Raw genomic sequence first — 115343 nt, 5'->3', positions numbered from 1 at the left:
CGAGCCGACCCATTTAAACAGTATTTACTGGAAAGCTACGGATAGCACTACTGAATTCTGGACTTTCGAAACCATCAAGGGCAAAAGAATGCTCGATACTCCAGTATTTATTTTGACCAGTAAAGATACCTTCTCCGCCGCAGAATCTTTTGCCTATTACCTAAAGCACCTCAAGCGAGCCACCATTATTGGCGAAACAACCAAAGGAGGCGCGAATCCCTGGCAATTTTTCCAACTAGACGACGGATTCGGAGTGGTAATTCCAATTGCCAAGGCAGTAAACCCAATAACCAAAAGTAACTGGGAAGGCAAAGGAGTCGAACCCGATATAAAAAGTCTCAAGGAGGACGCGTTTAATATTGGTTATCGTCTATCACTTCAACACATACAATCGTCTGCAATCCATCCCGAACTGCTCAAGGAAGTTAAAGAGCAATTAAAACTGGTAGAGACTCACTAAGTTTCATAACGATAAAAGTTAATTCAACAAAAAATAGAGTATTCTTTTTTTACATGAATAATGGAGTGAATAAGTGAAGGACCGCAAAGATATAAAACATATCGGTATCGTTGGCTGCTCCGCTGAGGGAGCAGCCCTTTGCTACAAAACAATTTGTATAGAAAGTGGCAAGTATCTCGGTGAGCATGCCCATCCCGAGATATCTATGCACACTCATTCACTCGCACGCTATGTGGAATATTTGGATTCCAATGATCTTCAAGGCATTAGCGACTTAATGCTCTCATCCGCGGATAAGCTCAAATCCCAGGGAGCCGACTTTCTTATTTGCCCAGATAACACCATCCACCAAGCCTTTAACTATGTAGAGGAAGGTTCTCCTCTACCCTGGCTGCATATTTCCGACAGTGTTATTGCCGCGGCACAAGTCGAGGGCTATAGGAAGCTGGGCATACTCGGTACCCAGTGGTTGGTTGAGAGTGATGTTTATCCGTCCAGGCTAGAGGGCACAGGCATAGATTGGTTGCGGCCACCCCAGGAGGTCATCGAACGAATTGGATATCTGATAATGAGCGAGCTGGTCAATGGAATAGTTCGAGATGAAACGGTCAAGTACTTTCAAGACGGTATCAGTTACCTCAAACAGGCTGGATGTGACGCAGTGATTCTGGGCTGTACTGAAATACCGCTAATTATCAACGATGGCAATTCAGTACTCCCAACGCTAAACTCCAACCGATTGCTGGCTCAAGCGGCTATCCATAAAGCCATAGCCGCCTATTAATTCTGCCAGCAGCCATAAGAACTATAGTACCAAGATTAATTAGATATAAGTTTCAAGTAGTGACCTCTTACCTTCCAGCCTTATTAACCACTCTTTTGTCTCTAGCTCCCATAAGCGTAACAGCTAAAATCTATAAATGGACAGACGAAAATGGCCAAGTTCACTTTAGTGATAAGAAAATAGAGAGTGTTGAACAAGAGGTTATCAAGCCTAGAAACCACACCTCAAGTTGGTCCCGGTATGATATTTCTGTTGAAACCATTGATACCAATCTGAGCAAACAGGAATTAAATAAGATTGTTGCAGACGTAAATCTTGTCTATGAGTTTTACGATAGAGTCCTATTTTTCGACTTTTACAAGACAGTACCAGTAAAAGTTTTAGTTCTAAAAAATAAAAAAGCCTACTATGAGCACCTACGAAAAAGGCTGGGAGAAGCCCCACCAGCTTCATATGGGATTTACTTCCCAAACGATAATCAAATAGTCGTTTATATTCAGAAAGATAGGGCCAGAACTTTTCGTACCATTAAACACGAAGTCAGCCACGCAATAACAGATACCGTCACACCCTACGCCCAATCCTGGCTGAATGAAGGTTTGGCCGAGCAAATGGAAACCCTGTCAAAAGTCGAGGGACAGCTACGAATTACCAGCCACTGGGAAAACTATAAATGGGTAAACCCACCTTTGCGCCATGAGAAACTAATGGATATAGGTACATTTATTAGGCTACCCAATACAAAGTGGCGTCATGAGCAAAGAAATGGATCAGCCCCATTACAGGCACAGGCGGGGCAATTTATTTACTTTCTACTATCAAAACCAACGGGTAAGAGCTTTGTAATCAGACTCATGCATAAGCTTGAGCGCGGAAATCGTACACACTCCTATTACCTGGTCGATAAAGACTACATTGGTGGGATAAAAGGACTAGAAATCAATTGGAGAAACTGGTTAAGAGGGAAAACTGATAAACATATCACCTTTTAGGATCGACATTTCATGAGGCCTGCATACTAGAATCTAGTTTTGCAGAGAAAACAATAAACTAATTAAAATCGTCGGCAGGTGTTCGCAATTTTGTCAGTAATCACCATTTTTATTGGTATATTTTTAGGTGTGATTTCGCCATAGCCAAGTGTAAGGGTTCTCGTAGGGAAACAGACTAAAACTCTCCTTATTTAAGAAATATTCAAAACCATATAGCTTACAACGATGTAGCGTAATAATTTCCCGGCTGTCACCAAGATCAAAAACCACAACAAGGAGATCCTCAATACACCCGCCATAACGGTTAATGGATCTCCAATAATTGGCACCCATGCAAAGCATAAGGAGATCATTCCATATTTAGTAAACCGCTGTTCAGCCCTTACAAACTCGCTTTCAGACATCCTCAGCCATTTCTTTATCACACCCAAGCTTGCCCAATAACCTAGAGCGTAATTAACCAATGATCCCGCGACATTACCAACAGTTGCCACAAGTACTAACGTAACGGGTGATAGGCCATTGAGCAGCAACGTCGTTAATATAATCTCTGAGCTTACCGGAAGTATTGTTGCGGCCAGAAATGCAGAAATAAAAAGACCGACAACTCCTAGCTCAATTAACTTTCCCATTTAAGAGAATGCCCCCATTTAACACCAAATCCACCTCAAACAAGGCCTATGTATTTTCTCTTTAGCAAATGATGCAAATTTTTACTTTTAGATTATGGAGGTCCCTGGCTCTTCGCTTTCCCCCGAACCACTAGTTCTGACCTGCTAGTCTCAGGCAGTTAATGCGGAAGTGCCACCACAAAGTTGGCATCCACTCCCATAAAGTGAACACTTTATAGACGATTGAGCCAAGCACCTTACATTCCAGTAAGAAGATTCAATATCAAATCCTATCAGAAGAAAAAGCTTGCATAACTGCAGAATTCACCAGATTGAATGAAATTTTTACTCAGCTTTAGAAAAAATTACATACTACCTTAAAACGTTATGTCAGTTTTGTCACAAATATGAAGCTTTTGGAAAACTGTGCGCCTAATAACCCCTATTGTTATTGGCATATTTATTGCGAACAATCTTTAGGATATCGAAAATTGGGTACTTAAAATGATGGGCAAAGGCAAATCTCAATACTATCACTGGAGCATAAATGATCTCCTCAGGCTTACCTCAGCTACCCTTTTTTCTATCCTGATTGGCTTGTCATCAGCACTATCCAATGCCCAAGCGCTTCAGGAAGCTATCAATTTAAAGACAACAGGGTCACATAAAGCGAAAAATACGACTATTCAACCATCTAATGAGTCTCAAACCGCACCTACTCGGAGCAATAGCGCACCAAATGGAGAGGATGCCCAGGTTCAGGAGTTAGATCAGCTCATCCAACTTTTGCAGAATCCCGAACGCAGAGCAGCGCTTATCGACAACCTGGAAGAATTGCGGGATACGACAACGGACAAAGAAAATCCTGATCTCCTGAAGATAAGTGATGTTCTGGTAGTAGATGAGATAGCTACCGAGGTAGTCAAAGACTACACAAAATTTCTGAGTGTGTTTGGACTAACAGCAAACCAAGCGGGCACTTTTTTACTTCTGGGGATATCAATTGTACTACTGCTAGCCGTTGTTGTATCTAACAATCTACTCGCTAACTTCATGCACAAGAAACTATCTCCTATCAGGAGAAAACTGAGTTTGAACAGTAATCGTTTTGCCCCACTATTTAGACTACAGCGATGGCTTGGATATTTTCTTGCTGCCCTCCTGGTGATTTATACGGCTTCAGAATTATTCCCTGCTACTGTGGGCATATTCGTTTCAAAAGATACACTCATCGAATTTGCCGAAATTGCTTTAGCTTTATTTTCAGTATTGGCCATTTTTGTATGCATCTGGGAAATGATCAACGCTGCGACGGAACACTACTTTAATACTCATCGCACTTCCGGCAATGCCCGTATGCGCACACTGATACCCCTTGCAAAAAATATCTTACTGTTTCTACTTTCAATCATGGGGGTACTCGTACTGCTCTCTGAGTTAGATATCAATGTAGTCCCTCTCTTAGCCGGGGCTGGCGTTTTTGGTATTGCCGTAGGGTTTGGCGCCCAAGCCCTGGTGAAAGATTTCCTAACTGGCTTCACCGTGTTGTTGGAAGACCTGCTACAAATTGGCGATATTGTAAAAGTTGGCGGGCGAACCGGTGAGGTAACCAATATCACCTTACGCAAGGTAGAACTCCGCGCATTAAATGGCACCGTATATACAGTTCCATTCAGTGATATATCAGTAGTAGATAACCTAACCAAGCACTTCAGCTATTACATGCTGGAAATTGGGGTTGCCTACCGGGAGAATACCGACGATGTCATTCAATACCTTCATGAGGTAGACAAAGAAATGCGCGAAAGCGATGAATATGGGCCTCTAATTCTGGAACCCCTGGAGGTTTTAGGAGTGGATGCTTTTGCGGACAGTTCCGTTGTAATTAAGGCGAGGACTAAAACCAAGGCCCATGAAAAATGGTATGTAGGTAGGGAGTTCAACCGACGTATCAAATTATTATTTGATAAAAAAGGCGTAGAAATACCTTTCCCACATCAGACACTGTACTTTGGTGAAGATAAAAAGGGTAAAGCGCCAGCAGCACGCATTGAGGTACATGAAGATAACCATAACGAAAAAGTAGAAGACAAGCAGTCTAAAAAGGAGGTGTCACGTGAGTGAAAATACTCTTCCCCTGAAATAGATAAACAGTGACTTATAGACCGATCTCCGCTAAGAGTGCTTATCCATACTGTTCGGGCAATGGAATTTACTTAGAACTTAGTACCTAGGATAAAGACAAATTATCCTTCTACAATGGAACAAAAGTACTTTCCAATTTATCTACAGCCCGCAAATGTGTGGTTGAGGGAAATTAACACCGGATAAGAATGAACGCTCTTTTCAGCCACTTGGCTTTGCTCCTTAAGTCACTCAGTACGCAGCAACAAGAGACACAGGAATCATTTATTGATAGGGTTATCCCAGAGTCTTTCTCTGTGGCCACAGAGACTGTGATTTCCTCTATTGATCGTATCGGCGGAAATTTTATAGGGCATACTCCCTACATTATCGCCAGCATAATCATGCTGCTGCTCACTTGGGGCGTAGCACGTATTGTTCGACACTTCGGCGGGCGGCTATTTCGCCATACTACCTCTAGGATATCCTTAAAAAACCTATTTGTCCGCCTGCTTACCAGCGCTACCTGGCTGGTGGGTCTGCTTCTTGCCGCTATGGTGCTTTTTCCTGGTCTTACCCCTACAAAAGCACTGGGGGCGGTGGGCCTACTCTCTGTCGCCATTGGATTGGCATTTAAAGATATTTTCGAAAACTTCTTCGCAGGGATATTAATACTCTGGCGCTTCCCCATTGAAGAAGGGGATTTTATTGAATGTCAAGATATATGCGGGCGAGTAGAGGTGGTTGAGGTACGCAATACCAATATTCGCAAAGTTACCGGTGAGTTGGTAGTAGTGCCCAACCTCTTTTTGTTTAAGAACCCCTGTGAAGTCATCACTAACCGGGTGAAGCGCAGAGCAACGATTATGGTGGGCGTGGCCTACCAGGAAAAAATACCAAATGCTGTTGCCGTTATTGAGTCAGCGGTGGCCTCCTGCCAAACCGTGCGCAGTGAAGACCCAATTGAGATATTTCCAAAAGCTTTTGGGGAAAGCAGTATTGATATTGAAGTCTGCTGGTGGACAGGTTCAACTCCTCTACAAATTCGTCAGTCCCGTGCAGAGGTGGTTACGGCGGTGAAAATTGCTCTCGATAAAGCCGGGATTGAAATTCCCTTTCCCTATCGAACGCTTACATTTAAGGAACCTCTAAAGCTCGAATAACCTTTAAAGCGAAATTTTTCCCAGAGCTTACAATATTAAATAAATAGAGCAGTTAAGGTCAGCGTGAACCCAATCATTGAAGAAACCATACAGTGTCCCTATTGCGGTGAATATTTCAGTACACTGGTCGATACCACTATGCTTCCCCAGGAGTACACCGAAGATTGTCAGGTTTGTTGTAGGCCTATCATTTTCCAGGTTACTTCAGGCCTAGATGCCAGTGTCTCTGTCAATGTTTATAGGGAGGATGAAACTTTTTGAAGTCATTGGACTTCACCCGCATTCTTCTTTTAAGGGTCGATAAGTGAGTATCTCTACTACTAAGTACTCTTTAAATAGGACTCACTTTATTCCGAAAGCAGACACCCCTAATTTTATAGACTCGGATAAACGCGGATCTACTTGAGATTGGCGAAAACCTCTATCGCCCGCTTACGCCCGGCCCCCACATCACAAATCACCTGGGAATATCCCTCAACCTTGGGCGGCTCATGAATTTCCTTATCACTCAATGAGGCAAGCTCCGGCACATATCGACGAATGAAATCTCCATTAGGATCGAATTTTTGCGATTGACTATAGGGGTTGAATACACGGAAATAGGGCGCCGCATCAGTGCCGGTGGAGGCAGTCCACTGCCAACCGCCATTGTTAGAGGCAAAGTCACCATCAATTAAATTTTGCATAAAATAGCGCTCCCCCCAACGCCAATCAATCAGCATATTTTTGCTCAAAAACGAGGCGACAATCATACGTAACCGGTTATGCATCCATGCGGTTTCATTTAGCTGGCGCATAGCGGCATCGACGATAGGTACCCCGGTTTCACCACGAGTCCAGCGGGAAAACAAATCCTTGTCGTAGCACCATGGAACCTGTTCTGTTTCCTCTTTGAATGGTTTGCCCATACTTAGGCGAGGAAAATCCGCAAGCAAATGCGTATAAAACTCCCGCCAGACGAGTTCACTAATCCAGCAGGCAATTCCTTCATTCCCTCCCTGCCAAAGCCCTTTATTTAGGTTGAGGGCCATATGAACACATTGACGAATGGAAATAGCCCCGCAGTTTAAATAGGGAGAAAGACGAGAAGTACTATCCTTCGCAGGGAAGTCTCTCTCTGCCTGGTATTTATCGATAATTTCAGCAAAAGCTTTCAAATGTTTCTGCGCTGCCTTCTCCCCACTCTCCCAACCCTTCACTCTACCCGATCCATCAATATCCAACGAATACTGCGGCAATTGGGAGGGGATTTTCTGCGTAAGCTTGCCGCTTCCCTCCACTTCCAACCCCAACCATTTAGGCCAGTGTTCTCCCTTATCCGTAGAAGGCATTTTCTTGGGCATGGGTAGGGGGTTAACTTCGCTCTCGGCACACAGCTGGATCAGCGCACGCTTAAAGGGCGTAAACACTTTGTAGGGATCACCACTCGCTGTTCTAACCGCCCCCGGTGGCAACAGCGTTCGATCACTGTAGTATTCCACTTGAACGCCGCTTTCCTGCAGTTTTCCCCGTACTGCTTTGTCCCGGCGTTGTTCATTCAATGGATACTCAGCATTGGCAAACAGAGCCTCCGCTTTCAGGCGCTCGGTAATTTGCTGTAGCGCATGAGGCACCTGGGAAAATTTAGAGACTTCGAGGTAGTACAAAGGAATATTGCGAAGTCGTAACTGTTCTTGTAATTCTTGTAGGCAAGCCATCCGAAATGAGACCAGTGCATCCCCTTCATCATGGCTTTTCCAGGTATCCGGACAGGCAATAAAAACCGCGGCCAATTGGTCACATCGGGTACTAGCGTGGTACAACGCCGAATTATCATGAACGCGCAAATCGTTGCGCAACCAAACCAGGCCTCGCTGCAGAGACTTTTTTCCACTCATCGTTTCAGCTGCTCCCGCAATTGCCGCATCACACCGTCTGTATCACCAGATAACATCGAGATAATCGGAAGCTTCTTCAGTCTACCCAACTCAGCAGACTGCATTTCGACAAAATCCCCTAGCAACCAAAGAGGTGTTTGAAGAATTTGTATCGAACTAGGTAATTCTTTGTGAAGAAAAGCTTTCGAAAGTGCCCGATGGCTATAGCAGAGCACTGCATCCACACCGAGCTTTTTCACAGTACTCTCCGACTCAAGCAGGGCAGCGCGATAATCCAGAACTACCACATCACAACCAGCAACCAAAAGTGTCGCGCAAAATAATTGTATGAAGGCCCGCTGATCATTGCCGGGAAAATCCAGCAACAATACTCGCTTCTCACAAGTTACCCGGTCTTTGCCAAGATTTTTACGCGCTATACCATTAGCTAATAACAGCTGCTCATAGAAAAGCTGCCAGAAAAAATGTTGAGCAGGCTCAGATTGTCGCTGCCTGGCCAGTTTGGCATGCAGGGGCTTTAGCCAGTGATCGAGTAGCAGCCCTGGTGGGAAGGCGGCAATCCACTGATCCAGGCGCTGGCGCAGCTTTAAGTCGGCAAAGTCCTGCGACAAATCATAGGCCTCATCAATTATTTCGCGCCAGCTGCCAGCCCTATTTTCTGCTTGCTCTGTGGCCACAAGAGAAGCCGGTCCACGCTCCAACAGCTCCCGTACCCGTCCGATAGCCACACCACGGGCTAGGCAGGCGAGCACCCCTTCTATACGCCTTACTTCCTCTTCACTGTAGAGTCGGTGTCCCTTACTGGTTCTGGCTGGCGTTAACAGGCCGTATCTGCGCTCCCAAGCCCGCAGGGTGACGGGATGAACGCCGGTGCGACGCGCCACCTCACGAATCGGCAGGTGGGCTTTAGTGGGGGATTCAATTTCAACCATGGCTAGGCTCAGCGAAAATCACACAACCCCAACTCCGCAGGCTCGGCAGCGAGCAGTACCTGACTGTGGATAAACTGGTGGGGACTGCGTGGCAAATAATGGCGCAACATCGTGAGTACCGCCGACAACGGCTTGTTGCCCCGGCGGTAATCGTCGATCAGAAGAGCCAACTCATTACGCTCTTCCTTGTTCAAGTAACCTTTCAAGTGACCCTGGCTGTGCATCAGGGCATTGGTGCGGTCTTTACGGCTGGCCAGATGGCCGAGAATTTCCATAATCTTGCCCCGCACTTCATAAGCAAATGCTTCCACCGGCATCGCCCGTGAATTAGAGACAAACTGACCCAAGGCTCGAGTCAGTGGCTGGCTGTGGGCCAGCAGCAAATACTTATAGGCGGTGTAAAACTCAATCACCCTGGCTGGCCGCAGGTCGGTGGCTACATAGCGATACCAGGCATCGTAGGCAAAAACGCGGGTGAGAAAATTCTCGCGTAAATCACTGGCATTCAGTCGCCCCACCTCTTCCATAGGCAAATGTGGAAAATGCCGACGCAGGCGCGCAGCGAATAAGCCGGACTCATGGGCCAACACCCCAGTGCCATCCTCCTTGTAATGCGGTGTCGTGCGAACACCGCAGCTGGGGGATTTCTGCATCAGAATAAAGCCACGCAGATTTTCCACTTCGGGCACAAGCTGATCCGCATAGTCTTCCAGGGCCTCAGTAACATCCAGGCTGGGGTCTTCCCGGCCAACCGCACGCAGGCGATCACTCACAATCAGGTGAATAGGCGGTCTCGGCACTCCCATACCAATGGCAACCTCCGGGCAGTAAGCCTGCAACTCGAAACAATTGCCCAGCAGTTGTGTGCAGACTTTACTGTGCTTGTGGCTGCCGTTGTAACGCACGGGATCGCCCACAGCACAGCGGCTGATACCAACTGGGATTTTCTGAGGTAAGAGCTGGATATGCATAGTTACGCTGCACAGAGTCAGTTTGTATTCCTTTTTTATAGCCTCTCCCGATTAGTTATACAAGAGAGTTGCTTGTACAACTTTTGGATTGCAACCAAGTCCCATTGGCTGCTTGCGCACATACACACCACGGATACAATGCAGGGCCGCATTTTTACCGCGCGGCAGGGCTGCGATTCTTTATCTCACCAGCTACCCCGGCAATTTGCGGCCTTTTCCTCCCCGAAAGTACGGATTAGCTCATGATTCCAGCATTGCGCGAAGTCGACGAGGTTCAGGCGCTCTATTTGCAGTTTTTGCAAGAGCTGACTGACGCGGGTTTCCGCGGCGACACCACACCCAGTTACGCCAGCCGCACCGTTTTGGCGACAGACAACTCTATTTACCAGGTTTTGCCCCAGGCAGTGGTGTATCCGCGCAATAACCGCGATCTACAACTATTGGCGGAATTGGCTGAACGGGAGGAGTTTCACTCTGTGGTGCTCTCACCGAGAGGTGGCGGTACCGGCACCAACGGACAATCACTTACCGATGGCCTGGTGGTAGACATCTCCCGCCATATGAACCAGATCCTCGAGATCAATGTGGAAGAGCGCTGGGTGCGTGTGCAGGCCGGCGTTGTCAAAGACCAGCTTAATGCCGCACTGAAACCCCACGGCCTGTTTTTTGCGCCGGAACTCTCTACCAGCAACCGCGCCACCATCGGTGGCATGATCAATACGGATGCCTCCGGTCAGGGCTCCTGCGTTTACGGCAAGACCCGCGATCATGTCTTGGAACTGCACACGGTGCTGATGGGTGGGGAGCTGTGGCACTCCTCAGCCATAGGGGAAACCCAGCTGCAGGAAATATGTGGAAAAGACAGCCGCGCCGCAAAAGTGCATAAAACCTGTGACAAGATTGCCAGGGAAAAAGCCGAACTCATCGAGCAGAAATTTCCCAAACTCAATCGCTGTCTCACTGGCTACGACCTGGCCCATATCCGTGAAGGTGATCGCTTTAATCTCAACAGTGTACTGTGCGGTTCCGAAGGCACTCTCGGATTTATTGCTGAAGCCAAGCTCAACCTGCTTCCCATCCCCAAGTGCGTGGCATTGGTCAATTTAAAATACGACCACTTCCAGGAAGCGCTGCGCGATGCCAAGGACCTGATGGGCGCAGGCCCCATGTCGATCGAAACGGTGGACAGCAAAGTACTGCAGCTGGCTATAGAAGATATCGTCTGGCACAGCGTCAGCGAGTTTTTCCCCGCTGAGGATCGCCCGGTCAAGGGTATCAACCTGGTGGAGTACGCTGCAGATACCGAAGAGGAACTGGAAAAAGCTCTGAAGCAATTTATCGCACATGTCGAGGCTGCCATCGGCCAGCCAGGCAAGAGCTTCGGCTATTCCATCGCTCGCGGCCATGCCGAGGTGAATCGCATCTGGGCCATGCGTAAACGCGCGGTGGGTTTATTGGGTAACGCCCAGGGGGAAAAGCGCCCGATACCCTTTGTCGAAGATACCGCTGTGCCGCCAGAAAACCTGGCGGACTTTATTGCCGAATTCCGCGCAGTGCTGGATGAAGCCGGCCTCGACTATGGTATGTTCGGACATGTAGATGCCGGTGTATTACATGTGCGCCCGGCAATCGATATGAAAGATCCCCAGCAGGCCGCACAAATTCGCCCCATCACCGATCGCGTAGTAGCACTCACGCAAAAATATAAAGGACTGCTGTGGGGAGAACACGGCAAAGGCGTTCGCTCAGAATATGCCCCGGAATTTTTTGGCGAGCTGTATCCCGAACTGCAAAACATTAAATCCGCTTTCGATCCGCGCAACCAACTAAACCCCGGCAAAATTGCCACACCCAATGACAGTGCCAGCCTGCTGAAAATTGATGCCGTGCGCACCCGCGGTGAGCACGACCGGCAGATTCCCGCTCAGGTATGGGAGGGGTATGATGAAGGGGTCCACTGCAATGGCAACGGTGCCTGCTTCAACTGGAACCCAGACGATGCCATGTGCCCTTCCTATAAGGCCACGCGCAACCGGATTCACTCCCCCAAGGGACGCGCTTCGCTGATGCGGGAGTGGCTGCGCCTTTTGAGCAAACACGATATAGACGCGGTGGCCAGCGCGCGTAAATACCGCGAGCGCTCCTTTTTTGTCGGCCTGCCCAAGCGCTTTATAAACACCCTGGCAAAAACCCGCGGGGAGTACGATTTCAATCACGAAGTTAACGAAGCCATGCAGGGCTGCCTCGCCTGTAAATCCTGTGTGGGGCAGTGCCCCATTCGCGTGGATGTGCCGGAATTTCGCAGCAAGTTTCTGGAGCTTTATTACAGCCGCTATTTGCGTCCGCTTAAGGATTACGCCGTGGGCGGGCTGGAATTCATGATGCCGCACCTGGCAAAACTGCCGCAGCTGTACAACTGGCCGCTAAGGCTAAAACCTGTGTCTTTTTTGATGGAGCGTGTTTTCGGCATGGTGGACAGCCCACAGCTCTCGCAGAGAAGCCTGCAGGCCAGCATGAAAGAACTAGGAGTCCCCACCGCCACGAAAGCCTGCCTGGAGACTCTGGGGCCTTCCCAGCGCAGCCGTGCGGTCATCATCGTGCAGGATGCCTTCACCAGCTATTTTGATGCCGAGGTGGTGGCGGACATCCTGCGTCTGCTCAAGCAATTGGACTTTGTGCCGATTCTCGCCCCCTATCGAGCCAACGGCAAACCCCTGCATGTCCATGGATTCCTGCGTCAGTTCGAGCGGGTTGCCGAAGGCAATAGCGAGATGCTCAACAACCTGGCGGAGAGTGGTATCCCCCTCGTGGGAATCGATCCCTCTATGACCCTCACTTACCGTTCCGAGTACAAAAAACTCCTAGGGGAGCGCGCCCCAAAAGTGCAGTTGTTACAGGAATGGCTGGCCCAGCAGAAGGAGCACCTACAACAGCAACGTGCGCGGATAAAGCCCGGAAGCTTCCAGCTGTTGCCGCACTGCACCGAGCAAACCAATGCCACCGCTTCGCTGAAAGACTGGCAAACCGTGTTCTCGGCTCTGGGCCTGGAACTAGAGGGTGAGAACCTTGGCTGCTGTGGTATGGCCGGGACCTATGGCCACGAGGCTGCGCACAAGGAGACCTCACGGGTGATTTTCCAGCAATCCTGGGCACCCAAGCTCAATGGCGGAAAACACAACCAGCTCGCCACCGGTTACTCCTGTCGTTGCCAGGCCAGCCGCTTTGCAGGTGTTACTTTGCGACATCCTCTTCAAGGGTTGCTGGCACAACTCGACATCTAGGGATTTACTGACGTATGGGGACCACAACTGTGGCCCCCAACCGTCACCGGGCCAAGCGCGAAAATCCCTATGCATAAACCACTGCCCCATTTATACATCCTGTTTTACGCACTCTTCTGCCTGACCGCACTTCTCGCGGCTATATCTATCATTTCAGACGTACTCCCCAACAACGCCCAACCCCACAGCACCAAATCTCACGGTGGAGACACTCTGGGCGCGATTGGCTGGGTCAATGAGGCCGAATCGCTAGCTCGCCAAGGTAATTTTGGCGACGCACTGCCTCTCTATGAAAAAGCGATTTCCGCCCTTGGTGACTACCCTTCCCAACAGCACACTCTGCGCTATCGCTACGGCATAGTGCTAAATGCACTGGGGGCTAAATCGAGGCCAGACCTCTATCCACTGGCGCGAGCACAGTTTCAGTCAGTTTTGCGTTACCTGGATTCCGGAGCGCAATTGCCCCACTCCAGTGCCAGGGTGCGCTCGGCACTGGCACACACCTATCACCGCCAGGCTGCCAGCGAAGATTTGACCACACAGCGCGAATACCTGCTTAGCACCGCCTACCTTCTGTATAAAAGTGCCCTGGATGGCCTCCTCAATCAGGAAGAGTGGCACAACCTCTCTATTACTTATTTCAACCTCGGGCAGGTTTGCGAGTGGCAGGGCAACCTTGAAGAGGCCATTCACTGGCTGGAGAAAGCGGTGCAACTGGATTTGCAGTACGAGTTACCCGATTTGGAGGAGGATAGTGACTATTTGGCCGCACTCCGTCAGCAGGTAGAACCGGTGCAGCAAAACCGGGAAACCACCCTTTAAGGGCTCAGTTTTTCTCTATTTTTTTCACCTAAAGATAAATGACGATGCAGTTTTATCGCCTGAGCACCCACATTTTCAGCGAATCAGACCATTTTGGCGGAATGGTCACAAAAAGTTTCAGGGAAATTTTTTACTTTTTGAGTACTGATTAGAAAACCGGTCCGAGTGTATATCTGGTAGCCGTAGGATGACATCGCTGTCAGTACAATTTCCCCTCTAAAAATGACTTTCCAGCTATAGAAATTAAAATAAATTTTTAACCTTTAAATAAGAATTAATAAAAAATAAAAACCTTACTTTTGAATCATTTTGGGTTTATCAGTTTTCCCCTCAAGCAATAACCTGCTGTTTTTCAGGGCCATTTGTCGCGAAATAAGAAAAAGTTGCCTCCGCCTAAATCGCCAGTAATATAGCCAGCGTTGATTAAATATTGATCAGCTATTTCCAAAAACACTTGGAAATTTCGCAAGCACCTTTTGGCTTGTGACCATTTGATTCCTGGAGGTAATGGGACATCATGAAACAGACTCTGCGTAACACTGCTTTTTTCATCGCCGCCCTGCTTGCTATTGGTGTGAGTGTCAATGCATCGGCAGCTCTTAAGAAAACCATGGTCGTAGACGCGACCGCTTATAACTCGGTACCCGGCCAGACAGATAGCGACCCCTGGGTAGCAGCCTGGAACAACCGTCTGCGTCCCGGAGACAAAATCATCGCCGTTTCACGTGACTTGGAAAAGCACGGTTTGACTAACGGTGCCAAAGTAAAGATTGAAGGTCTGCCCGGTACTTACACTGTGCGTGACCGCATGAACAAACGTTTCACTAACCGTATTGATGTGTGGATGGAAAAAGATATCCGTAAGGCCCGCGCCTGGGGTAAGAAAAAGCTGAAAATCGTCTTCGAGCCGGTAAAGTAAAGCAGAACTGTTTTTAACAACCCTTTGATTTCAACGACCCTTTTGGCCCCGCCCTCCAGCGGGGTTTTTTTATTTTATTCTTTGAGTCATTTTAAAAATCTCAAGACAGTTGACCACCCTTTGCTTTGAGTCAACAGCTACTCTCGGAGAGAGATCAAGAAATACAATGAAACCCACATCACTTTGCGCATACAGCCTTTTATAGACTCGCAATCGGTATTTCTACCTTCTCTTATTTCTATCTTCTCGTATTTCTTTTAGGGCTCTGAATCCAAATATTCTGTCTTAAGCTGGTTAGTATCTCCAACCATTACTGGAAATTATTTACCGCTAAGGCTCCATTTCCATTAAAGCCCCTGGCAATTCCTTGCAGTCCGCGCTCTCCAGTTGGAAAACGCTTGGCTGTTGCCCCTCTACGTAACGATGCTCCAACCCCTCATCGCCGAGCAGAATCAGATACTCGGATTGGACCCAAGTATCTCCCGAGCGATACTCGGTGAGCCATAAAAGGGAGGGCTGCCCTTCATAGCAGTGGCCATAGAACATGCGGGTTTTTTCCACCAATTTTTTCGTCATATAGTCCAGGTACTTACCCGGATAGGTATAACGATCAGCCTCAGCACCTGTCTGGTCAGTACCCTCTACATCACCGTGCCTGGCTATACGCCGTATATAAATTGCGAGATTTTCATCGCAATCAATACAGTGACGCCCCGCCATAATGGCGTAACCGTGTAGTTTTGCGATTAGGCGGACTTCCTTGAGATCCGTTTGAATTTGCTGCTGGCTGGTAATCACCAGGGGATCGGCGCAGAGGGAAAAAGGCAGGATCTGCAAGCAGATCACGGTTAAAAAGCCGCGTACTATCATGGGTGAGGCAACCGCTGCTTGGGTAGCACCGCCGGAGACAAAAGCTCCACAGTTGCCTCGCGACGGCGCTGTGATTGGGGTGTGCTGTCACACAGTCGCGATTCCCTTCACCATAACCATAGCAGTTACTGGCAGATTGGAAGCAACAATCAATAACCAGCAATAGCCACTAGCGTCTTAGAGCGTGGAAAGATTGGGCGCAGGAGGGCAGAGCCCCAATCGTCCGCCCATAGTAAGCGTTCCTTTGGGGCCAGCTATCTTACCAGCTGCCATCCACTTCCTGCACAGGGCCTACAAAGGTGGAAATCCCCTCTTCCCGCAGGGCGTCCAGGGCTTCCTCTAAGGCTTCCTGCTCCGTCTCGAAGGCATCCTCCCACACGGTGGAATTATTGTTCTCGTCGACAATTTCGAGTAGCCAGCCACCCTCGCCATCTTCGTATATATCGATCTGCACAGATACATCGCCCTCGCGGTAGATCTGGCTCAACTCCGACTCTTTCGGTGCAAATTCTTCGCCCATGGGGTTCACCTCGCTATGACCCTGAAATTTCGGCCAGAACTTTGACAAGTTGCGGCTTCCCGGTCAACAAATATTGTTGCGCCGGGGCAACAGCTGGAGTGCTTGCTAAATGTACGACAAGCTGTTTTTTTTGCGATAAAATGCGCGGCGATTTTTTCTGCCCCGGATTTACGCTCCGGACTGCATTTAAGGAAGTTCCATGAATCAATATGTTGTCTGCGCACTCTACAAGTTCGTCACTTTGGAGGACTTCGAGTCTCTGCGCGCCCCCCTGCTTGAAGTCATGCTGAAAAACCAGGTACGCGGCACCCTGCTCCTGGCCAAAGAAGGCATTAACGGTACCGTTGCGGGCTCCCGGGAAGGCATCAATACCCTGCTCGCTTACCTGAAATCAGATGAACGACTCGCCGAACTGGATTACAAAGAATCCTACACCGGTGAGATGCCTTTCTTGCGCAGCAAGGTCAAGCTGAAGCGGGAAATTGTCACCATGGGTGTGGAGGGCATTGACCCCCGCCGTGTGGTTGGTACCTACGTCAAACCCAAGGACTGGAACGCCCTGATCAGCGACCCTGAAGTCACTGTTGTGGACACCCGCAACGACTACGAATTCCAGGTCGGCACCTTCAAAGACTCCATCAACCCAAATACCGAAACCTTCCGCGAGTTCCCCCAGTACGTTAAAGAGAACCTAAATCCGGCCAAACATAAAAAAGTTGCCATGTTCTGCACTGGCGGTATCCGCTGCGAGAAGTCCACCGCTTATATGAAGGAGCAGGGCTTTGAAGAGGTTTACCACCTGCACGGCGGTATTCTCAAGTACCTGGAAGAAGTCCCCAAAGAGGAATCTCTGTGGGAGGGCGAGTGCTTCGTTTTCGACGAGCGTGTCACCGTCAACCACGACCTGGAGCGCGGCCAGTACGACCAATGCAACGCCTGTCGCATGCCAATCACCGTGGAAGACCAGCAATCCGAGCAGTTCGAACAGGGGGTCAGCTGTCCTCACTGTTACGACAAAGTGAGCGACGCGGACCGCCACCGTTTCCGCGAACGGGAAAAGCAGATCCAGCTAGCCAAAAAGCGCGGAGAGAAACATATGGGCCAGGATGCCCGCGAGACGACTGTCGCCAAGCGTCTTCAGAAGAAAGAAGAGCGCCGCCGCCAGGCAGAGGCCGAACAGGCCAAAGCCCAGTAGGTTTAATACTCAGCGCAGCAGAGGTCTGGGGGAACCCTTGGTTTGGGTGAGCCAAGCCTCTGCTTCGGCCTCGGCAACAAATTCCCGCGAACTGTGCCGACACAAGCAGGTTCCATCAGACGCCAGCGGTGAAGTACAGCGATTGCGAGGGTGTAAAACCGCAATATATGCACGCCGCAATACCGGATGCTCTGCAATAAAGCTGGTGAACTGCCGCTGCTCCTCCAGCGTGACACTGGCGCGGGCATAGCGCATATCCAACAGCACCCGCAGTGGTACGCGGTGGCGGTATTTTTCTACCAGCCGGGCAGCGGCCTCCATTTTTTCTGCAAATCCTACGGGGCCATAAAATAATACCCGCGCTATGCCCCCTATCGGTCGATAGCTAATATTAAAATTCATGGATGAAAGCACTCGCGCTTTTGTCTTTGTTATTTTTATCGACTACAGCTACTGCAATGCCCGATAGATGCCCTGCCTGCGGCCAGATACAAGGCGGCCATCACAGGTTGCACACTCCCGAAAAGATTTATTCTCGACACTGGCGGTTTGTACCAAGTTGCCGAGCATTGACCACGGGTGGCCCGCCACACTAAACCTTATAAATTACCATTGGCATTCAAGCCGATGAGGTTCCTCTGCCAAAAAATGAAAACCACATAATTACCTTGACGATCACCTAGGAAAATACAGCATAAATACTTTCTTTTTTTTGTGGCAATGGCTGAGTTTAAGCAGTTACAAGAAAAACCGTCACTGATATCTTCAGCATATACAGGGTCTGTTAAATAAATACTAATACCCTAACGATTAACTCATCAAAATTCCTGTACGGTCTAGCAGACCAGAACAAAGCCCCTGCAAGCACAAAATTGCAATAAATAAAGTAAGTCCAGACTCTTTACTGCAAGACAGTATTACTAGCCTTTATTAAAAAACATTATTAATAAGTCTTGTTATGAGTCTTGATAAAGAAGAGATAAGCCGGTGTTTGGCTCCGGCTTATCAATATTGAGCGCCAAATAAAATAAGAAATTTCACAGGGGCGCTCGAAGGGGTTCAATATAAGGATTTCTAACCCAACAAAAAACCACAAAGAAATAAAAATTTAGTGCTTTGTGATGGATATCGCGGTTGGGCTCAACTAATTTCGATTTCCGGCAATTCCTCGTCACTGCTGGCATTCAACCAAACCTGAGCCGCGGCTTTACGGGCAATTTCACGGTAGAAACCGGCAATTTCGCCATCCGGGTCTGCGGTCACACTGGGGTGGCCACTATCGATATCCGCGCGGATTTTTTGTGCCAGGGGTAACTCTCCCAGCAGGTGGGTATCATATTCCTCTGCGATACGCTCGCCGCCGCCAGAACCAAAAATTGGTTCGCTGTGGCCGCACTTGGAGCAGGTGTGCAGCGCCATGTTCTCAACGATACCGAGCACAGGCACTGATACCTTGCGGAACATTTCCACTCCCTTGATCGCATCCTTCAAGGCCAGATCCTGAGGCGTAGTGACAATCACCGCCCCGGCCAGAGTGGTTTTTTGTGCCAGGGTCAGCTGGATATCTCCGGTGCCGGGGGGCATATCCACAATCAGATAATCCAGTTCTTCCTTGGCATCACACCAGAGCGTTTGTGTAAGGATCTGATTGAGTGCACCACTGGCCATAGGGCCGCGCCAGACTGCCGGGGTATCTTCTGTCATTAGGTACCCCAGCGACATCGTCTCAATACCCAGCGCATCCACGGGGACGAAGAATTTCTGTTCCTTTACATGGGGGCGAACCCCTTCGGTGCCAAGCATGGTAGGCAGGCTGGGGCCGTAGATATCTGCGTCGAGCAGCCCGACTCGCGCACCCTCTGCCGCCAGTGCCAGAGCCAGGTTCACCGCGGTAGTGGACTTGCCTACACCGCCCTTACCGGAGGCCACGGCAACAATATTTTTCACGCCACGCAATGACTCCGTGGCATTGGCCGAAGAGGTCGCGGGGATATCGCTAAACAGTTCAAATTGCAGCGTACTACCTGCCAGGGGACCGCTCTTCATCAGGGGTTCGCAAGCGTCTGTGACCCACTTGCGCCACAGCGCTTCCTGGCTCGCACAGGGGTAACCGAGGGTAATACCGATCAACACGGTATCGCTCTCGTAGCCCACTTCAATATCCGCATCCAGCTCATCCAGAGGCAGGCCGCTGGCCGGGTCCTGCAACTGACCAAGGCACTCCGCCAGACGCTCCAGTTCGGCCTGCACTTCCTCTGATAACTCTTCATGATCGTGGTGATGATCGCTCACGGTATCTCCCTTTTGGTGCTTCTTGTCAGAAACGCATTGTGTCGGATGAAGCGGCCCAGCGCCAGCGACTGGATCAATCCAGTCACTTTCTCGCTCGGCGTATTCCATGCCTCCCCGGCATAGCACAAATCTGCTATATTTCGCCGTCTTTTGACGATCTCCGGCCACTCCAGCGGAGCCTCCGGCCGCAACCCACAGCGATGGAAAAACCGATGCCCGATACGCGCAAAATCCTAGTCACCAGCGCACTCCCCTACGCCAATGGCTCCCTGCACCTGGGCCACATACTCGAATATATCCAGACCGATATCTGGGCGCGTTTTCAGCGCTCCCGCGGTAACGACTGCCTGTACATTTGCGCCGATGATGCGCACGGCACCGCAATCATGCTCAAGGCCGAACAGCTGGGCCTGACACCGGAGCAACATATCGCCAATATGCAGGCGGAGCACGAGCGGGATTTCGCCGATTTCCTGATTGGCGTGGACAACTACCACTCCACCCATTCGGAGGAAAACCGCGAGTTGTCCGCTATGATCTACCGCCGCCTCAGCGACAACGGCCATATCGCCTCGCGCACCATCACCCAGGCCTTCGACCCGGAGAAGCAGCTGTTCCTGGCGGACCGTTATATCAAGGGCACCTGCCCGCGCTGCAGCACTCCCGATCAGTACGGTGACAACTGCGAAGCCTGTGGCGCCACTTACAGTCCCACGGAGCTGATCGACCCGGTATCCGCCATCTCCGGTGCCACCCCGGTGGAAAAAGAGTCCGAGCACTTCTTCTTCACTCTGCCGGCCTTTACCGAGTTCCTGCGCAACTGGACCCGCTCCGGCACCCTACAGGATGAGGTGGCCAACAAACTGGCCGAATGGCTCGAAGAGGGACTGCAGGAATGGGATATTTCCCGCGATGCCCCTTATTTCGGTTTTGAAATCCCTGACGCGCCGGGCAAATATTTCTATGTATGGCTAGATGCACCCATCGGCTATATGGCCAGTCTGAAAAACTACTGTGACAAAAATGGTAGTGACTGGCTGGATTACTGGAAAAAAGACAGCGACGCTGAGGTGTACCACTTTATCGGCAAGGATATTGTCAATTTCCACGCCCTGTTCTGGCCTGCCATGCTGGACTCCGCCGATTTCCGCACCCCCAACAAGGTGTGCGTACACGGCTTCCTCACCGTTAACGGTAAGAAAATGTCCAAATCCCGTGGCACCTTTATCAATGCCCGCAACTACCTGGATCACCTGAGCCCGGAGTATCTGCGCTATTACTTCGCCGCCAAACTCACCGCCGGCGTGGATGACCTCGATCTCAATCTCGATGACTTTATCGCCAAGGTAAATTCCGACCTGGTGGGCAAGGTCGTCAATATCGCTTCACGCACCGCCAAGTTTGTCAGTAAGGCCGGCGGCAAGCTCGCCACTGAACTGGCCGATGAAGAGCTGTGGAACCAGTTTGTCGAGGCCGCACCACGTATTGCCGATTACTACGAGCAACGCGAATACGCGCGTGCGATGCGCGATATTATGGCCCTGGCCGATGCCGCCAACGCCTGGATCGCCGACAAGGCGCCCTGGTCTCTGGCCAAGCAGGAGGGCACAGAAGCCGAGGTTCTGGCGATCTGCTCTCAAGGTGTGAATATGTTCCGCGCGCTGATCACTTGGCTGGCGCCGGTACTGCCCAACACCGCGCAAAAAGCAGCGGAATTCCTCAACGTCGAATTGGATTGGACCCAGGCCACTTCCCCCTTGGCTGGCCACGAGATCAACAAGTTCAAGCCTCTGCTGCAACGGGTGGAAAAAACCCAAGTAGATGCCGTGATGGAAGCCGCACAGGAGTCTCTGGCACAGCTGCAGGCCGAGACCAAAGCGGCCAGTGGCCCGCTGGCAGAAGACCCTATCGCCGAGCAGATCCAGTTCGACGATTTCGCCAAAGTGGATTTGCGCATCGCCCTGATCGCCGAGGCGGAACACGTCGAGGGCGCCGGCAAACTGCTGCGTTTGACTTTGGACCTGGGTGGAGAGACCCGCCAGGTATTTGCCGGTATCAAGAGCGCTTATGCGCCGGAAGACCTGGTGGGTAAGCACACCGTGATGGTCGCTAACCTGGCACCGCGCAAAATGCGTTTTGGCGTGAGTGAAGGCATGGTGCTGGCCGCCGGCCCCGGCGGTAAAGACCTGTGGATTCTAGAGCCCCACCAGGGCGCCAAACCCGGTATGCGTGTGATGTGAGAATAATTGGGGTGGGCGCGGCCGGCCCACCCTAGCGAAACGACACCGCAATCAAGCCGGCGCACACCAATCCCACTCCTAAAAGCTGGGGCCTGTGTGCCGGCTCTCCCAGCAGCCAGATAGCAAACCCTACTCCCAGTGGAATACTGAGCTGGCGCAGAGCCACCACGTAACTCACGTTTTCCGTCATCGCCATCGCCAACAGCACCAGTCCATAAGTCGCGCCCATCATCAGACCGGTCAAAACCCCCAACTTCAAATCTCCAAGAGACGTTAACAATTGCCCGCGCCCCGCTCGGCTTAAACATCCACACAGTAGCCACAGCCCAGAGACAAAAAACTGCATGCCCAAGTAGCCATAAGCCATCATCGGAGGTGTTACCGCCCCATCTAAGGCTTCCTCTAAAAAAAGCAGCGCGCCCTTATCCGCCAGTGAATATCCCACCGTGCCGAGTGCCGCCACCAAAGCCCAGGCACAGTCCGCCCGCCAGTACACACTCCAATGCCACTGACGGAAATAAACCAGTGGCACTAATAGGCAGCCGATCGTCACCAATAACATGCCCAGCCAAGCGAGCCAGGGCAGTACCTGCCCCAACAGCGCTGTTGCCAGCGCCACAAGGAGTACCGGCAGGGCGCGCGCGATGGGATAAACCAGGCCGATATCGGCGCGCTGATAAGCTAACGCCAGACCGCCCATATAAATCATCTGAAAAAAACCGCTGACCAGTAAGAGCAGCCAAAAAGCGCGCGGCAACGCATCCGCCTGTGTGAGCACCCAAAAGCAGAGGGGGAGGAGCAGTAGGCCCACACTGAGTGTGGCGATACAAAAAAAAGCCGGGGAAGGTGTGCGGGATTTTCCCAGTAAATTCCAACCCGCGTGAAGAAATGCCGAGATTAAAACCAGAGATGCTGCAGTTAACGATATTCCCATATAGGCCCTCTTCATTTGCGACAGAAAGGCCCGAAAACTAACCGTAGCCAACTATGCGAGGTCTGCCGCCAACGCCTGAAAGCCATTGCATTTGGCGACCGCTACCGTAGCATGCCGCTATCTCACACAGGAAAGCGAGGAAATTCCATGCGCGGCGTATTTCTGGACGCAATGACCATGAAGCTTGGGGAATTGGACACACAGACCCTAATAAACAGTCTAGACCACTGGGATTTCTACGAAACCACCTCCGCAAAACAGGCCGCCGAGCACATCGCCGATGCGGAAGTCGTCATTACCAATAAAGTGATTTTGGACCGCGCGCTCTTGGAGCAGGCCAACTCACTCAAACTGATCTGTGTCTGCGCCACCGGCACCAATAACATTGACCTGGAAGCTGCACAGGATTTGAATATTTCTGTGCGCAATGTGCAGGGATACGCCGGCGCCTCTGTACCACAGCACACCCTGGCATTAATTCTCGCTCTCGCCTCCCGTTGGCATCACTATCACCAGGACGTGATGGCTGGCCGTTGGAGTCAGTCGGAAATTTTCTGTCTACTGGATCATCCAGTGGTGGAATTGGCCGGTAAAACCCTGGGAATTATTGGTTACGGTGAGTTGGGGCAAAGAGTTGCCAAACTGGGGGAAGCCCTGGATATGCGCGTTTTAATCGCGGAGTCTTTCAGCGGGGAAAAACATCCAGGCCGGGTGCCATTGACACAATTGAAAAAGGAATCCGATGTTATCAGCCTGCACTGCCCTCTCACGGCACAAACCGAAAAGTTAATCGATCGCGATTTTATCGCCACCATGAAGCCCGGCGCTCTATTGGTAAACACCGCGCGGGGTGCTCTCGTGGATGAGGAAGCCGTGGCCGATGCCCTGCGCAGCGAAAAACTCGGCGGTGTCGCACTGGATGTACTGAGCGAGGAGCCCCCACCGGCGAGTCACCCATTACTGGCCAATGATATCCCCAACCTGATTATCACCCCACACAATGCCTGGATCAGTCGCGAGAGCCGCCAACGCCTGTTAGATGGCGTTGTAAAAAATATCGAGACCTGGAAACGGGAACTCAGCCTATAAATGCAAAGATTCATTACCATGAAGCCCCTATCAACAGTGATATAACTAAAGCCAGTAAAAGCGCCTAAAGGTTATTTTTAATTGCCCTAAAAAAGGGGCCAATGTTCCTGTGAATTGATCGCTGCGACTATAGAATTCTGCGGCAATCATCCCCTGAAAAGGAGCAACCCGATGGCAACTGCAAGATCTCCACATAACTCCAGCAGGGAAAAGCTGCAAAAGGCCTATAATCTCGCAGGAGAGGCCGCCTCCGATGCTGCTGAAAACTTGAGACAGAGAGCGAGATCTTCTGTTCAGGAACAGAGAAAGCGCGCTACAGAAGTTATGGAAAAAGCAGAGTCTTCCCTGCGGGAAAGACCGATCCTTGCGGTCGGCTGTGCTTTTGTGGTCGGCTGGGCGATCGCCAAGCTTTTCAAATAAAGCGTTTCCCGTTTTAACTGGTAAGGAAACCGCCGATGGGCAATGGAAAGAAGCGCCAGGGAGCCGATCAGAATCCCGACCCGGCCGCGCAACAGCGCGGACGGGACGGTTTCACTGAAACCGGTGAGGACAGTGACTCCGGCGGAGGTTTAGAGGAGGCTATAGCCCGTGCCGAAGCCACCTTAACCTTATTGACCGCTTGGCTGGGTAACATCCAGCGATTGTTTCAGCTAGAGCTGGAAAGAACCCTGACCGTGGGAAAGCGGCTCATTTTCCTGCAGCTGATGCTGGTACCCCTGGGAACGGCACTACTCGTCAGCCTCTGTGGTGGCTTAGGTTTAATTGCCTACTATTTTAGCCAGTCGATATATATTGGATTTGCTGTATTTGTGCTGATACAAATCAGCCTTTTCCTCGGTGTACTGCTTTACCAGAAAAAGCTGCGCCCACTGTTGGGGTTTGAAGAAACCAAACGGCAGGTAAGGGAGGCCCTTCACGATGTCGCTGAGACAATTAAATAGGCAAATTTCACTCTGCTGCGTAGACGCTGAAAAACAGCGTCGCAGTGCGTTGCGGCTATTCGATCAACAGCAACGGGATGTTAATCAGCAGCTGGGAAAAATCCCTTTACCGGCAATTATGGGCCTCGCTTTTGCCGCCGGGTTTATAGCCGAGAAACTCTGGCAACTGCCGCGCACATCGCAAATGATTCACCTGGCACTTTCTTTGCGCGGCTTTTAAATAAATGCACTAATTGATTTATGGGCGATTTGGCCAGCCACCTAGCTAGCCAACTGAACTGGGCAGCAAAGAGAACACAGCTACCTTCTTATTAATTATCCTCTTGCGTGATTTTGTCCTGGGTCTTCTCGTCAAAATCACTGGCATCATGGCGCTCATGCAATTGCTCACTAGGGTCGCCCCAGGTGCGGTTCACCATACGGCCACGCTGTACCGCCGGTCGCTGTGCAATTTCATCAGACCAACGCACAAGGTGTTTGTAACTCTCGGCCTGCAGGAATTCGCTGGCATCGTAGGCCTCATTACGGATCAGTGCACCGTACCAGGGCCAGATGGCGATATCTGCAATGGTGTATTCGCGCCCAGCGATAAACTGGTGCTTAGCCAGTTGTCGGTCCAGTACATCCATCTGCCGTTTTACTTCCATGGCGAAACGATTGATCGGGTATTCGAGCTTCTCTGGCGCATAGGCATAGAAGTGGCCGAAACCTCCACCGAGATAGGGCGCCGCCCCCATCTGCCAAAATAGCCAGTTGAGGGTTTCGGTACGTTGTTCCGGGGTGTGTGGCAGGAAGGCACCAAACTTCTCTCCCAAATACAGAAGAATGGAGCCGCTCTCAAAAACCCGTATTGGTGGAGTCGTGCTGTGATCCACCAACGCCGGGATTTTTGAGTTTGGATTGATATCCACAAAACCGCTGCCAAACTGCTCGCCCTCGGTGATACGAATCAGATGGGCATCGTATTCCGCCCCTTCAAACCCCAGTGCCAGCAACTCTTCCAGCATAATCGTGGCCTTGGCACCATTGGGTGTTGCCAGGGAATACAACTGCATCGGGTGTTTACCCTGGGGCAGTTCTTTGTCATGGGTAGCCCCCGCTATGGGGCGGTTGATCTTGGCAAACTGCCCGCCACTTTCCGCATCCCACTTCCAAACCTTGGGCGGCGTATAGGGTTGATCCGGCATTACAAAGCTCCATCTGGTGTTATGGGTTTATCCAACAGAGATAAGGCCATATTCCCTCGGAGTAAAGGGGGCCGCCAAAAAATCAACAGAAACCTCCAACGGCTTCACGAAAGCCTCTAATCCCAACCCGCAAGCGCCAACTATTCTCAAAGCCATAGCCTGAGCGGTTGGGCGACGGGCGTCTCCGCTGCCAGAAGATCCGCCATCGAGTTGAAGGCCCCCCGCGTCTCACCCATAATACCGGCCCTGCGCGACATTCGACGGAGCCCAAGGCTGGAGCCACTCACCGGGGCGCCTCGACTCCGCCAAGGCACTCGCACTACTTTGTCCCTGGGCTTCAACCGGACCTGTTATGACCGAATTTGCAGTCATCCTGCTCAGCACCATCCTGGTCAACAACTACGTGTTGGTGCAGTTTCTCGGGCTGTGCCCCTTTATGGGCGTCTCCAATAAACTGGAGACCGCCGTGGGCATGGCCGGCGCCACGACTTTTGTGCTCACGCTGGCCTCGATCTGCTCCTACCTGGTGAATACCTATTTGCTCGAACCCTTTGGCATCGAGTATCTCCGCACCATCTCCTTTATTCTGGTGATCGCGGTAGTGGTGCAGTTCGCCCGGATGTTTATCGAAAAAACCAGCCCGCTGATGTACAAGGTACTGGGTGTTTTTCTGCCGCTAATTACCACTAACTGTGCGGTACTGGGCGTTGCGCTGCAAAACACTATGAAGGCCCATACATTTATGCAGTCCACCCTGTATGGCTTTGGCGCCGCCGTGGGCTTCTCCCTGGTATTAATTCTTTTTTCCTCCATGCGCGAGCGGCTGTTTGCTGCAGATGTGCCGCTACCATTTCGCGGCGCCGCTATTGGCATGGTTACCGCGGGGCTGATGTCCCTGGCATTTATGGGCTTTAGCGGTCTGGTATAGGGTTGCATGATGCTGGACTGGATTTCTGAAATTTCCTACCCCCTGCTGGTACTCGGCGGTATGGCACTGGTGTTTGGCGCCCTGCTGGGTTTTGCCGCCATTCGTTTTAAGGTGGAGGGGGATCCTCTAGTAGAACAGGTCGATGCCCTGTTGCCGCAAACCCAGTGCGGACAGTGTGGCTATCCCGGCTGCCGCCCCTATGCCGAAGCGATTGTGCACGGCGACGCCATCAACAAGTGCCCTCCAGGTGGCCAGGCCACCATCAACGAGCTGGCCAACCTGCTGGATATGGAGCCCATGCCCCTGGATGCGGAGCATGGAGTCGAAGACGTAAAAAGAGTGGCCTTTATTCGCGAGGCCGAATGCATTGGCTGCACCAAGTGCATCCAGGCCTGCCCGGTGGATGCCATCGCCGGCGCAGCCAAATATATGCACACCGTAATTTCCGACGAGTGCACCGGCTGTGATCTTTGCGTGGAGCCCTGCCCGGTGGACTGTATCGATATGGTACCTCTGGAAACGCCGCTGCAAGACTGGCACCCACAAAAGCCCGAGGACGGTATCCAGCTGATTGCCACCGACCGTCGCACCCAGCCAACAGATCAACGGGGAGGTGCAGTTTGAACCCCGAAAATGAAAACCAGGTAGCGCTGCAGGAAAAAGACCAACGGCGCGAAGCGGTAGAAGAGCGTCGCGCCGCTCGCGAGGCGCAACTGATTGCCAGTGAAAAGGCGCGGGAGTTGCGACCCAACGATTTCCACGGCGGCGTGCATCCACCAGAAAACAAGAAGCAGAGTACCGGCGAACCCATTGGCAGTGTTCCCCTGGCCGAGGACCTCATCGTGCCTCTGTTGCAACACGGTGGCGCCACTGCACTGCCCCTGGTCAAGCTCGGTGATGACGTATTGAAGGGCCAAAAAATTGCCGAGGCAGATGGCCTGATCAGCTGCCCTGTGCACGCCCCCAGTTCCGGCAAAGTCGTCGCCATTGAGCCCTGCGCCGTCCCCCATCCCTCGGGGCTCGCCGAGGACAGTATCGTGATCCGCACCGACGGCGAGGATCGCTGGTGTGAACTGCAACCCTGTGAGGATTACACCCAGCTTTCTCCGGTTGAACTGCTGGAGAAAATTCGCGACTGTGGTATCGCCGGTATGGGCGGTGCGGGTTTCCCCACCGCGGTGAAGCTCGACCCCCACGGCGGGGCGGAAATAGACACCCTGATCATTAACGGCACCGAGTGCGAACCCTACATTACCGCCGACGATATGCTGATGCGCGAGCGCGCCGAAGAGATTATCGCCGGGGTTGGCATCATCTCTTATATTCTCGATGAGCCCGAGCGCGTGTTGATCGGGATTGAAGACAATAAGCCGCAGGCTATTGCCGCCATGCGCGAAGCTGCCAAGGGTAGCCGTTTTGATATCGTGGTATTTCCCACCAAGTACCCCTCTGGTGGTGAAAAGCAACTCATCCAGATTCTCACTGGCCGCGAGGTACCCAACCAGGGTCTGCCAGCCAATGTCGGCATCGTCTGCCAGAACGTGGGTACCGCGAGGGCCATTTATCGCGCCGTTCACTTTGGTGAACCTCTAATCAGCCGGGTAACCACGGTTGTTGGGCAAGCCCTGGAGCACCAGCGCAATATCGAAGTGCCCATCGGCACTCCTATTGACCATATTCTCAAGCACCACGGTATCCACCGCGGCAAGATGCAAAAGGTGATTATTGGCGGCCCCATGATGGGTTACACCATCGACGATGAGCGCGCCCCTGTTGTCAAAACCACCAACTGCCTTTTGGTGCCTACCAACAAGGAACTGCCACCAGCACCGGTAGCCAAGGCCTGTATTCGCTGTGGTTACTGCGCCGAGGCCTGCCCCGCTTCACTGTTACCGCAACAGCTGTACTGGTATGCACGCGCCGATGAGCGCGAAAAGTTGCAAGCTTATAACCTCTTCGACTGTATCGAATGCGGCGCCTGCTCCTATGTCTGCCCCAGTACCATTCCGCTGGTGCAGTATTACCGCGCCGCCAAAGGGGCAATACGCCTGGCGGAAGAGGAGAAAGAAAAATCCGATCGCGCCCGCGATCGCTTTGAGTTCCGCAAGCTTCGTCTGGAAAAGGCCGAGAAAGAAAAAGAGGCCAAGCGCGAGGCACGCCGCAAAGCCGCCGAACTGGCGCGACAACAGCGCGAGCAGAGCCCCGAGTCCGAGGAAGCCAAAGAGAGTAAACAGCAGGCAGATATCGTCGCCGCGGCCCTGGCTCGAGTTAAATCCCGCCAGGAGGACCCCCAGCAGCTGCTCGCCCGTGCCCAGCGCACCTTCTCCAGCGCCGAAAGCCGTGTCGAACGCCTGCGCAGTAAACTGGAGGCCGCAGAAGATGGCCAGCGCGATCAGCTGGCGGCCCAACTCAAGGCCGCAGAGTTAAAGCTGCAAGAAGCCGAGCAAAAACTCACCCTGGCCAAGCGCCGTGCCGATCGCGATCCCGCCAGGGAACCCAGTCAGGAAGAGACCAGCGCTGCGGTGCGCGCCATCACCAAAGCCCGCGCCTCCGCAGAAGCCCGCTCTCAAATGAGTGATGCCGAGAGACTCGCCGCAGATATCGAGGCACTGCAGAAGCGTCTCGGCAAAGCCGAGGCAAGGCTGCAAAAAGCCAAAAGTGAAAATGATGCCAACCTGGCGGCCTTTGAAACCGCCTTGGAAAAGCTGCAGAAAAAGTTGGAAGACAAGATGCGAGAGCAACAAGCCGCACAGGATGGTCACCAGTAATGTCCCTGATGCGAGCCACCTCCCCCCACGCCCGCTCCGGCGATAACACCGCCAAAGTCATGTTGCAGGTAGCGGCCGCCACCGCACCCGGTGTTCTGGCCATGGTGATTTATTTCGGCATCGGCGTGCTGATCAATATCACCCTATCCGTAATTACCGCACTGCTGTGCGAAGCCGCAATCATGAAGCTGCGGGACAGGCCCGTCGCCTTTTACTTGCGAGACTACAGCGCCCTGGTTACGGCACTGTTACTAGGTATCGCCCTACCCCCATACTGCGCCTGGTGGCTGCCAGTCGTCGGCAGTGCCGTGGCCATAGTACTGGCCAAACAGCTGTATGGCGGTATGGGCTACAACCCTTTCAACCCGGCCATGGTGGGCTATGTCGTTTTGCTGATTAGTTTCCCGGTGGATATGACTCGCTGGGTTGGCGCGGCGGATGTGATTGGTGGCGCACCGGATATCGGCGAGGCGATCTCCCTGGTCTTCGGCAGTTACAATGTGGATGGTTTCACCCGCGCCACGCCGTTAGAAATCGTGCGCCTCAACGAGTCGGTGCTGCTGTCACAACTCTACGAGATGGAACCGGTTTTCAGTCAGGGGACTTTTGCTGGGGCCGGCTGGGAAACCATCAGTGTCGGATTCCTGCTGGGCGGGCTGTTTCTATTGTTTCGCGGCATTATCACCTGGCACGCGCCGGTAGCCATGCTCGCAACCCTCACACTGCTATCCCTGTTTTTCTACGACAGCGGCAGCTCCCTTTCCGAAGGCTCCCCACTGCTGCATCTGTTCTCCGGCGCCACTATGTTCGGGGCCTTTTTCATTATCACCGATCCAGTCAGTGGCTGTACCAGCAATAAAGGACGCCTGATCTTTGGCGCCGGTGTTGGACTCTTCACTTATATTATCCGCGCTTGGGGCAGCTACCCGGATGCGGTGGCCTTCGCGGTACTGTTGATGAACTTTGCCGCGCCCACCATCGATAATTACACTCTGCCGCGCACCTATGGTCACAAGCGGGCACGTCGCGCCACTGACCTGGAGGAGCACTGATGCTTAAGCAGTCTATGGCCTCCAATGCCGTCGTGCTGACCCTGTTCGCCCTGGTCACCGCTGGTACTCTGGCAGTCACCCAGATCACTACCCGGGAGCCCATTGAGCGGGCGATACGCGCGGCCTCGGCCAAGGCCCTATTGGAAATAATTCCCCTGGATCGCCACAGCAATGACCTGCTTGTGGATACTTATCCGATTCCCAAGACTTACTGGAAACAGCTGGGACTTACCCAGGGTGGCGACATCAACTTGGCGCGTGGGCAAAACGGTAAAATTTCAGCGGTTATTGTGCCGGCTGTTGCCCCGGATGGTTACTCAGGCCCGATCAAGATGCTGGTGGGTGTAAACCGCGACGGCACCATCGCCGGTGTACGGGTGACCAGCCACAGCGAAACTCCGGGCCTCGGTGATAAAGTGGAGCTGAAGAAAAGCAATTGGATACTTCAGTTCGATGGCCTTTCACTGAAAAACCCACCCTCTAATGAATGGAAGGTGCAAAAAGATGGCGGCGTCTTCGACCAGTTTACCGGCGCCACCATTACCCCACGCGCCGTGGTTGCGGAAGTGCACCAGGTACTGGAGTTTGTCGCCAAAAACCATCAGCAGATTTTTAGCGCGCCGGTGTCCAAGCGAGCCGTGGAGGTGCAGAACCCCGAAGCGGAAAATACTGACGAGGCTCAGCCCAAAACGGAGCAGAATTGATGGCGACTCCCGGTTACGCAGAAATTACCCACAATGGGCTCTGGAAAAATAACCCCGCCCTGGTGCAACTGCTGGGGCTCTGCCCCTTGTTGGCGGTTACCGGCTCCGTAGTCAACGCTATTGGCCTGGGGCTCGCCACCACCGGCGTGCTCACCTGTTCCAACCTGGCGGTCTCGATGGTGCGGCGACAGATGCCCGATACAGTGCGGCTGCCAGCCTCGGTGATGATCATTGCCACCTTCGTCACCTGTGTCGAACTCTTGATGAAAGCTTTCACCTATGAGCTCTACCTGGTGCTGGGGATATTTATTCCATTGATTGTTACCAACTGCGCCATTCTCGGACGCGCCGATGCCTTCGCCAGCAAAAACTCGGTGCTGCCATCACTGGTGGATGGTTTTATGATGGGTGTTGGTTTTACGGCGGTTTTGATTGCCATCGGCGCCGTGCGGGAAATACTCGGCCAGGGCACCTTATTTTCGGATATGGATCTACTGCTGGGCCCCATGGCCAAAGACTGGAGTCTACAGCTGCTGGGAAATGATTATCCCGGCGTACTGGTGGCTGTGTTGCCGCCCGGTGCATTTTTGGTGGCCGGTCTGCTGATCGCAGCCAAAAATGCCATCGATGCAGGGATTGAGCGCCGTCGTAGCCAGCAAATCAAAATTGTGCCTGGCTCCAAACGAGTGCGTGTTACTGGAAAAATCTCTTAAAGCCACCCGGCTCAGGCTTCATTCTCCGCGACAATCAATAAGTGTAGCGAAAGCTATTTGATTGTCGCCGGTCCATATGCCAGGCAATTCCCATTTTCCGGTGATCTAAAGGCCTGTAATTGGCATATAAATCTTTATTATCTTATGCACAAAATAGCCTCGGTAAATTATTGCACCAATATGAGGATATTCACGCAGAGGAACTACGCATAAAGCCTCTGACTGGTGCAATCTTCGTGTAATCAAATGTAATAGCTTTATTGCCTCTTTTTGAATTCGTTTGGCTAGAATGGCACGACCGAACAGCTTGCTAGAGCCATCGGAGCCAACACAAAAAGAACAGGGATACTGCTATGACTGTAGACAACGGAAAGTCTGATCTGGTCTATCACGGCCGCCGCGCACAGCGAGCCGACAGCCGCCTGCGCCGCAAGGCCATCCTGGAGGCCACCCTGCGACTGATCGTTAAAGAAGGGATTCGCGGTATTCGTCACCGCGCCGTAGCCCGCGAAGCCAATGTGCCGCTGGCAGCGACTACCTACTACTTTAAAGACCTCAACGACCTGATCAGTGATTCATTCACTTACTTCGTTGAGCAGGGGCTGGAGAGCACACGCCAACTTCAAGAAGAGAGTTTCAGCGCGGCCCGCAACCTCTCCTCTCAAGAGCGCGCTTCGAGTAGTAGTCACAAACTGTTAGTCCAACAGCTAACCCGCTTTATTCTCACCCATGTTCGCAACCAAGCAGAAGATCGCGACCGCCGTTTGGTCGAATTGGCCTTCCGCAATGAGGCACTGCGCAACGAACAGCTGACGCGGGCGGTACGCATGTCAAACCATGCGAGAGAGTCCCTGATTCAGGAATTCTTCCATTTGCTGGGAGTAGTTGATCCAGAAGCCGCCGCACAAATCGCTCACGGCACTATTCTCAAACTGGAATATGAAATTTTAAACGGCTCCATTGCACTGGATTCCCCATTGCTTGAGCGCACAGTGACCATGATGGTTCGCGGCCTGATTCCCGCAACAGCCACTCAAGTTGCCGAGACCGCAGCCTACGGCTGAAATATAAAGACTATCTCACAGGTTAGCGGCATGGTGCCAAAACACTTTGCCGCCTTTTCCTTTCAAAACTGACCTGATATAGCTCATGATGCTATGAGCAACTGCCTGACATAGCCGTCACCCACTGGCGCAGTAGATTCACTCCCTCTTCATGTACCAGGCTTCGTCCCAGCTCCGGCATCATCGCACCGGGATCAACGGACTCCACGCGAAAATTCAAAATGGAATGATCCGGCTCTCCCGGCACTATGGCAAAAACCCGTCCACCACTGCCAGTACCCGCTGCAACGGGGGGTTTACACAGTCCCATCCTGCGCCAATCTGTTTCACCGTGATGAAGCATCAGCCCCGATGTATCCGCTGCACCGGCCGGGTTGTGGCAGTGACCACAGTTGATATCGAGGTAGGCGCGTGCCCTGTCTTCCAGCGGTTTTGAAGTATCTGCATAACTGGGTTGGCTGGGAAGTGATGCCATCGCCGGGAGACCGCGAAGATATCCCACTTTCTGCCAATACAATAATTGGTTTTCTGTGCCATCACGGTAGGAAAAATTTTTGTTCAAATGGCGTGCTCTCGGGCCGAGTGGCGAAATCTTCTTTCCGGTAAAGTTATCGGCATGGCAGCCGGCACACTGATTGGCATCGGGCACCACATAGGTAAATTCAGAAACATCGCCAGAGCTATTCACCAATTTAAAAGGAGTCGTGTCGCCAGCAATTTCAAAGACCGCTTCAGTTTGTGCCGCATTCCAAATATAGGGGATAGCCTGCCAACCGCCCCGACGCTTTACCAGCAGTCGAGTCTCAACCAAGCGTACAGCCTGCATATCCAGGGCTTTACCCCTGCGCCCCTCCAAGTAGTCACGAGTAAAACTTTCCGTGCGCAGGACGGTATCTCCCTCCCCCCTGGGGTAGTAAAAAGTCTTGGTGAGTACCGTGCCTACCGGGTAGTTAAAATGCTCCTCACCATACTCTGCCGAAGTGCCGCTGGGCATCCACACGGTTCGCAGTTTATGGGCATAGTCGGTAAAAAGCCCAGTATTTAAATCGTAAGGGAGTACTCCCGCATTGGGTATCAGTCCTCCATCGATAATATTGATCAGATTCCAGTCACTAAGCCTCTCTGGGATAGCATCCTCAGCAAATAAATTAACGGGGGAACGAGGCTTTTCACAGCCACTTAGAGCAACTATCACCGTGGTTACATGGAGAAGAAAAGCGCCGGCCCAATATTTCCACTTATTCATCCTTCTCCTCCAAGACTGCCAAATGGTCACCCGCGCTCGTCTTTTCATCTGGCTGCTCAAAATCTAGAACAATCTCCGGCAACTTCTCCAGGTGACACTGATGTGCAGAAATATCGGTGGAAATATTCTTATAATTATTCAGGAAGTCTATGTTTAAGATGCCTGTATCGGCATTATCGATACAAAGTTTCAGATGTGTTGGCAAAACACCCTCGGACATTTTTTTAGTATCTACTACGCCATCCCAGAGAATATCGGGCAGACTGCCCCCAAGTCCAAAGCGTGCAATTTTTAGCGCTTTCAGCTCGAGATGATCCGGTGATGCCCCCCCACCAACAAAGTGATTATTGTAGATATAAATACCTTCCGGGTAGGGGTCAAAGTCCGCCTGGGTTGACTTATCACTGTAATAACCCGCGGTGAAATAGCTGCTCACCACGATGTTCGCGGTATCATTATCGGCGATTTTATTATCGAATATCTCAACCTGATCATTGGAGTTAATCACAATACCGGAACCCGCAGGAACCGCAGCTACGGGAGTGCCCTCATGCCCAAAATTTTCCACATTATTTTTAAATATTTCGTTGCTATAGATACGGGTGCTATGCCCTGGCTGAGGTAAATTCGGCATATTAAAGACCAAAATGCCACCAGTATTATTAGTTGCTACATTGCCATAAACATCCGCACCAATAGTATTTTCTATTTCTATACCAGCTACATTAAACTCGGCCCGATTGTTACGCACGATCACATTGCGGGATTGCCCTACATAAATTCCAGCATCAGAGGCACCAATGGCGACTGAACCCTCAACCAAAGTATTTTGTGTCTGTACTGGATAAATTCCGTAGGCACCATTTTCTGTAGCCGGGCCATTCGTCCACTCAACGCGGATGTTGCGGATGACAATATTTTCTCCCTCGTTGACTTTTAAAGCATCACCAACCGTGTCCTCTATTGCCAGGTTTTCAATCGTGAAGTTGTTAGCATTAACCAACAATCCTTCAGCCCCCTGGATTTGACTCTTAAATGAAAGGATAGATTTATCCATCCCCATACCTCGAATAGTGACATCATCAACATTGAGTGAAAGGCTGCGGTCAATTTGAAATTCCCCCTCGGGAATAACAATGGTATCGCCAGGTTTAGCGGCAATCAGCTGTCTCAACAATTGTTTCTGGAAGCTGATATCCGCAGTAGATGGATTTGATTGCGAGGCGCTTTCCTGGCCACAGGCGGAGGCTAGCAATAATGTGATGGCTACCCCCATGTAGGACAAGATCTTCATGGTTCACCCTTTGTTGGAATTGTTGTTAGTAGCTACTTTCGATAGCGATAGGTACGAATGTACCAATTAAGTCGCGCAAAAAAACTTGCTAGGCAAGCTTCTGCATATTATCCGACCCCTAGACACCCATCAAGACACTATTATTAATTACAAGACCGGATTACACGATAGGTTTTATGATTTGACACTTAATACAACCAAATACGTAATCTTTTTAAAGGTGTTATCTACATCCCTTGCCCTTTCGAGGAATCATTATTAATGATGGAATTTCGCAAGCTGCTATTGATGTCTTCTCTCTTTATGAGCAGTCAGGTTCTTGCTCAAGCCACCCTTCAGATTAAAATAGAAACTCCCGAGGGATCGCAATTCCATACCCAGCAAATACTAGAAGAAGCATCCTTAAAAAGTCAGTCCAAGTCTATTTCGGCGCAAACGCCCCCCGCTGAATACCAGGCAATCCGCTGTGACGGCCCCTGGGGAGCGGTAAAATATACCATCTCATTGTCCAGTGGACCGGGAATAAAAATTCTATATGGAGAGAATGCGCTTTATCTGCAAGTGCTAGAATATTCTGTTGACAGCAAAGACAGGTCTATTGAATCAATGGGCATACAGTGCATTGATACCCAACCCACTCAAATCATTAACGCAATTACAGAAATTGAATTAACTATCGATAAAGAAACCATTGAGAAGGTAGAGCTCAACAATGGCTACACCCTTGAATATCACTATAAACCTAGCTAAATTATTTATATTTTATTAACCATTAAGAAACTCACCTGCACTGCGGTATGCCTCTGCACACACTTCTTTAAGCAAGTCCTCAACATTTAAAAAACCGTGTATTACACCCTCAAAATGTAGATTTTTTGCAAATCCACCTGCAGATATTACTTTTTCACAGTAAATTTTTCCCTCATCAGATAAAGGACAAAACTCCGCGGTAATCACCAAGGTCCTAGGTAATCTCTCAGTGAAATCCATATACAATGGAGAGGCTACTTTTCTACACTGCCCCTCCCTAAAGTACTTGTCAAAAAACCAGATACATTTATCCGCCTCCAGGAAATAGCCAGTACCATATTTCTGATAGGATGGGCATTCCGCGGTGTAATCAACACATGGATAAATAAGCACCTGCTTCTCGATCACAATGCCTTTATCAAACTGTGCCAGGTGAGATAAAGTGGCTGAGAGGGAACCGCCGGCAGAATCTCCCGCTACAGACAAAACCTTACGGCAGTGAATTTTTCTCCGAGCCAGGGTCGACCAAATTCCACGAGCTACAGCACAAGTATCTTCAACGTTCGCCGGGTAAGGGTTTTCTGGTGCGAGACGGTACTCTGGGGCCACCACTATGTGCTGCGATGCAATAGCCATTTTTCGACAAATAGGATCGTAGGCTTTTACACTATCAACCATATGGCCACCACCGTGAAGATATAAAAGCACCGGCAATGCCAGACCTGGATTAGGATGGAATATCCTCACAGGCACAGTATAACCCGACGAAAAAACCTCATCATCTACGACCCATTCAATCTCTGGTATATCCGTAACGTACTCCCGAATCATCCTCTCCGAACTATCTCGAGAAGCAATAACACTAAAAGGGCAATCTCTGGCTTTCTGCTCTAATAGCAACTCATTGTATTCTCTGAGAAATTCAGAGAGTTTCGGATTTATCTTTCCCAATTAGAACCTCCAAAGAGCAACAGTCTCTTTTTAATTGTGCACACCGCAGAAATAGCACAGCTTTCTTATGGCAATATTGAGTAAAGGAAAAAACTAAGAGAGGAATGCCAGACGATCTAGGCAAGACCGGCTGGCATGCAACAGTAGCAGAACATAGAAATTAATCTGTTGAAGGTAAATTCAATGGAAAACAGGAGCGGACACATAACTCCAAAACAACACCGTACCTACCATAATCATTACGGCGATAACCAGGGAGACTGTGATGATCGCGCTGGCAAATAAAAATCCGCGCTCCTCAGAAACCCCCATAACAATAGGAATGCCTAGGTACAGTAGATATACCGCATAAGCAACCGCCACTGTAGCCAGTAAAATATCCAACCATAACACCGGATAGATACCGGCTATACCCGCTAAAAATATTGGGGTAGCGGTAAACCCTGCCACAACAATACCCTTCATTGGGTGCGTCTCTGCACCATAGGTCCTGGCCATCCAGTGGATAAAATACCCTATGGAGACTACCGCCAATACCATCGTAAAGTAGAAAACCGCCACCAACTCCAAGGCGCTCTGCCCAGTTATTTTTACGGGATTTCCAGTACCAATACTCCAGCCAACCTGGGTAGTACCAAAATACCAGGCGACTGCAGGAAATAACGCCAAAATAATAACGTAGGGGATTTGTCGGCGTAGTTTATTCTCAGGAAGGCTTCCGATCAGCTCCCACTGCTTGCGAGGTTGCAGCATAAGGCCGAACATATGGGTCAACATTCTGTTTTCCTCAGGTTCTGTGAAACTCTGAGTGCGGCCTATCTAGTCAAATTGATCTTGGAACTGCTGGTCAATATGAAGGTACCACCAAAAGGCCACCCACAAAGCTCCAGTGCGTTTCTTCTTGTTTCGATTTATTTGTAGGAGCAACAGTCGTTCAAGTCAACCGCAGAAAAGCAATTGGCGGGAATGCTTACATGCGCGTTTCTCGCAGAAACATTTTTTATGCGCAGGGTGATACCAAACAACCCCAGACTAACAGGTTACGTAAAGTGAAAGAAAAAAGGTGGGGCAATATCGTTTGTTTTTTACCTAGTATTTGCCTACCGAGAAATAACCAGCCGCCGATTCGCAGCTGGCTATTTTTAATTATTTAACTTGGCTCAGAAGCACGCGGGTTCAACAGACTGCATCCAGTTAAATTGGTCCTCCGCCCGCCCTTCCTGAATATCCAAAAGCGCCTGACGCAAAGTTTCAGCTACAGGCCCCGGAGCCCGGTACAGTTCGTAACAATGCTCTTCATCACCAATAACACTAATTGGGCTGATAATAGCAGCGGTGCCACAGGCAAAAGCCTCGGTACAACTACCAGAGGCAATTTGGCTGAGTAACCTATCAATAGGGATGGATTCCTCTACGACTTGGTAGCCCAAACTTTTGGCGAGCTCTAATAATGAGTAGCGCGTAATGCCCTCTAGGATTGAGCCGGTCAATGCCGGCGTATGCAGTTTCCCCTCAATCACCGCAAAGAAGTTCATGCCGGAGAGCTCGTCGATATGATTGCGATCAGCCGGGTTGAGCCACAGGGATTGATCGTAACCACGCTCCTTGAGCCGCCCAACGCTCAATAAGGAGGCGGCATAGTTACCTCCAACCTTGGCATCCCCCGTGCCCCCCACAGCGGCGCGTGCATCTTCACGCTCAACCCAGAGGCGCATACTTCCGGAGTGGTAAGCCTCCGAAGGGCTCGCGATCACATAGAATTCATAAGAGGTGCTGGCGGACACGGTCAGGTCCGCCTGTGTACCGATCAGAAAAGGCCGCAAGTAAAGCGACTCACCGCTATTGCCGGGTATCAGGTTGGCACAGTAGGCAGCGACAGTACGCACAGCATCAAGAAACAAGGTCTCTGGCACCGGGGGCATACACAAGCGCTTGGCGGAATAGGCCATACGCTCAGCATTTTTTTCAGGACGGAACAGAGCGACACCACCTGCCTGTGTGCGATAGGCTTTCATGCCCTCAAAACACGATTGAGCGTAGTGCAGCACCTTTGCTGCAGGATCTAAAGACAGGGGAGCATAGGGAATCAGTTCACCCTGGCTCCAGCAGCCATCCTGGCAGACGGCGCGAAACATCACAGGGGCCATTGCCGTCCCGAAACCCAACCTCTCTGGCATTTCATATCCACGCAGGCTCACGGCCACTTCGGGGTCGATATAGATGCTCACCGGCACTCTCCTCTCATTCGAATCGGCTGATTATGGCGCCTGTCGCTCAGCAATCCAAATGTGTTGACCACAGCCCCCACCGATTTAGCCTTTTTCACCTAATCAAACCCCACCTAATAGGATGATAATCCAGATAATGCCGCCTACGTCCTCCATCGCATAACTCAACAGGTGGTCACATAAATTTACTCTAAAAATTTTTGGCACTTACTTGCCGACCTTCGGCACTGCTATTTCTCCCCAGCTGCTAAACCAAAAGGGTGCTCGCAGGCATCCCGGTAACCAATTCACCGGTTGGTCGAAGTCTCCGTCACAAACCCTCTGATGACAGATGGTGCTGGCTATACTGTTTAATACGCAGCCAGGAGCGCAATATAAGCCTCCGGATGCGCCTTCTCTGATGGGCCTATGAGTAAAAAATGACACGGCTCCCAGAGTTGTAACAGAACCACATTTCAGGAGAGAGCTTCCACCGTATCTGCCGGCATTTCGGCGATCGGGCGGAGACGAGATCCACACCCCCTGCGTGATGGCTAAGGCCTATTGCACAGCTGTGGGCAAAGTAAACCGGAATGGAAGTGGTTCAATCGTGACACAGATAGATACCTGCAATCGCCTTGCTATCGGCTTGATGTTTACAGCCACAGCACTGCTGTGTAACGGCGCCATTGCGGCAGATGACGCCACTGTGAGCCAGGACTCCAAGGCTCCTCCCCAGGCCTTTATTGAAGCCGCCTCCAAACCCCTGAAAAAAACCCGAAGACAGCTGCGTCCCTCAGAGGCTGTCGACTATTACCGCGAACGTATTGAAGACTTGGAAGCCGAGTACGGCGCCTATGGTGTTGGCATTGATGAACAGCTGTTAGGCCTGGCCACCGCGCTGCAAAAAGCCGGAGCGCACGAGGAAGCCGCGACTGAGTTCCGCCGCGCAATGCTGGTCAACAGAGTGAATGAGGGGCTCTATTCCCTCAGTCAAATTCCGATGATTGAGCGCCTGATTGAAAGCCAGATAGCCTTAAATCAATGGGAAGAGGCCAACGACAACCAACAGTATCTCTACTGGCTGTACGAAAAAAATTACGGCAAGAAAGATCCAAGAATGTTGCCCGTCATCAATAACCTGAGTCGCTGGCACCTACAATCCTATGTTGAGAAAAAAGGCGAGACCCTCGTCGAGCACCTGATCAGTGCCACCAAGCTCTATACCCTGGCGGTGGATATCATCACCAAAAATTTTGGCTCCAATGATCTGCGCCTGGTAGACGCACTGCGCGGATTAAAAGCCACGAATTACTATCTGGCCAATTACAAAGGAGAGCCCCAGGCACCGCTCGTCGTCAATACTAGCTTTGGTGGTGGCCCGGATATCAACCAGCGCAGTATGGTTGATCATTACCGGATGAAGAGTTTCAACACCGGTAAAAAGGCGATTACCCGAATCGTCGATGTCTACCAGCGAAATCCCCAATCACCTCCAGCCGCATCCGCAAAAGCAAAAGTTGAATTGGGCGACTGGTATATGATGTTCAACAAATGGCATTCCGCACGTCGCACTTATGGAGAGGCTTATAAATCACTCTGGGATAACGGTGCCTCCAGCGATGAAATCGATGACATTTTTGGTCGTCCCATCGCGCTTCCGGCCCTCCCGATATTGGAATCGGAGAGCAAGGCCTTAGCCAACTCTCATATCACCGTTTCCTACGACGTCACAGCCTTTGGTAAAGCACGCAATATTAAAATTCTCAGGGCCTACCCATCCGATAAAGTGCAAATTCGATCCAAGGTACGAAAAATTCTTAAGCGTGCGAAATTCAGGCCACGCTTTGAAGATGGCGAAGCGGTAGAAACTCGCGGTATCGTTCAACGCTTTGTCTTTGATTGAGTATTTTTCTTTACCGCTACTGGCTGATGGTTGTGGAGAGCGCGCAAATAATCAAATAACAACTACTTTTAAATTTCCACACCAGCCATTTTCTGGGCAGCCAGGGAGCCGTAAAAATTTTTCCGCGGCCTCCGGCATAACGCCAAGCCCTTTAGGAGAAAAGAGATGACAACTCGGAAAGCGGTACGAAAAAGTCACCGCCAGGGCATTAGCTGGCACACTCTGTTCTCTGCCGCTGTGCTGGCCACAGCGATTGCTGGATGTAAGAGCCAGCAAACCCAGTCGCAACCGCCGGCAATGCCGTCGATGCCCTCTTCCAGCTCCCAATCACAGTCACAGTCACAATCCCAGTCTCAGAGCAGCTCCTCATCCAGCAGCAGCTCTCAGAGCTCCAGCCAATCGCAATCTGCCAGTAGCAGTAGTGGGCAACCCGGCAGCCGCTCTAAGAGTCAACCCAGCGCAAATATGCCAACAGCACAGAGGGAGTCTCAGCAAAATTCGGGAGCAGCTTCCAGTGACAATCAGCGCTCCTCCCGCGAGCGCTCACCGGGAGAAAGTATGCCAACAGCAGATTCCCGCAGTCGCTCTCCCTCTTCCCCAGTCTATAGCGACTCACAGGAATCCCCGGATGAACGCCGTATGCCTCCCGACCCCTCCTCTGGACAGGATGGCACCCCGCCAGACGAGATCGACTTCTCCGAGGAGGAACAAACCGCATCGGCTTCCAGCGCCTCATCGAGTAGCAGTAGCAGCAGCTCCGCCTCCAATAATTCGTCCGCAAGTAGCAGTGCTTCCACAGGAGGACAGCCCAGTAACAGTTCCGCTCGCACTGGCAGCGCTCCTAACGAAGCGCCCAGCACCGCCGCAGAGAGAGTCGCGGAACTGGAAGGTCGCTTTGAATCCACCATGGTGAGCTACGATGGCATGATCCTTCGCGAACGTGATTACGTTCGCAACAGACCCGGTTCTGCAGGCAAAGAGTCTGAAGAGGAGGTAATGGATGAGGCACCACCGGGAGAATCGCTGGAAGACCTAATTGAATCTGCCGAAGCCGAAATCCCCGCCCCCCCGGGAAGTGGAGCTCCCAGTGGCGGTGGCCCCCAGCAAAACAATTCCAGCGGCCAAGTAACAGGCCCCGGCTTACCCACAAAAGGTCGCCAGGGAGAGTACAACCATACGGGCTCTCAGCCAGTGGTTCCCGCAGATATTCCAAACGGTACCGATGACGACGTAGTAGCGCGGCAAATCCGTGAAGCGGCTACCAGGGAAACCGATCCAGAATTACGGGAAAAGCTCTGGGAAGAATATCGAAAATATAAAAATGCGACGAAGTAGTTACAGAGGACGCATAGATGGCACTTTTAGCTCGAAACAACTACCGCTGTTTACTGACTGTACGGCTCGCCGTCATGACTACCGGGCTGCTACTCACTCTACTTAGCGGGTGTACCACAACCGAAGTGCGAACCACCGCTTTTACCCCCCTCACTATTGAGGACAAAAATATTGCGGAAGAGCGCCTGCTGGACGTCGGCGTTATCCAATTTGATCCAGGCATTGATACGGTTGAAGTTGACGAAGACACTTTGATCTTTCCCGAGTTGCGCCAAGCTGAATCCCGTTTTATGGCGGTTACCCTGGCAAACTCTTTGCAATCCAGTTTGGGGTGGGGTGCAGTAAGAGTTATTCCCTCTGCCCGCACCAATATTGACGTGACGGTTTCGGGAAGGATTATTCAATCCGACGGTGAAACTCTCACCATGGAAGTAACGGTTACCGATTCGCGCGGCCAACGCTGGTTTACCAAGGAGTATTCCGAATACGCCTCCCACTACGCCTATGATCGGAAGCACCCAACCGAAGGGGATGCCTTTCAGGGAATTTACAACCAGGTTTCCAATGACATGTTGAATTATCGGCAGGGGCTGTCCAACCAACAGATTGCCGAAATCCGCACTATTTCTGAAATGCGTTTCGCCAGAAGCTTTTCTCCCGAGGCCTTTACCCGCTATCTGCAGCAAAGCCAGGAGGGTATTTATTATCTGAGTGCCCTGCCTGCAGAAAATGATCCTATGCTCCAGCGGGTGCGAAAAATCCGCGAACGCGATTACCTGTTTGTGGACACGCTTCAGGAATACTACGGAACCTTCGCCAAAACAATGGAGGTTCCCTACCAGGAGTGGCGCGCACGCAGCTATGAAGAGGTCCGACAGATGCGCGAGCTCAAACGCAAAGCCCGCAATCACACAATTATGGGGGCCGCAGCGATTATTGGCGGTATCGCCGCAGCTGGTGCGGGTGGCGGCAGCGCCCAGGCGGCGGGCCAGGTTGGCATTGGTGCCGGCGGTTACTTGATCAAGAGCGGTTTTGATCGTCGCGCCGATGCCAAGATGCACGTCGAAGCGTTGCAGGAACTGGGAGATTCGATGGAAGCTGAGGTGGAACCGCAAATTGTCGAGCTAGAAGACCGCACCGTGACCCTGAGCGGCACGGTAGAAAACCAGTATCGGCAGTGGCGGGAAATCTTAAAAGAGATTTATGAAGCGGAAACTGCTTCTTCCGAAACCAGCATATGAAATAGAAATGCTACCGAGGTAAACCGGTCAGATTTTAAACTTTAGTAAGCACCCAAGATCTTCGCAGGGTAACTGAATAAAACGGCGGAACCACTATGCAGCACCGCAATAACGCCAAGGAAGATTCAACCCCAATCGAGCCCGCAGAGTTTAGCTTTGGCGGCGAGGAAGCTCGAGTAACAAAGAATTCCAGCCATCAAAAGGATATCCCGGGCAAGGAAAGCTCTTACTGGCCCTTTGTGTTGGGGGCCGTCATGCTCAGTGGCCTGGTGGGTGTTTTCTGGGGACTTCCCCAAGTTGTGCAGACTCCGAAATTACAGCCCGATAAAACCGCGGTTGCCAAAACAACAACCGCCCCTGATGAAAGCCCGGCTCAAGCATCACCCTATTCCGATGCCGAGATCATGCAGCAACGCAGGGATGTGCAAAAGATCCTGCAAGATATTCTCGCAGTCAAAGAGGAATTAAAAGAACGCCAAGTAGAGCTATGGGCCTTCGAAGAATTTTATGAAGCTGAAGACTTGGCATTAAAAGCCGATAGTATTTATCGGAAAAGGCAATTTAAGCAGGCCCTGGAAAAATATCAGGAGTCTCTGCAGGCACTGGAAACATTGCGTGACAGTATTCCCGAGCGTATTGAGGCGCACCTTGCCGAAGGCAATCGCGCACTGAACGCAGGGGAAAGGGATTCCGCAATGACGGCGTTTGAACTCGTACTCACAATCTCTAAAGATCACCCGAGAGGTCTAAAGGGTCGAGAACGGACCGATAAACTACCCATTGCCTGGTGGAGGCTCATTCAAGCTAAAGAGGCCTACTCAGACTCCGACCTGGACCAAGCCAAGTCTTCCCTGAAAAAATCACTCGCGATAGACCCCGAAACTGCTCAAGCTCAGGCCTTATTAGCGAAGGTAGAAATAGAAATTACCGATAGGGATTATCAGAAAGCTATGTCCGCAGGCTATGCAGCCATCGCCGATAAGAATTATTCATCTGCAAAACAGTTTTTCAATCAAGCCCAAGCATTAAAACCCAGTGCCAAAGCACCCGCTATCGGTCTAAAACAAGCTAAAAATGGCGTAGAGCGGGAGAAGATTAACAAGCTATTAAACGTAGCTCGTTCACAGGAACAAAAAGAAGATTGGCACGAAGCGCTAAGCAGTTATACCGCTTTACTGAAGAAAGACAGCAGCCTGGTCACTGCGGTCACAGGTAAAGCGCGATCTTCTGCCAGGGCGAAGCTAGATGACCAATTACAAGAGCTGCTCAAAGACCCTCTCACGCTCAGTGAGGGCAAGCGCAACCACTTTGCCCGTAAAGTGCTCGCTGATGCCCGCAAAGTAAACGCGCAAACACCGCGTCTAGTCCAGCAAATAGAAGATCTGGAAAATGCGCTTACCCAGGCATTAATCCCTCTCCCTGTTCGCTTCAAATCAGACCGTAGCACGAGTGTCACTATTTACCATGTGGGACGGCTGGGTAATTTCGATCAGCGTGAAATTGCTTTAAAACCGGGTCGATATACCGCTGTTGGCACACGCGACGGATATCGGGATGTCAGGCGTGAGTTTATTGTTAAGCCCGGAAAGCCTGTCACCGAAGTAGTCATTCAGTGCGCTGAAAAAGTAAATGGCGCTAATAATAGCTGAATACAAGAACCCCTGAGAGTTAAGAAAATCTAATAAATCGGATATTCGCAAGGGGCGACAGCTGAAATGAATCACTGGATTCATTCACAGGACAAGAGGTGTTCTGTGACAAACGTCTCGCTGACTTCCATCCCTTTGGTAGCAGCGAGCTAAGCTTTGTTTCACACAAAAAACATCCACCCCAGCCTTGGTGGCGTTAGTACGATGGAGTCTATCTCATCGGTGCCAGGATATTGCGATAAATCCATAATGACATAGCAATAGGGAAGCATAAATGGCAGTGAAAGAGGCAATCCCTGTCCGTGATGAGAAACCTACTGTCGATGATTCCCCACTCATCGAACCCATAGGTTTTACACCTGTTCAGATCAGCTCTACCCGTGTTCGCCTGTTTTTCTCCAAGCGCGCAATGATTGTGGTGGCCTGTTTGCTACTGAGCCTCTTGGCACTGATATATTTAGTTGCCGCCCGCTCTTTGATATTTGAAACCGTGCCCAAAAACGCCAGTGTCAGTATTGAAGGCTTTGCCTTGCCATTAGGAGATGGGCACCTGGTGCTTCCAGGCAGTTACAATTACACCATCAGCGCAGAAGGATATTTACCCGAGACAGGCGAAGTGGAAGTCGGTAGCGATGGGCACAGCCGCCACTCGGTAACATTGGATAAACTTCCCGGCCATCTGCAAGTAGAAACCGATCCTCCAGTTCCGGTCAAAGTTTTGATCAATGGCAATGAGGTCCCCAATAAAAATGGGCTGGTAGAGAATATCCGCCCAGGATCATTGCGGGTGACCGTTCTCTCCGACCGCTATCTGCCTTTTACTCGGGAGATTAAAATTGAAGGGCTAGATAATATTCACAGGCTGGAGGCCAAACTGCGACCGGGTTGGGCCAATATACGTATTGGTAGTAACCCACCTGGCGCCACTGTTACGGCCGATGGAAAAGTTCTCGGTACCACACCACTCAATATAGAATTGGTACAGGGCGATAGAGTTATTTCCATTTCCCTACCGGATCATAAAACGGTAGATGTCCCAATAGCAGTCACTGCCGGTGTGGATCAAACACTTCCCACAGTCAATCTTGGCCCAGCCGATGGACTACTGCGAGTAGTTACAAATCCCGAGGGCGCCGGCGTTACCGTAGATGGCGAATTTCGCGGTCACGCGCCCCTGGAACTCGAGCTGGCATCGGGGCAAACCCATCGACTGAGATTTTTTAAAGATGGTTATGCTTCTGTTGAGCACACAATAGACCTTTCCGCCGGAATGGAGCGTGACCTCAATATTAATTTAAATGCCGTTTACGGAAGAGTGTTTGTAACAAGTGTTCCCTCCGATGCAGAAGTGTATATCGACGGGCAGTACGCGGGGAGAAGCGGTCAGGCATTCAATCTCCCCACCAAGAGTCACAGTATTGAAGTCAGGAAAAATGGTTATCAAGCATTTGATACCCGCGTAATCCCCAGTGACAAATTAGAGCAAACAGTACGCGCGGTATTGTTAACCAAAGAACAGGCTCGCTGGCAGCAAGTTCCATCGTCCTACCGCCACGCTGCCGGCGGCACGATGAAGCTAATGCGCCCCAATGCCGTATTCACCATGGGGTCTTCACGTCGAGAACAGGGACGCCGTGCCAATGAGGTAATGCGCCAGGTTTCTCTCAACCGTCCTTTTTATATTGGGGCCACGGAAGTAACCAATGGAGAATTCCGCCGCTTTAAACGCATGCACACCTCAAGGCATGTCAACGGAGTTAGCCTGGATAATGACAACCTTCCCGTCGTCAATGTCAGCTGGGCTGATGCCGCCCTGTTTTGTAACTGGCTCAGTGAGCGCGACGGTCTAAACCCCGTCTATCTGACTGAACGTGGAAAAATAGTTGGGTTTGACTCAGCGGCAGACGGCTATCGCCTGCCCACAGAAGCCGAGTGGGCCTGGTTGGCCCGCTATGACAAAGGCACTATGCGAAAATTCCCTTGGGGCAATGAACTGCCCATCGGTGCCAACTCCGGTAACTACGCCGACAGCCACGCCGCAAAACTCATACCGGCGGTCTTGCGCACCTATAGTGATCGCTATGCGGCTACCGCCCCCGTCGCCAGCTACAGCCCAAATCCCCTCGGTATTTACGATCTGGGAGGCAATGTATCTGAATGGATTCACGACCTTTATACCATTGGTACCGGACTCTCATCTCGCGTAGAAGAAAACCCGATTGGGCCACAAGATGGTGACTACCATGTAATTCGAGGCTCCAGCTGGCGTCACTCAGGGTTAACCGAGCTGCGCTTATCTTACCGCGATTATGGTGAAGCCCCCCGCAACGATATTGGATTCAGAGTGGCTCGCTGGATTAATTAAGGAAGGAGAGAAGATGTTCAGAATCATCTTAGTACTCATCATTCTTTTACCCTCTTATCTGCTTGCCCAAGAGAAAGAAGATACGGATGAGATAACCATTGCTCAGGCCAACAAGGAAAAGCCAGAGAAAAACAAAGGAAAACGTAAGAGCAACCGCTCTGATGACTACAAATCCTCAGAGGAAATTTCTGAAGATTTATCCGTTTCCTATCCTGTGGATATTTAGAAGAGAAGCCGCCAAGGGCACCGTCATGAAATTCAAATCCTCAGACTTTATTTTCCAGATATTTGCACTGCTGGGATCCATTATCCTGGTGCATGCCATTTATGTTGCCATCATCCGCCCCAATGCAGACGCGCTTATAGAAGAGCAACTCGCTCGGGAGGCCGCAGGGGAAACCTATATACAGCAGCGCTCTATGTACATCGTAATGAGGGATTATGAACAGGAAGCCTGTTTTGTATTGATGCTTTGGGCCATGGCGATTATGGGCCTAAAGGCGCGTCGTAGTATGCGCGAGCGTAAATTACTCGATAAAGCCCTGCTCAATATCAGTGAGGGCACACCCATATTACCGGAAGACACCCGAGACCTATCCCGCCCCATACAAGCCCTACCGGAAGAGGAGCGAAGTTACCTCGTACCCAGAGCATTGCTCACCGCCCTGCAACGGTTCGGGTCGACCCGAAATGTGGCTGCCGTTTCCAATTCGGTAAAAGAGGTGTGCGAAACAGAGGGGGATCGACTCGATTCAGAACTGGCGATGGTTCGCTATATCACCTGGGCAATCCCCTCTATTGGATTTATTGGAACTGTACGCGGTATTGGCGAGGCACTGTCTCAGGCCCACAAGGCAGTGGAAGGTGATATTGCCGGCGTCACCGTTAGCCTTGGTGTCGCCTTTAACTCCACTTTTATTGCCCTTGTAATCAGTATTGTCATTATGTTTTTCACCCATCAGTTACAGCTTATGCAAGAGAGACTAGTGCTAGATACACAGAATTATTGTGACAACCGCCTGCTGAGGTTCCTTAAAATCAGCTAACTACCATCAAAACCATCATTTCGGATATTGGCCGCGAGGAATTCCTCATGGGACAAGGCGTCCTTGAAATCAATGACTGTGGTTTAAGAGTTTTTATCGGCACTACGGAAGTTCTGGAAAGCCCTGGCATCGCGGTAATTGAGCCGGGTCGAATCCATATAGGCACCGCGGCACAAATGCGTGCACGCAGTCACCCCACTCAGGTTAATAACCAGTTTTGGCGGAGACTCAGCTTGGAATCACTAAAATCCGCCAACCAGCGCTGCCGCCATCACGCCGACCTAGCTTACTGCCACTTACAGGAGATCTCCGAACACTGCGACCTCCCTGAAGAATTAGTACTGGCGGTACCCGGAAACTTTACCCGTGAGCAACTGGCTCTACTGCTCGGAATCATCAAAGAAAGTAACATGAATGTGGTCGGACTCGTTGATTCGGCTAGTGCAGCTGTTGGCGACTTAGCCCCAGCCGGGCTACATATCCATGTGGAATTACAACTACATCAAACCCTGATTTCCCGCATTTCGGTAGATCAACTCGCCACCGTAAAATCGGCAGAGAGTGTTGCCGATGCAGGCCTATGTCATTTTCATGAAGCCTGGGCAAGAGTGTTTACCGATGCCTTCATTATGCAGTGCCGTTTTGACCCACTGCACTCCGCTGAATCTGAACAACAACTATACGACTTGATGCCCCAATGGGTCGGCCGCGCTATGAGCCAGGGAGAGGTTCTTGCTGAGCTGGATGATCGAACGGCAAAAATATCCCTACGTCAACTTCAGGATGCCACAGCCCCCATTCTTTCCCGTGTTCGGGCAATGATTGAAAATCTTGCCGACAGCAACAGTGTGAGCTTTATTTCCCACCGCTGGTCAGAAATTCCCGGAGGTATGCAATTAGCTCAACGTATGCATCTTCTCGCCAGAGACAGTACAGCCCAATCCATTAAAAATCGATGGAAAGAGATTCGCAGTCAAGATTCTGCATTGCGGCTGGTTAATAGTGTCAGCGCGGCCCCAGAGAGTGAAATCAGCTTGCACCTGGAAGCACCTTCGGAAGCTGCGGCGACGCACCTGCTATATGGTCATCGCGCTCTTGCGGCACAACAACCGCTGTTTGTTTTTTGGCATGAGGATAAGTTCCAGGTAACACCTACCCCCCCAGAACATCCTGCGGCAACCGTTACCAATCATGCAGGACGCTTGGCATTAAGAGTGGATGCGGGAATTCGCCTTATGCTCAATGGAGAAGAAATTGCTGCACCGGTTAATCTCAATGCCGGCGATAAAATCGGCATTGCAGACCGGCATGACGTTATAACCGCAATCAGCGTAGAACGTTATGAGACGTAAACAGCGGCGTTTTTCCACATTCAGTCTGTCTTTTCTGGACATCATGTCCTGTGGATTCGGTGCAGTTGCTTTGATTTTTCTCATCATCAAGCATGGTTCCGATCACGAAATCGAGGTGGAAACTGAGGATCTGAGTGCTGAGGTAAACCTGCTACAGGAAGAAGTCGAGCTCGGCGAAGAACACCTTGTATTGGCACGCAACACCCTGGATATCGTCAGTGATGAGCTGGCTAAGGCCCAGGGGCTGGCACGCCGTATTCTCGAACAAATTGAAGAAGTAAAAGGCAATATTGCCGAAGTAGATAGTATTGATGAAAAGGAAGACATAAAAAGATTACAAGACAAGCTCAAGAAGTTGGAACAGGCAAAAAAAGACCTGGAGGATGAGAACAAGAAACTCGGCAATAATGTTCGCAAATATACCGGCGATGGCGATAGACAATATCTCACTGGGCTTCGACTTGGCGGCAACCGCATCTTGATCCTACTCGATGCCTCCGCATCAATGCTTGGTGATGAGCTAATCAAAGTCATTCGCGCCCGAAATATGTCATCAAGAGTTAAACGCCAAACAGAAAAATGGCGACGGGCTATTAATACTGTTTCCTGGCTTACCGCCCAGCTACCACCAGACAGCCAGTACCAGATCTATACTTTCAATACATCATTTCGCGCCGCAATTGCGGGAACAGAGGACCGCTGGCTAAATGTGGATGATCGCGACCAGTTGGATAAAGCGATCAAACAATTGGATGAAATCGTGCCAGAAAAGGGCACTAGCTTGGAAAGGGTATTCAATGCCATTCACGCCATGACGCCTTTACCCGATAACATTATTCTGATCACCGATGGTCTGCCTACCCAAGGTATGAAGCCGCCCAGAAGTGCCACCATCTCTGGCAGGGAACGGCGCAACTTGTTTAAAAAAGCGGTGAAAGTGCTTCCCACAAATGTCCCAGTCAACATTATTCTCACTCCCATGGAGGGCGACCCTTTTGCTGCCAGTGAATTCTGGAAGCTGGCCATGCAAACACAGGGATCTTTTCTCGCACCCTCGAGGGACTGGCCATGATTAGCTCATCCAAGAAAAGGCGTCAGGAAGAATTTAGTATTTCCTTTCTCGATGTGATTTGCTGTGGGTTTGGCGCCATTGTGCTGTTATTGATGATTGCCAAAACCGCCGAGCCCATTGTTCTTGAAGAGGCAGAGATAGACCTGGAAGCCCAAGTTATCGAGCTTCAACAACAAATCGCAGTGATTCGCGGAGAAACGACCGTCCTCAACCGGGATCTCAATGCCAAGCGCGAACAAATTGATATTGAGCGCAAACGCATAGCCAACCTACGTGGAGAGCTGGAAGCCCTGCAAGCAGTCTACGCCAGTAAAACCGAAGGCCAAAGTGAAGAGGGTAAATTAAAGGGTGAGTTGACCATCGCTTTGCAATCAATGACGGAAGAAATGCGCCGTTTACTCGGTGAAAACTACCAGCGCAAAAACAATGTCATCGGCGGTATACCGGTCGATAGTGAATACATTCTTTTTATTATCGATACCTCCGGCAGTATGTTTAATTACGGCTGGGACCGCATGATGGCGGAAATGGTTAATACTCTTGATCTCTACCCCAATGTCAAAGGCATCCAGGTAATGAATGACATGGGTGACTACATGTTCTTTAATTACCGAAATAAATGGATCCCCGATACCCCTGGGCGCCGCCAGGCAATTCTTCAACGACTAAAAACCTGGAACCCTTTTAGTAACTCCAGCCCTGTCGAGGGCATCCAAAAAGCCGTTCGCAGCTTTTACGATCCCAGCAAAAAAATCAGTATTTATGTGCTCGGCGATGAATTTACCGGGAAATCCATACGCAATGTCATGTTGGCAGTAGATCGGGTCAATGCCCAGCATGGAGAAGGCAAGCGCAATATTCGCATTCACGCCGTGGGATTTCCCATACAGTTTTCCAGGCCACCACATTTACAAACTACCGGGCTTCGCTTTGCCGCTTTGATGCGAGAACTGACTTATCGCAATGGTGGCACTTTTGTTGGACTTAATGATTTTCGCTAGCTGATTGATACCAGGAGTCATTCATGAAGTACAGGATAAAGGAGGATTCCACATTTCATCTGGCGATTGTGGTTCTTCTCTCTCTAATTGTCACAGCCTGCTCACATACAGTTCAGGTTGAAGGAAATTATCCAGCCCCTGTAGGCCATCAATTTCCTCTCTCTGTAGGAATCTACCTCAGCGAGGATTTCAAAAATTACACCTATCAAGAAGATAGTGAAGACCGTGAAGAGTGGAAAATAAACACTGGCAGAGCCCAGGAAAATTTATTTGAAACGGTTCTCGGCTCCATGTTTATTAACACTATTTCTCTATCTGAATACCCTAAGGATGTACCCGCCAATGTAGAACTCGTCATAGTCCCGGAGGTTCGTGAACTCCAATTTACTATGCCTCGAGAGACCAGAGTTAATATTTTTGAGGTCTGGATCAAGTATGACATGAACGCCTATGACTCCCGGGGTAACCAGGTGGCCAGCTGGGTAATTACCGCTTACGGCAAGACACCGACAGCCTTTCTGCAGTCTCAGGAGCAAGCTTTAACTCAGGCTATCAATATCGCCCTGCGAGATGCAGGGGCAACTTTGTATACAGGTTTTGAGAAGGTACCAGAGCTACAGGCATTTCTTTCTGGCAAGGTCAGATCTGCCTCTTTACAGGAATTTAAAGTGAAGTCCCCACAGGCTGAATAGAGGATTTTATTGTGTTCAAGCCATTTATTGTTTTAACCCTGGTAATCCTCAGCGGCTGTACCACCGTAGTTATTGATGAGTACAGGCGCAGCGACGGTGAGCTTGCAGCTGGGGATTCCGTGGTGATACTAGGACGTCGTCATTCCAGCGATTATGAAACAGAACCTAACCTTATCGCCTGTGTCGGCAGGGAGCTACACAACCCAGAAATGGGGGTTAACATTATCCCCGAAAAAGAGTTTGTCGATATTATGTACCCTTGGTTCGAGCCCAGAACCGCACCAATGCATGTCCGTTCACTCGATCGTCTGATGGAGAATAAAGAAGTTCGGGAGCGCATGGAATCCTATGGGGTTAAATACATAGTCTGGATAGACGGTTCCACAGAAACCACTGCCAGTGCTGGTTCTATCAGCTGCACCATCAGTACCGGCGGGGCTGGCTGTTTTGGCTTCGGCACCTGGGACAAGGAATCCGATTATGAAGCAGCCGTGTGGGATTTTCGCGACCGGGAGCTCTCCGGAAAACTTAGCGCAGACGCCAAAGGTACATCCTATATGCCCGCTATCGTGATTCCCATCCCCTTGATCGCTCGAGTACAGAACAATGCCTGCAAAGGAATGGCCGTTCAACTACAGCAGTTCTTAATACCCGCAGTAAGAACAAGTTCATAAACAAACTATAAGCAGGGAGGCTGAGGTAATGCTGAATGTTTTTCGACTGTGTGTATCGATACTGGTTGCTGCATGTACAGCCTGTGCATTCAATCCAGCCACCAATCGCCCTGACCTGGTATTGATGTCAGAGGACAAAGAGATTTCTATTGGTAAGGAAATGCATGAAGAGCTGATAGAAAGCACTCCCATTTACCAGGACCCTGTACTCACGGCCTATGTTAATCATGTAGGGCAAAAGGTGGCAGCAGCCAGTGACAGACCCGGCCTCAAGTATCACTTCACCATTATCGACAGCCAGGATATCAATGCCTTTGCTTTGCCTGGAGGCTATGTCTATATCAATCGTGGTCTACTCACCTACCTCCACTCGGAAGCGGAAATGGCAGCCGTTCTTGCACATGAGATTGGGCACATTACTGCGCGCCATGCCGTACGGCAGAAGACTGCAGCCACCGGTGCCAGTGCCGCATCAGTATTATCTGTGCTGGTTACCGGCAGCCGGGTTGTTGGCGACGCCGCCAATCTCTGGAGTACCGCCGCGGTAAAAGGTTATGGCAGGGAGATGGAATTAGAGGCTGACCGCTTCGGTGCTCAGTATATGTTCAAGGCCGGCTATGACCCCACAGCTATGATCAGTGTGCTCGGCATATTAAAAGACCAGGAAACCTTTGCCCGTAGACGCGCTCGTGTCGAGGGAAAGAAGCCACAAACGTATCATGGCGTATTCTCCACCCATCCTAGGAACGATATTCGCCTACAGGAAGTGGTTAAGGCAGCGGGCACTCTGCCCGAAGAAAGCAAAGACGTAAAAGTAGCCTACTATCGCGAGAAAACCGATGGCCTAATTTATGGCGATAATGCCAGGCAGTCCAATAAAAACCGTTTTAATCACAAGCGTCTGGGATTCTCGTTGTTATTTCCCGATGGCTGGACAGTAAACAATCAGCGCTCTTCTATTGTAGGCACAGCCCCAGACAAGTCAGCAACTATTACTATCAAGGTCGCTAAACGCGAGGGTAACCAACCCGCAGATATGGCCTTGAGGGAAGAGTATGATATACGCAAGCTGGAACAAAGTGAAAAACTGAATCAATATCGACTGGAGGGCCACACAGGAAAAGTCCCCTCAGTGGAAAAAGAAAATGTTGATCCGGATAGGGTTGCGATTATCTATTATGGAAGCCGGCAATTCATGCTGGAGGGTAAAATTACCGATTCATCATCCCATAAAAAGGATGATCTGGAACAATATGATACCATGTTTTTAACCAGTATTCGCAGCTTTAGGCCCTTGCGAGAAACGGATATTGTGGAGAAGGATATCAGACGGCTGCGCTACGTTAAAGCCACAGAAAAAACCACTTTTTCCTCTTTGGCAAGGCATATGGAAATTGGAGAGTATGCAGAGGAGCAGCTGCGATTACTTAATGGCTATTATCCTCGCGGCGAACCTGAACCCGGAGAGTGGATTAAAATAATACAATAAGAAATACAGCTCAAACCTTACAATTGCCCTTGGCAATCAGGTCAATATTCTGTATATCTAGTTCAAATTGCACAAAGAATTAGATAACAATGTGCGAGAGGTCTATAACGGATCTACTATCCCTTTATTGAGGTAACTTAATAATAAGGGTGAGCATAGAGCATACTGTGCCCCAACCTCTTTGAGAAAGAGATACCATTATTGAGCATAAAAGGTAAGTAACCTCTTGCATCCAGGGCTAAATGTTATTTAGTTAGGACCCAAAAAGAATAGATAAACCTGAGATTATCCTTTTTCTATTTCCCATGGATCAATTATTGAAAGTAGGCATAACCATAATAATAGGAGCTTTAAATGAATGGCATGATGATGCAGTCTCAACTTACCCTCACTGGTATCATACAACACGCCTTAAGCAATTCACCCAATAGTGAAATAGTCTCTGTTACTGCGGATAATCCACACTTCCGTTACACCTACAAAGAAGCTTTTAAACGCTCCGCCCAGCTTGCCCAGGCACTATCCCGACTGGGTGCCAAACGCGGTGATCGTATTGGTACTCTAGCCTGGAATGATCATCGCCACCTTGAACTTTACTACGCAACATCATGTAGCGGGCTTGTTTGCCACACCATTAATCCACGTTTATTCCCTGAACAAATTCACTACATTATCGAACACGCCGAGGACCGCTGGCTGTTTATTGATCCTATTTTTGTTCCGCTCATTGAGAAACTTGCCGATAGGCTCACCAGTGTAGAGGGCTTTGTCGTCTTGACTGATAAAGCCCATATGCCCCAGAGCACTCTGGAAAATTACTTTTGTTATGAGGAACTCCTCCATAATCATTCCGATAATTTCCAGTGGCCGGAACTGAATGAGCAGAGTGCTGCCGCACTTTGCTATACCTCAGGCACAACGGGTAATCCTAAGGGTGTGCTCTACTCCCACCGCTCAATGACACTACACACCTACGGGGTACTAATGCCGGATGTCTTTGCCATTCGGCAAAATGAAGCCATCCTTCCCGTTGTTCCCATGTTTCATGTTAATGCCTGGTCTATCCCTTATGCGGCACCAGCCGTGGGCGCCAAGCTGGTACTACCCGGCCCTAAAATGGGTTGCGGAGAGACACTCAGTCGGCTTATGCAACAGGAGTCTGTCACTATTGCTGCAGGCGTGCCTACCGTTTGGTTGGCGCTACTCAAATACCTGCGCGAAACCGGAGAAACCATCCCCAGCCTTAACCGCGTGGTCGTCGGCGGTTCTGCCTGCCCCTGGAGCATTATGGAAGAATTTGAGGAAAAGCATGGTGTCTACACACACCATGCATGGGGTATGACAGAGATGAGCCCTCTAGGCACTTACAATGCCCGAGTGGACAACAAATTGTCGGCCTGTGAAGCCAAAGCTTTGCGCCTAAAACAGGGGCGCGCTGGCTTTGGCGTGGAAATGCGTATTGTCGATCCCCTAGGTAGCCCCCTACCTCACGACGGTACTGCATTTGGCGCACTGCAGGTGCGGGGTCCCTGGGTTTGCGAGCGCTACTATAAAGCAGAGGAGTCAGCCCTTACCGCCGATGGCTGGTTTGATACCGGAGACGTAGCCACTATAGATCCTGCTGGATACCTAACCATTACTGACCGCACCAAGGACGTAATCAAATCTGGTGGGGAATGGATTTCTTCCATAGAGCTGGAAAATTTTGCCATGACCCTCGAAGATGTCGCCGAGGCAGCTGTTATAGGGGTACCTCATGAAAAATGGGCCGAGCGACCTCTATTGATCGTAGTCCCAGAGACGGGTAAGGAACCCGAAGCTGAGAAAATTCTCAGCGCCTATCATGGACGTTTTGCGAAGTGGTGGATTCCCGATGATTGCATCATCACCGCAGAAATTCCTCATACCGCTACGGGAAAAATCAGCAAAAAAGACTTGCGACAACAATTTTCCCAACACCTATGGTCCCAAGAGGTATCAGTATAAAGCTCCGGCATAACGCTCAGTATATTCGAATCCCCGACTAACCGGGCAGTCAGCCCGGTTAACTTCTTAAAACCTATGGCAATAACTAAATGCCCTGTGGTTCACACTCTATTGAGCTTCCTTAGCGCTGATATATCTCTGTCATATTCTTTTGCTAGAAAGCTTCCCACACTTATCTGGGATCTCTAGCAAATGTTCAAAAGAATTTTGTCTACTTTATTGATCATCGGTTCAGCCACTGCGAACATCACTTGTGCCGACAACAACGTCGGTCCTGCAAAGACCACTATGGTCATCGCACATCGAGGTGCATCGGCTTATTTACCAGAGCATACTCTCGAAGCGAAAGCCATGGCCTATGCCATGCGACCGGACTATATCGAGCAGGATTTGGTGCTTAGCAAAGATGATCACTTAATTGTGATGCATGATATCTATCTCGATAGTACAACCAATGTGGCGGATGTATTTCCTGGCCGCGCCCGTGAAGATGGGCACTACTACACGATCGATTTCACTTTAGAGGAGCTAAAAAAACTCCAGGTTAGCGAAGTCTTCTCTATAGGCGAAGACGGCCCTCAGGCAAAATATCCACATCGTTTTCCTCTTTGGAAGTCCAGCTTCCAACTATCCACTTTCGAAGAAGAGTTGGAACTAATACAGGGCTTAAATAAATCCCTGGGCTACGATATCGGTATTTATCCTGAAATTAAAAAACCCTATTTTCACCACTGGGAAGGCAAAGATATCGCTGCAATTGCCCTACAAAAACTCAAGGAATACGGTTACAGCGATAAGCAACAAAAGGTTTTCTTACAGAGCTTCGATGCCGAGGAATTACAACGCATTAAGTTTGAATTAATGCCCGCAATGGGTATGGATCTTCCCCTAGTCCAGCTTATTGCGGCAACGAGTTGGGGAGAAAAATTGATTGAAATTAACGGCACTATCCAAAACTACGATTACGACTGGATGCTGGAGCGTGGCGGCTTACGTAAAATTGCCAGCTATGCCGATGGCATCGGCCCCTGGTATCCCATGTTGATGGAAGTTGAGAATGGTCAGCCAAGGGCAAATAATGTAGTTCGCCGGGCCCACCGCAGGGACCTTCAGGTTCACCCTTACACTTTCCGCGCCGACCCGGAAAAGCTGCCAGAGGAATTCGAAAGCTTTAACCAATTCCTCCACTTTGCCGCCTACCAACTGCGAGTGGACGGTATTTTCACTGACCAGCCCGATCAAGCTGTCAATTACCTTTCCCGTCCACACCATAGAAAACACGGATACTAAGCAACTAAAAAAATGGCCGCATAAGCGGCCATTTTCCTAATTAAACTTAGAGAAGTCTGCAGGACGCTTCTCCATAAAGGCGGTTGCCGCTTCTTTAAATTCCTCAGAAGTGAGACGATCCTGGAAATGGCGGCCTTCCTCCTGAATAAACTCCAACCCCTTTTCTTGAGTCGCGCGACGCAATAGCTGCTTAGACAGGCGCACGGCAGCCGGTGCCTTAGCTGCTAGCTCAACAGCCACTTCACGAGCACGTACAATTGCCTGTTCAGGTTCAACTGCCTCATTACAGATACCAATATTGACCGCTTCTTGAGCGCTAAATTTTTTGCCTAACAGCAGCAACTCCGATGCCTTTGCGTGACCGGCAATACGGGGCAGCAGATAACTGGAACCATACTCAGGACAAAGCCCCAAGTTCACAAATGGCATCTGGAACATGGCATCATGACCGGCAAATGACAGGTCACAGTGCAACAGCATGGTGGTGCCGATCCCCACTGCCGGACCATTCACGGCCGCAACCACTGGCTTGGGGAAGTTGTAGAGTGCACTCATAAACTGGAAGACCGGAGACTCCTCCCCTTCCGCGGAACCGCCGAGAAAATCTGCCAAATCGTTACCACTGGTAAAAATACCTTCAGCACCAGTGAGGATAACTACGCGGATATCAGTATTATTGACAGCACTATTGAGGAGCTCCGCCATGGCGGTGTACATCGCCATAGTCAGTGCATTTTTGCGCTCAGGGCGATTGATAGTTATTTCCAGGATACGCTCGTTGACCTGGGCCTGAATTTCCGCGCATGCGCTTTGCATAATGTTCTCCGGGTTCGAATCATTTGAGACTGATAGACAGCCGTTAGTGGCTAAAAAACAGAGCCGCGAGTAAACACAGAGCTCTTAATCGTTTTTCCGGGATACTAATAGGATTAATACCTAAGCGTACAACCGCGAAAACAGCTGACTACTGTTGATAGGCGTAAAATTGCGTTGCGGTCCACAAAGGGTAGCAACTTTCATCTTATTAGTTAGCACAAAAGGCTTGATATCCAGGTAAATAGCCGCGAGCCGCCTTTGACAGGCGATTCATATTAACCGCTGCACCCACAGAGGCGAGTTCATAAACAACCACATTCGTTGACGGGAATAGCCCGGTAGAACATTGGCACCGGGCTATTCGTTCAGATTGCCGATTAAGGCTTTAGTGCGGAATCTCTACGCAGAGGCTGGCACATACAGTGAACGCCGCCTCCCCCTGGAGTAATCATGGAAATATCTGGATCAATGACCTCCAGGCCGTGGGCCCTGCACTTCTCGGCGAGGCCCGTATTGGCTTTGGGTAGCATCACTCGATCATTCCCCAGGGCCACCACATTGACTCCCAGCTCCAGCACTTGCGGGAAGGGAATATCGATAATCTCGATATTGCGGCTCTTGAACCACTGCACCAGCTCAGGTTCTACGGCATCGACACAGATAGCCGCAAGCTTTTCCGCCAACATCGCCACCAAAACATCGATATGTAGGAAGAAAGGATCAAACTGGTAGCCTTTCACTTCCCAGCCCTCCTTCTCTACCCAGCTCTTCATCTGTGCAAAGCCCTGGGGACTGGTGCGCTCACCGGAATAGCCACACAGAATAACTCCCGGCTCCAGTACCATAAAATCGCCACCTTCCAAAGAGCCGGCGGTGATGACATCGTAGATGGGGATTTCCAGTTCAGCATACTTCTTGACGATGGGAGCCCACTCCCCCCGGCGCCATGGGCTAAACATTTGCGTGACAATTGGCCCCCAGGGGGTCATTACTGAAGAATCACGCCCATAGATCTGGTAAGGCAGGCTGCTGTCTGCCGGAATCAGGTGAGTAGTCACTCCCGCATGGCGGTAGGCATCCATCATTTCTTTGTGTTGCGCCTCAGCCACTTTGTGGTCGAACTGCATTCCCAAGCGCTCGGCGCGACGGGCACTGGCATTTCCTGTGCGCCAGCTGAAATTATCCACCGGACCGATTAGTACATCGCGCAATACACCGTACTCGGAGTCCATTCCCCAGTTAGTCAGTGGAGCAGTACCGCCGTTGTCCTTGCGGTACTTCAAGGTAAATTCACTCATGATCAATCCAAATCGGTTTATAGGACCACGGCCAGTCCTGCGGACTCGCCAGGCATTCTTATTTCATATTGATTAGCAGGGATAATCAGCCCACTTCGGCGCTATTTAACATGGCATGTAACAGGACGTTACAGCCGGCTTCCAGGTGTCCCGGTTCAGCCGACTCCGCCTCATTGTGTGAAAGCCCCCCGGCACAGGGCACGAAAATCATTGACACGGGTGCAACCCGGGAAACGTAGACCGAGTCGTGCCCAGCTCCAGAAACCATCTTGCGATGACTGTAACCCAAGTTCTGCACTGCACTATCTACCGCCTCGACACAGCCTTTATCGAATGCCACAGGTGGTGAGTACCACTCTTCGCGTATATCGATGGCGACACCACTGGCTTCCTGAACCTGCTCAGCTACCCGATAGAGGGTGCGATGCAAGTGCTCTAACCCCTCCGGTGTCGGGTGACGTAAATCCAGTGCAAGAACGACTTTCTCCGGCACTGTGTTGCGGCTGCCTGGCGCTGCACGCAAATCACCACAGGTAATTCTGGCATCTGTAGAGTAAGCCCTCACTTCTCCGTAAAGCTTCTCACACAGCCACGCCATGGCCTGCACAGGATCGCGACGATCTTCCATTGGGGTGGGTCCCGCGTGACAGGGAGTTCCAAAGAAGGTGACATCGTACCAACGAATCCCCTGCACCCCGGTGACGACACCAATCACCTGATCCTGCTTTTCTAGAATTGGCCCCTGCTCAATATGTGCCTCAAAGGCAGCCTTAATCGGTGTCGGTTGGACAGGTTCGGTTCCCAAGTATCCGATGCGCTCCAGTTCCTGGCCGATTGTGACCCCGGACTTATCCATGCGGCTGTGGCCATAATCGAGGCTGAACTCTCCAGCCCAAACTCCAGATCCGACCATAGCGGGGGAGAAGCGAGCCCCTTCTTCGTTAGTCCAAACCACCACCTCCAGGGGGGCCTTGGTTCTAACCCCGCGCTCATCAAGGGTGCGCAACACTTCGAGACCGGCCAATACACCGTACACACCATCAAACTTTCCACCGGTGGGCTGGGTATCCAGATGTGACCCTGTAATTACCGCGGGCAAGTTATTGTCGGTGCCAGGACGCCGGGCAAAGATATTACCCATGCGATCCACACGAATTTCACAGCCGATTTCCCGGCACCAGCGTACGAACAGGTCTCGCCCTTTGCGATCCTCATCGGTCAGTGCCTGCCGGTTACAACCACCAGCTGGGGTTGCACCGATTTCAGCCATTTGCATAAGGCTTTGCCAGAGACGCGCGCCGTCGATACGCATTTGTTGTGCGGGGTTTTCCATTCAAAGAACTCCGGGCCTAATATTGAGGATCATACTAATCGCTTTGCCAAAACTTATGTTTTGATCCGGGCAGATTAAAGAGAGCATTATTTCGCCGCTGATCAAAACTCGACCAGGAATACGCCCAAATGACTCTCACCTATAGCTCATACCTGAAAATTGACGAGCTGCTTGAGTGCCAGAAGCCCCTTTCCGATGGCCCTGAACACGATGAACTTCTATTTATAGTGATACACCAGAGCTACGAGCTGTGGTTTAAGCAGATATTACATGAACTGGACTTTCTGGTGCGGCTCTTCAATAACGGCGAACGCAACCGCGCGCTACACACCCTAAAACGTGTAGATACGATCTATCGCACGCTGATCCAACAAGTGGATATCCTTGAGACCCTGAGACCATTGGAGTTCTTATCATTCCGCGACCGCCTATCAACCGCCAGTGGTTTTCAGTCGTTTCAGTTCCGCGAGCTGGAATTCCTCTACGGGTCCAAAGATCCAAAAAAACTGGAGAATTATGAGCTCGGCTCGGACCACTACCAGCGCCTAATGAAGCGGTTGGATGCTCCAACCTTGTGGGATGCATTCCTGAGATTCCTGGTTCACGAAGGTCACCCGGTACCTGCACAAGAATTAAACCGGGACTTTCGCCAAGTTGCCGAACCGTCTCCAGCAATACAAAAAGTTCTCATCGATATCTATCGCAATGACCCCCTGCTGAGTGAAATCTGCGAGGCCCTGGTCGATATCGACTCTTCTTTACAACAATGGCGCTATCGACATGTAAAAATGGTAGAGCGGACGATTGGCAGCAAGATGGGCACAGGGGGTTCCAGCGGTGTTGGATACCTGAAGAACACTCTGTTCAAAGCGGTATTTCCCGATCTCTGGGCCATTCGCGCTGAACTCTAACGGTCAAAGGCTACACATTCCCTGTTGAAAGACTCGTTTTTTGACTTTCAACAAATAGAGACAAGCATAAAAAAAGCCAGCAACTTGCTGGCTTTTTACTCTTCTGCAGAAGCAGACTGACTTCTCGCTGAATTACTTCTCGAAGGGCACCAGAGATACCTGGATTCCCGGGCTCACTTCCTTGGCAGCATCTGCGATCTGTACATAGGTGTCAGCACTGGATTTGTTGTGCGCACGCACAATCACAATGGCTTGAGGATTCTCGGCATACAGCTGCGCGATACGAGCGCGAACAGCGCGGCTATCGATGCGACTACCACCTAAAGTGATCTCGTCGTTGGCGTTCACAACCAGCAGGATATTTTGCTTGTCTGGATCAGGCGGATTGTCCTGGGTCTGATTCGGATCAGGCACATTTACGTCCAACGCTTTCTCTTTTACAAAGGACGCCGTTACGATAAAGAAGATGAGCATGATGAACACTACGTCCAGCATGGGCGTCAGGTCGATATCCGCCTTTTCTTCTTCTACGGCCTTTCCGCGTCGTCTACTCATAAAACACCGTGCTGTTATCAAATACCAAGGGTGCCGGTTTAACCGGTCTCATCTGGTGGGCAAGATTGCCGCGAATCGCCGGGCATTGCAAGTACAACCTATAACCCAAGGAAATAACTCTTACAAATCAATGAGTTATAGAAAAGCCTCAAGCGATCAGGTCAATTTTTGATCGAAAAATCCGACTAGCGCTGCTCCAGATAACGCTGGTAATCGGGTACTTCGCGGTCAAATTCACAGTCCATCAGGGCCGATTGGATGATCATATCGGCACTACTCGAGTTACAGGCCACAGGAATATTCCAGGCCGCCGCAATCCGCAGCAGTGCCTTTACGTCTGGATCATGGGGCATGGGCTCAAAGGGGTCCCAGAAGAAGACCAGCAGGTCTACTACCCCCTCACTGATACGGGCTCCCAATTGCTGATCGCCACCCAAGGGGCCGCTCAGGAGCTTCTCCACTTTAAGGCCAGTAGCTTCCTCTATCTTTCCGCCTGTTGTGCCAGTAGCCAAAAGGCTGTGCTTTTCCAGTAGGGAGCGGTGTCGAAGGCACCACTGAATCATAGCCCCCTTGCGATTGTCATGGGCAACCAGAGCAATACGTTTACTCGCAGGTAGCGCCTTAGAGATAAATTCCATGAGGACCTCAACAAAATATAACGCTTCTATATTATCCCAATCACACAGAAGTTGTTCTCTTCCTGCCCGATCCAACGGTGTATTAGGGAATTGCTTTCAACAGAAATAGGTTCACCCCGGTATAATATTCAAAACCTCGTACCTAAATAAGGAGAGAATATGAGCGTAGGAGCCTGGGAGCCACAGGTGAGTGGCCAGCAAGAAGAAAACCATTGGGAATTCGACCGGGATCAATTGCAGAGGCTTATCAGTGTTGCCGTCTCTGATAACAGCCTAAGCGATAAACTAAATGAGGAAGACCTAAGAGCATCACAGCTTATTCGCCTGCCTGCTCAACAATGGTTAGAGGAAAGCCAACATTGGAATAACGAGCAGCTGTGGCAGCTCATACGCTTCTTTACTCTCGCAGAAATGGAATTGACTGGATGGGATGCAGGAGCAGAGTCCGCTGTGATTCCCCTGGCAAAAGAGTTACGCAATCGCAAAGCTCCACTGCAAAAAGAGCAACTGCTCTGGATTCGCCAACACTCCAATAACCGCTACCTTCCTTACGGACCGCTATAACCGATTTAAGACAATAGCCATTCTTTATGACACGGTGATAGAGCCACTAAGCTATCCTCTATCACCTAGTCCTCTCGACAAAGTGATTGACGTCTTAAAAAAGAATCACTCGGCCTCTCTAATACAGTTCAGAAACCTTGAAACATTCCAGCCTTTATCCCGTGATCCCTGTCACTGACAAAGTCCATTTCAAGACAATAACAGGCTAACTAAGTATTGCCTGGGCAAGGTTAAAATTGTTTTCAGGAAAGAACATCACAAAGCCCAATTGGGGAGCCCGCCTTTACCATTATTAAGACAAGGGCCTTTAACGGGCAAGATAGGGTTAAGAAGGAGATAGGCTGTCACTAGATAACAAAGAATCCCCATTCAATATGTCTATTCAGCAAGTTATAAATTTCAAAATCTTTGAAATCTTATAGCTCAGCGAATACCCACTAACTTTTTGCTATTGCATTCGTGGCCCAGTTAACTCCAGCCATGAAAAGGTGATACTAGTTGCGCGTATTTCACAAAAATCCCTCCTCGAATCTCTGGCAAAAGCAAATCGACTGCTGACACCAATGGGAAAATTCTTCGTAGATATCGAACTCAATCCAGGCAATATCCCTATAAACACAAAGGCTATATCAATAATCAAAGATGGGTGTGTACATTCAGGAAAGCGCCTAAAACTAAAAAGGGGAAGGAACACATTGCGCTCGGCACCGTATGAGGGATGGATACCGATTACGAGCTCACAAGGATATATTCACAGTGCGCCTCGAGTGCAGTGCATTCTTTCCTGATACCCAAATAGCGACTCCCCTCTTCTAGTGGGCTTTTAGGCTTTAAAGGTAAAGTGTGGATCACTGTATATATTAGCCGCCGGCGAAAGCAGTACTGTAATCACAGCTACTCTCAAGGCCCATCTATGCAAGTTTCCACAGGGAGCCATGCCCCTTCATAGGGTTTCTTACAGGAACTGGATACCTCTACTAAGCCACACATGGCCTGTGACTTAATCAGGGAAGCACAAGTTTCATGAGTTGACTAAGTGTTTCTTTAACTGCAGGGCCAATGAGCAAACCGAGTATCGAGCATTTTTATTCAACAACTCTAGAATGGGAACTCTCACCCCCTGAACAAGCCGGCAAAGATCCTCTGTTACAGACAGCAGATACTAAGAATTCACCGATTCCAGTCCGTTAAGTTTTGTTAACCCGATACTCCACCTATACACAGCTTCTCTAGTCAGAGTTTGAGTTGCGTCAGACCTGCAAATACATATAGGTTTTATCTCCTTAGCAAAAAACGGAAGCCGCCGACAATCCATAGGAAATTACTCAACTATTCACTTGCGGTTACTCATTTTGCTTAATGCTTTGAAAGAAAAACAAAACCATTCCCGACTATGTAAATTTTACTCATTCACCTCTGAAAACTCTCCTTTTAGGCCCTGAAGTTGAAAATATATAAAAAAAATCCAATTTTTTTATAGGAAATAGCAAAATTCCTTATAAAACACTTGCATTTAGGTATACAAATAAGCTGCAATTAGCGCCGCTCTCTTGGGGGGACTCACTATCAATTGTTTTCTGCCGAAAACAGACGTCTTCGGCAGTGCAAATCACTGTGAAGATGGCTGAGAATAATTGATAGGAATGCCCCCATTTAACAAAACAATACTTTTGCAGGGAAATTTAAATGGCTACTAAAAAAGCACCCGCAGTCGCCACTGGCGATATTGCACAATTGGAAGCAGAACTGCGCTCTCTTACCACCAAACTGGAAAGCGCCCGTCTCAAACAAGAGAAGGACCTGACTGCTCAAGTGGAAAAGTTGGCAAACAGTGCCAAGAAAGCCGCAGAGAAAGCGAAAGCTACTCAAGAAAAAGTTGCCGCTGTTCGCGCCAAGAAGAAAACTCCAGCACAACAAAACCAGCTGAAGAAAGCTCGCGATGCTGCCGCAGCAGCTAAAACAGCCGCTGCAGAGGCCAAAACTGCTGCTGCAAATGCTAAAGAAGAGCTGGCCAGCATCAAAGCGGCAAACAAGCTTGCCGCTAAAGTAGCCAAAGTTGTCGCTAAAGAAGAAGCTGCGATTGCCAAGAAGCTGGCTGCTGAAGAGAAGAAGAAGGCTGCTGCAGAAGCCAAAAAAGCTGCAGCTGCTGCCAAGAAAACAACTACTGCAAAGAAAAAGCCCGGCCGCCCAGCCAAAGCTGATACCGCTAAGAAAAAGCCTGGCCGTCCGCCCAAGGCCACTAGCACTGAAGAGCCGAAGAAAAAGCCAGGTCGCCCCAAGAAAACCGAAGAAGCTAAAAAGCCCGGTCGTCCAGCCAAAAGCGAAGCCGCCAAGAAAAAGCCTGGCCGTCCAAAGAAAACTGAAACCGAAGCAGCAACAACTGAAGCTGCTCCTGTAAAACGCGGTCGCGGCCGCCCGCCAAAGGCAGAAACTGCGAAAAAGAAGCCCGGTCGCCCGGCCAAAAGCGAAGCAGCCAAGAAAAAGCCAGGGCGCCCCAAAAAAGTTGACGCCGCAACCCCAGCTGCAACTGAAGCTGCTCCTGTAAAGCGTGGCCGCGGTCGCCCACCCAAGGCTAAGTAAGTCACTTAGCCGATTCGGTTGGGGCTACGGCTCCAACTGAATAGACCCCGGCAATTCCGGGGTCTGCACTTCAGCTCTTTTCGCTCTCAGTAGCAAGCCTGACCTCTCGTATACAGTGGTCCTCTCCCAAAAACAAAACACAATCAGCCCAGTTGGGCATGTCACTAATAAGATTTCTTGTTATCCGCTCGTAGTGCTCAATAAAGCGGTCCAACTCAGAATCTTGCATACCCACGCCAGTGCGCTCACGCAATCTTTGTTCCTGCAGTTTACGCCACACAGCAATTGACTCCATTCCCGGCGCACACAGCATCACCATAGTATCTACGCGCTTAAACAGCTCCATATAAGACCCTTGCAGCTGCTGATTGATAAAGTTTCTCCAGAGGCCGGAAGCATCCTCGGTCCTTTCCAGTGCGTTAATGGGCTGCGGTGGGGTTTCCGATGCCCTAGCGCCAAGGCACCAACCCTCAAATAAGACAATATCCACCCTGCCCTTATGCACCGGCCACCCAGAGCGAGGAACCCTATCATCCTTGGATTTATCAAAACGCGGCAGGGGTATTTGGGATTGCTCTTGAGCGCCACGAAGGGCATCCAAAGTTTCTATTCCCAGTTGAACATCGTGAGTACCCGGCACACCGCGGGTGCAAAGGAGCGGGTGAATCTCTTGTGAGAGCTGATAACGTTGTGAGCGGGTCAGGTAAATATCATCCATCGAGAAAGTACAGCTGTTGAGGCCCAGCCTCGTTAGAACCTGGCAAATAAAATCCGACAACGTTGACTTGCCGGTGCCCTGGCCACCACTGATCCCTACAACCAGGGTTTGCCCAACACGGTGTCGCTGAGCCAGCCACAATGCCAATGGCAGGTAATAGGCCTCAATCTCCCGGAAGAACTCCGAGGGAAGCCGATGCTGCTGAATAAAACTGTCAATTTCTTCTCTCAAGCTTTCCCCGGCTAACTTGCGGCTAAGCTTGGAAATCTCTTCCGGCCAGTGTGTAAGCATTTCTGTTCCTAACCTCTGCTCTAACTGTTTCCCAATATTTTCTCCGGCTTTTGCCCCAACTATTAGTCAAATCCTTTAATCACAATAAAGAAACGGGGGCATTAGCCCCCGTAAGTCGTGATCACAAAAATAGTCTAACGAATAGCTAGCCTAGCTCAACTGAGGATTAGCGACCTTTTTCCTGGAAAATTTATCGCGTAAATGCCCTGGCAAAACCAGTAACACCGGAGTCACCAGTAGCGTCAGCAATGTGGAGAAAGACAGCCCATAAACGATGGCACTAGCCAGCTTGACCCAAAAGGAAGCAATAACACCATCCACCACAACGTTTCTTCCCACCATATCGACGCTCACCCCAAGCGCTAATGGCAACAAACCGAGAATCGTAGTCGCAGTAGTGAGAAATACCGGACGCAACCTTTGTGTGGAAGCCTTGAGAGCCGCTTCTGCGGGGCTAAGTCCAGGCTCACTCTTACGCACAAAGTTATAGGTATCGATCAATACAATATTGTTGTTAACCACAATTCCTGCGAGAGCAACGATCCCTACTCCAGTCATGATGACACTGAATGTGCTCTGACTAAGTAACAATCCCAACATCACCCCTATCGTCGACATAATCACTGAAGACAAAATCAACAACGACTGATAAAAGCTGTTGAACTGTGTTACTAGCAGGATAAACATCAAAAACAGTGAAAGCAGAAAAGCCACACCTAAAAACTGGAACGACTCATTCTGCTCTTCATCCGCACCGCGAAAAAGTAACTCCACACTGGGATCCACAGGATTCTGCTCAAGCCAGGCCCGGATTTCTTTCACCTTGTCATCCGGTAATACGCCGTCCTGGGCATCGGCTTTTACCTGCATGCGGGTAATACCATCAATCCTTTCAATCTTGTCCACTTTGGGCATGGCCACCGTCTGTACAAAACTACTGATTGGCACTGTACCGCGCGGAGTATTTACTTTTAGTTGATCCAGGGCGGCTATACCGCGAGCACTCTGTGGATAACGAATACGGATATCCACTTCTTCATCGGTGTCATCGGGGCGGTACTCCGCCACGCGTACACCGTTGGTCACCAACTGAACCGCTCGCCCCACCTCAGTTAAATCAGCTCCATACAGGGAAGCCTTGGCACGGTCTACCCGCACCTCCCACTGGATACCGGGCAGTGGTGCGGTATTCACAATATCCCGCAAACCACCGAAGTCATCCTCCATCGCCCGGTGCAGGCGCCAGGTTTCCGCCAACAATTTTTCGTAATCCTGCCCGCGTAGCTCCAGCACAATATCCTTGCCAACTGGCGGGCCCCCCTCCATCACATTGGCCGTAACCTTGATCCCGGCAAAATCCGCTGTACGCACACGGATATCTTCGAAAATATCGCGGCTGCGCCGCTCGCGTTCTTCGGCAGGCAATAGTTCCACCAACATATTGGCAATCTGGTCCGGTGCGCGATCGGAGTTGCCTGAAATTCCACCGGAGCCGATCGTCGTATGTGCAATCCGTACTTCGGGAATGCTAAGCACTGCTTTTTCCACCTGGGCAACCAATACTTTCTTCTCCGCCATGGAGAGGTTGCCCTGAGCCCGGATCTCAACGTTGCCGTACTGCTCCTCGGTCTCGGTGAAAAATTCGACCCCGGCACCAAAACGGCCAAAAGCGATAAAAATAGAAACCAGGAGAACAATCGTAGTGGCGAAGGCCATTGCCGGGCGGCGCAGAACAAAAGCCAAGAAGCGGGCATAGAAACCAGTAATTCCCGGCAAATGCGCGGGCTGTCCCTCTTCTAGCTGCTTTAAATAATCGCGCGTGGAAGTGGTCAGATTACTTTTGCCAAACAAAGCGCCCAGCACCGGAGCAAAAAACAGTGCGTAGAGCAGCGACCCCGCTAATACCGCAAAGACGGTGACCGGCAGGTAACGCATGAACTCTCCGACTACCCCCGGCCAAAGCATAATCGGTAGGAAAGCGGCGAGCGTGGTTGCGGTGGAGGCCACCACCGGCCAAAACATACGACTGACCGAAGCGATATAAGCGTTGCGTGCGCTCATACCTTCAGCCATTTTGCGATCGGCAAACTCGGTAATAACGATGGAGCCATCAATCAGCATGCCGAGAGCCAGCAACATGCCGAACATCACCATAAAATTAAAGGAATAACCCAGATACCATGTGACGATAGAACCAAACAGTAAAGAGAACGGCACCCCCAGGCCCACCAAGATGCCTGAGCGGAACCCCAAGGCGGCCACCACAATAATCATCACCAGCAGCATCGCGGTAAGAATATTGCCCTGCATCTCGCTGACCATATCCCGCGCAAAGTTGGACTGGTCAAAAACAAACTCGACTTTTACGCCCTGGGGCAATGCTCCCAACTCCTCTTGCACCACCGATCTGACCCGGTCGGCCACATTAACGGAACTGGCGTCGTTGCGTTTCTCTACATTAATAGCGAGTCCTGGCCGACCATTGATACTGGTGTAACTCACAGCGTCCTTAAAGGTGCGGCGAATATCGGTGACATCACCGAGGGTAACCACACCATCCGCAGAGTTCTTTAGTGGGATTTCATAGACATCCTGTGCGCTCTCAATAAGGCCAGGAACCTTGACAGAAAAACGTCCGCGATCCGTATCCAGTTCCCCTGCAGGAATCAGCAGGTTATTACCCAGTACCGCATTAATCAGTTCCGTACTGGTCACTTGGTAGTGTTCCAGACGCACCGGGTCGATTGTTGCCTCGACCACCTCTTCGCGATTGCCGTGTAGATCTGCACTCAAGACATCGCTGATATTTTCTATTTTGCGCTTGAGCAGCTGGGCACTGCTGAGCAGTACCCGCTCACTGACTTTTTCCCCGGAGAGGGTAACCACAATTGTGGGGAAGGGTTGTGCCGATGCCTCCTCGACGGTGGGCTCCTCCGCATCCCTGGGCAGTTCTGCACGAGCTCGCTCCACCGCATTGCGGATATCATCCACTGCATCATCCACATCAATTGCAGAGTCAAATTCCACCACGATATAGGCCAGGGACTCACGGGCGACTGCAATCACCTCGACAACGCCTTCGACAGCACGAATTTCCTGCTCCAGGGGGCGCACCAAAAGGCGTACACCATCCTCGGGTGATATGCCTTCATGGGTAACCTGAACCATGACAAATGGCGGGTTCACTTCAGGGCTAGACTCAATTGTCATAGCGCCGCGGGCCACCAGCCCCACAAGGACAATCAACAGCATCAGGCAAATAGCGCTGCGATTACGCTCAATCGCGCTCTCTAATAATTTCATCGCTAGTTACCTTTCTGATCTTCCTGTGCAGGCAGCCCCTTTGAGGCGGGCATTATTTCAGGATGAATATCTACAGATGGGGATTGCGCATTCAGTGCGGGCTCTGGTGGATGCATATCGACCCGAACGATATCGCCCTGGCTCACATACTCCTGACCGACGGTAATCAGAGTAACCGGGTCCGGCAAACCGCTGACCCAAACACCCCCATCCCCATCGCCCACCAAAGTGACGTTGATAAAATCTACCCGGTTATTTTCATCGAGAACACGCACACCCAATGTGCCGCTGTCATCCAGTGTCAGTAGCGAGGAATTAATATGGTGTGCCAGTATTTCACCGGTGGGCAGAGCCAGGCGACCACTCAAACCTCCGCGCAGCAGGTTACCGGGATTATTCACCGCCACCTCAACCCGGTAAGCGCGGGTCACTTCTTGGGCCTGCTGGCTGATATAACGCAACTTGCCCTGAACCGGGATACCGCGCTGTAATTCTGCGCTAGCCGGACCCGCGGGAACCAGATTGCCCACTTGATTCTCGGAGACCTCGCCAACCACCAGAATCGGATCCAAATCCAGCAGAGTCGCACACTCCTCTCCCCGGCGAATAAAATCCCCCAGCTCTACCGCGCGCTTATTGACCACGCCAGCAAAAGGCGCGCGAACTTTCAGGTTATCCACCATCACCTTGGCCGAAGTGAAATCCGCCTTCGCCTGTGCCAGGGCAACGCTCTGTTGAGCCATGGCCGTATCAGACTGCAAGCCCTTATTTTTTAAGCGCTCGGCGCCGGCATAATCCAGCCGCGCTTTATTCAATGCAGCTTCGGCCAGGGCCAGTTTTTCCAGGCGATCCTCTGCTTCAATTTCACAAATCACCTCGCCTTGCCGCACTTGGCTTCCCTCAGCTACCGGCAGTCGGGAAATAACGCCATCTAGCTCTGCCCGCAGGCGTACGCTGCGATTCGCTTCGGTATGACCATTGACCAGCACCCGTGTAGCGTAGGACTGAGCCTCAATTCGCTGAGCCTGAACCCGTATGGCCATCTCGGGCACAACTCCAACCTCTTCAGAAGGGCTAACGTCGTCGCCCTCCTTCTCAGGCAATAAAACTCCACTGAACAGCCAGGCAAGGGCCAGCAGGGTAACGAGCAGGGCGATTCGATAATTTCGGTTAGACCAAATGGATACCAGTGCACTCATAAATAGAAACCTGTCAGGCACAAATAAAACTGCCGCCGCTGGCGCAGTGATTTGAGTAGACCAAATTTTACACAGCCCAGCCATATTCCTAAATTGAAATCTCAGAGAAATAGATCAGATGACATGGCTGCGGGGCCGGCGACATCAGCGGATGTCTGAGCACAATGAGTATAAGAAGGGGGAATCATTTCGCGGGCAGCGCCGGAAAAATATGTACTAAGCAGCAGGGAGAGACCGGCCAGACAAATCCATAAGAGACACTGGCCGCATCATTTTATAAGAAATTAAGACAGCATCGATTCCAGAAAACCGAGCATGTCGGACTCATCATCAATCAATTCACCAGAACCAAATTCTGCATTCCAGTCGAGAAGTATTCTCGCCAGAGCCCTGGCCTGATCTGCCAAAGCAACCAACTCCTCGCGGCAATTCTTCGGCCCGGTATAGAGTTTTAATTTGCGGTGGCTATCGGCCAGCTGGTGGCTCGGATACTTGGAGCGGTACACCTCCAGCTTCCAGCGCAGTGAATGCACCATGTTGCGGTAAAACGTCAACTTTGTCGGCAGCTGCAACAGGGAAAAATCTTCCAAATCACCAAACAGGGTGCAATCGAGTCCGAGTACCTGGGTCTCACGGCTATTGTGTGCGGCGAAAACATTGGCGCTACGGGGCTCCGCCAACAGCATGGAGAGGTCACCAAATAATTCACCTGGGCGGATAACCGCGAGAGTCCGCTCCCCTCCATGACCGCTGGCTTCAACCTGGACCTGCAATTCACCACGCAGCAGGAAAAAAACCCACTGATCGACATCGCCAGCGCGCAGTAACTGCTCCCCCGGCTGCAAGCTCAAAAGCCTGGAGCGCTTTAACAGCACGTCGTACTGCCACTCACTGGCCGCACGAATATCACGAAACAAATGAATAACGTTAAGGAGCTTATCGACAGCTTCCCGCGGATAGTCAATAAGAGGCTTAATTTCCATAGATACCGCAAAATTAGTGAAAACTTTTCCATTTTTTCCCGAAGTGTGGCGGATGCCACTTGGCGAGGCCGGATTCTAAACGATATCGGTCTGCCACACCCGTCGATGGCTATGACAATCGTTTCCCGGCTTAGACCCGCGATGCCGCGCGGGAGGGCATTCTAACCTCTCTAGGCTTGAACTCCATTGCAGTTGCAGTAGAGTTAGGCGAAGTGTTGAGCACAGTGTGCTCTCTCACACTTTCAATGCGCACTCATTCATAGGATTTGTGTGCACCGGGGAGGGATACCTCAATCTTAATAACCGGAGCCACGCTTCCGGACTTGCAGACACCATAGAACAATGAAATCGATAAAAATTGTCTTCTCACTTTGGGTGTTAACTTTTGCTGTAACTGCCTCAGCTGCACCGCTCTTAAATGGCCTTGCGCTCGAACAACAATTCAACAAAGAGCTCTATATCGCCGCCATCTACTCAGAGAGTCTCTCCACGGACTCCGCCAACCTCTACAACACAGAGATACCGCGGCGCCTGGAAGTACGGGTGTTGGCCAAGAGCCTGCCCGCACGCCGCTTCCGCAATCAGTGGATGGAGAGTATCGCCATCAATAACCGCGGTGACACACTGAGCAGCCAAGCTGAAGATATGGTGACCTTCGCCAACCTATTTAGAGGCCGCCTGCACCGCGGGGACCAGTTAGCTGTAGACTTCGCTGCCGACAGCGGTATCACCACGGTTTCCCTCAATGGCATCACTCTCGGTGAGATAGCCAACCCGGATTTCTTCAATACCCTGCTGCGCGCTTGGATCGGCCCAGTGCCCCCTTCTACGGATTTCCGCGATGGCCTGCTCTCCGCTGGTGATGTCCCCGCTTCCCTTCGCTCCACTTTTGAGAGTTTGGAGCCCAGCAGCGAGCGTATTGCTGAGCTGCAGCTGAAGCAGATTGGCCAGGAGGAAGCTCTCGCCGCGGCACAGGCCCCTCAGAAAGAAGAGGAGTTAGCCAAGCCCACAATGGTTGAGGTGGATCTCGCCCCCCCCACCATGACTCTGACTCCTGCAGCTCCCGCGGCCTCTGCACCACAAACTTCAGAAGCACTTACTTCAGAGCCACTTGAAGTGGCCGAGGAAGTCACAGAACAAGTGGCTGAGGCTGCAGATTCACTTGCCCAGGTGGAGGGAGAGCCCTTGGAATTCGAGGGTGAGAACAACAGCGAGCCAACGCAACTAGCGGCAAGCAGCCCTGAAAATATGGCCGCTGTCGATATGGATGACGAATTTGAAGAGGAAGATGAGGCGCCTCTGACTGCCGGCATGATACTCGCTCGCCAAATTTACACCTCTAATTTGCTGCGCCACACCTTCCGTCATATTCGCTATCCCAAACGCGCCCAGGAGCGTGGCCAGGAAGGCAGTGTGCGCCTGAATGTAGTGATCAATCCGCGCGGTGAGGTAGTGGATATTCAGGCAATCCAGGAGTCTCGATTTGGCACACTTAACCGAGAAGCCCGCGCAGCCGTCGAGAGGGCGGCCCCCTACCCTGCAGTACCCGCACAGCTGGGAGAGGAATCCTTCAGCTTCTCGCTGCCAATTACCTTTAACCTGCCTGACTAAATTGCTCTCCTAAAAGCCCCACTCAGTGGGGCTTTTGCTGAAAAAATACTGTTAGTATTTCTCCTGATTTCCCCTCCTCGCTAGCGCGGTCCCGGCTTGAAAGAAGCCACCATCTGCCGCAGCCCATCCGCCGCTAGACGCAGCCCTCTTGCCCAACCTCAGTGTCCCCTTTTACCATGTACCCTTGATTCAGCTGAGCAAAAATTAGCCAAAATGAAAAAACTACTATTACCTGTCGCGATTGCAGGCATCCTCGCCGGCACCCAACTATCCCTAATGGCCCAGGCCCACGACCACAGCGGTTCAGGTCATCACAAGGCCGCAGCTGAGCAAACGCAACTCTCCTCCGGCATCGACCTCAGCGCCATGGATACCAGCGTGCGCCCACAGGATGACTTCTTCGCATATGTGAATGGTACCTGGCTGAAAAACACCGAGATTCCCGCAGATAAGTCCCGTTGGGGCGGTTTCTCTATCCTGCGTGACAAGAGTACCGAACAGGTTAAAACACTGATTATGGAGGCCGGCAAAGGCGCCAGCAGTGCCGACGCCAAGCAGATTGGCGATCTTTACAACAGCTTTATGAATGAAAAGCTGATTGAGAAGAAAGGCATTGCCGCCGTTTCCTCCGAACTCGCCAAGATTGATGCTATTAAAACCCGCAAGGATCTGACCGACTTCTTCGCCTATGCCGACATCGCCGGCTATGACGTCCCCTTCGGTGGCGGCATTTACCAGGACCTGAAGCAGGTCGAGGACTACATCACCTTCCTGTGGCAGGCGGGCCTGGGTCTGCCAGACCGCGACTACTACTTCGAAGATACCGAGAAGAGCAAAGGCCTACGCAAAGCTTATAAAGAGTACCTGGTACAAATCCAGGAGCTGGCTGAGCTCGACAATGCCGAGGCATTCTCCGGCAAAATCTTCAAACTGGAAGAGAGCCTGGCCAAACACCACCGCACCCGCCTGGATAACCGCGATCCCGAAAAGTATTACAACAAGAAATCTGTTGCCGAGCTGAAAAAACTGATGCCCGCAGTGGACTGGGACAGCTACCTGAAAACCGCCAAGCTGGCCAAGGCCGACAACTTTATTGTGGGTCAGCCCGAGTACCTGGAAGCCGCCAACCAGATCATCGTCGATACCGACATAGCCACCTGGAAGCGCTACCTGAAGGTCAAGGTACTTTCTGCCATGGCGCCCTATATGCATAGTGACATTGCCCAGGCGCATTTCGACTTTTACAACACCAAGCTGCACGGTGTAGAACAGATGGAACCCCGCTGGAAGCGCGGCGTAGAGTTTGTGAATGGCGCAGTCGGTGAGCTGGTCGGTAAGCGCTACGTGGAGAAGTATTTCCCACCGGAAGCCAAGGCACGCATGACTGTGTTGGTGGACAACCTGAAAGCTGCCTACCGTGAATCCATCGAGTCGTTGGAGTGGATGGGCGAGGACACCCGCAAGCAGGCGCTGTTCAAGCTGGAGAACTTTACGACCAAGATCGGCTACCCCGACAAGTGGCGCGACTACTCCGCCCTCAAAGTGGACGCCGACAATCTCGTGAACAACGTGCTTGCAGCCAATCTGTTTGAAGCCAGCTACGATCGCAACAAGTTGGGCAAGCCCATCGATCGCGGTGAGTGGGGCATGAGCCCACAGACTGTGAATGCCTACTACAACCCGGCAATGAACGAGATCGTTTTCCCTGCGGCCATTCTGCAACCGCCTTTCTTTGATCTGAATGCCGACGACGCGGTGAACTACGGTGGCATCGGTGGCGTTATCGGCCATGAAATCGGTCACGGCTTCGACGACAAGGGTAGTAAGTTTGATGGCAGGGGCTACTTGAACAACTGGTGGACCGACTCCGACCGCAGTAACTTTGAGAACCTCACCGGAAAACTGGTTTCCCAGTACGATGCATTCGAACCTTTAGAAGGCGAGCACATTAACGGCAACCTGACTCTGGGGGAAAACATCGGTGACCTGTCCGGTCTGGGCATCGCCTACAAAGCCTACAAAATGTCCCTGAACGGCAAAGAAGCCCCGGTAATCGATGGCTTTACCGGCGATCAGCGTGTATTCCTCGGCTGGGCCCAGGTATGGCGCAGCAAGATCCGCGATGAAGCTCTGAGCGGCCGCATGAAGGTGGATACCCACTCCCCCGCCGAGTACCGGGTGAAAGGTGTTCTGCCCAATATCGAAGCCTTCTACGAAGCTTTCGATGTGAAAGAGGGTGACGGCATGTACCTGCCGAAAGAAGAGCGTGTGAAGATCTGGTAATCGTTGGAAAAATCTGACTAATAATTACCAGTTTTGAACACCACCGGCCGCCCCGGCGGCCGGTTTGCCACCTGAATATTCCGCTAGCCAGACTTCCCGACTCCCGCATCCCCCCTCACTTTCGTACCATTTATTTCGTCGCCACTACAAGCTGGACAACCCCTTGCCCCAATGGCTTAAGATGGACAGCGTGCTTTTATAAGAGATAACACCAATGGCCCATCGCACCCAGTTTCAGCTGCTTGCCAGTCGCCGTTTTCTGCCTTTCTTTATCACCCAGTTTTTGGGCGCTTTTAACGATAATGTCTATAAAAATGCGCTGATCGTGATGATCGCCTTCCGCCTAGTGGAGAGCGAAGCCAATGCGCTGATCAACATTGCCGCTGGCCTGTTTATCCTGCCCTTTTTCTTGTTTTCTGCATCCGCTGGCCAGATTGCAGATAAATTCGATAAGAGCCGCTTAATCAGGCTGATCAAACTGGGGGAGATCGTGATTGGCGCCCTTGGTATTGGTGCCCTTTACAGCGGCAACCACGTGTTCTGTCTCGCTGTGCTTTTCTTGCTCGGGGTGCAATCTGCATTCTTTGGCCCGGTCAAATACGCCATCCTGCCCCAGTCCCTAAAGCGCTCCGAACTGGTCGGAGGCAACGCTCTGGTGGAGATGGGCACTTTTGTCGGTATCCTCGCCGGTACCATTGTCGGTGGCCTGCTCGCAGGCCTGACCGGTCAGGGGGAGCACGGTCTCTTTTATCTAAGCCTGATTATTATGGGCGCTGCGATATTCGGTTACCTCGCGAGCCGCTGGATTCCTCAGAGTCCCGCGCCCGCTCCAAGCCTGCGTATCAACCCGAACCCCGTCACACAAACCCGTAACATCTTAAGTACCACCGCCAAAACCCCGTCGATTTTCTATGCCATCATCGGCATCTCTTGGTTTTGGTTGCTAGGCGCGGCCTATCTGACTCAGATACCCAGCTTTACTAAAAACGTGCTGGGAGGGGATGAATCTCTCGTTACCTTGCTGCTATGCGCTTTCACTATCGGCATTGCGCTGGGCTCCATGCTTTGCGAACGCTTATCCGACGGTCATATCGAGCTGGGCCTGGTGCCGCTGGGCGCAGCCGGCCTCACTATTGCCGGCATTGCCCTATCCTTCGCCGGGCATAGTTTCCAGGAATTACAGCAACCCACGCTGACCGCCTTCTTCAACAGCGATGGCGCCCTCGCGATTCTTACCTGTATCGTATTGCTGGGTATTTTCGGCGGTCTCTACATAGTGCCCCTCTACGCCATGATGCAAGACCGCTCGGCAGCAGAGATTCGCGCTCAGATTATCTCGGTCAACAATATCCTCAACGCCTTATTTATGGTGATCTCGGCGCTGATGGGCATTTTGTTCCTGAATATACTGCAGGCCTCGATTCCAGAGTTTTTCCTGATTATCGCGCTGATGAATGCTGCGGTAGCAATCTTTGTATTCACCAAGGTGCCAGAGTTCGCCATGCGCCTTCTTATCTGGATGCTCTCGCACACCATGTACCGGGTCAAACACCAAGGACTGGAGAAAATTCCCGCAGAGGGGCCGGCTCTGATTGTATGCAACCATGTGAGCTATGTAGATGCCCTGCTACTAGCGGGCGCCGTACGCCGGCCGATTCGCTTTATTATGTACAAGCCGATTTACGAAATCCCAGTGCTGCACTTTATCTTTCGCACCGGACGCGCCATTCCCATCTGCTCCAAAACCCAGGACCCAGAAGGCTATGAGCAGGCATTCAGGGATATTGAGCAGGGCCTAAAAAGTGGCGACCTGCTGTGCATTTTCCCCGAGGGGCAACTCACCAAGGATGGCGAATTACAACCCTTTAAAGCCGGCATAGAAAAGATTCTGGCACGCACACCAGTTCCAGTTATACCCATGGCCCTGCGTGGACTTTGGGGTAGCTTCTTCAGCCATAAGGGCGGACATGCTTTCACCACATTGCCAAAGCGCTTCTGGTCCAAGGTCTGCGTAGTGGCGGGTTCACCGATTGAGGCACCGGAAGCCAAAGCCCAGGCTTTGCGCGATGAGGTTCTAGAGCTTCGCGGAGAAAAAAGGTAAGACTTCAGCCACCTTACTGGAGTTGCCTTACTGGGCTGGATCACAACCAGCCCAGTAATCTAACGCCAGTAATCAATCCTTGCTACGCCAAGCCCTACAATAAAGCGGTAGTTATTGTCGCCGTACGGCTAACCTATGCTTATCTAAGCTCCATCAAATGTAACCCCATCAAAAGTAAGCTCACAGTCATAAGCTGAGAATTACTAGGAGCTAAGCATCAGTTTTATAAATTGCCGAAGGCACCTGGTGACGAACAAGCACTAGTCAGCGGGCAGCCCCATGCAAGGAAATGGTAATGGCTCGACAAAATCAGTTCCAACTACTGAGAAAACGCCGATTCCTACCTTTATTCCTCACACTTATTAGCATCTACTTCAACAGTAACCTCTTCAGAAACGCGTTATTAGTCATTTTTGCTTTTCATTTAGCAAAAGCTGAAGCTAACGCCCTAATTAACCTCGCTACAGGCCTTTATCTTTTACCTTTTTTCCTATTTTCAATTACTGCGGGTCAATTGGCGGACAGGTATGATAAAAGCAAATTACTTAAGCTCATTAAATTATTGGAGATGCCCATTGTACTCCTCGGCGCCTTTGCAATTTACATCAGCAATACGCCCTTAAGCTTTTTTGTTCTGTTTCTATTGGCAAGCCATGAAGCCTTCTACAGCCCTGTGCGCTATGCGATTATGCCCCAACACCTGAAGCGCCAGGAACTCATGGGTGGCAATGGGGTGACACAGATGGGAATGTTTGCTGGTGCCCTAGGCGGTGCAATTGCAGGAACACTAATCGCAGACTTTATGAAACCTGGTCAACATGGGGTGTTATATCTCACCCTCATCATGTTACTTATCGCAATATTTGGCTACTTAAGCAGCCGGGCAATTCCATTAGCGCCGCCAGTTACGCCTCACTTAAAAATTAACTGGAATCCTGCCAAGCAGACCCTTCAAATCCTACATCAATCAATGAAGAACCCTGCCATTTTTTATTCGATCATTGCCTCTTCTTGGTTCTGGCTAATAAGCACCACCTTTTCGGCACAACTTCCCAGTTTTACAAAAAATACCCTGGGTGCCAGCGAGATGGTGGTCACCCTGATGATCTGCTGCCTGACAGTTGGTGTGGCACTAGGCTCACTGATATGTGAAGGCCTGTCCAAAGGCCGCATTACTTTTGGGATTGTGCCTATTGGTGGTATTGGTATCACTCTGGGAGGACTGGGATTGGGTTTTAGCGCTATGGAATTTCATACGCTGTCTGGAGCCGGTATCACTGAATTTCTTAGGAGCGATGGCTCCATTCCAATTCTGCTTTACACTGTTCTAGTGGGTTTCTGTGGTGGGATTTATATCGTACCACTTTACACCATTATTCAAGACCGAGCAGAGAAACAGCTACGCGGACAAATCCTCGCACTCAGCAATATGTTTTTTGCCTTGTTTGTCATGCTCGTCTGTTTATTAAATATATACTTACTAGACATCGTGAAAATAACCATTCCACAGTTATTTATATTCACATCCATTCTGAATTTTCTTACCCTTGCTTTTATCTGCCTCAAACTGCCCGAGTTACTGGTTCACCAGATCACCTGGATCTACTCAAATTTATTGGCCCGAGTACGGAGTAAAAACCTGGAGCAGGTACCTTCAAAAGAGGCCGCATTGCTTATCTGTGACTCTACAGATTACCGCGCTCCTCTACTTATCTACGACACCCTGCCCCGCCCAGTTCGATTTATACTTTCCCAATCCTTGTATAAAAACAAAGTGTTACGCTTTTCACTTAACCAAGGGGGTACGCCCCCAATTATTTATGCTACGAAGGAGATGACTGAGGACAATCTAGCTCTTGCTGAGATAGAAAAATCCGCACAGAGCGGGGAACTCTTGTGCTTGATGCTTGATCAAATCGCACCCTCTCAACCCTCCAATAATTTAAAAATGCCGCTGAATGAATTCTTACGACACCTAGCTATTCCTATTATTCCACTAATTATTCAAAGCAAAAAAGCAGCGAGTAAATTGAGCGGCAAAGTGTTTTTGACTGCTGGAGAGCCTTTAAGTAGCGACAACATTACTCATCAGGACCTCTATCGAACCCTCTATCAAGCCAAATCAGCGTCTATCAAAACCAAACTCTAAACAGCAATAGCATTAGACTGTAGATACTCTTATTGTTGGCGGAAGTTTCTGCTGACACCCCAGCATTCAAAACCCCATTCCTAGCCTATGCTTTTTACTATTTATACTTTTACAGAGTGATCATTTAATTACTGCACCCGTTTACTAGAAGCAGCCCAACCATGGACAGGTGCCAATGGCCCAACACAATCAGTTCACGCTTCTTTTCAAGCGCCGCTTTTTGCCTCTGTTTCTCTCACTGACAAGTGCCACTTTCAATGACAATATTTTTAAAAATGCGCTCCTGGTGATGCTGGCGTTTCGTCTCTCCGAAGCAAAAGCCGACGCCTTAATCAATCTGGCAACGGGATTTTATATATTGCCATATTTCCTTTTTTCCGTTACTGCCGGTCAGTTGGCAGATAAATATGACAAAAGCCAAATAATCAGGGTTTTGAAGTTAGCGGAAATCTTCATCGTTTTACTTGGAGCCTACGGTCTGATTTACAACAATCAAACTATTAACTTTATTGTGCTCTTCCTACTGGCAAGCCATACAGCCATATTCAGCCCGGTGCGATATGCGATTTTGCCCCAACACCTAAAGCGTAGAGAATTGATGGGAGGCAATGGCCTTGCACAGATGGGCTCTTTTGCCGGTGTGTTGAGTGGCACTATTGCCGGCACTCTATTAGCCGGATATACCAATCCCGGTCAACCTGGACTCAATGAATTGAGCGCGACTATGACGGTGATAGCAGTCTTGGGCTATATCGCTAGTCGCCAAGTTCCCCAGGCACCAGCACCGGCCCCAGATTTACGAATCGATTGGAACCCTGTCTCGCAAGCCTGGCGCATACTGCGGTTGACCACAAAGAATCCATCGGTTTTCTACGCAATTCTCGCCTGCTCCTGGTTCTGGCTAGTCAGTGCCGCCTATCTGGTTCAGGTACCCAGCCTTACCAAGAATGTACTGGGGGCCAGCGAACCGGTCATCACCATTATCCTGTGCTGTTTATCTATTGGTGTGGCGGCGGGCTCTCTGATGTGTGAAACCCTGTCTAGAGGACGTATTACCTTTGGCATAGTGCCCATTGGCGCTCTGGGTATGACACTGGCAGGACTGGGCCTCGGTATTACCACTGCCCAGTTTGAAACACTGTCCGGGGCATCCGTTGGCGAATACCTGCGTAGTGACGGCGCTTATGCCGTATTGATATACACAGCGTTACTTGGCATTTCCGGTGGTATTTTTATTGTACCCCTTTACACCATTATGCAGGACAGGACAGATCGCGCCGTGCGTGCGCAGGTGCTCTCACTGAACAATGTAATGAACGCCCTTTTTACTACGATCATTACACTGATCAATATATTTATTCTGGATGTGGTAAAAATTACCATTCCGCAGCTGTTTATTCTGATGGCTCTGATCAATTTTGCAGTAATGGCCTTATTGTTTTACAGACTGCCAGAATTTATTGTGCACCTGCTGATCTGGCTCTCCTCACACCTCTTAGCCCGCACCGCCTATGGAAAGCTGAAAGAAATCCCCAAAAAAAGCGCCGCCTTATTGACCTGCAACGCCACTGTCAAACTGGCTCCCTTACTAGTGATGGACACGTTACAAAGGCCTATTCGTTTCATTCTGCCCCAATGGTTCTACCAGTCTCCACTAATGCACTTTATTTTTAAGAACTACAATATTGCCCCCATTGTTTATGGGCCATCAGAAGACAAAACCCAATTGTCTGCTGAAATACGCCGGGCACTAGAGAATGGTGAATTAATGTGTCTTTTTTACACGCAAGATCAGCGAGATAGTAAATTGACTGACATTGAGAAACCGCTGAGAACAGCCTTGATCGATACAAGCGCCCCGCTAATCCCTCTTGTCTTACAAGGTTTGAACTACCAGGCTCCAGGCAACCGCAACGCCAAAAGATTTAATCTTATCCCCAAAGTCCATATCAGCACCGGGCAGCCTATCGCTGTGGAGAATATAAACGACTCAATCCTTACTAGGTAACCCCAAAAACTGATAGCTGCAATACCACTTTACCCCCAATAATTACGCCACACCTAACACTTTATACTTTGTAAAAACCTATCAACTTCAAAGCAAGGTACTCTCAATCTAATCAGGCAGCAGCAGATACGAGTATCGGTGCCAATATTGCATGCCATAAAGATGATATTCGCTATATTCAGTTACAACATCAGATTTCGATCGAGAATTTCATCGCAGTCAATTAGTCACCGCCATTCAGAGGGCAGCCCTTTAAAGCGATAAAAAATGGCTCAAAACCAGTTTAAGCTGCTCGGTACACGGCGTTTCCTGCCGCTGTTTATCACTCAGGTTCTAGCAGTTTTCAGTGACAATCTGTATAAGAATGCGTTAATTGTATTGCTCGTATTCCGTATGACGGAGGAAGAAGCCAATACACTGATCAATATTGCCACCAGCTTGTATATTCTGCCGTATTTCCTCTTCTCAGCATCCGCAGGACAACTCGCCGACAAAATAGATAAAAGTAAGCTCATCAGAATTTACAAACTGGCCGAAATTGGCATAGGACTCGTGGGTATTGTCGCGCTATTTACACGGCATTATGCCCTGAGCCTGGCGGTTATTTTCTGCTATGGCACCTACGCAGCACTCTTCAGTGCCGCTAAATTTTCCCTGATACCACAACAGTTAAATAGAGACGAGTTGCTTGGGGGCAATGCACTGATCCAGATGGGATCTTTTATTGGCACATTGGCTGGAACGATCGTCGGTACTCTGCTGGTTGGATTCACGCATCCCGGTCAACATGGATTGACATTTATCGCCATTATATTGATATGTGTGGCTCTCAGCGGTTATCTGGCAAGTTGCGCCATCCCCAAAGCACCAGCTCCGTCCCCCAAACTGCATATCAATTGGAATCCGGTAGCACACGCCATGCGGGTCATGTACTCGGCATGGCAAATACCCTCGGTATTTTATTCAATTCTTGCCATCTCCTGGTTCTGGCTGATTACTACGGCTTACCTGGCCCAAATACCTAATTTTACCCGCGATGTCCTCGGGGGAAGTGAAGAGGTAATCACCTTGCTTTTATGCAGCCTCACCGTGGGCACGGCGCTTGGATCACTACTGTGCAATTGGTTATCCCGAGGGCGCATTGAACCGGGATTGATACCATTGGGGGCTATTGGCATCACTTGCACCGGCATGGCGCTGGGTTTTCACTCCAGTCATTTTCATACCCTCACCAATGCAGACCTGACACAGTTTTTAAACAGCCGGGGCTCTTTCTTAATTCTTCTCTACATCGCTCTCTTCGGCGTTTTTGGCGGTATTTTTACCGTGCCGCTGTATGCAATGATCCAGGACCGCTCCAGTGCAGAGATCCGCGCACAAATCATCGCCATCAGCAATATGCTCAATTCACTCTTTATCGTCGCAGCTACCCTCTTGAGCATTACTTTCCTGGATATCTTCCAGATCTCTATCCCAAAGTACTTTGTCATTATCGCTTTACTGAATCTGGTAGTGGTCAGCCTGATTTTTGCCAAGTTGCCAGAGTTCATTATGCGTGTATTACTGTTACTGCCCGCGAGAACCCTCTATAGGGTCAATTTCAAGGGACTGGATCAAATCCCTAATGAGGGGCCCGCCCTCATTGTCAGCAACCACATCAGCTTTTTGGACCCAGTGATATTGGCAGATATTGTCGAACGCTATGTACGCTTTGTCGCCCATCCAGCTATTTTTAAGTCCCGCCTGCTGCGCTGTATTTTGCATATGAGCGATGCCATTCCCATAGGCTTGGACCTCGATGATCCAAACAGCCGTGAGCGCACTTACAAAGCCATAGAGGAGAGCCTGGAAAACGGGGAATTACTCTGTATTTTTCCCGAGGGGAAAATCAGCAAAGATGGTGAGCTGCAGCCATTTCTGAAAGACATTGAGGAAATCTTACGACGCAAGTCTGTGCCGGTTATCCCCATTGCCTTACATGGCGCCGATGCCCAGGCCGAAAACACAGCGCAGCAGCCAAAAAAGAAAAGGAAGCGACGCTTATTTCCCGAAGTCCTGGTTATCGCAGGGCAGCCGGTAGAGAGTATCAATACAGATTCGCAGAGCCTGCAAAAACAAATGCGAGATCTCAAGAAAAACAAAGAGAACAACTAATGGAAAGAAAAGAAATAGAGGTGACGGCACACAGCGGCTTAGTGAGCTAAACGGACCAGGCAAGCAAGATAGGTGGAGGGGATAGGGAAAATGCTACTTAATAGTTGAGCGCACCCGCTGCAATGAGCGGGTGCCTCACAAGACTTATACTGCCAATTTATGTTGTCTTAGCTGAAACCTCGGTCGCAGTACCACCTTTTTTCATCAGCCAGAAAGCGCCGACCAATACCAAAGCCTGCAAACCGATACCCTGCCAAGTGGAGTAGATGCCCAGCCAATCGAAGCTGAACTGTACCGGCAGTGGTGAAATTCCAATCCAGGCCGCCTCCTGCAGAGCTGCAACCGCCTTACCTGCCAGCACAAATGACAGTGCCAGTAACACATAAGTCGTTACGCTGAAGAACTTGCCTATAGGCAGGCTCACGGAGTAACGCACCAAGACGAAACCCAGCACCGCAAGCAAAGCTACAGCTGCGCCAACCCCAGCCCACAGAGTGCCGTAATGACCGGAAGAGGTCTGCGCCAACAGGGATTGATAGAACAGGATGGTCTCGAAAATCTCACGGTAAACCGCGATAAATGCCAGCCCCGCAATCCCCCAGAGTGCACCGCTGCTCAAGCTGCGATTAATACTTTCACGAATATACTTCCGCCACTCGTCCGCCTGAGTCTTGCTGTGCATCCAGAAGCCCACATAGAAAAGCACTACGGCAGCCAGTAAGGCGGCCACGCCCTCCATCACCTCGCGACCGGCACCGCTGATAGTGATCAAGGTCTGCGCTGCAATCCAGGTGGCAAAGCCGGCAATAAAGGCGCCGATCCAGCCGACATGCACAAACTTGAGGGCGTCGCGGCGACCGGTTTTGACCAGAATGGTGGTCAGTGCAATCACCACCAACAGCGCTTCCAACCCCTCACGCAGAAGGATCACCAGGCTCGCAATAAATAGCGCGGCGCCTGACAGATTACTCTCCTTCATCAGCGACTCAGCCTGGGCCAGCTGTTGCAAAATTGTCTCGACCTGTGCCTGAACCAGTTGGGGATCACTGTCAGCATTGAGCTGAGCGCGCAATCCCAGCAGCTCCCGTTCAGTTGCTAGACGCAGATCCTCATCCAGCGAGTCCAGTGAGTTTTCCGCCATTTCAAAACCATCGAGGTAGGCGCTTATAGCCAAGGTGCGGGCATTGGCGAAGTCGCCCTGTTGGTAGGCAACCAGTGATGCCTGTAGTTGAGTGCGCGCCACATCGATGGGAGTGCTTTCCTCTAGACCCTCTGAGGAAAACAGGGCGCTCGGATCTGCCCGCAGAGCCGCCACCGCTTGCGGGGAGATTTCTGGGCGATCATTGCGCAGTACCTGGGGGCTGTACATCACCAGATCCTGCAAGCTCGGCTTAGAATCCGCAGCCGCGGCGCTCTCTCCAACAAATGCCAGACCGCCAACGTAAAATGCCAGGGACCAGCGCTGCTGTTCGGTGAGATTTGCGAAGGGCGTCATCGCCGTGCCATCGATTCCGTTGCTGATGGCATCGTAAAGCCCCAGCAGGGAACGATTCTCTGCGCGCTCACGCTCGTGGAAGTTGGTGGGTGCCGGCTCCAGCCCCGCTGCCAGGGGGCCGTCGCCTCGACCCTCAACACCGTGACAGGCAATGCACTGGGCCTGGTAGATCGCACGGCTCTCTTCAATGCTGAGGAGATCACTCGGCAAGGAGAGTGCCGGAGCAATAGAGAGCAGTCCCTGGCGCAACCTGGCCGTGTGAACCTGAACATCACCGACATCGGCTTTGCGCTGGATAGCCGCCTGCAAGGCCTGGGCCTCGGAGCGGATTGCGCTGGCCTCGGCAGAGTCTTCCAGCTGCTGCCCGCGGTCGATCAGCAGTTCGGCGAACTCTTCCATTTCCGCGTATTCATCGGCATTGATAATTTCGCCCCCGGCGACTGCCTCCGGGTAATCGACGCCAATATATTCCGCCATTTGCATCAACTGGCGCAGCTCCTGCTCGGAGAGGCCCGATTTTTGGGCCTGGGCGGGAGTTATCGAAATGGCCAGCAACACTATAAACAAGCGGGCCAGATAATGGGAAAGGCGCATGGAGAGTCCTTTTCAGTTGCAGCAAACAATATCGGTTATGGGTCACATAATATAATTGATAATTATTCTCACAATAAGGCCCGCCTGAAACTTACTGATACCTCTCCTGTAAATTGAAAGCCTTGCATTTTGAATTGCGTGCAATTAAATTGTGAACAACTTAAATAGATGGAACACACTATGTCCGACCTCTACTCAATTCCCGTTAAGACTGCCAGTGGCGAAACCACATCCCTGGAAGACTACAAGGGCAAGCTGATCCTTGTGGTCAACACCGCCAGTAAGTGCGGATTCACCAAGCAATACAAAGGGCTTGAGGCGCTCTACGATCAATATAAAGACCGCGGCCTGGCCGTACTCGGCTTCCCCTGCAACCAGTTCGGCAAGCAGGAACCCGGCAGCGATGATGAGATCCAGGAGTTCTGTGAACTGAATTTTGGCGTCAGCTTTCCCGTTTACGCCAAGCTGGATGTCAATGGTCCCACCGCCCACCCACTATTTGTAGAGTTAAAGAAACGTGCACCGGGACTCCTCGGTACCGAGGGCATCAAATGGAACTTCACTAAATTCCTGATCAGTAAGGACGGCAAGGAAGTTAAGCGCTACGCGCCAAAGGACACCCCAGAGTCCCTGCAGGAAGAAATCGAACGGATGTTGTAAGCGTGATTTGTGATGACGATTCCGAGCTGGCCCTAAACCGCCAGCTCTGCTTTGCCCTCTACGCCGCCTCCAGGGCCATGACAAAAGCCTACCAGCCCATGCTGCAGGATCTGGGTATCACCTACCCCCAATACCTGGTTTTGATGGTGCTGTGGGAGTGGGCCAGTAAAAATGAAAAAGGCGCAGACGAAGACGCGGTTAGCAATGCGGACAGAAGTGTCGGCGCTCTGGGGCAGCGGCTGATGCTCGATTCCGGCACTCTCACCCCACTGTTAAAGCGCATGCAGCAGCACGGCCTGGTCGAGAGAAGCCGCGCACCATGGGATGAGCGCGTCACCTTAATCGCCGCCACCAGTGCTGGGCTGGCGTTAAAACCCCGGGCCAAGCAGTGGGTACAGCAAAACTTGCAAGGCTCCAACATTACCCGTGCCGAGGTAAAGCAACTCCACAGTGACCTCTGGCAGTTTCTACACAAGCTGGAAGATAACAATCCCAAAGTGCCCGCTAAATAGCCCTCGGCAATGGCCTCCCCAGCCCCCATGACTTGACTAGCCTGGGGGCAAATACCGCCAAATATAGAAAGACGCCCAAAAAACAAGGGTTAAAATAGGACAAACACACCCCAAAAAGATTATTTAAGCGTATTCTTAGGATAGGCATTGACCCGCAGATCAAATAACATCCATAATGTGCGAAATCCAGTCCGAAGCCGGTATCTCCACATATGAAGACTGACAACTGCACCTACAGCCACTGCCATTTCGCCCTAGCTTTCTCGCTGCGACTGCCCCTAGGCGGCATATAATTTTTCTCCCCCCCACCCTGAACAGAATTCCCAACTTTATTTGGACGGCGCATAGACAGCGGCGAAGCCCCTTGTTTAGCCTCGAAACAAATAAGGAGAAAAGACAGAAATGAGCACTAAAAAAGATAAATTAGTCATTTTTGATACCACTCTGCGCGATGGAGAGCAGAGCCCCGGCGCCTCTATGACCAAAGAGGAGAAGGTGCGTATTGCCCGCATGCTGGAACGTATGCGTGTAGACGTAATTGAGGCGGGCTTCGCCATCGCCAGCCCCGGAGATTTTGAAGCGGTACAGGCGGTTGCCGAAGCTGTGACCGAGTCCCGTATCTGCAGCCTCGCCCGCGCCGTCAACGCCGACATAGTGCGCGCCGGTGAAGCCCTGAAAAAGGCCAATGCCTCCCGTATCCACACATTTATCGCCACTTCCCCGATCCACATGCAATACAAGCTGCAGATGGACCCAGAGGATGTACTGCAGCAAGCCGTTAAAGCGGTGAAGACTGCGCGCCAGTTTACCGATGATGTGGAGTTCTCCCTGGAGGACGGCAGTCGCTCCGAGCCGGAGTTTATGTACCGAATCATCGAGGCGGTGATCGCCGCTGGCGCCGGTACTATCAACATCCCCGACACTGTCGGCTATGGTGAACCAGGCGAGTACGGCGCCATGTTCCGCCGGGTCATCGAGAGTGTCCCCAATTCCGACAAAGCCATCTTTTCCACCCACTGCCACAACGACCTGGGTCTGGCGGTGGCCAACTCCCTGTCCGCCGTTATGAACGGTGTGCGCCAAGTGGAATGCACCATCAACGGCCTGGGCGAGCGTGCCGGTAACGCCTCCCTGGAAGAAATCGTGATGGCGGTACAGACCCGCCAGGATCTCTACCCGGTGCAAACCGGCATCGACACCAACCATATTGTGCCCACCTCGCGTATGGTCTCGTCGGTGACCGGCTTCCCGGTACAGCCGAACAAGGCCATTGTTGGCGCTAACGCTTTCGCCCACGAATCCGGCATCCACCAGGACGGGGTACTCAAACACCGCGAGACCTACGAAATCATGCGTGCCGAGGATGTGGGCTGGGGACAAAACCGCCTGGTACTGGGCAAGCATTCCGGCAGAGCTGCAGTGCGCGCCCGCTACGAGGAGCTGGGTATCGCCTTCGCGGACGGGGACGAATTCCAATTAGTGTTCCAACGCTTTAAGGAACTGGCCGATAAAAAGCACGAAATTTTCGACGAGGATCTCCAATCTCTGGTGGCCCTGCGCGAGGAACCGGCGGAGTGCTTCAAGCTGCTCGACCTGGATGTGCGCACTAAAATCGGCAGCGCGCCCCAAGCCTTTATCGAGCTATCTATCAATGGCGAGTCCCACCAGACCGAGGCCCAGGGCGGCGGCCCGGTGGATGCCACTTTCAAGGCCATTGAGCATATCGTTAGCAGTGGCGCCGACTTAAAACTGTATTCCGTCAACGCCGTCACACAGGGGACAGACTCCCAGGGCTCAGTAACCGTGCGGTTGGAAAAAGACGGCCGCCTGGTGAATGGTGTTGGCGCCGATACCGATATTTTGATTGCCTCGGCACAAGCCTACATGGATGCGTTAAACTTGCTCGCCATTAGTGAGAGTAAGAAACAGGGCGTGTAAGTGAACGAGCTGCAGCGAGCGGAATATCTGTCGGTACTGGGCATAGCCAGCTATGTGCCGCGCTTTGTATTGCCACTCGCTCCCGAGCCCCGCCAGGCGGAGTTGCCACCGGCGGAGCCGGATACTGCCGCAGACCAGCCGCTGCAGCAAGCTAACAATCCCCTGCCGCAGTCTGCGGGACAGATTGTCGATGTCCCGGTAATCCAAAAGCGCGATACTGTCGCGGCAGAGATCAGCGCACTCACCAGCTCAACAAAAGTACAGGCTCCGGCAAAGCCGGCCATCTCTACCGCCGTGGCAGCACCGAGCCAGCAAGTAAAGCCTTTCGTGCTCAACTGCTGGCGTCTCGGCGAAACCCTGCTCGCTGTGGACAGCCACGAACCCGGTGCCGCACTACCGCTCGATGCCCTGTTCGGCAACATTGTGCGCGCTCTCAACTGGCACGAATTACCTCGTCAGCAGGAGCGTCTGCACTGGCCCATGGCAGAAAACCGTTTCGGCCCGGCAGCAGATGCCTCAGAGGCCCGCGATACCTTTTCCAGCTGGCTGGAGGCCTCCTGCTCGCGCTACCCGGTGCAATCTATCTGGCTGATGGGGCGAGAGGCACAGGAATTCTGTACCCCACAACCCCTCGAGAGCGATATCAATCACTGGGGCAGCGCACGTATCCTACCCATGCCGAGCCTGTCCCAGTTATTGCAACAACCGCTACGCAAGCGCGAGCTCTGGCAGCTTCTACGCAAAGCCTACCCCGCTGAGACTCGCGCTCAATGATGCCTCAGAGTAACGGACTGAATTTACGGCTCGCCGAAGAGGCGGACTGTGTTGCCCTGGCAACTCTGGCGTTCAGTGCCCACAGCCACCCCTGGAGTGAGACACAATATCTGCAAAGCATTAAAGCCAAGCACCAGTGCTGGCTGCTTTGCAGCGGCTCTGAGACTGTCGCCTGCTGTGTCGTCAGCAAGCTGTTTGACGAGGCGGAAATTCTCGATGTGGCTGTAGCGCCGCAGTGGCGCCGGCGCGGCTTGGCAGAAATGCTGCTGAAGCGTCTTATCGGTGAGCTGCAGGAAGATATCCGGCGATTGCTGTTAGAGGTGCGGGCCTCCAATCTCGCCGCGCAGTCACTCTACCGCAAACTGGGTTTTTCCGAGGATGGCTTGCGCAAGAATTACTATCCCGCGGATAACGGCGAACGCGAAAATGCTGTACTCATGAGCCTCGCCCTGGCAGAACCGCAACCGTAGAATCATACGGCGGACGTTTTTAGCCCTTTTTCTTGCTGCGCATCCCAGCGCAGTTTTCCGCAGGCGATACTGCCGAGCCGTTTTTATATTGTCAGGCCACTCCAGGGCAGTATCAGTAAATCTGCCCACTCAACCGATTTGTTGGAAAGAGTTATCGAATGTCGCTATCAAAAAGCAGTCCCTCACTCCTAGAAGGCTCCGTTTCCGGCCACCTGCAGAGACTGGCTCTGCCCATGGTGTGGGGTATCCTCGCGGTAATGTCTTTCAATATCGTGGACACCTACTTTGTCTCACAACTGGGTAATGCGCCCCTGGCAGCGATGAGCTTCACCTTCCCGGTGGTGATGGTTATCAACAGTTTCTCCATTGGCCTCGGCGCCGGCACCTCCTCCGCAGTGGCCCGCGCCTATGGCGCAAGGGAAGTGAGCAATGTACGTCGGCTGGTAACAGACGCCTCGGTATTGGCGTTGCTCATCTCTCTAGTCATTACCGTCGTCGGCCTGCTGACTATTCGCCCCCTCTTTTCCCTGCTCGGCGCCAGCGATGAGCTGATGCCGCTGATCGAGGACTATATGGTGCCCTGGTATCTCGGCACTATTTTCGTGATCGTACCCACCATTGCTCTCTCGGCTCTGCGCGCAATCGGCAACAGCGCACTGACCGGGCGAATCATGGTGGGCGTAGCCCTGTTCAACCTGATCCTCGACCCCATTCTGATCTTCGGGTTACTGGGTTTTCCCCGGCTGGAATTACAGGGCGCAGCCATCGCTACGGTGGTCGTGCGCGCCCTCAGTTTCTTTATCGCCTTCTATTACCTGATTCGCAAAGAAAACCTGGTGGCCGCGCCCCAGTGGCATCTCGGCACACTGATTGAATCCTGGCGCAAAGTCCTCGCCGTGGGGCTGCCCGCAGTTCTCACCAATGTGATTATTCCCATGGCTGGTGGCGTGGTGGTGGCGCTGGTGGCCGTACACGGCGACGAGGCCGTGGCCGGACTCGGTGTGGCCCTGAGGATCGAGCCTGTAGCTCTGATTGTTTTTTATGCACTGTCTGCCGTGGTGGGGCCCTTCATGGGGCAAAATGCCGGGGCCGGCAACATAGACCGGCTGCGGGAAACCGTCAGTGTGCTGGCACGCTTTTGCCTGGTGCTGGGGGCTGGCCTGGCGGTACTGCTGTATTTTATCGGCGAACCTGTGGTGCGCCTGTTCAGTGACTCCCCAGAAGTTATCGCCGTGGCTGTAGCCTATCTAAGCTTGGTGCCGTTCAGCTATGCCGGCTACGGTTTTGTGATGTCGGCTAATGCCGCCTTCAATGGCTTGGGTCGGCCGCTGCCCGCGACCATGATCTCTTTCCTGCGGGTACTCGGTGTCTATCTGCCATTGGCTTGGATCGGCAATTATTTCTGGGGTATGGCCGGGCTGTTTGCCGCAACCGCCGCATCCAACCTGCTACTCGGTGCCCTATCCTGGTGGTGGCTGCGTCACGATACCCGCCAACGCAGTGCGGAAGTCAGCCCGACAGAGTCCCTGTCCGCCAGTTAAATTCAACATTTCGAGAACCTTGATCGGCAGCCCTGTTCAATATTGAACAGGGCTGCCCTTTCCTCATTTTGCGGTGCGCTATCTCACACTGCGGCGCGACAAAAGGAAACATCCGCCGCAACCACCAACTTGCATATTGCTTCCCTCTTTGCACGTTAGTTTCAGCCAGAGCTGGGCCCAGGGTCTGGTGAAGCTTACTAATTCCCAATCAAGGATGGTGACTTATGCAAGAAGAGGAAAGTCTATTATTTCGGCGACAACTGTGGCGCGACGCAATCCTGTTGGCCCTTCTCTCGATCCTAGTCTCAACAAGCCTGGTAGGTTGTGACCAGGACGATCCAGATCCTCCCCCGGGAGACGATTCCGGAGATGGCGGCGGCGATGATGGCGGAAATGGTGGTGACAGCGACCCCTGGATTCTGAACACCACCGGTGCCCGCGCTCCCTATATCTACGAAAGCAACAGCAACGAACAGGTTTTGGTGAACGTTCAGAGTGCGGAATCGGTCACGGTAGATGGCAAGGATTACACCCTGGTGAGCGCAACCGGCATCCCGGATTACGAAACAGAAATCACCGACAGCCTATACGATTGGCTGATCAATCGGCCCAAGTCCGCCACGGACTTTGTAAGCGGCAGCCCCATTGTACAAATCGGCGATATTGTCAGCTTTGGCCAGGACATCGGCTACAGCAGCAACTCTCAGAGTTGTGCCACGGGTGCTGGATACGGCTACTGGCCCCCCGGCCCCATGTGCCCGGAGAACGTCTCCCATCAGGGCTATTTTCCCCTGGCACCGGAGGTGTCCGATGAAAGTTGTGAAAGCGGGCTTGGGGCACAGGGCTACTGGGTCAACGGCACTTCCATCTACCAGTGGAGCGATGGCCAGGTTTTGGATGGCACCTGGCACACCTTGGCGCCTGTGGCAGAAGTGTACGACGTGGATATCTGCGGCGGCCATGCGGCCCGAGGCGATTATCACCACCACTTCTACAGCGACTGCTTGGCGGATTTAGTTGAGGATTCAGGCGATGGCCACTCCCCCATTTACGGCTTCACCGCCGATGGCTACCCGATCCATGGCCCCTGGGAAGCCGATGGAGAACTGGCCATAAGCAGCTGGGCCATTCGCAATTACGACGACCCCGGTGCACCCAGTGGTTGTGGCATTGCCGGGGAACGCAGCTGTCTACTAGTCGACGAGTACAATCTTACCAAGGGTACTGAAGCACTGGATAACAGTGGCCCCAGCACCAGTGATACTTTCACCTCTTTATCGGGAAATATCTTTATTACCGAGTCTGGTTTTTTCTATGAGGATTATTACTGGGATAGTGACTTAACTGCCTTGGGCGGTGCCTACCTGGATCAGTACAACGGCCACAGCGATAGTGAACGCGGTTACCACTATCACCTCACCGTGACCCAGGGCGAGGACGGACAGCTCACCCCAGCCTTCCCCTACACCTTCGGACCGCGCTTCTACGGCAAACTGGATAGCCAGACCATTGTCAGTGTCTGCTCCGATGCAGTCGGCGGCGGTGTACCGCCAGGGCCGCCACCAAGGTAAGCCTGAGCCTTTAAAGATTTGCATTTATCTTTAAGCACTGATGCGGTTGGACCGTGCTGTGGGATTTCCCTGCGGTGCGGTTAGCAAGCTCACCCCCACAGCTGTAACGCCCTCTCATGGCTCATCCCAGCGGCAAACTTTGCAAAATTTAACAGTGACAAACCTGTGCCAGAGAGCCGCACCAAATTTTTTTCAACGCGCTGAAAAATTGGCATAGAGAAAATGAATGACTTCCCCAGGCCCATTGGGGAGAAACGGTTTTTCAGGCATAGCCCTTTTCACGCAAAGGTCCGTTTAAAGGCAGTTATGAAAAACGTTTTTTATAGTGAAAACCTGCTCCTCTGGCTCCTTAATTGTCCATATTTTGTCCTCTTTTCTTCAGTACTTTCAGGTGACTTCTCCTTTGATGCCAGGGTTTCCCATGAAAATAATAGAAACACTCCATCCAGACGGACGCTCGCTTTTATCTTATGCCCTCGCTCTCACACTACTCACCGGCATTCTGCAGGGCTGCGGTGGTGGAGGGAGTTCCTCTTCCGACACAGAAACCAGTAGCGAGAGCAGCGACACTTCGACTGACACTGATAGCGGAGACGACAACAGCGAGGATGAAGACACTGGCGAGGACAGCGGCAGCTCAGAGGATACCGGCGTCTGGATCGTCAATACCACTGGCGAACGCGCTCCCTTTATCTACGAGAACAACAGCAATGAGCAGGTCCTGGTCAATGTGCAGAGTGTCGAATCCGTAACGGTAGGCGGCAAGGAATACACCCGGGTATCCGCAAGCGGAATCCCCGATTACGAAATTCTGATCACCGAAAATATCCTCAACGCCCTGTTGACCCGCCCCAAAATCAATAGCGATTTCCTTAATGGCAGCCCCAATGTTCAAGAGGGAGAATTTATTAGTTTTGGCCAGGATATCGGCTATCGCAGCAACGCCTCTTGTGGTGCAGAAGCCGGCTATGGCTTCTGGCCCCCGGGCCCTATCTGCCCGGAGAATGTCTCACACCAGGGTTATATCCCCAAATCCCCGGAAGCCGCGACAGAGGACTGCGAGACCAGCCTCGGTGTGCAGGGCTACTGGGTTAACGGTACCTCCATTTATCAGTGGAGCGATGGCCAGTCTGTCAACAATACCTGGCATACGCTCGCTCCCCTGGCCGAGGTCTACGATGTGGATGTCTGTGGTGGCCACGCCGCCAACGGCGACTACCACCACCATTTCTACAGCGATTGTTTGGCAAACCTGGTGGGGGATGTGGGTGATGCCCATTCGCCAATTTATGGCTATACCGCCGACGGCTTCGCGATTTACGGCCCCTGGGAAGGCGACGGCCAATTGGCAATGAGCAGTTGGGCAGTGCGCGACTACGACGATCCCAGTTCCGAAACTGGATGTGGCATCGCCGGTGAGCGCTCGTGTCTGTTGGTCGACGAATACGACACCAGTAAGGGCACTACGAGCACTAACAATACCGGTCCATCCACCAGCGGCAGTTACACCTCCCTATCCGGTAACGAGTTCGACACTAGCGCCGGCTTCTTTTACGAGGACTATTACTGGGACCCTGAGCTGACCGCCCAGGGCGGTGCCTACCTGGACCAATACAACGGCCACACCGATGAAGAACGCGGCTACCACTATCACTTAACCGTCACCCTCAGCGATGACGCCCAATTGGTGCCCGCTTTCCCTTTCACTTTTGGACCACGCTTTTACGGAAAGCTGGATGACCAAACCATTGTAAACCGGTGTTCTTCGACCATTGGGCGCTGACACCGAGCATCATTTGAGGTGAATTTCCTATGAAAATAATCAGGTATTTTCTTGCCGGATTCCTGGCCTGGACCGTTGCGGCTGAGGTTGCTGCCCAACCCAGCCCAAATTCGAGCCGCAATAACGACCAACGCTCGGTAAGGGAAATACCTGTTCGCGGCCCCGCCTCCAGAGGGCCCCAGAACAATGCTGATAGCGATAACACAGAAACCAGCGACCCAGCAACCAGTGATACAGATACCAGTAATACTTCCTCCACTGAGAGTGGTGATCACTCAACGGAAACACTGGACGAAACAACAAACAGTTCTAATGAAAACAATACTGAAACTGGCGAGGAGCCGGAAGATTCGAGCGATACCTCTGCGGACGGCGAGCATTCAGAGGAAAATACCCAGGGCTCAGCCGACAGCGAATCAACCTGGATTTTAAATTCCAGCGGCGAGCGCGCTCCCTTTATTTACGAAAGTAACAGCAACGAGCAAGTGTTGGTGAATGTGCAGAGTGTAGAGTCCGTTAGCCTAAATGGTAGGGAATATTCCCGTATCACCACCACCGGTATTCCCAACTATAAAATTGAAATTACCCAGGAAATTCTCGACAGTCTGCTCAATCGTCCGAAAGCCTACAGCGACTTTCTCAGCGGCAGCCCCATGGTACAGGTGGGCGATGTCATCAGCTTTGGTGAGAATATTGGCTACCGCAGTAACTCTTCCTGTGGTGCCGATGCTGGTTATGGGTTCTGGCCGCCGGGCCCGGTATGTCCGGAAAATGTTGCCCATGAGGGCTATATCCCCAACTCCCCGGAAGCCGCTACGGAAGACTGTGAAACCGGGCTCGGTGTACAGGGCTACTGGGTTAACGGCACTTCTATTTATCAGTGGAGCGATGGCCAGTCCGTCAACAACACCTGGCATACCTTGGCACCCTTCGCCGAAGTCTATGATGTGGATATCTGTGGTGGTCACGCAGCCAATGGCGATTACCACCACCATTTCTACAGCAGCTGCCTGGCGGAACTGGTGGGCGATGATGGCAGCGGCCACTCGCCGGTTTACGGTTACACCGCCGACGGTTACGCCATTTATGGCCCATGGGAAGACGCTGGCGTGCTGGCACAAAGCAGCTGGGCCATTCGTGACTATGACAATCCCAATTCCGCCAGTGGCTGTGGCGAGGCCGGTGCACGTACCTGCCTGCTGGTCGATGAGTACGATATCGACCGTGGAGTAGTCAGCACCAACAGCAGCGGCCCCTCCACCGGCGGAAGCTACTCTTCCCTATCCGGTAATGAATTTACCACCAGCGCCGGCTTCTTTTACGAGGATTACTATTGGGATGCCAACCTGACCGCCCGTGGCGGCGCTTACCTGGACCAGTACAACGGGCATAGCGACAGTGAGCGCGGCTACCACTATCACTTGACCGTGAGCGAAGACAACAGTGGAAAACTAATTCCGGCCTTCCCATTTACCTTTGGTCCCCGCTTCTATGGAAGGCTGGATGACCAGACCATCGTCAACCGGTGCTCAACCACCGTTGGCCGATAATTGATGCGTAACCCAGGAGAGAGCAGCTTATGAAAATGCACAGGTATTTTACTGCCGGGTCCCTGGCCTGGCTGATAGCGGCAAGCAGTCCTACACTGTCGGCCCAGCCCAACCCTCATGCGGGTCACAACGGCGATCAACACCCTGTGATAGAAATCCCCGTGCATATGGCCGCACCGAGAATTGAACTGGATATCAGCAGGGATCGCATGTCCGGTTTTAATTTACATATTGCCTATGACCGCTTTGAACTGGAGTCGCCCCGCTATGCCAGCGAAAAGCCCCAACGCTTCCTGGAGGGGCATGCACATCTCTATATCAACGGTGAAAAAGTACAGCGGCTTTACGCCGCCGACGTACACTTGCCGGAGAAACTACTGAAGCCGGGCTTCAACCAAATTACTGTGACTCTTAATGCACACGACCACAGCACCTGGAGTCGCGGCGGCAAGCGGGTTTTGGCAACCCTGTTTATCCAGCGCGATAAGGACAACTTTGTTCTGCACCGCTTTTCCACTTCACCTATTGGCCCAAGTGAGGGCGGTGAAAAGGGGAACGCCTCGCTCGGTGTAGCCCATAATGGCCGGTGAGCAGCTGGTGATTACCCCACTGTTTTTCACCAAGCTTGCGCGGAGAAAATTCGGCACAGTCGCTTCTCAGAATGACTGTTGAAAGCAGACGCAAAGATATATTGACTATGAATTTCGAAAGCCGCTTACCTTTTACTTCTGCACTGGTAGTAGGCAGGAACTTAGATTGCCCACCTATTTACTGTAGGTGTACGCTTGGGTAATCACCCGCATGGGCAATGCCCGAAGTGGCGGAACGGGAGAGTCCGCTGTACTGACTGTCCGCAGGAAGGACTACATAAAAGATGTCATTAAATATTCGCAACAAACTCAGCCTGGCCTTTTTACTGACTACAGCAATTACGGTCGGCGGTATGTTTGTATTCTTCCAGTGGAGTTTCAGCCACGGCTTCCAGGCTTATATGCGTGCACAGGAGCTGCGTGATGTAGAGGGGCTGGTGCAGGCACTGGAGCGCTTTTATAGTCGCAAGGGCAGCTGGCAATCACTGGAAGCCAATGGCTCGGAATGGGTGGACCTGCACCGACAAACCATTTTTAGACAACTGGGGCGCCGCCCTCCACCCCCACCACCGGGGGCAGGTCCAAGGCATCGCCCCCCCATGGGTAACCAACTGGGCCCCCGCCTAAGTCTGTTCGATAGTGAAAAACAGCTGGTCATTGGGCGTCCAGCCCCAGCGAAGGAATTACTTTTTCAGCCCATTCAAGTGGAAGGTAAAACCGTCGGCTATCTCACGATCAACCCCCCTCCCGCCCTTTCCAACAATTACGAACAGGGCTTTATTCGGGAGCTGTCCCGCACTTTTGCGCTGATTTCCATCGCCACTTTTGTTCTTGCCCTGGCCATCGCCCTGCCCCTGGCCTGGCAGTTGGTACGCCCTATCCGCCGCTTGGCCGAAGCAACCCACCGCCTCACTTCGGGAGACTACAAAACCCGAATCGATATCGAGAGACGTGATGAACTGGGCCAGCTGAGTGCAGACTTCAACCGTTTGGCAGCAACTCTGGAAGCCAATGAACACGCGCGCAATCGCTGGATGGCCGATATTTCCCATGAGTTACGTACACCACTGGCAGTACTCAAAGGGCAAATTGAAGCGTTGCAGGATGGTGTACGCACAGCCACACCGGAAAACCTCAATATTTTGCACGATAAGATTCGCCAACTCAGCCGTTTGATCAATGATCTCTACGAATTGTCTCTCTCTGATGCCGGCGCCTTGAACTATTGCAAATCCGACCTCCCCCTTGGAGCACTGCTGACCAGGGTGGTAGAGGATTTTCAAAGTGCGTTTGCCCAGAAAAATATCGACCTGCAATTACAGTGTGAGCTGGCTGAAAATAAATTCATTTACGCCGATGAGGCGCGCCTGCAACAGCTGTTTGGCAATCTCCTCACCAACAGCTTGCGCTATACCGACAGTGGCGGTCAGTTAAAAATCAGTGCCCGCGCGGAAGCGCAAACAGCTATTATCACCTTTGCCGACTCCTCCCCCGGGGTCACCAGTGCGGACATCCCCCACCTTTTTGACCGCCTCTACCGCACCGACGCCTCACGCAGTCGGGAAACCGGAGGTGCGGGTCTGGGGCTATCGATTTGCCAGAATATTGTTAAAGCCCACGAGGGTAGTATTTCCGCCGGCCCATCCCGCCTGGGTGGTCTGGAAATTAGTATTTTTCTCCCTCTCACCGAGAGGATTAAATGGTAGGAATAATGGCTGCAAGGATTTTAATTGTCGAAGATGAAACAGAACTGGCCAACCTGCTGCTGGATTATCTTGAAGCAGCTGGTTACCAGGCCGATATACTCACCAATGGCAATGAAGTCATCCCCCATGTTGACGCCCAGCCCCCAGACCTGATTTTGCTGGACCTGATGTTACCAGGGAAAAGCGGCCTGGAGATTTGCACGGCAATCCGCCGCTACAGCAACGTGCCGATCATTATGCTGACCGCTAGAATTGAAGAGGCGGACCGCTTGCGCGGTTTAGAGGTTGGCGCGGACGATTATGTATGCAAACCCTATAGCCCCAGGGAAATTGTGGCCCGAGTCAAAGCCGTTTTACGTCGCACTCACAGTTCAGAGCAGCAGAGATACGGGGAGATCCAACTGAGGTGTAGTACCGGCCAGTTGCTGATCGGAGGGCAGGATGTAGGCTTAACCGCACTGGAGTTTCACCTTTTCGAGCTTCTCTATAGTGAGCCCGGCCGTATTTTCTCACGCGACCAAATTATGGATCGCATTTATTCGGACTACCGGGTAATCAGCGATCGAACCATCGACAGCCACATTAAAAAAGTGCGTAAGAAAATTGCGGCCTTGCTACCGGATAAGGAATTAATCCATTCTGTCTATGGAGCCGGGTATAAATTTGAAGTGCAGTAATTATTACCGTCTCACTTTACTTTGAAAAAAGCTGGGAGCCAGGCTCCCAGCGATAGCACTACAATGCCTCGGTGGCCGCCTGTAACCAGGAAGCGGTTTTTTCACTTACCAGCGGTGTAACGGCCTCCCGAACACGCTGGTGATAGCGATTCAACCAATCCCGCTCCTGGGAGGAAAGGAGCGCTATATCGATCAGCTCCCGGTCAATCGGCACCAGGGTTAACTCCTCAAACTGTAAAAAACCAGGATAATCCGTACTCTCTTTTACAAACACCAGATTTTCAATACGGATACCGTATTGACCAGTGAGATAAAAACCAGGCTCATTGGAGAGGATCATGCCCGGTTGCAGCGGGGTATTGGTGATCGCTTTACCGATACGCTGCGGCCCCTCATGCACACTGAGAAAACTGCCGACACCGTGGCCTGTTCCATGGGCATAGTCCAAACCCACATCCCAAAGGGGTCTGCGCGCAATCGCATCGATCTGTTCTCCACAGGTGCCCTGCGGAAAGCGTAGAGTGGCAATAGCAATATGCCCCTTCAGCACTCGAGTAAAGTGCTCTCGAGCAAGAGTGGAGGTTTCGCCCAAGGCCACCGTGCGGGTGACATCGGTGGTGCCATCGGGATATTGGGCACCGGAATCACACAGGTAAATCCCCTCTGCCGGCATTTTCAGGCTCGACTCCGGGCTCACCCGGTAGTGCACTATGGCGCCATTGGGGCCGTAACCGGAAATTGTCTCAAAGCTGTTGCCGCGGAAGCCTTCCCGCTCCTCGCGCTTGCTATACAGCAACTTCACCGCCGCAAGTTCATCCAGCCCTTTTTCCACCGCAGTGGGCAACTCAGCCAGGAACTCACACAGCGCTGCACCATCGCGCTCGTGCGCCGCTCTGGAACCTGCCAACTCCACGGCATTTTTGCACGCCTTTGCCTGCGTCACCGGGTCCCGCTCCAACAGCAACTGTAAATCCAGGGCGCGCAGCTGCTGCAGAGTCCAACAGTTACTGATCGCAGGGTCTACCCAGATTCTATTTACATGGCGGCGGCGCAAACCTTCAAACAGTTGGCCCTTCTCAGTCACCACCATCACTTCCCGCTCTAGATGCTCCAGAAGCCCTTCGCCGACCGCCTGCTCGGCCAGATACAAAATTGCGCTGCCGTCCCTAAAAAGCACCCCGCTGGAAAGCGCCACAGGCAAGTGGGGAATATCGTCACCTCGGATATTAAACAGCCAGGCGCAGCTCTCGGGGTTTGGTAGCCACAAGGCGTCTACACGTTTTTCCGCCAAAAGCGTCGCGATGCGCTGGCGCTTGTCATTGGAGTGCTCCCCGGTAAACACATAGGGGTGGGGGCAGGCTTGACCGCTGGGAGAGGCCGGCCGATCCCGCCAAATCGCATCAATTGGGTTCTGCTCCAGGGGCTTCAGGGCGATATCCCGTTCAGTCAGATATTCTCTCAACAGCGCCAGCCCCGGCTCGGTATGTAGACGAGGATCAAAACCCAGCGACTGCCCGGCGCTCAACTGATCACCCACCCACTTGGCGATGACCTGATTATTCAGATCCTCCAGAGCGATCGGCAAATCCCCCAGTTGCTGCTGCCCTTGCAGGGTATAGCGGCCATCCACAAACAAGGCTGCTTTATCCAGTCCAATCACCGCCATACCCGCTGATCCGGTAAAGCCCGTAATCCAGGCCAGACGCTCATCTGCCGCAGGCACATACTCGTTTTGATACTCATCGGCCCGGGGAACCAGAAAAGCCTCCACGCCCTGTCGCCGCAACTCTTCCCGCAATAGCTGTAATCGTTCCTGACTCATACTTCCCCCATGGTTTTCCAGCACCCAAGCCACCTATGCAGCCGAGTGACCAGCTGCTGCTCTTTGTGATGACCTTGACTCGACTGAAAAGTCGAATTGATTCAAAAAGATGTTCTGGAGTGCCAGCCGCGCTGGCAGCTCCGCCCATTGACACCACCGAAATGGTTTATATGCCCCAGTTTTAGAGACCAATTTCGCAGTATACATCACCCTATATGGGTGCCGATGGACCCCAGCAGCCTCCCAGAGCTACAAATCATCACCAATGGCACCACACGTAAAAATAGAACCGATAAGATGGCCTACAACGGGTTTAGAACTTCATTTGCAATGACTCGAAGCCAACCCTGTAACAACGTTAACCACAGAAAATAGGCGGTAACTATAAGGGAAAACCATGGTAAGGGGCATTGCTCTACCAATGACTGATGCAATTGCTGTTGCTCTTTAAACTATAAAATCTTCAGATGAATAAAACTTGAAAGAAATTCTTTTCCAGAACCACATACGAATTAATTAAAAAGCCCAAAATTTTGGTAAATTATGCGTAATGATAGGGAACTTTAGTTGACCAAAATGTGGAAATTTAAAGCAAAATTCTCTCATCGCTGCATACATGAAAGTACGTTAACTTGACAGCCATGGTCTGCGGCCCAAAAATCAATTCCCTGGGGCTGGGGAATCATCTTTATACTGCTCCGAAGTCAACAATAATGGCTATAGAAACTAGTGTAAAAGTCTCCTAGCTGAGACCCTGGTACTGATGTGCAGCTTTAGACCCCCTTTACCTGATCGGTGAGGGATTCAAGACGATATATTTATAAAGGGAATAGAAAATGCCAACTTTTTGGGTCGTTGAAGCTAAGGTAGAGCACCGTGAAGATAGCTCTATGCCCAGTGATGGATGCGAAATAAGTTATGGCCGTTCAGTAGTTCCGGCCAAATCTAAAGAAGAAGCTTTAACATTATTAAAAGCCACTCTTGCAGAACAAAAAATTTATATTACTGAGATTTATGCTGTTACGGATTACAGTAAAGGGGACTGGTCCGACGATATTTTTGATCTCAATCAATCTTATGAGAAAGCTTCTATTGGGCCTGAAATTTGCCTGGGCACCTTTATTTCTCAAGAAGCTATGGACTATCTACACAAGGACTGGAAGCCGTGCCAAAAGGAGCTATGACAATCGCTGAAGGCGATTTTGATTGTAAAACTGATGTAAGCCTGATTCTAAATGGCTCAGTATTTAGAGAATTTGTGTTAAGGACAACCTTCAACACGCTAGATCAGTGGAAGTCGAAATACAAGAAAGGGATATCACCTTTCCACCCTAAAGGCACACCTCTAAAGGACGCAGCAGTTGTCGATGAAAAAGAACTTTGGGTCTTCGGTGTTGATGCCAATAATGTTCAGCACTTGGTGGATTCAGTAAGAATCGCATGCTGGAGATTTAACGCTAGACCTGCTGACTTTATCAACAGTGTGTACGTAAAAAACCTTAATGTCGAAGGCGAGAATGAAATGGATACTCTCGCACGAATCAAGGCTAATGAGGGGTTGTATAAAGGCGTTACCAATACAATTATTGAGGCAGCAAAAATTCTAGGGGTAACTAGCGATGTCAACTTTTACATATATAGTGCTTCCAAGAACCATAAAATTCCCAAAACTGAATTGCACAACGCCTTGAGACAAGGTGGTGCTCAATCCGTGAAAATGGATTCTGGTATTCACTTTTTCAAAGTCGGCAGCAATGATGGCTCCATTGCTCGTGTTATGCCTACAAATCTGCATCAAGCTGTGCTATTCGGGAAGAGTTCTCTAATTTAAACTAAGCAAGTTCGCACCCTCCCCCAAAGTTAGGACCCCTTACTAGATTTGGAAGAGGGTGAGGGACATAGCTACCTACCATTTTTTCTAGAGGAAGCCCCACAGAGGCGGTAACTACTCTTGCTTATAAAGCCTGGGGGACTAACTCTCTATCTATTTCTAGCCATCAATCGTGACCAAATCAAGCCAGTCAGTCGCAATTGAGCCACTCTCGTGTACACAGCTAAGATTCCAAGCTGCCCCAAGAACGACTCTAGTGGCATCGGCAAGCCTGACTGGATACCATCCGCTAGTCACCACCCAAAAGCAAAACCAAAGGCCAATTTGTTATAATGCGGCCTTTCAGATTCGGCCTTGGGGTATATTTCAATATGTGTACACAGGGGCGTACACAGATAAGGTTAAATCTAAGTGAACAAAGATTTTTCTCAACAATATCAACGACGTAGAACATTCGCTATCATTTCCCACCCGGACGCCGGTAAAACAACCGTGACCGAAAAGCTACTTTTATTCGGAAATGCCATTCAGCTGGCGGGTTCGGTAAAGGGTAAAAAAGGTCCCCACGCGCGCTCCGACTGGATGACCATGGAGCAGGAGAGAGGTATCTCGGTTACTTCTTCGGTCATGCAGTTTCCCTACAAAGAGCGCACGGTTAACCTACTCGATACACCTGGACACGAGGACTTCTCCGAAGACACCTACCGGGTACTTACCGCAGTGGACTCCGCATTGATGGTGATCGACGGTGCCAAAGGCGTCGAGGACCGCACCATCAAACTGATGAATGTGTGCCGACTGCGCACCACACCGATTCTCTCGTTCATCAACAAACTGGACCGGGATATTCGCGACCCCATCGAAGTGATGGATGAAATTGAGGAAGTCCTGAACATCCAGGCCGCACCGATCAACTGGCCTCTCAGTTCTGGCAAAAGCTTTAAAGGGGTTTATAACCTCTACACCGATACCATCCATGTATTCACCCCAGGCCAGGGCCACACCATTCCCGACGATATTCAGATCAGAGGGCTCGACTCTGTTGAAGCCGATGAACTGCTTGGCGAATACGCCGAAGACATCCGCGAGGAAATTGAACTGGTGCGCGGCGCTACCCACGAGTTCAACCTGGAAGCTTATCTGGCTGGTGAACTCACTCCAGTATTTTTCGGCACCGCCCTAGGAAATTTTGGTGTGCGTGAAATGCTCGATGGATTTGTCGAGTGGGCGCCAGGCCCGCAGTCTCGCGCTACCCAGGAGCGCCAGGTAGAACCAAACGAGGAAAAATTCTCTGGTTTTGTGTTTAAGATCCAGGCCAACATGGACCCCAAGCACCGCGACCGTATCGCCTTCATGCGCGTTTGTTCCGGCACTTATACCCGGGGTATGAAAATGAAACATGTGCGCATCGGTAAAGATGTAAAAATTGCCGACGCGGTGACATTTATGGCTGGCGATCGCACCCATGTGGAAGAGGCTATTGCCGGCGATATTATCGGCCTGCACAACCATGGCACTATCCAGATCGGCGACACCTTTACCGAAGGCGAGCCCCTAAAATTTACCGGCATCCCCAATTTTGCCCCCGAGTTATTCCGCCGTATTCGCCTAAAAGACCCACTGAAATTAAAGCAACTGCAAAAAGGCTTGCAGCAGCTTTCTGAGGAGGGCTCCACTCAAGTATTTTTCCCACTGGACAACAACGACATTATCGTTGGTGCCGTGGGTGTTCTGCAGTTTGAAGTGGTCGCCTATCGCCTCAAGGACGAATATAAGGTGGAAGCCATTTACGAAAATGTAAATGTGAATACCGCTCGCTGGGTGGAAAGCGAAAGCGTCAAAGAACTGGAAAACTTTAAACGCAAAGCGAGCACCAACCTCGCTATAGATGGCAGTGGACACCTAACCTACCTGGCGCCCACCCGGGTGAACTTGCAGTTGGCTGAAGAGCGTTATCCAGATATTCGCTTCTATGCAACTCGCGAACACTAATTTACCGGCATTATTCGTGGAGGAAGTATTTCCTCCCGGAACGCATGAGCTGTAGATTGAGATACCGATAATGAGTCAGCAAATTGATTTACCTGTAGAAATCCCCCGCCTCGGCAATAGCATCACCGCCGCTATTGGCAAGATCATAATACGCTTGATGGGCTGGAAACTGGAGGGTACTTTTCCAGCTGAAAAAAAGGTAATGGTGGCCCTGGCTCCGCACACGTCAAATTGGGATTTTATCGTGGCCATGCCTTTTATCATGGCTTATCGCGTGAAGATTTCCTGGCTGATGAAAAGAGAAGCCTTTTTCTTCCCATTTAAAGGGCTCTTTATGTGGCTCGGTGGCGTGCCCACCAACCGTGGTTCCGCCGGGGGGATTGCCAAACAGGTTGCCACACAGTATCGGAAAAATGAAAAAATGTGGGTGGGTATCACCCCGGAAGGCACTCGAAAGAAAGTCACCAAGTGGAAGAGCGGCTTCCTACGAATCGCCTACGCTGCGGAAGTACCTATTTTACTAATCGCCTGGGACTTTTCACGCAAACGTTTTTGTTTGGATTCGCTCTATTGGCCCACTGGGAATCTGGACGAAGATATGAGAGAAATCCAGTACCGCTTCAGTAAGTACCAGGGTTTCCACCACAATATGGAAACCGATACCTCGGAGGGCAGTGAATCCTCCCGTGATAGAACTTAGTAACGATTTAACATTCACCACACTTCTGATACTCACCGCGGTGGCTTTCGCCGCGGGCTTTATCAACGCCATCTCCGGTGGCGGCGGCCTGATTACCCTGCCCGCACTTTTATGGGCTGGCCTCCCGCCGCTGGATGCCCTAGGCACCAATAAATTCCAGGCCGTATTCGGTACTCTCTCATCCAGTTTTAACTACTTCCAAAAAGGGCACTTACAACTCAGGCCTCTGTGGCCCGGCTTGGTGGCTGCAGTGATCGGCTCTTGCCTAGGTACCTGGGCAGTCACCAAACTCGGAGTTGAAACACTGGAAACACTCCTACCGATACTAATTATTGCCATCGCCCTCTATTTCTCTTTTTCACCGCGAATTTCCGATATCGACTCCCAGCCGAGAATGGGCTCAGGGCCCTTTAACCTACTAATCGGTGGTGGAATTGGTTTTTATGGGGGTTTTTTTGGTCCCGGTATGGGGGCATTCTATGCCCTGGCATTCGCCGGGCTACTCGGTTTCAACATGCGCAAAGCCACTGCATCGACCAAACCGCTAGTATTAGCCACCAACATCACGTCACTAGCGATATTTATGCTGGGCGGCCACTTTTCCCTGATACTGGGCATCACAATGGCTGCCGCCCAGATTATCGGTGCAAGGCTCGGATCAAACCTGGTTATCGCCCATGGGGCCAGATTAATTAAGCCTGTGATTATTTTCGTTACCCTGGCCATCGCGATAAAATTGCTACTGGAGCCGTAAAAAGTGACCCTGTTCCTTACCTTGCTGCTGTCCTTCTGTGCTTTTGTGATTGTCATCTGGACTTTAATGCACCTGCGCACCCCGCGCTTTCGAATGGACAGAGCTAGTTTTATCAAAGGCCTCGAAGATGCCATTACCGGCCAAGCCAGTGAAAGTGAGTGGCGTGCTTTGGTAGCAATTCCAATGCGCCACGATCCAGAACTGGAAAAGATGCGCCTCAAGTGCCTGGAAATAGAAGAGCACGAGTCCAGTGATAGCCCGCCCTATTTGTTCACCGAGAAGGGGCTGGAACAGCTGCGCCAGATTCGCAGCAAGCTGCTGATCAATACACCTAACAAATAATCAAATCTTGAGTCAACGAGTGTTAATCAAGGATAAACGTATGTTTAAACCATTGCTGTCCCTTACTGGGGGTCTTATTGCAACCGCAGCGATCAGTATCGCCCAAGCAAAGCCACTGGCTCAGGAAGACCTATCTGTGGCCGAAGTGCTGCGCGATCGCGCCCTGGCTTCCTCGAATGCCTATAGCATCGTTGAGTCATTGACCGTGGAAGTGGGACCCCGTCGCGCGGGTACCGAAGGTGATGAGCGCGCAGTGGCCTGGGCCCAGGAAAAAATGAAATCCCTGGGATTCGACAGAGTCTATACAGAGCAAATCGAAGTCCCCCGCTGGACACGAGGACATGCGCACGCCCAGGTAATCTCCCCCTATCCACAACCGCTGGTGGTTTCTTCCTTGGGCTACAGCGTAGCAACTCCCGAAGGTGGCCTCACTGCAGAGATCGTCGAATTTCCCGATGTAGAGAGTTTGCTGGAGGCTTCACCAAAACAGGTGAAGGGAAAAATTGCCTTTATCAATAAGCGTATGGCAAAAGCGCGTACGGGAGAGGGCTACGGCCCCGCTGTGCAAGGTCGCAGTAAAGGTATGCGCGCAGCTGCAGAGAAAGGCGCCGCAGCGCTACTATTACGTTCCGTGGGCACTGACTCTGACCGCTTTGCTCACACCGGCATGATGTCCATCGACAATATCGAAAACCCGGTACCCGCACTGGCGCTGTCCGCCCCAGATGCGAATCTCTTAGAGGCCATGTTGAGTCGTGGCAAACCCGTGGAAGTGAAGCTCGATATAGACAACCAGCGTCACAGTGATGGCCCCTCATTTAATGTAATCGGTGAGATCACCGGTCGCGAGACCCCTGAAGAGGTCATGATTATTGGCGCACACTTGGACTCTTGGGACGAAGGCACAGGCGCGCTGGATGATGGCGCCGGTGTCGCCATTGTAATGGAAACCGCTCGTCTGATTGCAGAACTCCCAGTACGCCCGCGCCGCACCCTGCGCGTAGTTCTCTTTGGCGCCGAAGAAATAGGCCTGGTTGGTGCCAAGCAGTACCTAGATGCACACCGCCACGAGCTGGATAACATTATTGCCATCTCTGAGTCTGATTTTGGCGCTGGTAAGATCTGGCGTTTTGATACGCGTTTGCCGGAGAACAAGTTCGATATTGCCGATCAAATGATGCAACTACTGGCGCCCCTTGGTATTGAACGCGGCAATAACCAGTCCTATGGCGGACCAGACAGCAGTGTATTTGTAGCTGAAGGGGTTCCCGCCTTCGGCCTATACCAAGATGGCACCGATTACTTCGATTATCACCATACCCCCAACGATACTCTGGATAAGGTAAAGCCTGAGAATCTACGCCAAAACGTTGCAGCCTGGGTAGTGATGTCCTTCCTGGCTACCGAAATGGAGGGCAATTTCGGGCGAGTGCCAGTAAAGGCGGAAAAATAAACTAGCTCCGCGAAGCAGAAGAAAATGCCCCACTACGTGGGGCTTTTTTATATCTTAATTCCCTATGCTGTTTTGCCATGTTTGTGCCACTTCTAAGTTATTCACAAACTAACAGCCCATCTCTATTTCCCCATAGTGACAATTCTATTAACAGGCTGTTACTAACAGAATCCATGGACAGACCTGTGTATAACTCCGGGATATCCACGCTCAGGCCCCTGTTTACGTGGGGCCCTTTTCAGCGGGTAAAAAAACACCAGCCATTTATCCACTTTCCACAGGCTGGCTTTACTCACAGAAAGTCTGGATAGACTTGTGCATAACTGCGGTATATCCGCGCCAGGGCCCGTGGTTGCTCAGGCTCACCAAAACGTGCAAAAAATCACCGAACTTTTTATTGATATTTCTGGTCAGTTTTTTAGTGCAATGACTTTTTTGTACTGGATATCATTTTTTCATTTCGGAGGATTTTTTTGCGGTATGTGAGATGCGGATTAAATAACGTGGCGTATTTTTCTGTATTTCTTATTTTTTGCTTGACGTAAATATTGAGAAAAATGCTTTGTTTAAAGGGCTGGAAGCCGTTCGGACTTTTTCAGAGACTTTGTATTTTTCTGGGGTTTTTGTCGAGCTGGATTTTTCGGCGGAAGTATTGCGAGTAAAAATTCGGTTGGGGTTTGAACGGAGTTTTTATTTTTCTCCAGAGCACATTTTTCTTCCAGCTCTTTTTTATTTTCTGTTTTTATTATTTTTATTAACTATTTTTTCACACATAAAAAAAGGGCCACCCAATGGGTGGCCCTTTCGGATTAGAAGCCTGACGATGACCTACTCTCACATGGGGAGACCCCACACTACCATCGGCGATGTTGCGTTTCACTTCTGAGTTCGGCAAGGGATCAGGTGGTTCCACAACTCTATTGTCGTCAGGCAAACTGGCTTGGGTTGGCGTTGGTCTTATGGGCGTTTGCCCTGCGCTGCCGTTTGACTGTTCGTTTGCCACTGAGTTTTTCTCAGTTAACAATCAACCCAAATAATTCGGTGAAACAATCTGTAGTAATACACCGCAAGCGATTGTATGTCTCTAACTCACAATCCGCTAGCTTAGCTAGTCGTTAGTAACCATCTCTGTTGTATGGTCAAGCCGCACGGGCAATTAGTACTGGTTAGCTCAACGCCTCACAGCGCTTCCACATCCAGCCTATCAACGTGGTAGTCTTCCACGGCCCTTTAGGACTCTCAAGGAGTCAGGGAGATCTTATCTTGAAGGAGGCTTCCCGCTTAGATGCTTTCAGCGGTTATCCCGTCCGAACATAGCTACCCGGCAATGCCACTGGCGTGACAACCGGAACACCAGAGGTTCGTTCACTCCGGTCCTCTCGTACTAGGAGCAACTCTTCTCAAATCTCCAACGCCCACGGCAGATAGGGACCGAACTGTCTCACGACGTTCTAAACCCAGCTCGCGTACCACTTTAAATGGCGAACAGCCATACCCTTGGGACCGGCTTCAGCCCCAGGATGTGATGAGCCGACATCGAGGTGCCAAACACCGCCGTCGATGTGAACTCTTGGGCGGTATCAGCCTGTTATCCCCGGAGTACCTTTTATCCGTTGAGCGATGGCCCTTCCATACAGAACCACCGGATCACTATGACCTACTTTCGTACCTGCTCGTCATGTCTGACTCGCAGTCAAGCGCACTTATACCATTATGCTCATTGCATGATTTCCGACCATGCTGAGTGCACCTTCGTACTCCTCCGTTACTCTTTGGGAGGAGACCGCCCCAGTCAAACTACCCACCATACACTGTCCTCGATCCGGATAACGGACCAGAGTTAGAACCTCAAACATACCAGGGTGGTATTTCAAGGACGGCTCCACAGTAACTAGCGTTACTGCTTCAAAGCCTCCCACCTATCCTACACAAGTAGGCTCAAAGTTCAGTGCAAAGCTGTAGTAAAGGTTCACGGGGTCTTTCCGTCTAGCCGCGGGTACACTGCATCTTAACAGCGATTTCAATTTCACTGAGTCTCTGGTGGAGACAGCGTGGCCATCGTTACGCCATTCGTGCAGGTCGGAACTTACCCGACAAGGAATTTCGCTACCTTAGGACCGTTATAGTTACGGCCGCCGTTTACCGGGGCTTCGATCAAGAGCTTCGCCGAAGCTAACCCCATCAATTAACCTTCCGGCACCGGGCAGGCGTCACACCCTATACGTCCTCTTACGAGTTTGCAGAGTGCTATGTTTTTAATAAACAGTCGCAGCCACCTGGTCACTTCGACCGGCCTCAGCTTAGGGAGCAAGTCCCATCACCAAAACCGGCGTACCTTCTCCCGAAGTTACGGTACCATTTTGCCTAGTTCCTTCACCAGAGTTCTCTCAAGCGCCTTGGTATTCTCTACCTGACCACCTGTGTCGGTTTAGAGTACGATTCACTATTACCTGAAGCTTAGAAGTTTTTCCTGGAAGCAGGGCATCAACCACTTCACCCACTAAGTGGGCTTCGTCATCAGTTCTCAGCCTTAGGGACCCGGATTTGCCTAAGTCCCCAGCCTACAACCTTAAACATGGACAACCAATCGCCATGCTGGCCTAGCCTTCTCCGTCACTCCGTCGCAGTAATAGCGAGTACAGGAATATTAACCTGTTTCCCATCGACTACGGCTTTCGCCCTCGCCTTAGGGGTCGACTAACCCTGTCCCGATTAGCGTTGGACAGGAACCCTTGGTCTTCCGGCGGGGAGGTTTTTCACCTCCCTTGTCGTTACTCATGTCAGCATTCGCACTTGTGATACCTCCAGCAGACCTCCCGATCCACCTTCAACGGCTTACACAACGCTCCTCTACCATGCTCCTAAGAGCATCCGCAGCTTCGGTTACCAGTTTTAGCCCCGGTATATCTTCCGCGCAGGCCGACTCGACTAGTGAGCTATTACGCTTTCTTTAAAGGATGGCTGCTTCTAAGCCAACCTCCTAGCTGTCTGGGCCTTCCCACATCGTTTCCCACTTAACTGGTATTTGGGACCTTAGCTGGCGGTCTGGGTTGTTTCCCTTTCCACGACGGACGTTAGCACCCGCCGTGTGTCTCCCGCGATTGCACTCCTCGGTATTCGGAGTTTGCATGGGGTTGGTAAGTCGGGATGACCCCCTAGCCCAAACAGTGCTCTACCCCCGAGGGTGAGACGCGAGGCGCTACCTAAATAGCTTTCGAGGAGAACCAGCTATCTCCCGGCTTGATTAGCCTTTCACTCCGATCCACAGGTCATCCCCTAATTTTTCAACATTAGTGGGTTCGGTCCTCCAGTTGATGTTACTCAACCTTCAACCTGCCCATGGATAGATCGCCGGGTTTCGGGTCTATTGCCTGCAACTAAACGCCCTATTAAGACTCGATTTCTCTACGGCTCCCCTAAGCGGTTAACCTTGCTACAGACAATAAGTCGCTGACCCATTATACAAAAGGTACGCAGTCACCCCGAAGGGCTCCTACTGCTTGTACGTATACGGTTTCAGGTTCTATTTCACTCCCCTCTCCGGGGTTCTTTTCGCCTTTCCCTCACGGTACTGGTTCACTATCGGTCAGCTGGGAGTATTTAGCCTTGGAGGATGGTCCCCCCATATTCAGTCAAGATAACACGTGTCCCGACCTACTCGATTTCACTCTAAATGCCTTTTCGTGTACGGGGCTATCACCCTGTATCGCGGTACTTTCCAGAACCTTCCACTAAAACATAAAGAGCTTAAGGGCTAATCCCCTTTCGCTCGCCGCTACTCAGGGAATCTCGGTTGATTTCTTTTCCTCCGGGTACTTAGATGTTTCAGTTCCCCGGGTTCGCCTCCCTAACCTATGTATTCAGTTAGGGATACTCCTAAAAGGAGTGGGTTTCCCCATTCGGACATTCTAGGATCAAAGCTTGTGTGCCAGCTCCCCTAGACTTTTCGCAGGCTCCTACGTCCTTCATCGCCTCCAGCTGCCAAGGCATCCACCGTATACGCTTAGTCGCTTGACCATACAACACAAACGACTACTAACGACTTTAACATTCAGACTCAACAATAAATCATTGGCCTGAACGCCGGATTGTGTGCTTGAGAGACACACAATAT

Annotated in this window: 92 protein-coding genes and 2 rRNA genes (1 of these 94 cut by a window edge); 66 read left to right on the top strand and 28 right to left on the bottom strand. The window is 51.2% G+C overall.

The features are described 5' to 3' along the window. The 3 genes from ACJJID_RS00780 to ACJJID_RS00770 form a co-directional block, all read left to right on the top strand. Positions 1–460, top strand: the end of a protein-coding gene (locus ACJJID_RS00780; RefSeq protein WP_444921073.1) for a S41 family peptidase. It extends 548 nt beyond the left edge of the window; 460 of the gene's 1008 nt are visible here — the last part of the coding sequence; its start codon lies off the left edge, out of view; the stop codon is at positions 458–460. A 73-nt stretch (positions 461–533) separates the two neighbouring features. Continuing rightward, positions 534–1244, top strand: coding sequence for an aspartate/glutamate racemase family protein (locus tag ACJJID_RS00775; protein WP_444921072.1), 711 nt, complete (start codon positions 534–536; stop codon positions 1242–1244). A gap of 59 nt (positions 1245–1303) precedes the next feature. Further along, positions 1304–2236 carry a DUF4124 domain-containing protein gene (locus ACJJID_RS00770; protein WP_444921071.1) on the top strand — a complete coding sequence of 311 codons (933 nt, stop codon included), beginning with the start codon at positions 1304–1306 and terminating at the stop codon, positions 2234–2236. A gap of 191 nt (positions 2237–2427) precedes the next feature. Here ACJJID_RS00770 and ACJJID_RS00765 read toward each other — a convergent pair whose 3' ends face one another. Next, positions 2428–2868: a YqaA family protein gene (locus tag ACJJID_RS00765; RefSeq protein WP_152451521.1), complete on the bottom strand. Its 441-nt coding sequence runs from the start codon at positions 2866–2868 to the stop codon at positions 2428–2430. Positions 2869–3351: 483 nt separating this feature from the next. On the opposite strand from ACJJID_RS00765, the gene ACJJID_RS00760 reads away from it, so the two are divergent. The 3 genes from ACJJID_RS00760 to ACJJID_RS00750 all read left to right on the top strand — a co-directional run bounded on the left by ACJJID_RS00760 (position 3352) and on the right by ACJJID_RS00750 (position 6395). Then, positions 3352–4971 (top strand): mechanosensitive ion channel family protein, encoded by a 1620-nt coding sequence (locus tag ACJJID_RS00760; RefSeq protein ID WP_444921070.1) that lies wholly within the window; start codon positions 3352–3354, stop codon positions 4969–4971. Positions 4972–5288: 317 nt separating this feature from the next. Next, the gene (locus tag ACJJID_RS00755; protein WP_444921069.1) at positions 5289–6134 is read left to right on the top strand and encodes a mechanosensitive ion channel family protein; all 846 of its coding nucleotides are present in this window, start codon (positions 5289–5291) and stop codon (positions 6132–6134) included. 63 nt (positions 6135–6197) lie between these two features. After that, entirely contained in the window at positions 6198–6395 is a 198-nt protein-coding gene (locus tag ACJJID_RS00750; protein WP_444921068.1) for a CPXCG motif-containing cysteine-rich protein, read from the top strand. A gap of 137 nt (positions 6396–6532) precedes the next feature. Here the strand turns inward: ACJJID_RS00750 and ACJJID_RS00745 are convergent, their stop codons facing one another. From ACJJID_RS00745 to ACJJID_RS00735, 3 genes are read right to left on the bottom strand one after another with little or no spacing between them, the layout of a single operon-like run. Then, a complete protein-coding gene (locus ACJJID_RS00745; protein WP_444921067.1) occupies positions 6533–8011 on the bottom strand; it encodes a cryptochrome/photolyase family protein in 1479 nt (492 codons plus the stop codon). Continuing rightward, positions 8008–8943 carry a MerR family transcriptional regulator gene (locus ACJJID_RS00740; protein WP_444921066.1) on the bottom strand — a complete coding sequence of 312 codons (936 nt, stop codon included), beginning with the start codon at positions 8941–8943 and terminating at the stop codon, positions 8008–8010. The genes ACJJID_RS00745 and ACJJID_RS00740 overlap by 4 nt, the downstream gene beginning before the upstream one ends. Before the next feature lie 8 nt (positions 8944–8951). After that, positions 8952–9914 (bottom strand): YbgA family protein, encoded by a 963-nt coding sequence (locus tag ACJJID_RS00735; RefSeq protein WP_444921065.1) that lies wholly within the window; start codon positions 9912–9914, stop codon positions 8952–8954. Positions 9915–10156: 242 nt separating this feature from the next. On the opposite strand from ACJJID_RS00735, the gene ydiJ reads away from it, so the two are divergent. The 3 genes from ydiJ (at position 10157) to ACJJID_RS00720 (ending at position 14936) form a co-directional block, all read left to right on the top strand. Beyond that, positions 10157–13195, top strand: a complete 3039-nt coding sequence (gene ydiJ / locus ACJJID_RS00730; protein ID WP_444921064.1) for a D-2-hydroxyglutarate dehydrogenase YdiJ — start codon at positions 10157–10159, stop codon at positions 13193–13195. Positions 13196–13264: 69 nt separating this feature from the next. After that, on the top strand, positions 13265–14017 hold the full coding sequence (locus ACJJID_RS00725) for a tetratricopeptide repeat protein (protein WP_444921063.1): 753 nt from the start codon (positions 13265–13267) through the stop codon (positions 14015–14017). 517 nt (positions 14018–14534) lie between these two features. Continuing rightward, positions 14535–14936: a 3D domain-containing protein gene (locus ACJJID_RS00720; RefSeq protein WP_152451502.1), complete on the top strand. Its 402-nt coding sequence runs from the start codon at positions 14535–14537 to the stop codon at positions 14934–14936. A gap of 330 nt (positions 14937–15266) precedes the next feature. On the opposite strand, the gene ACJJID_RS00715 is transcribed toward ACJJID_RS00720, so the two are convergent. Further along, entirely contained in the window at positions 15267–15806 is a 540-nt protein-coding gene (locus ACJJID_RS00715; protein WP_444921062.1) for a hypothetical protein, read from the bottom strand. A gap of 259 nt (positions 15807–16065) precedes the next feature. Then, the gene (locus ACJJID_RS00710; RefSeq protein ID WP_152451498.1) at positions 16066–16326 is read right to left on the bottom strand and encodes a hypothetical protein; all 261 of its coding nucleotides are present in this window, start codon (positions 16324–16326) and stop codon (positions 16066–16068) included. 199 nt (positions 16327–16525) lie between these two features. On the opposite strand from ACJJID_RS00710, the gene trhO reads away from it, so the two are divergent. Next, a complete protein-coding gene (gene trhO, locus ACJJID_RS00705; protein ID WP_444921061.1) occupies positions 16526–17521 on the top strand; it encodes an oxygen-dependent tRNA uridine(34) hydroxylase TrhO in 996 nt (331 codons plus the stop codon). Positions 17522–17530: 9 nt separating this feature from the next. On the opposite strand, the gene ACJJID_RS00700 is transcribed toward trhO, so the two are convergent. Then, positions 17531–17923 carry a hypothetical protein gene (locus ACJJID_RS00700; protein ID WP_152451494.1) on the bottom strand — a complete coding sequence of 131 codons (393 nt, stop codon included), beginning with the start codon at positions 17921–17923 and terminating at the stop codon, positions 17531–17533. A 738-nt stretch (positions 17924–18661) separates the two neighbouring features. After that, on the bottom strand, positions 18662–19813 hold the full coding sequence (gene apbC / locus ACJJID_RS00695) for an iron-sulfur cluster carrier protein ApbC (protein WP_444921060.1): 1152 nt from the start codon (positions 19811–19813) through the stop codon (positions 18662–18664). Between the two features lie 212 nt (positions 19814–20025). On the opposite strand from apbC, the gene metG reads away from it, so the two are divergent. After that, positions 20026–22053, top strand: coding sequence for a methionine--tRNA ligase (gene metG, locus ACJJID_RS00690; protein WP_444921059.1), 2028 nt, complete (start codon positions 20026–20028; stop codon positions 22051–22053). Positions 22054–22084: 31 nt separating this feature from the next. Here metG and ACJJID_RS00685 read toward each other — a convergent pair whose 3' ends face one another. Continuing rightward, a complete protein-coding gene (locus ACJJID_RS00685) occupies positions 22085–22987 on the bottom strand; it encodes an EamA family transporter (protein ID WP_444921058.1) in 903 nt (300 codons plus the stop codon). A 147-nt stretch (positions 22988–23134) separates the two neighbouring features. Here ACJJID_RS00685 and ACJJID_RS00680 point away from each other — a divergent pair, with 147 nt between their 5' ends. From ACJJID_RS00680 to ACJJID_RS00665, 4 genes are all read left to right on the top strand, one after another. Beyond that, a complete protein-coding gene (locus ACJJID_RS00680; RefSeq protein WP_444921057.1) occupies positions 23135–24076 on the top strand; it encodes a D-2-hydroxyacid dehydrogenase in 942 nt (313 codons plus the stop codon). 171 nt (positions 24077–24247) lie between these two features. Next, complete coding sequence (locus ACJJID_RS00675) at positions 24248–24496, top strand: hypothetical protein (RefSeq protein ID WP_444921056.1); 249 nt, start codon at positions 24248–24250, stop codon at positions 24494–24496. Between the two features lie 35 nt (positions 24497–24531). Then, a complete protein-coding gene (locus ACJJID_RS00670) occupies positions 24532–25017 on the top strand; it encodes a hypothetical protein (RefSeq protein WP_444921055.1) in 486 nt (161 codons plus the stop codon). Continuing rightward, positions 24995–25237: a hypothetical protein gene (locus ACJJID_RS00665; protein WP_444921054.1), complete on the top strand. Its 243-nt coding sequence runs from the start codon at positions 24995–24997 to the stop codon at positions 25235–25237. The genes ACJJID_RS00670 and ACJJID_RS00665 overlap by 23 nt, the downstream gene beginning before the upstream one ends. A gap of 91 nt (positions 25238–25328) precedes the next feature. Here the strand turns inward: ACJJID_RS00665 and yghU are convergent, their stop codons facing one another. Further along, positions 25329–26204: a glutathione-dependent disulfide-bond oxidoreductase gene (yghU, locus tag ACJJID_RS00660; RefSeq protein WP_444921053.1), complete on the bottom strand. Its 876-nt coding sequence runs from the start codon at positions 26202–26204 to the stop codon at positions 25329–25331. A 352-nt stretch (positions 26205–26556) separates the two neighbouring features. On the opposite strand from yghU, the gene rsxA reads away from it, so the two are divergent. The 7 genes from rsxA to ACJJID_RS00625 all read left to right on the top strand — a co-directional run bounded on the left by rsxA (position 26557) and on the right by ACJJID_RS00625 (position 33433). Continuing rightward, positions 26557–27132, top strand: coding sequence for an electron transport complex subunit RsxA (rsxA, locus tag ACJJID_RS00655; protein WP_020411915.1), 576 nt, complete (start codon positions 26557–26559; stop codon positions 27130–27132). Between the two features lie 9 nt (positions 27133–27141). After that, positions 27142–27756 carry an electron transport complex subunit RsxB gene (gene rsxB, locus ACJJID_RS00650; RefSeq protein WP_152456087.1) on the top strand — a complete coding sequence of 205 codons (615 nt, stop codon included), beginning with the start codon at positions 27142–27144 and terminating at the stop codon, positions 27754–27756. Beyond that, the gene (gene rsxC / locus ACJJID_RS00645; protein WP_444921052.1) at positions 27753–29900 is read left to right on the top strand and encodes an electron transport complex subunit RsxC; all 2148 of its coding nucleotides are present in this window, start codon (positions 27753–27755) and stop codon (positions 29898–29900) included. The genes rsxB and rsxC overlap by 4 nt, the downstream gene beginning before the upstream one ends. Next, the gene (rsxD, locus tag ACJJID_RS00640) at positions 29900–30952 is read left to right on the top strand and encodes an electron transport complex subunit RsxD (RefSeq protein ID WP_152451474.1); all 1053 of its coding nucleotides are present in this window, start codon (positions 29900–29902) and stop codon (positions 30950–30952) included. The genes rsxC and rsxD overlap by 1 nt, the downstream gene beginning before the upstream one ends. Further along, entirely contained in the window at positions 30952–31656 is a 705-nt protein-coding gene (gene rsxG / locus ACJJID_RS00635) for an electron transport complex subunit RsxG (protein WP_444921051.1), read from the top strand. Before rsxD ends, rsxG begins: the two co-directional genes overlap by 1 nt. Further along, positions 31656–32369 (top strand): electron transport complex subunit E, encoded by a 714-nt coding sequence (locus tag ACJJID_RS00630; protein WP_444921050.1) that lies wholly within the window; start codon positions 31656–31658, stop codon positions 32367–32369. The genes rsxG and ACJJID_RS00630 overlap by 1 nt, the downstream gene beginning before the upstream one ends. Before the next feature lie 353 nt (positions 32370–32722). Continuing rightward, on the top strand, positions 32723–33433 hold the full coding sequence (locus ACJJID_RS00625) for a TetR/AcrR family transcriptional regulator (protein ID WP_152451468.1): 711 nt from the start codon (positions 32723–32725) through the stop codon (positions 33431–33433). A 91-nt stretch (positions 33434–33524) separates the two neighbouring features. On the opposite strand, the gene ACJJID_RS00620 is transcribed toward ACJJID_RS00625, so the two are convergent. Both ACJJID_RS00620 and ACJJID_RS00615 read right to left on the bottom strand, forming a co-directional pair. Further along, positions 33525–34679 (bottom strand): SO2930 family diheme c-type cytochrome, encoded by a 1155-nt coding sequence (locus ACJJID_RS00620; RefSeq protein ID WP_444921049.1) that lies wholly within the window; start codon positions 34677–34679, stop codon positions 33525–33527. Then, positions 34672–35973, bottom strand: coding sequence for a parallel beta-helix domain-containing protein (locus tag ACJJID_RS00615; RefSeq protein ID WP_444921048.1), 1302 nt, complete (start codon positions 35971–35973; stop codon positions 34672–34674). The genes ACJJID_RS00620 and ACJJID_RS00615 overlap by 8 nt, the downstream gene beginning before the upstream one ends. Positions 35974–36234: 261 nt before the next feature. Here ACJJID_RS00615 and ACJJID_RS00610 point away from each other — a divergent pair, with 261 nt between their 5' ends. Continuing rightward, positions 36235–36723, top strand: a complete 489-nt coding sequence (locus ACJJID_RS00610; RefSeq protein WP_444921047.1) for a hypothetical protein — start codon at positions 36235–36237, stop codon at positions 36721–36723. Between the two features lie 15 nt (positions 36724–36738). Here the strand turns inward: ACJJID_RS00610 and ACJJID_RS00605 are convergent, their stop codons facing one another. The 3 genes from ACJJID_RS00605 to ACJJID_RS00595 all read right to left on the bottom strand — a co-directional run bounded on the left by ACJJID_RS00605 (position 36739) and on the right by ACJJID_RS00595 (position 39902). Continuing rightward, positions 36739–37674 carry an alpha/beta hydrolase gene (locus ACJJID_RS00605; RefSeq protein ID WP_444921046.1) on the bottom strand — a complete coding sequence of 312 codons (936 nt, stop codon included), beginning with the start codon at positions 37672–37674 and terminating at the stop codon, positions 36739–36741. Positions 37675–37854: 180 nt separating this feature from the next. Beyond that, positions 37855–38451, bottom strand: a complete 597-nt coding sequence (locus tag ACJJID_RS00600; protein WP_444921045.1) for a Yip1 family protein — start codon at positions 38449–38451, stop codon at positions 37855–37857. A 383-nt stretch (positions 38452–38834) separates the two neighbouring features. Continuing rightward, positions 38835–39902, bottom strand: a complete 1068-nt coding sequence (locus ACJJID_RS00595; RefSeq protein WP_444921044.1) for a branched-chain amino acid aminotransferase — start codon at positions 39900–39902, stop codon at positions 38835–38837. Positions 39903–40491: 589 nt separating this feature from the next. Between ACJJID_RS00595 and ACJJID_RS00590 the strand changes: the two genes are divergently transcribed. The 15 genes from ACJJID_RS00590 (at position 40492) to glpQ (ending at position 58979) form a co-directional block, all read left to right on the top strand. Further along, on the top strand, positions 40492–41787 hold the full coding sequence (locus tag ACJJID_RS00590) for a tetratricopeptide repeat protein (RefSeq protein WP_253868830.1): 1296 nt from the start codon (positions 40492–40494) through the stop codon (positions 41785–41787). A gap of 165 nt (positions 41788–41952) precedes the next feature. Beyond that, positions 41953–43122: a hypothetical protein gene (locus tag ACJJID_RS00585; RefSeq protein WP_444921043.1), complete on the top strand. Its 1170-nt coding sequence runs from the start codon at positions 41953–41955 to the stop codon at positions 43120–43122. Between the two features lie 17 nt (positions 43123–43139). Next, the gene (locus ACJJID_RS00580; RefSeq protein ID WP_444921042.1) at positions 43140–44363 is read left to right on the top strand and encodes a hypothetical protein; all 1224 of its coding nucleotides are present in this window, start codon (positions 43140–43142) and stop codon (positions 44361–44363) included. 95 nt (positions 44364–44458) lie between these two features. Next, positions 44459–46012 (top strand): tetratricopeptide repeat protein, encoded by a 1554-nt coding sequence (locus ACJJID_RS00575; protein WP_444921041.1) that lies wholly within the window; start codon positions 44459–44461, stop codon positions 46010–46012. Between the two features lie 274 nt (positions 46013–46286). Then, positions 46287–48377: an SUMF1/EgtB/PvdO family nonheme iron enzyme gene (locus ACJJID_RS00570; RefSeq protein ID WP_444921040.1), complete on the top strand. Its 2091-nt coding sequence runs from the start codon at positions 46287–46289 to the stop codon at positions 48375–48377. A gap of 13 nt (positions 48378–48390) precedes the next feature. Further along, on the top strand, positions 48391–48603 hold the full coding sequence (locus tag ACJJID_RS00565) for a hypothetical protein (protein WP_152451446.1): 213 nt from the start codon (positions 48391–48393) through the stop codon (positions 48601–48603). Between the two features lie 25 nt (positions 48604–48628). Next, positions 48629–49423: a MotA/TolQ/ExbB proton channel family protein gene (locus ACJJID_RS00560; RefSeq protein ID WP_152451444.1), complete on the top strand. Its 795-nt coding sequence runs from the start codon at positions 48629–48631 to the stop codon at positions 49421–49423. A gap of 47 nt (positions 49424–49470) precedes the next feature. Then, the gene (locus ACJJID_RS00555; protein ID WP_152451442.1) at positions 49471–50775 is read left to right on the top strand and encodes a hypothetical protein; all 1305 of its coding nucleotides are present in this window, start codon (positions 49471–49473) and stop codon (positions 50773–50775) included. Then, complete coding sequence (locus ACJJID_RS00550) at positions 50765–51847, top strand: VWA domain-containing protein (protein ID WP_444921039.1); 1083 nt, start codon at positions 50765–50767, stop codon at positions 51845–51847. The genes ACJJID_RS00555 and ACJJID_RS00550 overlap by 11 nt, the downstream gene beginning before the upstream one ends. After that, entirely contained in the window at positions 51844–52848 is a 1005-nt protein-coding gene (locus ACJJID_RS00545; RefSeq protein WP_444921038.1) for a VWA domain-containing protein, read from the top strand. Before ACJJID_RS00550 ends, ACJJID_RS00545 begins: the two co-directional genes overlap by 4 nt. 23 nt (positions 52849–52871) lie before the next feature. Then, positions 52872–53540 (top strand): hypothetical protein, encoded by a 669-nt coding sequence (locus ACJJID_RS00540; protein WP_444921037.1) that lies wholly within the window; start codon positions 52872–52874, stop codon positions 53538–53540. An 11-nt stretch (positions 53541–53551) separates the two neighbouring features. Continuing rightward, positions 53552–54214 (top strand): hypothetical protein, encoded by a 663-nt coding sequence (locus ACJJID_RS00535; RefSeq protein ID WP_152451434.1) that lies wholly within the window; start codon positions 53552–53554, stop codon positions 54212–54214. 28 nt (positions 54215–54242) lie between these two features. Then, entirely contained in the window at positions 54243–55703 is a 1461-nt protein-coding gene (locus ACJJID_RS00530; protein WP_444921036.1) for a M48 family metalloprotease, read from the top strand. Between the two features lie 354 nt (positions 55704–56057). Further along, positions 56058–57689: a long-chain fatty acid--CoA ligase gene (locus ACJJID_RS00525; RefSeq protein ID WP_444921035.1), complete on the top strand. Its 1632-nt coding sequence runs from the start codon at positions 56058–56060 to the stop codon at positions 57687–57689. 192 nt (positions 57690–57881) lie between these two features. Continuing rightward, positions 57882–58979, top strand: a complete 1098-nt coding sequence (gene glpQ / locus ACJJID_RS00520; RefSeq protein ID WP_444921034.1) for a glycerophosphodiester phosphodiesterase — start codon at positions 57882–57884, stop codon at positions 58977–58979. Positions 58980–59015: 36 nt separating this feature from the next. On the opposite strand, the gene ACJJID_RS00515 is transcribed toward glpQ, so the two are convergent. The 3 genes from ACJJID_RS00515 to ACJJID_RS00505 form a co-directional block, all read right to left on the bottom strand. After that, on the bottom strand, positions 59016–59795 hold the full coding sequence (locus tag ACJJID_RS00515; protein ID WP_444921033.1) for an enoyl-CoA hydratase: 780 nt from the start codon (positions 59793–59795) through the stop codon (positions 59016–59018). Between the two features lie 377 nt (positions 59796–60172). Then, positions 60173–61093, bottom strand: coding sequence for a dimethylarginine dimethylaminohydrolase family protein (locus tag ACJJID_RS00510; protein WP_444921032.1), 921 nt, complete (start codon positions 61091–61093; stop codon positions 60173–60175). An 85-nt stretch (positions 61094–61178) separates the two neighbouring features. Further along, a complete protein-coding gene (locus ACJJID_RS00505) occupies positions 61179–62426 on the bottom strand; it encodes a Zn-dependent hydrolase (RefSeq protein ID WP_444921031.1) in 1248 nt (415 codons plus the stop codon). 128 nt (positions 62427–62554) lie between these two features. On the opposite strand from ACJJID_RS00505, the gene ACJJID_RS00500 reads away from it, so the two are divergent. Next, on the top strand, positions 62555–63337 hold the full coding sequence (locus ACJJID_RS00500; RefSeq protein ID WP_444921030.1) for a tryptophan 2,3-dioxygenase: 783 nt from the start codon (positions 62555–62557) through the stop codon (positions 63335–63337). Between the two features lie 132 nt (positions 63338–63469). On the opposite strand, the gene ACJJID_RS00495 is transcribed toward ACJJID_RS00500, so the two are convergent. After that, on the bottom strand, positions 63470–63892 hold the full coding sequence (locus ACJJID_RS00495; RefSeq protein ID WP_152451418.1) for an ExbD/TolR family protein: 423 nt from the start codon (positions 63890–63892) through the stop codon (positions 63470–63472). Between the two features lie 185 nt (positions 63893–64077). Continuing rightward, a complete protein-coding gene (locus ACJJID_RS00490; protein ID WP_444921029.1) occupies positions 64078–64530 on the bottom strand; it encodes a methylglyoxal synthase in 453 nt (150 codons plus the stop codon). A gap of 159 nt (positions 64531–64689) precedes the next feature. Between ACJJID_RS00490 and ACJJID_RS00485 the strand changes: the two genes are divergently transcribed. Both ACJJID_RS00485 and ACJJID_RS00480 read left to right on the top strand, forming a co-directional pair. Continuing rightward, positions 64690–65094 carry a hypothetical protein gene (locus ACJJID_RS00485; RefSeq protein WP_444921028.1) on the top strand — a complete coding sequence of 135 codons (405 nt, stop codon included), beginning with the start codon at positions 64690–64692 and terminating at the stop codon, positions 65092–65094. Between the two features lie 1686 nt (positions 65095–66780). Continuing rightward, on the top strand, positions 66781–67674 hold the full coding sequence (locus tag ACJJID_RS00480; RefSeq protein ID WP_444921027.1) for a hypothetical protein: 894 nt from the start codon (positions 66781–66783) through the stop codon (positions 67672–67674). Between the two features lie 70 nt (positions 67675–67744). Here ACJJID_RS00480 and ACJJID_RS00475 read toward each other — a convergent pair whose 3' ends face one another. From ACJJID_RS00475 to ACJJID_RS00460, 4 genes are all read right to left on the bottom strand, one after another. Further along, positions 67745–68683, bottom strand: coding sequence for a phosphoribulokinase (locus tag ACJJID_RS00475; protein WP_444921026.1), 939 nt, complete (start codon positions 68681–68683; stop codon positions 67745–67747). Between the two features lie 150 nt (positions 68684–68833). Then, complete coding sequence (locus tag ACJJID_RS00470) at positions 68834–71986, bottom strand: efflux RND transporter permease subunit (RefSeq protein ID WP_444921025.1); 3153 nt, start codon at positions 71984–71986, stop codon at positions 68834–68836. Positions 71987–71988: 2 nt separating this feature from the next. Beyond that, entirely contained in the window at positions 71989–73185 is a 1197-nt protein-coding gene (locus tag ACJJID_RS00465) for an efflux RND transporter periplasmic adaptor subunit (RefSeq protein WP_444921024.1), read from the bottom strand. Positions 73186–73469: 284 nt separating this feature from the next. After that, the gene (locus ACJJID_RS00460) at positions 73470–74168 is read right to left on the bottom strand and encodes a cyclic nucleotide-binding domain-containing protein (RefSeq protein WP_152451407.1); all 699 of its coding nucleotides are present in this window, start codon (positions 74166–74168) and stop codon (positions 73470–73472) included. Between the two features lie 342 nt (positions 74169–74510). Here ACJJID_RS00460 and ACJJID_RS00455 point away from each other — a divergent pair, with 342 nt between their 5' ends. From ACJJID_RS00455 to ACJJID_RS00430, 6 genes are all read left to right on the top strand, one after another. Further along, positions 74511–75779 (top strand): TonB family protein, encoded by a 1269-nt coding sequence (locus ACJJID_RS00455; RefSeq protein WP_444921023.1) that lies wholly within the window; start codon positions 74511–74513, stop codon positions 75777–75779. A 213-nt stretch (positions 75780–75992) separates the two neighbouring features. Further along, positions 75993–78062 carry a M13 family metallopeptidase gene (locus ACJJID_RS00450; RefSeq protein WP_444921022.1) on the top strand — a complete coding sequence of 690 codons (2070 nt, stop codon included), beginning with the start codon at positions 75993–75995 and terminating at the stop codon, positions 78060–78062. Between the two features lie 214 nt (positions 78063–78276). Beyond that, positions 78277–80163: an MFS transporter gene (locus tag ACJJID_RS00445; RefSeq protein WP_444921021.1), complete on the top strand. Its 1887-nt coding sequence runs from the start codon at positions 78277–78279 to the stop codon at positions 80161–80163. Between the two features lie 295 nt (positions 80164–80458). Then, positions 80459–82312, top strand: coding sequence for an MFS transporter (locus tag ACJJID_RS00440; protein WP_444921020.1), 1854 nt, complete (start codon positions 80459–80461; stop codon positions 82310–82312). Positions 82313–82487: 175 nt separating this feature from the next. Beyond that, positions 82488–84320 (top strand): MFS transporter, encoded by a 1833-nt coding sequence (locus tag ACJJID_RS00435; protein WP_444921019.1) that lies wholly within the window; start codon positions 82488–82490, stop codon positions 84318–84320. A gap of 267 nt (positions 84321–84587) precedes the next feature. Beyond that, on the top strand, positions 84588–86474 hold the full coding sequence (locus ACJJID_RS00430) for an MFS transporter (RefSeq protein ID WP_444921018.1): 1887 nt from the start codon (positions 84588–84590) through the stop codon (positions 86472–86474). Between the two features lie 157 nt (positions 86475–86631). On the opposite strand, the gene ACJJID_RS00425 is transcribed toward ACJJID_RS00430, so the two are convergent. Continuing rightward, positions 86632–88563: an FTR1 family protein gene (locus ACJJID_RS00425; RefSeq protein WP_444921017.1), complete on the bottom strand. Its 1932-nt coding sequence runs from the start codon at positions 88561–88563 to the stop codon at positions 86632–86634. A 180-nt stretch (positions 88564–88743) separates the two neighbouring features. On the opposite strand from ACJJID_RS00425, the gene ACJJID_RS00420 reads away from it, so the two are divergent. From ACJJID_RS00420 to ACJJID_RS00365, 12 genes are all read left to right on the top strand, one after another. Next, positions 88744–89223, top strand: coding sequence for a glutathione peroxidase (locus ACJJID_RS00420; RefSeq protein ID WP_444921016.1), 480 nt, complete (start codon positions 88744–88746; stop codon positions 89221–89223). 2 nt (positions 89224–89225) lie between these two features. After that, complete coding sequence (locus ACJJID_RS00415; RefSeq protein WP_444921015.1) at positions 89226–89735, top strand: MarR family winged helix-turn-helix transcriptional regulator; 510 nt, start codon at positions 89226–89228, stop codon at positions 89733–89735. 402 nt (positions 89736–90137) lie between these two features. Beyond that, positions 90138–91673, top strand: coding sequence for a 2-isopropylmalate synthase (locus tag ACJJID_RS00410; RefSeq protein ID WP_444921014.1), 1536 nt, complete (start codon positions 90138–90140; stop codon positions 91671–91673). Further along, entirely contained in the window at positions 91674–92447 is a 774-nt protein-coding gene (locus tag ACJJID_RS00405) for a hypothetical protein (protein WP_444921013.1), read from the top strand. After that, on the top strand, positions 92444–92917 hold the full coding sequence (gene rimI / locus ACJJID_RS00400) for a ribosomal protein S18-alanine N-acetyltransferase (protein WP_444921012.1): 474 nt from the start codon (positions 92444–92446) through the stop codon (positions 92915–92917). Before ACJJID_RS00405 ends, rimI begins: the two co-directional genes overlap by 4 nt. A gap of 158 nt (positions 92918–93075) precedes the next feature. Further along, positions 93076–94458, top strand: coding sequence for an MATE family efflux transporter (locus ACJJID_RS00395; protein WP_444921011.1), 1383 nt, complete (start codon positions 93076–93078; stop codon positions 94456–94458). Positions 94459–94682: 224 nt separating this feature from the next. After that, positions 94683–96029, top strand: coding sequence for a YHYH protein (locus tag ACJJID_RS00390; RefSeq protein ID WP_444921010.1), 1347 nt, complete (start codon positions 94683–94685; stop codon positions 96027–96029). 421 nt (positions 96030–96450) lie between these two features. Next, a complete protein-coding gene (locus ACJJID_RS00385) occupies positions 96451–97812 on the top strand; it encodes a YHYH protein (RefSeq protein WP_444921009.1) in 1362 nt (453 codons plus the stop codon). Positions 97813–97841: 29 nt separating this feature from the next. Then, positions 97842–99362 (top strand): YHYH protein, encoded by a 1521-nt coding sequence (locus ACJJID_RS00380; protein ID WP_444921008.1) that lies wholly within the window; start codon positions 97842–97844, stop codon positions 99360–99362. A 29-nt stretch (positions 99363–99391) separates the two neighbouring features. Further along, a complete protein-coding gene (locus ACJJID_RS00375; protein ID WP_444921007.1) occupies positions 99392–99952 on the top strand; it encodes a hypothetical protein in 561 nt (186 codons plus the stop codon). Between the two features lie 284 nt (positions 99953–100236). Then, entirely contained in the window at positions 100237–101658 is a 1422-nt protein-coding gene (locus ACJJID_RS00370) for an ATP-binding protein (protein WP_444921006.1), read from the top strand. A gap of 5 nt (positions 101659–101663) precedes the next feature. Then, on the top strand, positions 101664–102335 hold the full coding sequence (locus tag ACJJID_RS00365) for a response regulator (protein WP_444921005.1): 672 nt from the start codon (positions 101664–101666) through the stop codon (positions 102333–102335). A 58-nt stretch (positions 102336–102393) separates the two neighbouring features. Here ACJJID_RS00365 and ACJJID_RS00360 read toward each other — a convergent pair whose 3' ends face one another. Then, a complete protein-coding gene (locus ACJJID_RS00360; protein WP_444921004.1) occupies positions 102394–104157 on the bottom strand; it encodes an aminopeptidase P family protein in 1764 nt (587 codons plus the stop codon). Positions 104158–104993: 836 nt separating this feature from the next. On the opposite strand from ACJJID_RS00360, the gene ACJJID_RS00355 reads away from it, so the two are divergent. The 7 genes from ACJJID_RS00355 (at position 104994) to ACJJID_RS00325 (ending at position 111229) form a co-directional block, all read left to right on the top strand. Then, positions 104994–105341 (top strand): hypothetical protein, encoded by a 348-nt coding sequence (locus tag ACJJID_RS00355; RefSeq protein WP_444921003.1) that lies wholly within the window; start codon positions 104994–104996, stop codon positions 105339–105341. Then, positions 105323–105988, top strand: coding sequence for a hypothetical protein (locus ACJJID_RS00350; protein ID WP_444921002.1), 666 nt, complete (start codon positions 105323–105325; stop codon positions 105986–105988). Before ACJJID_RS00355 ends, ACJJID_RS00350 begins: the two co-directional genes overlap by 19 nt. 411 nt (positions 105989–106399) lie before the next feature. Then, positions 106400–107980, top strand: a complete 1581-nt coding sequence (locus tag ACJJID_RS00345; protein WP_444921001.1) for a peptide chain release factor 3 — start codon at positions 106400–106402, stop codon at positions 107978–107980. Positions 107981–108050: 70 nt separating this feature from the next. After that, positions 108051–108680, top strand: a complete 630-nt coding sequence (locus ACJJID_RS00340; RefSeq protein ID WP_444921000.1) for a 1-acyl-sn-glycerol-3-phosphate acyltransferase — start codon at positions 108051–108053, stop codon at positions 108678–108680. Next, positions 108667–109434 (top strand): TSUP family transporter, encoded by a 768-nt coding sequence (locus ACJJID_RS00335; RefSeq protein WP_152451276.1) that lies wholly within the window; start codon positions 108667–108669, stop codon positions 109432–109434. The genes ACJJID_RS00340 and ACJJID_RS00335 overlap by 14 nt, the downstream gene beginning before the upstream one ends. Positions 109435–109437: 3 nt before the next feature. After that, positions 109438–109776, top strand: a complete 339-nt coding sequence (locus ACJJID_RS00330) for a hypothetical protein (protein ID WP_444920999.1) — start codon at positions 109438–109440, stop codon at positions 109774–109776. 40 nt (positions 109777–109816) lie between these two features. Further along, a complete protein-coding gene (locus tag ACJJID_RS00325) occupies positions 109817–111229 on the top strand; it encodes a M20/M25/M40 family metallo-hydrolase (RefSeq protein WP_444920998.1) in 1413 nt (470 codons plus the stop codon). A gap of 815 nt (positions 111230–112044) precedes the next feature. On the opposite strand, the gene rrf is transcribed toward ACJJID_RS00325, so the two are convergent. Continuing rightward, a 5S ribosomal RNA gene (gene rrf, locus ACJJID_RS00320) occupies positions 112045–112160 on the bottom strand. A gap of 204 nt (positions 112161–112364) precedes the next feature. Then, positions 112365–115246 (bottom strand): 23S ribosomal RNA (locus ACJJID_RS00315). Between the last annotated feature and the right edge of the window lie 97 nt (positions 115247–115343).

This window comes from Microbulbifer sp. CnH-101-G (assembly GCF_052466775.1).
Note: the sequence above shows the minus strand (reverse complement) of the source record. Positions and strands in the feature narration are given on the sequence as shown.

Bases quoted from the DNA above. Each gene is read 5' to 3' on its own strand.
- ACJJID_RS00765 (WP_152451521.1), bottom strand. From the start codon at position 2,868: ATGGGAAAGTTAATTGAGCTAGGAGTTGTCGGTCTTTTTATTTCTGCA.
- ACJJID_RS00760 (WP_444921070.1), top strand. From the start codon at position 3,352: ATGATGGGCAAAGGCAAATCTCAATACTATCACTGGAGCATAAATGAT.
- ACJJID_RS00745 (WP_444921067.1), bottom strand. From the start codon at position 8,011: ATGAGTGGAAAAAAGTCTCTGCAGCGAGGCCTGGTTTGGTTGCGCAAC.
- ACJJID_RS00740 (WP_444921066.1), bottom strand. From the start codon at position 8,943: ATGGTTGAAATTGAATCCCCCACTAAAGCCCACCTGCCGATTCGTGAG.
- ACJJID_RS00735 (WP_444921065.1), bottom strand. From the start codon at position 9,914: ATGCATATCCAGCTCTTACCTCAGAAAATCCCAGTTGGTATCAGCCGC.
- ydiJ (WP_444921064.1), top strand. From the start codon at position 10,157: ATGATTCCAGCATTGCGCGAAGTCGACGAGGTTCAGGCGCTCTATTTG.
- ACJJID_RS00725 (WP_444921063.1), top strand. From the start codon at position 13,265: ATGCATAAACCACTGCCCCATTTATACATCCTGTTTTACGCACTCTTC.
- ACJJID_RS00720 (WP_152451502.1), top strand. From the start codon at position 14,535: ATGAAACAGACTCTGCGTAACACTGCTTTTTTCATCGCCGCCCTGCTT.
- ACJJID_RS00715 (WP_444921062.1), bottom strand. From the start codon at position 15,806: ATGATAGTACGCGGCTTTTTAACCGTGATCTGCTTGCAGATCCTGCCT.
- ACJJID_RS00710 (WP_152451498.1), bottom strand. From the start codon at position 16,326: ATGGGCGAAGAATTTGCACCGAAAGAGTCGGAGTTGAGCCAGATCTAC.
- trhO (WP_444921061.1), top strand. From the start codon at position 16,526: ATGAATCAATATGTTGTCTGCGCACTCTACAAGTTCGTCACTTTGGAG.
- ACJJID_RS00700 (WP_152451494.1), bottom strand. From the start codon at position 17,923: ATGAATTTTAATATTAGCTATCGACCGATAGGGGGCATAGCGCGGGTA.
- metG (WP_444921059.1), top strand. From the start codon at position 20,026: ATGCCCGATACGCGCAAAATCCTAGTCACCAGCGCACTCCCCTACGCC.
- ACJJID_RS00685 (WP_444921058.1), bottom strand. From the start codon at position 22,987: ATGGGAATATCGTTAACTGCAGCATCTCTGGTTTTAATCTCGGCATTT.
- ACJJID_RS00680 (WP_444921057.1), top strand. From the start codon at position 23,135: ATGCGCGGCGTATTTCTGGACGCAATGACCATGAAGCTTGGGGAATTG.
- ACJJID_RS00675 (WP_444921056.1), top strand. From the start codon at position 24,248: ATGGCAACTGCAAGATCTCCACATAACTCCAGCAGGGAAAAGCTGCAA.
- ACJJID_RS00670 (WP_444921055.1), top strand. From the start codon at position 24,532: ATGGGCAATGGAAAGAAGCGCCAGGGAGCCGATCAGAATCCCGACCCG.
- ACJJID_RS00665 (WP_444921054.1), top strand. From the start codon at position 24,995: ATGTCGCTGAGACAATTAAATAGGCAAATTTCACTCTGCTGCGTAGAC.
- yghU (WP_444921053.1), bottom strand. From the start codon at position 26,204: ATGCCGGATCAACCCTATACGCCGCCCAAGGTTTGGAAGTGGGATGCG.
- rsxA (WP_020411915.1), top strand. From the start codon at position 26,557: ATGACCGAATTTGCAGTCATCCTGCTCAGCACCATCCTGGTCAACAAC.
- rsxB (WP_152456087.1), top strand. From the start codon at position 27,142: ATGCTGGACTGGATTTCTGAAATTTCCTACCCCCTGCTGGTACTCGGC.
- rsxD (WP_152451474.1), top strand. From the start codon at position 29,900: ATGTCCCTGATGCGAGCCACCTCCCCCCACGCCCGCTCCGGCGATAAC.
- rsxG (WP_444921051.1), top strand. From the start codon at position 30,952: ATGCTTAAGCAGTCTATGGCCTCCAATGCCGTCGTGCTGACCCTGTTC.
- ACJJID_RS00630 (WP_444921050.1), top strand. From the start codon at position 31,656: ATGGCGACTCCCGGTTACGCAGAAATTACCCACAATGGGCTCTGGAAA.
- ACJJID_RS00625 (WP_152451468.1), top strand. From the start codon at position 32,723: ATGACTGTAGACAACGGAAAGTCTGATCTGGTCTATCACGGCCGCCGC.
- ACJJID_RS00620 (WP_444921049.1), bottom strand. From the start codon at position 34,679: ATGAATAAGTGGAAATATTGGGCCGGCGCTTTTCTTCTCCATGTAACC.
- ACJJID_RS00615 (WP_444921048.1), bottom strand. From the start codon at position 35,973: ATGAAGATCTTGTCCTACATGGGGGTAGCCATCACATTATTGCTAGCC.
- ACJJID_RS00610 (WP_444921047.1), top strand. From the start codon at position 36,235: ATGATGGAATTTCGCAAGCTGCTATTGATGTCTTCTCTCTTTATGAGC.
- ACJJID_RS00600 (WP_444921045.1), bottom strand. From the start codon at position 38,451: ATGTTGACCCATATGTTCGGCCTTATGCTGCAACCTCGCAAGCAGTGG.
- ACJJID_RS00585 (WP_444921043.1), top strand. From the start codon at position 41,953: ATGACAACTCGGAAAGCGGTACGAAAAAGTCACCGCCAGGGCATTAGC.
- ACJJID_RS00580 (WP_444921042.1), top strand. From the start codon at position 43,140: ATGGCACTTTTAGCTCGAAACAACTACCGCTGTTTACTGACTGTACGG.
- ACJJID_RS00575 (WP_444921041.1), top strand. From the start codon at position 44,459: ATGCAGCACCGCAATAACGCCAAGGAAGATTCAACCCCAATCGAGCCC.
- ACJJID_RS00570 (WP_444921040.1), top strand. From the start codon at position 46,287: ATGGCAGTGAAAGAGGCAATCCCTGTCCGTGATGAGAAACCTACTGTC.
- ACJJID_RS00565 (WP_152451446.1), top strand. From the start codon at position 48,391: ATGTTCAGAATCATCTTAGTACTCATCATTCTTTTACCCTCTTATCTG.
- ACJJID_RS00560 (WP_152451444.1), top strand. From the start codon at position 48,629: ATGAAATTCAAATCCTCAGACTTTATTTTCCAGATATTTGCACTGCTG.
- ACJJID_RS00555 (WP_152451442.1), top strand. From the start codon at position 49,471: ATGGGACAAGGCGTCCTTGAAATCAATGACTGTGGTTTAAGAGTTTTT.
- ACJJID_RS00550 (WP_444921039.1), top strand. From the start codon at position 50,765: ATGAGACGTAAACAGCGGCGTTTTTCCACATTCAGTCTGTCTTTTCTG.
- ACJJID_RS00545 (WP_444921038.1), top strand. From the start codon at position 51,844: ATGATTAGCTCATCCAAGAAAAGGCGTCAGGAAGAATTTAGTATTTCC.
- ACJJID_RS00540 (WP_444921037.1), top strand. From the start codon at position 52,872: ATGAAGTACAGGATAAAGGAGGATTCCACATTTCATCTGGCGATTGTG.
- ACJJID_RS00530 (WP_444921036.1), top strand. From the start codon at position 54,243: ATGCTGAATGTTTTTCGACTGTGTGTATCGATACTGGTTGCTGCATGT.
- ACJJID_RS00525 (WP_444921035.1), top strand. From the start codon at position 56,058: ATGAATGGCATGATGATGCAGTCTCAACTTACCCTCACTGGTATCATA.
- glpQ (WP_444921034.1), top strand. From the start codon at position 57,882: ATGTTCAAAAGAATTTTGTCTACTTTATTGATCATCGGTTCAGCCACT.
- ACJJID_RS00515 (WP_444921033.1), bottom strand. From the start codon at position 59,795: ATGCAAAGCGCATGCGCGGAAATTCAGGCCCAGGTCAACGAGCGTATC.
- ACJJID_RS00510 (WP_444921032.1), bottom strand. From the start codon at position 61,093: ATGAGTGAATTTACCTTGAAGTACCGCAAGGACAACGGCGGTACTGCT.
- ACJJID_RS00505 (WP_444921031.1), bottom strand. From the start codon at position 62,426: ATGGAAAACCCCGCACAACAAATGCGTATCGACGGCGCGCGTCTCTGG.
- ACJJID_RS00500 (WP_444921030.1), top strand. From the start codon at position 62,555: ATGACTCTCACCTATAGCTCATACCTGAAAATTGACGAGCTGCTTGAG.
- ACJJID_RS00495 (WP_152451418.1), bottom strand. From the start codon at position 63,892: ATGAGTAGACGACGCGGAAAGGCCGTAGAAGAAGAAAAGGCGGATATC.
- ACJJID_RS00490 (WP_444921029.1), bottom strand. From the start codon at position 64,530: ATGGAATTTATCTCTAAGGCGCTACCTGCGAGTAAACGTATTGCTCTG.
- ACJJID_RS00485 (WP_444921028.1), top strand. From the start codon at position 64,690: ATGAGCGTAGGAGCCTGGGAGCCACAGGTGAGTGGCCAGCAAGAAGAA.
- ACJJID_RS00480 (WP_444921027.1), top strand. From the start codon at position 66,781: ATGGCTACTAAAAAAGCACCCGCAGTCGCCACTGGCGATATTGCACAA.
- ACJJID_RS00475 (WP_444921026.1), bottom strand. From the start codon at position 68,683: ATGCTTACACACTGGCCGGAAGAGATTTCCAAGCTTAGCCGCAAGTTA.
- ACJJID_RS00470 (WP_444921025.1), bottom strand. From the start codon at position 71,986: ATGAAATTATTAGAGAGCGCGATTGAGCGTAATCGCAGCGCTATTTGC.
- ACJJID_RS00465 (WP_444921024.1), bottom strand. From the start codon at position 73,185: ATGAGTGCACTGGTATCCATTTGGTCTAACCGAAATTATCGAATCGCC.
- ACJJID_RS00460 (WP_152451407.1), bottom strand. From the start codon at position 74,168: ATGGAAATTAAGCCTCTTATTGACTATCCGCGGGAAGCTGTCGATAAG.
- ACJJID_RS00455 (WP_444921023.1), top strand. From the start codon at position 74,511: ATGAAATCGATAAAAATTGTCTTCTCACTTTGGGTGTTAACTTTTGCT.
- ACJJID_RS00450 (WP_444921022.1), top strand. From the start codon at position 75,993: ATGAAAAAACTACTATTACCTGTCGCGATTGCAGGCATCCTCGCCGGC.
- ACJJID_RS00445 (WP_444921021.1), top strand. From the start codon at position 78,277: ATGGCCCATCGCACCCAGTTTCAGCTGCTTGCCAGTCGCCGTTTTCTG.
- ACJJID_RS00440 (WP_444921020.1), top strand. From the start codon at position 80,459: ATGGCTCGACAAAATCAGTTCCAACTACTGAGAAAACGCCGATTCCTA.
- ACJJID_RS00435 (WP_444921019.1), top strand. From the start codon at position 82,488: ATGGCCCAACACAATCAGTTCACGCTTCTTTTCAAGCGCCGCTTTTTG.
- ACJJID_RS00430 (WP_444921018.1), top strand. From the start codon at position 84,588: ATGGCTCAAAACCAGTTTAAGCTGCTCGGTACACGGCGTTTCCTGCCG.
- ACJJID_RS00425 (WP_444921017.1), bottom strand. From the start codon at position 88,563: ATGCGCCTTTCCCATTATCTGGCCCGCTTGTTTATAGTGTTGCTGGCC.
- ACJJID_RS00420 (WP_444921016.1), top strand. From the start codon at position 88,744: ATGTCCGACCTCTACTCAATTCCCGTTAAGACTGCCAGTGGCGAAACC.
- ACJJID_RS00410 (WP_444921014.1), top strand. From the start codon at position 90,138: ATGAGCACTAAAAAAGATAAATTAGTCATTTTTGATACCACTCTGCGC.
- rimI (WP_444921012.1), top strand. From the start codon at position 92,444: ATGATGCCTCAGAGTAACGGACTGAATTTACGGCTCGCCGAAGAGGCG.
- ACJJID_RS00395 (WP_444921011.1), top strand. From the start codon at position 93,076: ATGTCGCTATCAAAAAGCAGTCCCTCACTCCTAGAAGGCTCCGTTTCC.
- ACJJID_RS00390 (WP_444921010.1), top strand. From the start codon at position 94,683: ATGCAAGAAGAGGAAAGTCTATTATTTCGGCGACAACTGTGGCGCGAC.
- ACJJID_RS00385 (WP_444921009.1), top strand. From the start codon at position 96,451: ATGAAAATAATAGAAACACTCCATCCAGACGGACGCTCGCTTTTATCT.
- ACJJID_RS00380 (WP_444921008.1), top strand. From the start codon at position 97,842: ATGAAAATAATCAGGTATTTTCTTGCCGGATTCCTGGCCTGGACCGTT.
- ACJJID_RS00375 (WP_444921007.1), top strand. From the start codon at position 99,392: ATGAAAATGCACAGGTATTTTACTGCCGGGTCCCTGGCCTGGCTGATA.
- ACJJID_RS00370 (WP_444921006.1), top strand. From the start codon at position 100,237: ATGTCATTAAATATTCGCAACAAACTCAGCCTGGCCTTTTTACTGACT.
- ACJJID_RS00365 (WP_444921005.1), top strand. From the start codon at position 101,664: ATGGCTGCAAGGATTTTAATTGTCGAAGATGAAACAGAACTGGCCAAC.
- ACJJID_RS00360 (WP_444921004.1), bottom strand. From the start codon at position 104,157: ATGAGTCAGGAACGATTACAGCTATTGCGGGAAGAGTTGCGGCGACAG.
- ACJJID_RS00355 (WP_444921003.1), top strand. From the start codon at position 104,994: ATGCCAACTTTTTGGGTCGTTGAAGCTAAGGTAGAGCACCGTGAAGAT.
- ACJJID_RS00340 (WP_444921000.1), top strand. From the start codon at position 108,051: ATGAGTCAGCAAATTGATTTACCTGTAGAAATCCCCCGCCTCGGCAAT.
- ACJJID_RS00325 (WP_444920998.1), top strand. From the start codon at position 109,817: ATGTTTAAACCATTGCTGTCCCTTACTGGGGGTCTTATTGCAACCGCA.